General features: G+C 62.3%; 73 protein-coding genes and 3 pseudogenes. 27 read left to right on the plus strand and 49 right to left on the minus strand.

Features of this window, described 5'->3' with window-relative positions; all coding sequences use genetic code 11:
* The 8 genes and pseudogenes from GXB81_RS06545 to GXB81_RS06580 form a co-directional block, all read right to left on the minus strand.
* Positions 1-294: pseudogene (locus GXB81_RS06545) on the minus strand (secretion protein HylD); the annotation flags it as partial.
* 4 nt (positions 295-298) lie between these two features.
* Positions 299-1,144, minus strand: a complete 846-nt coding sequence (locus tag GXB81_RS06550) for an efflux RND transporter periplasmic adaptor subunit (RefSeq protein WP_205988672.1) — start codon at positions 1,142-1,144, stop codon at positions 299-301.
* Complete coding sequence (locus tag GXB81_RS06555; protein ID WP_240158836.1) at positions 1,141-2,580, minus strand: TolC family protein; 1,440 nt, start codon at positions 2,578-2,580, stop codon at positions 1,141-1,143. The genes GXB81_RS06550 and GXB81_RS06555 overlap by 4 nt, the downstream gene beginning before the upstream one ends.
* A gap of 209 nt (positions 2,581-2,789) precedes the next feature.
* Entirely contained in the window at positions 2,790-10,961 is an 8,172-nt protein-coding gene (locus GXB81_RS06560; RefSeq protein ID WP_205988673.1) for a DUF4347 domain-containing protein, read from the minus strand.
* A 70-nt stretch (positions 10,962-11,031) separates the two neighbouring features.
* On the minus strand, positions 11,032-11,670 hold the full coding sequence (locus GXB81_RS06565) for a tail fiber protein (RefSeq protein ID WP_167039583.1): 639 nt from the start codon (positions 11,668-11,670) through the stop codon (positions 11,032-11,034).
* 231 nt (positions 11,671-11,901) lie between these two features.
* Positions 11,902-12,249: a hypothetical protein gene (locus tag GXB81_RS06570; protein ID WP_167039581.1), complete on the minus strand. Its 348-nt coding sequence runs from the start codon at positions 12,247-12,249 to the stop codon at positions 11,902-11,904.
* 314 nt (positions 12,250-12,563) lie between these two features.
* Positions 12,564-13,184 (minus strand): GNAT family N-acetyltransferase, encoded by a 621-nt coding sequence (locus GXB81_RS06575; RefSeq protein ID WP_205988674.1) that lies wholly within the window; start codon positions 13,182-13,184, stop codon positions 12,564-12,566.
* A gap of 268 nt (positions 13,185-13,452) precedes the next feature.
* Positions 13,453-14,376: a LysR substrate-binding domain-containing protein gene (locus GXB81_RS06580; protein ID WP_205988675.1), complete on the minus strand. Its 924-nt coding sequence runs from the start codon at positions 14,374-14,376 to the stop codon at positions 13,453-13,455.
* Between the two features lie 161 nt (positions 14,377-14,537).
* On the opposite strand from GXB81_RS06580, the gene GXB81_RS06585 reads away from it, so the two are divergent.
* From GXB81_RS06585 to GXB81_RS06635, 11 genes are all read left to right on the plus strand, one after another.
* Complete coding sequence (locus GXB81_RS06585) at positions 14,538-15,620, plus strand: tartrate dehydrogenase (protein WP_167039575.1); 1,083 nt, start codon at positions 14,538-14,540, stop codon at positions 15,618-15,620.
* A 647-nt stretch (positions 15,621-16,267) separates the two neighbouring features.
* Positions 16,268-17,626, plus strand: coding sequence for an MFS transporter (locus GXB81_RS06590; RefSeq protein ID WP_205988676.1), 1,359 nt, complete (start codon positions 16,268-16,270; stop codon positions 17,624-17,626).
* A gap of 978 nt (positions 17,627-18,604) precedes the next feature.
* Positions 18,605-19,018 (plus strand): DUF2778 domain-containing protein, encoded by a 414-nt coding sequence (locus tag GXB81_RS06595; protein WP_345889903.1) that lies wholly within the window; start codon positions 18,605-18,607, stop codon positions 19,016-19,018.
* Entirely contained in the window at positions 19,015-19,326 is a 312-nt protein-coding gene (locus GXB81_RS06600; protein ID WP_167284323.1) for a hypothetical protein, read from the plus strand. Before GXB81_RS06595 ends, GXB81_RS06600 begins: the two co-directional genes overlap by 4 nt.
* A gap of 134 nt (positions 19,327-19,460) precedes the next feature.
* Positions 19,461-19,793 carry a hypothetical protein gene (locus tag GXB81_RS06605; protein ID WP_167284324.1) on the plus strand — a complete coding sequence of 111 codons (333 nt, stop codon included), beginning with the start codon at positions 19,461-19,463 and terminating at the stop codon, positions 19,791-19,793.
* Positions 19,794-20,171: 378 nt separating this feature from the next.
* Positions 20,172-20,360, plus strand: a complete 189-nt coding sequence (locus GXB81_RS06610; protein ID WP_205988678.1) for a hypothetical protein — start codon at positions 20,172-20,174, stop codon at positions 20,358-20,360.
* 54 nt (positions 20,361-20,414) lie between these two features.
* Entirely contained in the window at positions 20,415-21,314 is a 900-nt protein-coding gene (locus GXB81_RS06615) for a LysR family transcriptional regulator (protein ID WP_167039563.1), read from the plus strand.
* Positions 21,315-21,452: 138 nt separating this feature from the next.
* Complete coding sequence (locus GXB81_RS06620; protein WP_205988679.1) at positions 21,453-22,769, plus strand: MFS transporter; 1,317 nt, start codon at positions 21,453-21,455, stop codon at positions 22,767-22,769.
* 48 nt (positions 22,770-22,817) lie between these two features.
* On the plus strand, positions 22,818-23,867 hold the full coding sequence (locus tag GXB81_RS06625) for an amidohydrolase family protein (protein WP_167039561.1): 1,050 nt from the start codon (positions 22,818-22,820) through the stop codon (positions 23,865-23,867).
* Positions 23,864-24,535 carry an RraA family protein gene (locus GXB81_RS06630; protein ID WP_205988680.1) on the plus strand — a complete coding sequence of 224 codons (672 nt, stop codon included), beginning with the start codon at positions 23,864-23,866 and terminating at the stop codon, positions 24,533-24,535. Before GXB81_RS06625 ends, GXB81_RS06630 begins: the two co-directional genes overlap by 4 nt.
* 19 nt (positions 24,536-24,554) lie before the next feature.
* Entirely contained in the window at positions 24,555-24,959 is a 405-nt protein-coding gene (locus tag GXB81_RS06635) for a hypothetical protein (protein ID WP_205988681.1), read from the plus strand.
* Positions 24,960-24,980: 21 nt separating this feature from the next.
* On the opposite strand, the gene GXB81_RS06640 is transcribed toward GXB81_RS06635, so the two are convergent.
* The 3 genes from GXB81_RS06640 to GXB81_RS06650 all read right to left on the minus strand — a co-directional run bounded on the left by GXB81_RS06640 (position 24,981) and on the right by GXB81_RS06650 (position 29,114).
* Positions 24,981-26,078, minus strand: a complete 1,098-nt coding sequence (locus GXB81_RS06640) for a sugar-transfer associated ATP-grasp domain-containing protein (RefSeq protein ID WP_205988682.1) — start codon at positions 26,076-26,078, stop codon at positions 24,981-24,983.
* Positions 26,079-26,175: 97 nt separating this feature from the next.
* Positions 26,176-27,558: an undecaprenyl-phosphate glucose phosphotransferase gene (locus tag GXB81_RS06645; RefSeq protein ID WP_205988683.1), complete on the minus strand. Its 1,383-nt coding sequence runs from the start codon at positions 27,556-27,558 to the stop codon at positions 26,176-26,178.
* A 41-nt stretch (positions 27,559-27,599) separates the two neighbouring features.
* A complete protein-coding gene (locus tag GXB81_RS06650) occupies positions 27,600-29,114 on the minus strand; it encodes a mannose-1-phosphate guanylyltransferase/mannose-6-phosphate isomerase (protein ID WP_167039552.1) in 1,515 nt (504 codons plus the stop codon).
* 656 nt (positions 29,115-29,770) lie between these two features.
* On the opposite strand from GXB81_RS06650, the gene GXB81_RS06655 reads away from it, so the two are divergent.
* Positions 29,771-31,072 (plus strand): O-antigen ligase family protein, encoded by a 1,302-nt coding sequence (locus GXB81_RS06655; protein ID WP_167039550.1) that lies wholly within the window; start codon positions 29,771-29,773, stop codon positions 31,070-31,072.
* Here the strand turns inward: GXB81_RS06655 and GXB81_RS06660 are convergent.
* From GXB81_RS06660 to GXB81_RS06685, 6 genes are all read right to left on the minus strand, one after another.
* On the minus strand, positions 31,036-32,238 hold the full coding sequence (locus tag GXB81_RS06660) for a glycosyltransferase family 4 protein (protein WP_167284333.1): 1,203 nt from the start codon (positions 32,236-32,238) through the stop codon (positions 31,036-31,038). The two genes, GXB81_RS06655 and GXB81_RS06660, sit on opposite strands and share 37 nt — an antisense overlap.
* A 50-nt stretch (positions 32,239-32,288) precedes the next feature.
* The gene (locus GXB81_RS06665; protein ID WP_167039546.1) at positions 32,289-33,605 is read right to left on the minus strand and encodes an oligosaccharide flippase family protein; all 1,317 of its coding nucleotides are present in this window, start codon (positions 33,603-33,605) and stop codon (positions 32,289-32,291) included.
* A 20-nt stretch (positions 33,606-33,625) separates the two neighbouring features.
* Complete coding sequence (locus tag GXB81_RS06670) at positions 33,626-34,636, minus strand: glycosyltransferase family A protein (RefSeq protein ID WP_205988684.1); 1,011 nt, start codon at positions 34,634-34,636, stop codon at positions 33,626-33,628.
* A gap of 86 nt (positions 34,637-34,722) precedes the next feature.
* Positions 34,723-36,168: a hypothetical protein gene (locus tag GXB81_RS06675; protein ID WP_167284335.1), complete on the minus strand. Its 1,446-nt coding sequence runs from the start codon at positions 36,166-36,168 to the stop codon at positions 34,723-34,725.
* A gap of 21 nt (positions 36,169-36,189) precedes the next feature.
* On the minus strand, positions 36,190-37,305 hold the full coding sequence (locus tag GXB81_RS06680) for a glycosyltransferase family 1 protein (protein WP_205988685.1): 1,116 nt from the start codon (positions 37,303-37,305) through the stop codon (positions 36,190-36,192).
* 51 nt (positions 37,306-37,356) lie between these two features.
* Positions 37,357-39,675 carry a polysaccharide biosynthesis tyrosine autokinase gene (locus tag GXB81_RS06685; protein ID WP_205988686.1) on the minus strand — a complete coding sequence of 773 codons (2,319 nt, stop codon included), beginning with the start codon at positions 39,673-39,675 and terminating at the stop codon, positions 37,357-37,359.
* Between the two features lie 762 nt (positions 39,676-40,437).
* Here GXB81_RS06685 and GXB81_RS06690 point away from each other — a divergent pair.
* Positions 40,438-41,409, plus strand: coding sequence for a helix-turn-helix domain-containing protein (locus GXB81_RS06690; RefSeq protein WP_167039920.1), 972 nt, complete (start codon positions 40,438-40,440; stop codon positions 41,407-41,409).
* A 47-nt stretch (positions 41,410-41,456) separates the two neighbouring features.
* A complete protein-coding gene (locus GXB81_RS06695; protein ID WP_205988687.1) occupies positions 41,457-42,473 on the plus strand; it encodes an ATP-grasp fold amidoligase family protein in 1,017 nt (338 codons plus the stop codon).
* 112 nt (positions 42,474-42,585) lie between these two features.
* On the opposite strand, the gene GXB81_RS06700 is transcribed toward GXB81_RS06695, so the two are convergent.
* The 5 genes from GXB81_RS06700 to GXB81_RS06720 form a co-directional block, all read right to left on the minus strand.
* Positions 42,586-43,245 carry a substrate-binding domain-containing protein gene (locus tag GXB81_RS06700; protein ID WP_167039918.1) on the minus strand — a complete coding sequence of 220 codons (660 nt, stop codon included), beginning with the start codon at positions 43,243-43,245 and terminating at the stop codon, positions 42,586-42,588.
* A 35-nt stretch (positions 43,246-43,280) separates the two neighbouring features.
* Positions 43,281-43,964 (minus strand): 4-carboxy-4-hydroxy-2-oxoadipate aldolase/oxaloacetate decarboxylase, encoded by a 684-nt coding sequence (gene ligK / locus GXB81_RS06705; RefSeq protein WP_205988688.1) that lies wholly within the window; start codon positions 43,962-43,964, stop codon positions 43,281-43,283.
* 2 nt (positions 43,965-43,966) lie between these two features.
* Positions 43,967-44,992 carry an amidohydrolase family protein gene (locus GXB81_RS06710; RefSeq protein ID WP_205988689.1) on the minus strand — a complete coding sequence of 342 codons (1,026 nt, stop codon included), beginning with the start codon at positions 44,990-44,992 and terminating at the stop codon, positions 43,967-43,969.
* A 70-nt stretch (positions 44,993-45,062) separates the two neighbouring features.
* Positions 45,063-46,421: an aromatic acid/H+ symport family MFS transporter gene (locus GXB81_RS06715; protein WP_205988690.1), complete on the minus strand. Its 1,359-nt coding sequence runs from the start codon at positions 46,419-46,421 to the stop codon at positions 45,063-45,065.
* Positions 46,422-46,960: 539 nt separating this feature from the next.
* Positions 46,961-48,733, minus strand: a complete 1,773-nt coding sequence (locus GXB81_RS06720) for a tannase/feruloyl esterase family alpha/beta hydrolase (protein ID WP_205988691.1) — start codon at positions 48,731-48,733, stop codon at positions 46,961-46,963.
* Between the two features lie 909 nt (positions 48,734-49,642).
* Between GXB81_RS06720 and GXB81_RS06725 the strand changes: the two genes are divergently transcribed.
* Positions 49,643-50,737 (plus strand): porin, encoded by a 1,095-nt coding sequence (locus tag GXB81_RS06725; protein ID WP_205988692.1) that lies wholly within the window; start codon positions 49,643-49,645, stop codon positions 50,735-50,737.
* A 127-nt stretch (positions 50,738-50,864) separates the two neighbouring features.
* Here the strand turns inward: GXB81_RS06725 and GXB81_RS06730 are convergent, their stop codons facing one another.
* The 3 genes from GXB81_RS06730 to GXB81_RS06740 form a co-directional block, all read right to left on the minus strand.
* Positions 50,865-52,040, minus strand: coding sequence for a trypsin-like serine protease (locus GXB81_RS06730; protein WP_205988693.1), 1,176 nt, complete (start codon positions 52,038-52,040; stop codon positions 50,865-50,867).
* A 60-nt stretch (positions 52,041-52,100) separates the two neighbouring features.
* Positions 52,101-53,432: a hypothetical protein gene (locus tag GXB81_RS06735; RefSeq protein ID WP_205988694.1), complete on the minus strand. Its 1,332-nt coding sequence runs from the start codon at positions 53,430-53,432 to the stop codon at positions 52,101-52,103.
* A 491-nt stretch (positions 53,433-53,923) separates the two neighbouring features.
* A complete protein-coding gene (locus tag GXB81_RS06740) occupies positions 53,924-54,415 on the minus strand; it encodes a hypothetical protein (protein WP_167039522.1) in 492 nt (163 codons plus the stop codon).
* 520 nt (positions 54,416-54,935) lie between these two features.
* Between GXB81_RS06740 and GXB81_RS06745 the strand changes: the two genes are divergently transcribed.
* Positions 54,936-55,505, plus strand: a complete 570-nt coding sequence (locus tag GXB81_RS06745) for a hypothetical protein (protein ID WP_167039520.1) — start codon at positions 54,936-54,938, stop codon at positions 55,503-55,505.
* A 71-nt stretch (positions 55,506-55,576) separates the two neighbouring features.
* Here GXB81_RS06745 and GXB81_RS31360 read toward each other — a convergent pair.
* A pseudogene (locus tag GXB81_RS31360) lies at positions 55,577-55,752 on the minus strand (transposase); the annotation flags it as partial.
* A 111-nt stretch (positions 55,753-55,863) separates the two neighbouring features.
* Positions 55,864-56,931 (minus strand): hypothetical protein, encoded by a 1,068-nt coding sequence (locus GXB81_RS06755; RefSeq protein WP_167039516.1) that lies wholly within the window; start codon positions 56,929-56,931, stop codon positions 55,864-55,866.
* Positions 56,932-57,470: 539 nt separating this feature from the next.
* Between GXB81_RS06755 and GXB81_RS06760 the strand changes: the two genes are divergently transcribed.
* The 4 genes from GXB81_RS06760 to GXB81_RS06775 all read left to right on the plus strand — a co-directional run bounded on the left by GXB81_RS06760 (position 57,471) and on the right by GXB81_RS06775 (position 61,129).
* Positions 57,471-58,175 (plus strand): GntR family transcriptional regulator, encoded by a 705-nt coding sequence (locus GXB81_RS06760; protein WP_205988695.1) that lies wholly within the window; start codon positions 57,471-57,473, stop codon positions 58,173-58,175.
* Positions 58,176-58,226: 51 nt separating this feature from the next.
* Positions 58,227-59,633, plus strand: a complete 1,407-nt coding sequence (locus GXB81_RS06765) for an MFS transporter (protein WP_205988696.1) — start codon at positions 58,227-58,229, stop codon at positions 59,631-59,633.
* A 55-nt stretch (positions 59,634-59,688) separates the two neighbouring features.
* Positions 59,689-60,561 carry an isocitrate lyase/PEP mutase family protein gene (locus GXB81_RS06770; protein ID WP_205988697.1) on the plus strand — a complete coding sequence of 291 codons (873 nt, stop codon included), beginning with the start codon at positions 59,689-59,691 and terminating at the stop codon, positions 60,559-60,561.
* 175 nt (positions 60,562-60,736) lie between these two features.
* Complete coding sequence (locus tag GXB81_RS06775; RefSeq protein ID WP_167039510.1) at positions 60,737-61,129, plus strand: DUF3597 domain-containing protein; 393 nt, start codon at positions 60,737-60,739, stop codon at positions 61,127-61,129.
* Between the two features lie 202 nt (positions 61,130-61,331).
* Here the strand turns inward: GXB81_RS06775 and GXB81_RS06780 are convergent, their stop codons facing one another.
* Both GXB81_RS06780 and GXB81_RS06785 read right to left on the minus strand, forming a co-directional pair.
* The gene (locus GXB81_RS06780; protein ID WP_205988698.1) at positions 61,332-61,604 is read right to left on the minus strand and encodes a hypothetical protein; all 273 of its coding nucleotides are present in this window, start codon (positions 61,602-61,604) and stop codon (positions 61,332-61,334) included.
* A gap of 410 nt (positions 61,605-62,014) precedes the next feature.
* Positions 62,015-63,706 (minus strand): Na/Pi cotransporter family protein, encoded by a 1,692-nt coding sequence (locus tag GXB81_RS06785; protein ID WP_205988699.1) that lies wholly within the window; start codon positions 63,704-63,706, stop codon positions 62,015-62,017.
* A 352-nt stretch (positions 63,707-64,058) separates the two neighbouring features.
* Between GXB81_RS06785 and GXB81_RS06790 the strand changes: the two genes are divergently transcribed.
* Both GXB81_RS06790 and GXB81_RS06795 read left to right on the plus strand, forming a co-directional pair.
* Positions 64,059-64,799 (plus strand): 3-ketoacyl-ACP reductase, encoded by a 741-nt coding sequence (locus GXB81_RS06790; protein ID WP_167039505.1) that lies wholly within the window; start codon positions 64,059-64,061, stop codon positions 64,797-64,799.
* A 178-nt stretch (positions 64,800-64,977) separates the two neighbouring features.
* On the plus strand, positions 64,978-65,382 hold the full coding sequence (locus GXB81_RS06795) for a Fis family transcriptional regulator (protein WP_167039503.1): 405 nt from the start codon (positions 64,978-64,980) through the stop codon (positions 65,380-65,382).
* Positions 65,383-65,450: 68 nt separating this feature from the next.
* Here GXB81_RS06795 and GXB81_RS06800 read toward each other — a convergent pair whose 3' ends face one another.
* A complete protein-coding gene (locus tag GXB81_RS06800) occupies positions 65,451-66,197 on the minus strand; it encodes a 4'-phosphopantetheinyl transferase superfamily protein (RefSeq protein ID WP_205988700.1) in 747 nt (248 codons plus the stop codon).
* A gap of 134 nt (positions 66,198-66,331) precedes the next feature.
* A complete protein-coding gene (locus tag GXB81_RS06805; RefSeq protein ID WP_205988701.1) occupies positions 66,332-67,288 on the minus strand; it encodes an AraC family transcriptional regulator in 957 nt (318 codons plus the stop codon).
* A 102-nt stretch (positions 67,289-67,390) separates the two neighbouring features.
* On the opposite strand from GXB81_RS06805, the gene GXB81_RS06810 reads away from it, so the two are divergent.
* Positions 67,391-68,635: a DUF1479 domain-containing protein gene (locus GXB81_RS06810; RefSeq protein WP_205988702.1), complete on the plus strand. Its 1,245-nt coding sequence runs from the start codon at positions 67,391-67,393 to the stop codon at positions 68,633-68,635.
* Positions 68,636-68,646: 11 nt separating this feature from the next.
* On the opposite strand, the gene GXB81_RS06815 is transcribed toward GXB81_RS06810, so the two are convergent.
* Positions 68,647-69,357: a hypothetical protein gene (locus tag GXB81_RS06815; protein WP_205988703.1), complete on the minus strand. Its 711-nt coding sequence runs from the start codon at positions 69,355-69,357 to the stop codon at positions 68,647-68,649.
* Complete coding sequence (locus GXB81_RS06820) at positions 69,354-70,760, minus strand: selenium-binding protein SBP56-related protein (RefSeq protein ID WP_205988704.1); 1,407 nt, start codon at positions 70,758-70,760, stop codon at positions 69,354-69,356. The genes GXB81_RS06815 and GXB81_RS06820 overlap by 4 nt, the downstream gene beginning before the upstream one ends.
* A 244-nt stretch (positions 70,761-71,004) precedes the next feature.
* On the opposite strand from GXB81_RS06820, the gene GXB81_RS06825 reads away from it, so the two are divergent.
* Positions 71,005-71,802, plus strand: coding sequence for a sulfotransferase (locus GXB81_RS06825; RefSeq protein WP_205988705.1), 798 nt, complete (start codon positions 71,005-71,007; stop codon positions 71,800-71,802).
* 108 nt (positions 71,803-71,910) lie between these two features.
* On the opposite strand, the gene GXB81_RS06830 is transcribed toward GXB81_RS06825, so the two are convergent.
* From GXB81_RS06830 to GXB81_RS06845, 4 genes are all read right to left on the minus strand, one after another.
* A complete protein-coding gene (locus GXB81_RS06830) occupies positions 71,911-72,798 on the minus strand; it encodes an ABC transporter permease (RefSeq protein ID WP_205988706.1) in 888 nt (295 codons plus the stop codon).
* A complete protein-coding gene (locus tag GXB81_RS06835; RefSeq protein ID WP_167039487.1) occupies positions 72,795-73,643 on the minus strand; it encodes an ABC transporter ATP-binding protein in 849 nt (282 codons plus the stop codon). Before GXB81_RS06835 ends, GXB81_RS06830 begins: the two co-directional genes overlap by 4 nt.
* Positions 73,644-73,712: 69 nt before the next feature.
* Positions 73,713-74,765: an ABC transporter substrate-binding protein gene (locus GXB81_RS06840; protein ID WP_167039485.1), complete on the minus strand. Its 1,053-nt coding sequence runs from the start codon at positions 74,763-74,765 to the stop codon at positions 73,713-73,715.
* A gap of 57 nt (positions 74,766-74,822) precedes the next feature.
* Positions 74,823-75,668, minus strand: a complete 846-nt coding sequence (locus tag GXB81_RS06845) for a TauD/TfdA family dioxygenase (protein ID WP_205988713.1) — start codon at positions 75,666-75,668, stop codon at positions 74,823-74,825.
* Between the two features lie 553 nt (positions 75,669-76,221).
* Between GXB81_RS06845 and sfnG the strand changes: the two genes are divergently transcribed.
* Positions 76,222-77,328: a dimethylsulfone monooxygenase SfnG gene (sfnG, locus tag GXB81_RS06850; RefSeq protein ID WP_205988707.1), complete on the plus strand. Its 1,107-nt coding sequence runs from the start codon at positions 76,222-76,224 to the stop codon at positions 77,326-77,328.
* Between the two features lie 86 nt (positions 77,329-77,414).
* Here sfnG and GXB81_RS06855 read toward each other — a convergent pair whose 3' ends face one another.
* From GXB81_RS06855 to GXB81_RS06910, 12 genes are all read right to left on the minus strand, one after another.
* A complete protein-coding gene (locus GXB81_RS06855; protein WP_205988708.1) occupies positions 77,415-78,410 on the minus strand; it encodes an MxaL protein in 996 nt (331 codons plus the stop codon).
* Positions 78,407-78,994, minus strand: coding sequence for a tetratricopeptide repeat protein (locus GXB81_RS06860; RefSeq protein ID WP_205988709.1), 588 nt, complete (start codon positions 78,992-78,994; stop codon positions 78,407-78,409). Before GXB81_RS06860 ends, GXB81_RS06855 begins: the two co-directional genes overlap by 4 nt.
* Positions 78,991-79,977: a vWA domain-containing protein gene (locus tag GXB81_RS06865; protein ID WP_205988710.1), complete on the minus strand. Its 987-nt coding sequence runs from the start codon at positions 79,975-79,977 to the stop codon at positions 78,991-78,993. Before GXB81_RS06865 ends, GXB81_RS06860 begins: the two co-directional genes overlap by 4 nt.
* Positions 79,974-80,870 (minus strand): calcium incorporation protein MxaA, encoded by an 897-nt coding sequence (locus GXB81_RS06870; RefSeq protein WP_346777785.1) that lies wholly within the window; start codon positions 80,868-80,870, stop codon positions 79,974-79,976. The genes GXB81_RS06865 and GXB81_RS06870 overlap by 4 nt, the downstream gene beginning before the upstream one ends.
* A gap of 104 nt (positions 80,871-80,974) precedes the next feature.
* Entirely contained in the window at positions 80,975-81,838 is an 864-nt protein-coding gene (locus GXB81_RS06875) for a VWA domain-containing protein (protein ID WP_205988712.1), read from the minus strand.
* A gap of 29 nt (positions 81,839-81,867) precedes the next feature.
* Positions 81,868-82,890 carry a MoxR family ATPase gene (locus GXB81_RS06880; RefSeq protein WP_167284361.1) on the minus strand — a complete coding sequence of 341 codons (1,023 nt, stop codon included), beginning with the start codon at positions 82,888-82,890 and terminating at the stop codon, positions 81,868-81,870.
* 301 nt (positions 82,891-83,191) lie between these two features.
* Entirely contained in the window at positions 83,192-84,163 is a 972-nt protein-coding gene (locus GXB81_RS06885; RefSeq protein WP_205988714.1) for a LysR family transcriptional regulator, read from the minus strand.
* Positions 84,164-84,204: 41 nt separating this feature from the next.
* Positions 84,205-84,510, minus strand: a complete 306-nt coding sequence (locus GXB81_RS06890) for a carboxymuconolactone decarboxylase family protein (RefSeq protein ID WP_240158832.1) — start codon at positions 84,508-84,510, stop codon at positions 84,205-84,207.
* 221 nt (positions 84,511-84,731) lie between these two features.
* Positions 84,732-85,427 (minus strand): hypothetical protein, encoded by a 696-nt coding sequence (locus tag GXB81_RS06895; RefSeq protein ID WP_205192682.1) that lies wholly within the window; start codon positions 85,425-85,427, stop codon positions 84,732-84,734.
* Between the two features lie 50 nt (positions 85,428-85,477).
* Positions 85,478-86,389: a substrate-binding domain-containing protein gene (locus GXB81_RS06900; RefSeq protein ID WP_167039466.1), complete on the minus strand. Its 912-nt coding sequence runs from the start codon at positions 86,387-86,389 to the stop codon at positions 85,478-85,480.
* 33 nt (positions 86,390-86,422) lie between these two features.
* Complete coding sequence (locus tag GXB81_RS06905; RefSeq protein ID WP_167039464.1) at positions 86,423-86,845, minus strand: c-type cytochrome; 423 nt, start codon at positions 86,843-86,845, stop codon at positions 86,423-86,425.
* Between the two features lie 202 nt (positions 86,846-87,047).
* Entirely contained in the window at positions 87,048-88,865 is a 1,818-nt protein-coding gene (locus GXB81_RS06910) for a methanol/ethanol family PQQ-dependent dehydrogenase (RefSeq protein ID WP_167039462.1), read from the minus strand.
* 426 nt (positions 88,866-89,291) lie between these two features.
* Here GXB81_RS06910 and GXB81_RS06915 point away from each other — a divergent pair, with 426 nt between their 5' ends.
* Positions 89,292-89,681: a 4a-hydroxytetrahydrobiopterin dehydratase gene (locus GXB81_RS06915; protein WP_167039460.1), complete on the plus strand. Its 390-nt coding sequence runs from the start codon at positions 89,292-89,294 to the stop codon at positions 89,679-89,681.
* A gap of 406 nt (positions 89,682-90,087) precedes the next feature.
* Positions 90,088-90,333: pseudogene (locus GXB81_RS06920) on the plus strand (beta-ribofuranosylaminobenzene 5'-phosphate synthase); the annotation flags it as partial.

The following is a 90,333-nucleotide window of genomic DNA, read 5'->3' on the forward strand; positions in this document are numbered from 1 at the left end:
CGCGCCGCGCGCGAGCGCCTTGCACAGCGCGTTGAGCCACTGCACGTAAGGCGCGTTCGGATCGCTTTGCGGCAAGCCCGAGACCGCCGCCACCGTGCCGGGCGCGCTGCCGCGCCACCAGGCCGACTGCCGGTACGGCACCAGCGAAAGCGTTTCGTTGACGATCGTAAAGCCGAGCGCCGCCTCGCTGTGCGCGGCCCGCGCGCGCGCCGCGAGTTGCCACAGCAACGCAAGCTGCTGGCCGTCGATGCGGACCTGCTGCGCCGCCTCTTCCGGCATGCCTGATTCGCTCATGGCCTCACCGCGCCGCGAAAGTGGCCCAGCCGCTCATGCCGGGCAGCAGTTCGGGCGCGCTGCCGGTCAGCGCGCCCGTCACGTCGACGGTCTGCGTGACCGGATCGACGCGCGCGCCGATGCGCGCGACCTTCGCCGGATAGCTCCTGCCGACTTCGTCGACCTGCACGTTCAGCGCATGACCGGGCTTGAGCCATAGCAGCCACTTCGACGGCACGATCATCTTCAGTTCGAGATGGCTCGTATCGACGATCGTCAGGAGCGGCTTGCCGGCTTCGGCGAACTGCTGCGGCGCGGCGCTGCGCTTCGACACGCGGCCGTCGAACGGCGCCGCGATCGTGCATTTGTGCACGGTCGCCTGCATGTACGCGACGTCGGCCGCGCTCGCCTTCTGCTTCGCCGCAGCCTGCTGCACCTCGAGTTCGCCGACCGAATGCAGCGCGACGAGCTTCTGGTTCACGCTGAGCAATTCGCGCGCGCCGTCGGCGTCGGCCTGCGCCTTGCGCAATTGCGCGCTGTAGAGCGAGCAGTCGAGCGACACGAGCGTCTGCCCGGCGCGAAACGCGTCGCCGTCGCGAAACGGCAGCGAGGCGATCTTCGCCGAGATTTCGCTCGATATGTCGACCTGATCGCGTGACACCAGTTGGATGCGGATCTTGCCGTCGGGCGAGTCTTGCGGCGCGGGTTGGGCCGCGGCTCCTGCTGCTGCCGTGGACATCGTTGCGGCCGACGCCTGCGTCCCACCCGCCGCCGAACGCGCCGGCGCAGTCGCATTCGGAGACGCAACGACCTGCGCCGTCATCAGTAAAGCAATACCGCTGCCTGCACACACCTTCAACCACGGTTTCATTGCGGCTGTGCTCCCGCTGCGAGCGCTGCCGCCGCCGTTTTCGTCGGCCCCGGCTGCGCGGCCGCGACCGTGCTGCCCGCGTGACCGAGCGCGTCCCAGTGCTGCTGCTCCTCGCCGATCGATTGCGTCAGCGACGCGAGATCGTGACCACGCACCGCGTCCGGCACCGGATCGAGCCCGAGCGTCGCGAGCATCTGCCCATACGCGCTTTCGAGTTCGCCGTAGCTTTGATAAAGGCGCAGTTCCGACATCATCGCGCTCGTCGCCACGCGAATCTCTTCGAGCTTGCCTTGCGCGTTGGCCTGCGTCGCGTTGTGCGTGTGTTCGAGAATCTGCTGGTCGACGTCGTTCATCTGCCTGAACAGATCGAACTGGCGCTGCTTCGCCGAGAGTTCGCTGCGCGCGACGTGCACCTGCGTGAGCACCGCCATGCTGAGCGCCATGCGCTGCGTCTTCGCGACTTCGAGTTGCGCGTCGGCGGTGCCGCGAATCGTCTTGACGTTGAGCAGATTCAGCAGGTTCCAGCTGATGCTGATACCGGCCGCGCGCCACGCGTTGTAGACGAGAAAGCTGTTGCTGTCGTAATGGCCGCCCAGTTCGAGTTCGATGCCCGGCAGCAGCTTCGCCATCGCCTTGTGCGTTTCGTTGACGCTGATGCGCTCGTTATAGCTCGCCTCGACCAGTTCGGGACGGCGCTGCAACGCGGTGTCTTCCATCTGCGGCATCGGCATGTCGAAGTCCGGCACCGGAAAGTCCTCGCTCGCGGCGAGCGTGTAGTCCTTGCCCGGTTCGAGGTTCATCAGCGCGGCAAGGCGCGGCTTCGCTTCCTCGAGCTGGTCGCGCACCGCTTCGAGCTGCCGCATCAGATCGAGCAGCGAGTGCTGGTAGTTGAGCGTATCGATCGGTGCGCGCAGACCCTGCTTCTGCGCCGCGCGCGAATCGTCGAGCGCGGCGCGCGCCGCATCGAGCAGCGGGCCGATGCGATCGTGCAGCCGCTGCGCGCCGAGCGCCTGCCAGTACGCCTCGCGCACCTGCTGCATCATCAGCTGCACGACCTTGCGGCGGCGCTGTTCGAGCACGAGCACGTGATCGGCCTGCTCCTTCGCCTCGTAATAGCTGACGCCGAAGTCGAGCAGGTTCCACGACAGGTTCAGGTCCGCGGTGCGCGAGTTCTGATCGGTCGAGAACGACGGAATCAGCGACTCCTCCTGCGTGTACAGACCTTCCGACGACGACGCGAGCGGATGGTTGCGGTTCGTATAGCCGGCCTGCGCGGTGAGCTTCGGCAACAGATCGAAGTTCGACAGATCGAGTTGCTTCTGCGCGAGCGCTTCTTCCATCATCTTCAGACGATGGTCGAGGTTGTAGCGGATCGCGCGCGCCATCGCCTCGTCGAGCGTGATCGGGCCGCTCACCGGCTGCTGGCTCGCGAACATCGACGTGCGATCGGCCTGGGCCGTCTGCACGCGTTCGGCGTCGGTAAACGGCACGGGTTTGACCGCGCAGCCGGACAGCCACAACACGGCGGCCGACAGCGCAATGAGCGTGGGACGCGGTGCGCGCACCGCAAGCGACAAGGATTTCACGTCGGCTGATCTCTTATGGAAAAAGTGGAAAGCGGAACAGGAATGCGAGGAAAAGAGGCTCATGCGCGCGGCTCCAGCGAATGCGTCGCGCGGTTGTCGACGGCTTCGGCATGCGCGACCTTTGCGCCGGCTACGCCCGCGCGCGTGACATGCAAGGCCGCGTGCGCGCTCGCGAACTGCGCGCTCAGCGAAGGCTTCGCGGGCGGCAGCGCGGCATGCGGCGGCGCGCTTTTCACCGGCTTCGGCGCGGGCGCGTGCGGGGCCTGACGGTGCGCCGCGTCGAGCGACACGACCACTTCGCGATGCGTCACGCGGCCGAACGCGTCGCGCACGGCCAGCGTCACGCGCACTTCGTGCACGCCCGCGGGCGGCACGCCGGAGAGTTCGCCGCGTGCCGCGTCGTAGTGGAGCCACGACGGCAGCGGTTCGCCATCGGCAAGCGTGATGCTCACGTCGTTGGCGATGCTGGTTGCGCGCGTGTCCGGCGAGTTCGGCAGAAGCGCGGCCGTCAGCAGCGCGAACGAGCCGTCCGCGTGACGCTGCGGATGCACGTCGAGCGACGCCAGCACCTGCAGGCTCGCGGTTTCGTCGCCGAGGTCGGGCGGCGCGATCGAATCGAGCGGACTCACGTGCGTGTCGCCGAGCGAGCTGTTGTGCTGGTCGTCCTGCGTAAACGTGCGAGTCGGCGGCAACACTATCGTGCCGAGTTCGGCCGGCGGCTTCAGCGCTTCGAGCACGATCAGCGGATTCGACACGCCGTCGCTATAACCGGTGGTGCCGCTGACGATCAGCGGATTCGTGCGCGACGGATTGAAGACCGGCGGCGCGACGATCGTGGGCGTCGCCAGCGGCTCGTCCTTGTGCTCCGGCAGGATCGGCGTGCCGGACGGCTGCGTCGTGGCGACGACCTGCACCGTGCGCGTCGCGGGCGCGCTCGACGCGACGCCGTCGCTGATCGCGAAGGCGATCGTGCGGCTGCTGCCGGTGCTCTCGAACCGCGTGTCGCGATACGAGACCGCGGCGAGCGCGGCCTGCCATTGCGCGAGCGTCGCCGTGCCGCTCGCCGAGGTGAGCCTGAGCACGCCGCTCGCGGCATCGTAGGCGGCGCTGATGTCGCCGGTCGCCGTGCCACCGCTCGTGAACGCGAGCACGTCGTGCTGCGGATCGAACGTACCGCTGAACGACACCGTGGCCGAGGTCGGCGGCGTCGGGTTGCGGTCGGTCAGCGTGATGCCGTCGCCGACCGCAAGCGCGTCGGCCGCGTTGCCGTTGGCGGTATAGCTCAGCGTGACGCCGCCGCCATCGACGATCAGCGTCTGATGCGTGGCCGTCACGCCGACTGCGCGCGCGAGTGCGATGCTCGCCTTGGTGCCGTCGTTGACTGTGAAGCTGATGGTGCGCGTCGCGGTGTTCGGCGTGATCGCCGTGTCGGTGTAGGTGATCGAGCGCAACGCCATTTGCCATTGTGCGAGCGTGGCACTCGCGCCGGTCGAGGTCAGTGTCAACACACCGGTCGCAGCGTTATAGCTCGCGGCGATGTTGCCCATCGTCGCGCCGTCGTTCGTGAACGCCAGCACGTCTTCGCCTGCGTGGAAGCCTGTGCCGATCTGTACCGTCGCCGAGGCCAGCGTCGTGTTGTCTCGATCGCCGACCGCGATACCGCCATCCACCACGACCGGCGTCGATACCGTGTTATCGCCCGACACGAACGCTGCACTACCTGTGCTGGTGGTCGAGACGAGCGGCGTCTGATCGGTATCGGCCACCGTCACCGTGCGCGACAGCGCCACGCTGGTTTCGATCCCATCGTTGACCGCGAAGCTGATCGTGCGCATCGCGGTATTCGGCGTGATCGCCGTATCGGTGTAGGTGATCGAGCGCAGCGCGGCCTGCCACTGCGCGAGCGTCGCGTTCGCGCTGGACGAAGTCAACGTCAGCACACCGGTCGCGGCGTCGTAGCTCGCGGCGATGTTACCCATCGTCGCGCCATCGTTCGTGAACGACAGGACATCTTCACCAGCATGGAAACCCGAACCGATCGCGACCGTCGCCGAGGCGAGCGTCGTGTTGTCGAGATCGCTGACCGCGATGCCGCCATCCACCACGACCGGTGTCGACGCCACGTTATCGCCCGCCACGAACGCTGCACTGCCCGTGCTGCTCGTCGACAGCACCGGCGTCTGATCCGTATCGGTCACCGTCACGTCGCGCGACAGCGCGGTGCTGGTTTCGATCCCGTCGTTGACCGTGAAGCTGATCGTGCGCGTGGTGTTATTCGGCGTGATCGCCGTGTCGGTGTAGGTGACCGAGCGCAACGCGGCCTGCCATTGCGCGAGCGTTGCGCTCGCGTTGAACGAAGTCAACGTCAGCACACCGGTCGCGGCATCGTAGCTCGCGACGATGTTGCCCATCGTCACGCCGTCGTTCGTGAACGCCAGCACGTCTTCGCCGGCATGAAAGCCCGAGCCGACCTGCACCGTCGCCGAGGCGAGCGTCGTGTTGTCGAGGTCGCTGAGCACGATGCCGCCATCGACCACGACCGGTATCGACACCGTGTTATCGCCCGACACGAATGCTGCGCTGCCCGTGCTGGTGGTCGCGATAAGCGGCGTCTGGTCGACGTCGGTCACCGTCACGTCGCGCGACAGCGCCACGCTGGTTTCGATCCCATCGTTGACCGTGAAGCCGATCGTGCGCGTGGTGTTGTCCGGTGTGATCGCCGTGTCGGTGTAGGTGACCGAGCGCAACGCGGCCTGCCACTGCGCGAGCGTCGCGTTCGCGCTGGCCGAGGTCAGCGTCAACACACCGGTCGCAGCGTTGTAGCTCGCGGTGATGTTGCCCATCGTCGCACCGTCGTTCGTGAACGACAGGACATCCTCGCCCGCATGAAAGCCCGAGCCGATCTGCACCGTCGCCGAGGCGAGCGTCGCATTGTCGAGATCGCTGACCACGATGCCGCTATCGATCACCACCGGCGTCGAGGCCACGTTATCGCCCGCCACGAACGATGCGCTGCCCGTGCTGCTCGTCGACAGCAACGGCGTCTGATCGGTGTCGGCCACCGTCACCGTGCGCGACAGCGCGGCGCTCGTCTTCGTGCCATCGTTGACCGCAAAGCCGATCGTGCGTGTGGTGGTGTCCGGCGTGATCGCCGTGTCGGTGTAGGTGACCGAGCGCAAGGCGGCTTGCCACTGCGCGAGCGTCGCGTTCGCGCTGGCCGAAGTCAGCGTCAACGTACCGTGCACGGCATCGTAGCTCGCGGTGATGTTGCCCATCGTCGTACCGTCGTTCGTGAACGACAGCACGTCTTCGCCGATGTGAAAGCCCGCACCGATCTGCACCGTCGCCGAGGCAAGCGTCGTGTTGTCGAGATCGCTGACCGCGATGCCGCCATCGACCACCACCGGCGTCGACGCGACGTTGTCGCCCGCCACGAACGATGTGCTGCCCGTGCTGCTGGTCGACAGCAACGGCGTCTGATCGGTGTCGGTCACCGTCACCGTGCGCGACAGCGCCGTGCTGAACTGCGAGCCGGCGTCGAGCACGAAGCTGATCGTGCGCATGGCGGGGTTCGGCGTAACCGCCGTATCGGTGTACGTGATCGAGCGCAGCGCGTCCTGCCATTGCTGGTTCGTCGCGCCGCTGCCCGTGAGCGTGAGCACGCCCGTCAGGGCGTTATAGTTGCCGTAGATGCCGTTCTGGCTCGTGAACAGCAGCACGTCTTCGCCCGCATGCAGGTTGCCGGTAATCTCAACCGTCGCGCTCGTAATCACGTCGCCGAGCGGATCGGCCACCACGAGGTTGCCGTCGACCGTGACCGGCGTCGATACCGTGTTGTCGCCCGCGACGAACGTGGCGCTGCCGGTGCTCGTCGTCGTCAGCGAAGGGGCGGAGCTGGTCACGTCGATCGTGTAGGCGACCGGCGCGCTCGTCTTCGTGCCGTCGTTCGCGGTGAGTTGCAGCGTGCGCGCGCCGAGCGGCGCGCTCGAAGCCGTCGAGAACTGCAAACCCTCGAGGATCGCCTGGTACTGCGCGACCGTCATACCGTTCGAGTTGAGCGTGTACGTGCCGGTCGCCGCGTTGAAGGAATCCGAGAAACCAGCCCCCATCGTTGCCGCGTTGTAGTTGAGCATGATCGTGTCGCCGGACTGGAAACCGGACGCGATCTGCAACGTGAAAGTCATCGGCAGGGACGGCGTTACCGTACTGTCGCGATCGCTGAACGTCACGCCGCTGTCGATCGTGAGCGGCGCGCCGCCCGCCGGATACGTGACGCTGCTCGTCGAGGCGGTCACCACCGGCGTCTGATCGGTCGCGCTCACCAGGACGACTTTGATGACCGGCATGCTCGTCTTGATGCCGTCGCTAACCGTGAAACTGATCGTGCGGACAATGCCGCTCGGCACGATCGCGGTATCGGTGTAGGTAATCGAGCGCAAGGCAGCCTGCCACTGCGCGAGCGTCGCGCGGCCTGCTGAACTCAGCTCCAGTGCGCCGGCCGCGCCGGTGTACGTGGCGGTGATATCGCCGAACGCGGCGCCGCCCGTGAACGCGAGCACGTCCTCGCCCACATAGAAGGTGCTGTTAAATATCACCTCGGCGGTGCGTATCGTCGCGCCGCCGCTATCCGACAGCGTGATGCCCGGATCGACCACGACCGGCGTCGAGGCCACGTTGTCGCCCGCGACGAAGCTCGTCGTGCCGTTGGACAAGGTCAGCACCGGCGTCTGGTCGGTCAGCGTCACGTCGACCGTGCGGGTCCACACGCTGCTGCTCTTCACGCCGTCGTTGACGACGAAGCTGATCGTGCGCGCGGCGCCGCTCGGCGCGGCCGCGGTATCGGTGAACTGCACCGAGCGCAGCGCCGCCTGCCACTGCGCGAGCGTCGCGATGCCGCCCGAGGACGTGAGCGTCAGCACACCGCTGGCGTACACGCCAGTGATGTTGCCCATCGTCGCGCCGTCGTTGGTGAAAAGCAGCGCGTCGCCATTGCTGTCGTAGTTGCCGATCGTTACGGAAGCCGACACGAGCGTCGTGTTGTCGCGGTCGGACACCGTAATGCCGCCATCCACCGTGACGGGCGACGCCGCCGTGTTGTCGCCTTGCACCCAGCTCGCATCGCCGGACGTGCCGGTCACGATCGGCGTCTGATCGGTATCGCTTACGTCGATCTGCGCGGTGGCCGCCGCCGACGACTTCGTGCCGTCGTTGACCGTGAAGCTGATCGTGCGCGTCGTGGTATCGGGCGTGATGGCCGTATCGGTGTACGTCACCGCGCTCAACGCGGCCTGCCATTGCGTGAGCGTCGCGCTGGCGCCCACCGAATTCAGCATCAACGTGCCGTGCACGACATCGTAGGTCGCGGTGATGTTGCCCATCGTCGTGCCGTCGTTGACGAACGACAGGACATCCTCGCCCGCGTGAAAGCCCGTGCCGATCTGCACCGTCGCCGAAGCGAGCGTCGTGTTGTCCAGATCGCTCACGGCGATGCCGCTGTCGATCACGACCGGCGTCGAGGCCACGTTGTCGCCGGCGACGAAGTTCGCGGTCGTGCCGCTCGTCGTAATGATCGGCGTCTGGTCGGTGTCGGTCACGGTCACCGTGCGCGTCGCGACCGCGCTCATGGTCGTGCCGTCGTTGACCTGGTAGCTGATCGTGCGCATGGCGCTCGCAGGCGTCGTCAGATAGTTCGCGTACTGGACCGAACTCAGCGCCGCCTGCCATTGCGCGAGCGTCGCGCCGCCCGAGGCCGTCAGCGTGAGCGTGCCGGTGCTCGAGTTGTAGGCGCCGACGATGTCGCCCATCGTCGCCGGATTGGCAACGAACAGCAGCGAGTCCTGATCGGCCGTGAAGTTGCCGGTGATCTGCACGGTCGCGCTTTCGAGCGTCGTGCTCTGACCGTCGGCCACGCTCAGTCCCGAGTCGATCAGCACCGGCATCGAGGCCGTATTGTCGCCGGCGACGAATGCGGCCGAGCCGGGGTCGGTGGTGATCGTCGGGCCGCTCGTCACGTTTACCGTGTGCAGCGCGAGCGAGCTCGAAGCAACGCCGTCGTTGACCGAGATCGTGAAGTTGCGCGCGCCCGATACCGCCGCAGCCGACGTCGAGAACGTGACTGCATCGAGCGCGTGCTGCCATTGCACGAGCGTCGCGCTCGCGCCCACCGAAGTCAGCGTCAGCGTGCCGTTCGCGTTCGCCGTGATGCCGATGTTGCCGAACTGCGTCGAGTCGGTGTTATCGAACGAGAGCGTATCTCCGCTGTGGTAGCCGCTCGCGATCGAGATCGTCGCCGAGGCGAGCGTCGTGTTGTCCGCGTCGCTGACGGAAAAGGTGGAGATCGCCGTCGGTGTCGAGCCGGCCTGATAGCTCGACATGCTGCTGCCGCCGTCGACGACGATCGGCGACTGGTCGGTCGCGGTCACGTTCACGCTGCGCGAGGCGACGTTGCTCGTCGAGGTGCCGTCGTTGAACGAGAAGTCGACCGTACGCGTAACGGTGGAGGGCGTCACCAGCGTATTCGCGAACGTCACCGATTCGAGCGCCGCCTGCCATTGGGCGAGCGTCGGCGTGCCGCTGGCGGTCAGCGTCAGCGTGCCCGTGCCGCTCGAATAGCTGCCGCTGATGCCGTTGACCGACACAAAGCCGAGCACGTCGCCCGCCTGCACGTTGGCGATCGTCACGGTCGCGGACTGCGCCGTCGACGAACCGCCGTCGGAAAGCTGCAGGCCGCTGTCCACCGCGACCGGCGCGCCGCCCACGCCGTTGTTCGCCGACGCCCATGACGCGTTGCCGCTGCTCGTCGTGACAGCGGGCCCCGTGTCGGTATAGGTGACGTTGTCGATATACAGCGAGAGCGGACCGTACGGATCGTTCACGTCGATCAGCGTGACCGATCGGGTGTTCTGGAAGTCGGGGTCGTTGGCGATCAGGCTCTTGATGCTGCCGACGAAGCCGCCCGCCGCCTCGGTCGCAATCTGCACGCGCGTCGCGGCATTGCCGTTCGCCTCGATATAGAAGTTGCCGTTGACCGAGCTGATGTCGAGATCCGACAGCGTGAAGGTATGGCCGTTCGCGAGCGAGATCGTGAACTCCGTCATCGGATCGTTGTTGACGTTGACTTCGAGGAAGCCGTCGTTGGGGGCCCCGGAATTGACGTCGCTCGGACCGGTCGGCGCATTGCCGTTGTTCCACACGCCTTCCTCGACGGAGCCGTCCGTCGTGTATACGACGCCGTCGAGCGTATAGCTCGTCCGATAGCCGAGGTCCTGGCCCGTGTCGTTGTTGGCCTCGGCGGCCGTGTCGAAGGTTTCGACCGTCACGCCGAGCAGCTCGTTGAACTGCGCCTGCGCGCTCGCCGATTCGATCACGGCCGTGTGCACGTGCCCGGCCTGGTATTCGAGCGTCCAGTTGCCGCCGAGCGCGCTCGCGCCGGTGTCGTCGGTCGATGCCGCGACGTTCAGGTGCGTGAGTGCCGCGATCTGCTGCACGAGCGCCTGGCCGTCGGCTTTTTGCGCGACGTCGCAGCCGTAGATCAGGAAGTCGCCGCCCGGCTTCATCGCCGCGCCGATCTGCGCGAGCTCGGCGCTGTAGGCCGAAAAATCCGCGCCGGTGAGCCACGTCGAGCCGGCCTGGATCGCGCCGTCCGTGCCGTGCGAAATCAGATGGATCGACTCGATGCCGTGATGGGTTTGCAGGTACTGCGCGATCTGCGCGAAGCCGTCGCTGTTCGCGTCGAGCACGACGTACTGCGTGCCGGCCGGCAAACCGGCGATCAATATCTGATAGTTCTCGACGCTCGGATCGATGAAGACGACCTGATGCGAGGCGTCCGGTGTGGTGACGCTCGTGTCCTTGAGCGTGTGCGTGGTGGTGCTGGTGTCCTTGCTGCCCGTGCTCGTGTCCGTGCCAGCGCCCTCGCCGTTCGTTCCGTTCGTTCCCGCATCGCGTTGTGCCGCATTGGACGTACCCGACGCCGACGCGGAAGACTCCGCTTGCGAAGCCCCCTGGCCCGACGAACTCGCTGCGGCCGGATCGTTATGCGTTGGCTCCGCGCGATGCGCGTGTTCGTGCGCATGCGTTTCCGCGTGCGGTTTGGCCGCGACAGCGGCGACCGACGCGTCGTACACGACGCGCGGTTCGAGCGCGAGCAACAGGGGCGAAGCCGCGACACGCGGACGCGGCATTTCGCTGTCGGTACTCAAACGCTTGAGCCACTGCCTGACGATCTTCATGACGATACTCTCCCGGCCGCCGCGCGTTCCAAACGCGCGGCGCCGCAAAACGGGACTGGACGAAAACGCTTTAGCCGCGCGACGGGAAAATCCCCGTCAACGCGACGATGAAGTTGATGCCGAGATACGGATTGCGCGTGTTGAACGGCAAGCCGCTGCCCGCATTCGCGTTGACGACGTTCGGCAGGCTGGCCGGCACCGTGAGGTTGAACGGCTTGAGCGTGGTGTCGGCGTTGGCGGTGTTGTAGACCGTCGCCGGATGGCCCGACGACAACGCGCCGCCGAGCACCGTCGTCGGTCCGGGAATATTGGTCACGCTGGTCGCGGGGGGCCCCGACGTGGCCGTCGTGCCCGTTGCGGCGGGAATCGCCACAGCAACCGTGGTCGGCTGCGTCGCACCGGTAACTTGCGTCGCGTGCGTGTGAACGGGCAATTGCGCCTGCGTCAGCGTGATGTTTTCGGCTCCGGCCTGCTCGCCGGTCACCACCGGCGCGAGACCCAGCCCCGTCCCCACGCCGACCGGCGAGCGGCCCTGCAGGTTCGGCAGACCGAACGTGGTTTGGCCGTTGCCGCCGTAGTACGTGCCGAGCAGCGCGAACAGCGGGCTGTTTTGCGCAATCGACATGAGCTGCCCCTGGCACAACGCCCAGCCGTTGGGTGCGAAGTCGAAGCCCACCATGCGGATTTCACCGAGGTATTGATCGGACATGCTGCCTCCAGAAGAGAGAAAACGAAAACGACGGAAGAGCCGTGCGGCTGAGCGGAACGCAGCACGCGACGGCATGCGCAACGCAATGCGAAATGCGATGGGGAAAAAGGTGCAAGGCGGAATGCGAGGCTGAGTACAAGGCGCCGCGTGCAACGGCGTGCGGCGCGCAGCACCGCATGTCGTTGCACGCGCGCCGAATGGAACGCCGCGAAGAATGGAATGCGCGACTCATCACACCGCATCCGCCGCGCAAGCCGAACGCTTGCGATGAATCACCGCGCACAGCGTCCGCGCGCCCGATTCGAGCGGTCTGCCCGGCGAGACGAACAGCAGCCATGCACGGCCGTCGGGTGCGATGAAGCGATAGGTGTCCTGAGGTAACGCAACCGCCGGCGGCAACTCGAAGCTCGCCGAATAGCACTCGTGCTCGCCATTCATGGCGAGGCCCGTCCATGCGTCCAGCAAACGCGTCTGCACGAGCGGCAACGCCGCCGCGTCCGCGCTCGCGAGCGTGAAGACCTGCCCAAGCGACGCCCTCAGCGCATCGTAGGCCGGCAAATCCGAAACCGCGTTCGACACTGGTCCCCCTCGATCGCAACGCGCGCGCCGTGCTGCCGATGCAGCGCGCCGGTTGCCGTCATTCTTGTCATGCTCTCAGTTCGCGCGCATTTGCCGTGATGCATCGCCGTGGCTTACAGCCCGGTTGCGCGTCGCTTTAATACGGGTCTACGGAATGACTCTTTTTCTCTATCGTTAGGCTTACGACATATTTCTGGAAAGCTTTAATGAATTCCACGGTGGTCCAATTCGATCATGCCGCGCCCTGCTTATTACTTGCTTGTGGTTTGCTTATTTTTTATTTATTGCCTGTTCATTATGTGCTTAATACTTTCTCATGCGCACACCGTCCGTGCATCGTCCCGCGACGTGACGGATGAAACGGCACGCGCGTCGAGTTGTATATCGAGCGGCGCGCATTCGCGGCGCATCAACCCGTAGACGCCGCCGTCCTGCTCGCTGCTCTGCTTCACGAAACCCAGACGCCGGTACAGCGACTGCACCGGGTTGTCGGCCTCGACGTTCAGGGTAACGGGCAAGCCTTCGCGCACCGCCCCGGCGATCAACGCGCGCAATAGCCGCGTGCCGATGCCCTTGCCACGCCATGCGGGCAGCAAGGCGATATCGATGATGCGGACTTCGTCGCCGAGTTGCGCGGGCCGCCATGCGTGATACAGACGCCCGACCGGCTCCGCGCCGGCCAACACGACGTCGAAAAAAGCGTGTGGATAGTGCTCGCGGTAATACGTGTGTTGAAGCTGCGATTGATGCCGCAGAAACGCGTCGATGCGAGACGGCTCCCAACCGGTGCGTGCGAATTCATCCCAACGCGTGCTCACGAAAACGTCACAAAGAAATGCTTCGTCGGCGACACTGGCGGTGCGCAAGCTCACGATGCCGGCATGGCTTGCCGGACTTTCTAGCGGCGCTGCGGAATGAGTGAATTCGATCTTCATGCGAAAAGCATTGGTAAGCCGCTGAGCTGACGAATACGCGATAACGCCGAATCCTAACTAATTGTTACTTGCGCAGCAATAGAAACTGTGAAGAGTCAGAGAGCCGGTAATTTCCCTGATTGCCCGCGCATTTTTACCCGCTATGGTGACGCTAAAACGACAATGAATCGAAAGCATTTCGAGTGGAATTTGCGCAATTATTTAGTAAGGCATCTAAAGCACTTCGTCAGCCATGCAAGCGGCTGCGCAAATCGCGGAGTACCCCGCCTCAACGATCCGCCGGCGTGCTGCCGAACTGCGCGAATTCCTCGCTGAGAAAATCCACGCATACCCTCACCTTCGCGGACTGCGCGAGCCGCTCCGGATACACGGCCCAAACGTTGGCGGGTTGAGTCGCCTCGGGCAACAGCTGGCGTAACTGGCCGCTGTCGATGAGTCCGCGCACGTCCCACAGCGAACGCAGCACGATGCCGCGGCCGGCCAGCGCCCATTGCACGGCGACTTCACCATGATTGGTCGACAGCGGTCCGGTGACCTTGATCGATACCGCTTCGCCGCGCACCGTGAGCCGCCACAAGCCGAACGGATGATCGCGCTCCTTGATGGCGAGACACGCATGCGAGGACAGTTCCGCGAGTTGCCGCGGCGTGCCATGCCGCGCGAGATAATCGGGCGACGCGCACAGCACGCGATAATTCGAGGCGAGCCGCCGCGCGATCAGATGCGGCGCGATGTCGTCGCCGATGCGGATGTCGAGATCGATGCCCTCGCCTGCGACGTCGACAAGACGATCGAACAGATCGAGCCGCACGCTCAGTTGCGCATAGCGTTCCGAAAAGCGTGCGAGCGCGGGTGCGACGAAGCGCCGGCCGAAACCGAAGCTGCTCGAAATGCGCAGCTTGCCGCCCGGAATGCGGCGCGTGGTGGAGACGTCCTCGACCAGTTGATCGACGTCGTCGAGAATTTTTTCGGCCCATGCATAGACGCGCTCGCCCGCCTCGGTAATCGCGACACGACGCGTGGAGCGATGCAGAAGGCGCGTGCCGAGCGTCGCCTCGAGCACGCCGATGCGTTTGCTGACATAGGCGGCCGAGACCGATAGCGCCTCGGCCGCCGCACTGAAACTGCACTTGCGCGCGACTTCGCAGAACACGCGCAGATCGCCGAGATCGGGAGACGGGACGCTATTCATGGCGGCGCTCTTTATACACGAACCGTGTACAGTGGTTTAACCAAAGCGCGCATTGTAGACGCAATTAGCGAGAATAGAATAAGCACCATTGAAACGTCGATACCCGTTGGGTACTCCGCTGCATACCCCGTTGCACACCCATTACACAGAAGGAGCACAGCATGTCGAACAGATATCGGATTGCCGTCATACCGGGCGACGGCATCGGCGTCGAAGTGATGCCGGAAGCGCTGCGCGTGCTGGACGTCGCGACGAAACGCTTCGGCATCGAACTCGAGTATCGGCATATCGAGTGGGCAAGCTGCGACTACTACGCGAAGCACGGCAAGATGATGCCCGACGACTGGAAAACGCAACTGCAATCGATGGATGCGATCCTGTTCGGCGCGGTCGGCTGGCCCGACACCGTGCCCGATCATATTTCGCTGTGGGGGTCGCTGCTGAAATTCCGCCGCGAATTCGATCAATACGTGAATCTGCGCCCCGCGCGTCTTTTCGCGGGCGTGCCGTCGCCGCTCGCGGGACGCAAGGCCGGCGACATCGACTTCTGGATCGTGCGCGAGAACACCGAGGGCGAGTATTCGTCGGTCGGCGGCGTGATGTTCGAAGGCACCGAGCGCGAATTCGTGCTGCAGGAATCGGTGTTCACACGGCACGGCAGCGAGCGCGTGCTGAAGTTCGCATTCGATCTCGCGCAGCGGCGCGAACGCAAGAAGATCACGGTCGCGACGAAGAGCAACGGCATCGCGATCAGCATGCCGTGGTGGGACAAATGCGCGGCCGGCATCGCCGCGCACTATCCGGACGTCGAATGGGACAAGCAGCACATCGACATCCTTTCCGCGCGCTTCGTGCTGAACCCGGACCGCTTCGACGTGGTGGTCGCGACCAACCTGTTCGGCGACATCCTTTCCGATCTCGGCCCTGCCTGTACCGGCACGATCGGCCTCGCGCCGTCGGGCAATCTGAATCCGGACCGCACGTTCCCGTCGCTGTTCGAACCGGTGCACGGCTCGGCACCCGACATCGCCGGCAAGCACATCGCCAATCCGATCGCGATGATCTGGTCGGCCGCGATGATGCTCGACTTCCTCGGCCGCTCCACCGGCAAGGAGCGCGAAGCGCACGACGCGATCCTGCGCGCGATCGAGGCGACGCTCGCCGAAGGCCCGCATACCGGCGACCTCGGCGGCAGCGCAAGCACGAGCGAGGTCGGCGCGGCGATTGCGGCGAAGCTCGCGTGACCTGACAGAGCGTGTTGCCTGGGGTTGCCAATCGAATGCGGATTGCAGCCTCGGCATGCGGATACGCTGCCCTTCGGGCAAAGCAAATTCGACTTCGCTGAAGCGATGCGCGTGTTCCATCACATCGATCATGCCGGGCAGATTCATTTGCCATGCGAACTAATGCGCATCGTGAGATAAAAAGCACCGCCGTCGCCTTCGCGCACACTCCGTTGAACCCGTTGAACATCCGCGCCGTCGATACCTGTGAATTCGACGTCAACGCGAAATAGATCGCCGCACGCGCACGCTGAAGCCGCGCATCCGCACCTCAGGTTCGGCCCGCTCGACGACTCCGGAATCAACCCCATCGCGAAGTCCCATCGCACCTTCGCGAGGCGCGTTTCTCATCTCGGGTAATCCCCCGTTGCCCGCTGCCATCAAATTACTTACAGTGGCGCGCGTTCGCGTGAAGAATCACTGTTCTTTATTCGAACAAAACGCCGATCCCGGCGACGCTCCCGCACGCGAACCGCAGCGGGTATGATTCATTGCCTAAGCCCAGCAGTTCGCCGCAGGTGCAGGCATCGTGCGCCGCTACCCGACGGCACACGGTCTTAAGAAAAAACGCCCGTTATGTCGGGCTTTTTCGCAGTCAGGAGACCATCATGAACCGCAGCACCGCTGTGAACGTTCAAACCTTTATCAACGAGCACCCGTTTTCGCCGTTCCAGTGGCTGATCTTCTTCATGTGCTTCATCATCGTCCTGCTGGACGGTTTTGACACCGCCGCGATCGGCTTCATCGCCCCCTCGCTCATCACCGAATGGGGCATCGACAAACCCGCGCTCGCGCCCGTGCTGAGCGCGGCGCTGTTCGGCCTCGCGTGCGGCGCGCTCGGTTCCGGCCCGCTGTCCGACCGCCTCGGCCGTCGCGGCATGCTGCTCGGCTCGGTGCTGCTGTTCGGGCTCGCGTGCCTCGCGTCGGCATTCTCGACCGGCATCGAGCAACTGACCGTGCTGCGCTTCATCACCGGCGTCGGCCTCGGCGCCGCGATGCCGAACGCCGTCACGATGATGGGCGAGTACTGCCCGGACAACCGCCGCGCCACCGTCATCAACCTGATGTTCTGCGGCTTTCCGCTCGGCGCGGCATTCGGCGGCTTCCTCGCCGCATGGATGATTCCGCATTTCGGCTGGCGCAGCGTCCTGCTGCTCGGCGGCGTCACGCCGCTCCTGCTGTCGGTCCTGCTGCTCACGAAGATGCCCGAGTCGGTGCGCTACATGGTCGCGAACCAGAAGCCGGTCGAGCGGATTCGCGCGGCACTCGCGCGCATTTCCGGCGACGCCGTGCAGGCGGGCGCATTCACGATGACCGAAACCGCGCCGCAAACCGGCGGCAAGGGTCTCGGCGTCGTGCTGTCGCGCTCGTACATCGTCGGCTCGGTGATGCTGTGGCTCGCGTATTTCATGGGCCTCGTGATCTTCTACGCGTCGATCAACTGGATGCCGATCCTGCTGAAAGACGCCGGCCTCACGCCGCAACGCGCGACGCTGATTTCGGCGCTGTTCCCGCTCGGCGGCGTCGGCGCGGTGCTGGCCGGCGTGCTGATGGACCGCTTCAACGCCAACCGCGTTATCGCGGTCTGCTATGCGCTGACCGCGCTCAGCGTGTACTTCATCGGCCAGGCGGCCGGCAACGTCGGCGCGCTCGTGCTGATCGTATTCATCGCCGGCGTGCTGATGAACACCGCGCAATCGTCGATGCCGGCACTCGCCGCCGCGTTCTATCCGACCGCGGGCCGCGGCACCGGCGTCGCGTGGATGCTCGGCGTGGGCCGCTTCGGCGGCATCGCGGGCTCGTTCCTCGTGGCCGAACTGACGCGCCGCCACTTCTCGTTCAGCGGCATCTTCGCGACGATCGCGGTTGCCGGTCTGTTGTCGTGTGTCGCGCTGCTGATCAAACAGGCAGCACGTCCGCAAGTAGCGGAAGCGAATGCGTCGAAGGCGGAATCATTCGGGCATTGAGTTTTTTCGGCGATGCGGCCCGGTGATGGGCCGCGAGCCTGGTGGTTTTTCGAAGCCGCTCTGCGAATTGCAGAGCGGCTTTTTCTTTGGGGGTGTCGCAAGTCGAGGTGGGGTTCGGGGCGTGGAGCAATGGATATGTGATTGAGAGTTAGGACTCGATTCGCAACGCTTTGCAACACTTTTGATTGAGTCGACTTCTCGCCATCGGCACAAGGTTTGCGCGTTCTTCCTTCGTCAGTTCCAGACACGGCTGTTTGTCCCCTCTTTGAGATTACGTTAGCTTCGGAAACCCTTCCAGCTACGCAGAAACCAGCAGGATGGTCATACTACAGCTTACGCCAGGATGTAAAAATAATTGCTGTGAAGAGGATCAGTAACCGTCATTCAGGACACGCGCATCCTGCTTCTATTCATCGCGTCATTCCTATGCATCGCGGCGATCTGAACTGCCCCGGGAATCGTGAAGGCTGTTTGGTTTAAGTCGATACCTGCGCTACAGCGGGATTGCTGAGTTGCCGATAGTAGTTATCCTGAGTTACAGGGGCAACTCCAGTCAGTCTCAATCAATCTGTGACTATTTTTAACTCTTATCAGAAGAGAAAAACAATACGGCATAGCCTTGGACTTCAAGGACGAGTTGTCCCCATCTCCCATTATCCACACTCAAAATAGATGGTAAGCACAGGTATTTTTCGCTCAAATTCTGACATGAACGAAGTGACGAGTACCGAGATTCACGGATCGATACCCCCGTGCACTTGCCGACGGTCGCAAATATCGACAAGCTATTAGAGTCGCCGAATTGCTAGCCGTTGTGCAACGAGTGTGCATCTGTGGCCACCGTCACACACCGTGATCTGTGTTGCGTCTGCGACGTTTACTCATCCAATTTCTGTAGCCGAAGAAGAAATGTCTGTATTCTGTACCTTTGCACTCAATAACCGTGAAACTTCGAGCCTCTATTGTTTGGGACTTAGGATGATCGAAGCCTATTCGGGTCATGGTAAGGGTCGAGACAATCCCAATGCAGTTTCGATCCCCATGACTGGAGCTATTCCGCCTGGCACGTACTTTATTGTTGACCGTCAATCGGGTGGAAGATTGGGATGGTTGCACGATCTGAGTGACACATACCTTGGTAGCACCGACCGAACAAAATGGTTCATGCTATGGAACGCTCACGGCGGCGATACCACAATGATTGACGGAATACGTCGTGGTAATTTTCGCCTTCACCCTGAAGGCCCGATGCGCGAAAGTGACGGCTGCATCACTGTGAAAAACGGCAACGACTTCGAACGACTGCAGCGCTACATTCGCTCTCACAAGCCGAATATCGCCATTCCGGGTAGCGATCATCTGAAAGCATACGGCCGCCTGGAAGTCCGATGAAACGTCTCACACTTATCGGCGGGTGTCTCGCCGGACTCGCGCTGTCCTGCCTGGGCGGCATGCAGCTAACCCGGTTCCTTCTGCAACACTTCACGTTCGACATACCATCGTGGCTTTCAGCAATCGTTCGGCACGCAATACGTTTGATATATGCCGACTACCAGCCCGACGCCCTCGACATTCAGGACACATGCATCCTGCTTCTCTTCATCGCGTCATCCCTATGCATCGCGGCGATCATCGCCCTGCTCAGCTTTATCGCGCGGCGTCGATTCGTCGCACGCAATAGGCTCAATCAACCCGATTGAACGCACCCCGCCGTCCGCCTAAAAGCGCGCCGCCCCACTTCCCGATACACTACGTCTTTCTTCACCCCATACGAACGCGGCAACGGCAATCACCGTCGCCGCGCCGTCGCCCGCCTCATCTCAGGATTCCGGTAATGAAACGCGTAGTCGTATCCGCGCTTGTCGCGCTGTGTGTGGCACAGCCGGCCGCTCAGGCCGTCGCGCAGACCGTCAGCGATCAATGCTTCGCGCTCGGCGATATCGCCGGCCAGGTCGCCTCGTGGCGCGCGCACAAAAAGACCCAGGCTCAGGCGCTCAAGCAGGCCGCCTATTACTACAAAGACCCGTCCGATCGCGAGGCCGTCAACGCGATCATCGCCAAGATCTACGCCCCCGACGCGCCGCACATGACGCCCGATCAGGCGAGCATGGCGTTCACGTCGGAGTGCGCGAACCGGCACAAGGGACAGCCCTCATCCACGCAGTGATGCCCGTGTTCCCCCCGATGTGGTGCGGTGTTTCGCGAGCGGAGACGCTCATGCCCGCCTATTCGACGATGTTGAAATCGGCGAGGTACTTGCCCGCTCAGCGTGATGCCGCCGATGCGATTTCTCGCCTCGTCGAAGATTTATCCACGGCCCATGGACTACATCCTCAAAAATATATAACTTCCGGAGACCCAACCATCCGGTAACACAGAAAGACATGAAGATCCGCCCATTGGCCCTGAGCCTGCTGCTCACCGCCGCGCATGCCACGGCATCGGCACGCGCGATTACCACAGCGGATGAAGCCGCGGACAAAGCCGCAAGCGTTACCCAGCCCATCACCTATCAACCCACACCACACCATGCCTGCTATTCGACGTGTCGGACAGCAAGCGCTATTTCATCGTCGGTGTTCACGAAAAACACTCGCGCGAATGTGGCGGCGATCCCGATACTGCACCTGCGCTTTTCTTCATGAAGATACGCAAGCGCGACGGCTACATCCTCACGAACCTTGGCGACGGCGAGCACTTCAAACCGCTTGCTCCCAATACCAACGCGCCATAGCGCCTGCCGCAACAACACCGGTTATCCTTCCCCACTGGAGACAGGAATACCGACATGAACCTCAGAGCCCTGCAATGCTTCGTGATTCTCGCTGAAGAACTCAATTTCAGCCGTGCCGCCGAGCGCCTGCATATCGCGCAACCCGCGCTGAGCCAGCAGATCCGCTCGCTCGAAGAGCGCCTCGGCACGCAACTCGTCGACCGCGCGCGGCGGCCGTTGATGCTGACCGAAGCGGGACACTATCTGTGCACCGAAGCGCGCCAGCTACTCGGCTCACTGGACCAGATGACGCTCGCCACGCAGGAAATCGGCATTGGCCGGCGCGGCTGGCTCAGCATCGGCTTCACGCGTTCGTCGATGTATAGCGTGCTGCCGCCCGCGCTGAAGCAATTCCACACGGCGTATCCGCAAGTCGAACTCAAGCTCTTCGAAATGCTCACCGAGGAGCAAACCGATGCCTTGCGCGACATGCGCATTCATATCGGCATCGGCCGACAGCCGCTGACCGTGGAAGGCTGCACGTCGTATTCGCTGCTACGCGAGCGGGTCATGGTCGCACTCGAAGCGGGACATCCGCTCGCCGCGCGCAAAACCGTGCGGATTGCCGATCTCGCCGATACGCCATTGATTCTCTACCCCAAGCATCAGACCGCGCAGTTCAAGCACTCGGTGCAATCGCTCTATCGCGATGCCGGCGTAACGCCGCTTGTCGCCCATGAGGCTTACGAAATACAAACGGCCATTGCACTCGTCGCGGCCGGCCTCGGCGTAACGTTCATCGGCGAATCGGTAGCGCGGCACGGACGCACCGACGTGATCTTCCGCCATTTGTCCGGCCCCGGCTCGGCGTACCGCTCCACGCTCGCGGCCACCTTTCGCAGCGACGACACCTCGCCGCATCTGTGCGCCTTTCTCGGCTGCTTGCCGCCACCGCTCGCCGACCCGACACTATAAGCAAAAGCCTATACAAGCATAAGCAAGCACTCTTGGACTCCTGATCGATGCGTTTCTATCATTGGCGAAAGCCATTGCTTGAACACATACGACAAACGCAACGACGGCCGCGCCCGCCGTTGCATGGCAGGAGACAGCATGACCGCATTCGACGAAACCGCAACGATGCGCAAAGTGTATGGGCGATTGATGCCCCTGCTCTTCGCGATGATGTTCGTCAACTATCTGGACCGGATCAATATCGGTTTCGCCGCGCTCGACATGAACAAGCAGCTGGGCTTCAGCCCGGCCGTGTTCGGCTTTGCGGGCAGTATTTTCTTTGTCAGCTATATGCTGCTCGAAGTGCCGAGCAACCTGCTTTTGCATCGCGTCGGCGCGCGCATCTGGATTGCGCGCATTCTGCTGACATGGGGCGCGGTGGCCGCCGCTACGGCATTCGTATTCAACGACGTCAGCTTCTACGTGTTGCGTTTTCTGCTCGGCGTCATGGAAGCCGGCTTTCTGCCCGGCGTCGCCGTTTATCTGACCCAATGGTTTCCGGTGCGTTATCGGGCGCGCGCGGTCGGCGGCTATATCGTCGCGGGCTCGTTTTCCGCCGTGCTGGGCGGGCCCATTTCGACCCTGCTGATGACCTACGCGAACGGTATTTGGGGTCTCGCGGGCTGGCAATGGATGTTCATTCTCGAAGGCGTGCCTGCGATGCTCCTGGGTCTCGTCACGCTGCGCATCATGACCGAGCGCCCCGCGGATGCCGACTGGCTCTCCAGCGAGGAAAAGAACTGGCTCGAATCGACGCTCGCGGCGGAACGCGCAGCGCTCGGCGGTAACCGGCATTTTCCGCTGCTGCGCGTGGCGAGCGACATCCGCGTCTGGAGTCTCGCCTGTCTGTTCGGTTGCGCCCTGGTCGGCATTTATGGGCTCTTCCTCTGGCTGCCGCAAATCGTCAAGAGCCTTGGCGATTTGAGCAATATCGAAGTCGGCTTTCTGTCGGCCGCCCCGCCGCTGCTCGGTGTATTGGGCACGTTCATCATCAGCCGCAGTTCCGATCGCACGGGCGACCGCAAGAAACATCTCGCGTTCGTGTATGGCATGAGTGCGCTCGCCATTGCCGGCAGCGCCTATGCGCCGAGCCCCGCGATCGCTTATGCGCTGCTGTGCGTGACCGGCCTCTTCATCTATGCGGGCAATCCGCTGTTCTGGAGTCTCGCGTCGTCGTTCCGAACCGGCGCGGCGGGCGCGGCAACCATCGCGCTCATCAACACGATCGCGCAATTCGGCGGCCTCGTCGGACCGTGGAGCATCGGAATCGTGCGTAACGCGACCGGCAATTTCAAGCTCGCCTTGCTGACGATCGCGGCGTTTCTCGTCGTCGCGACGATTATCGCCCTCGTGATGCGCGTGACACCGGCCGACGACGAAGACGCATCGCTCGCGGCCGGCAATGCCGCGCCGTGAACCTGAATCGCCTCTGAATCGCATGCAACCGCAAGGGTACTGCCCACTATGATTATCGATTGCCACGGTCATTACACGACCTCTCCGCCGCAACACGAAGCGTGGCGCGCGCAGCAGATCGCTGCGCTCAAGGACGGCGCCGCGCCGCCGCCCCGGCCGTTTATCGGCGACGACGAGATTCGAGAAAGCATCGAAAACGGCCAATTGCGCGTGCAACGCGAACGCGGCACCGATCTGACGATTTTCTCGCCGCGCGCGGCGGGCATGGGCCATCATCTCGCCGGCGCCGAAGCGAACGCGCAGTGGTCGAGCGAATGCAACGATCTCGTGCATCGCGTCTGCGAACTGTTCCCGCGTCACTTCGTCGGCGTGTGCCAGTTGCCACAAACACCGGATGTATCGCCGCTGAACTGCGTCGGCGAATTGCGGCGCTGCGTCGAAGAACTCGGCTTTATCGGCTGCAATCTGAACCCCGATCCGTCAGGCGGACACTGGAGCGGCCTGCCACTCACGGACCGCCACTGGTATCCGCTTTACGAAGCGATGGTGGACCTCGACGTGCCGGCGATGATTCACGTATCGTCGTCATGCAATCCGAATTTCCATGCCACCGGCGCGCATTACCTCAATGGCGATACGTCGGCATTCATGCAATTGCTGCAAGGCGATCTGTTCGCGGACTTCCCCACGCTGCGCTTCGTCATTCCGCACGGCGGCGGCGCTGTGCCCTATCACTGGGGGCGTTATCGCGGACTCGCTCAGGACATGAAACGGCCGTTGCTCGAAGAGCATCTGCTGAAGAACGTGTTCTTCGATACCTGCGTGTACCACCAGCCCGGTGCCGAATTGCTCGCGAAAGTGATTCCGGTCGAGAACATTCTGTTTGCGTCGGAAACGATCGGCGCGGTGCAAGGCATCGATCCGCGCACGGGCCACTACTATGACGATACGCGCCGCTATATCGATGCGATCGAATGGCTCAGCGACGCCGACCGGCAACGTATTTACGAAGACAACGCGCGCAGTGTGTATGCACGGCTGTCGCGGCAACTCGATCGACAATTTCAACCATTCGCAGCACAGGGAGCAAGCGCATGAATCCAGCAGGATGGCGAGAATACGAATGCGCGCCGCAAGCGAGTCCGGCCACGCTCGCGGCTTTGCGCGAACTCGCGGTATCGCTGCTCAGCGACAACATGGCGCGAGCGAGCGGCGCGATCGGCTTGCGGCCGTTTCATCGGCCGAAGCCGCTGGCCGGTACGGCGCTCACGATCCATACCCGTCCCGGCGATAATCTCGCGATTCACCGTGCGTTCGAGTTCTGCCGGCCCGGCGACGTGCTCGTTATCGACGGCGCCGGCGATCTCACGCAGGCGCTGATGGGCGAAATCATGGCGACGTACGCGGAAAGCCTCGGCGTGCAGGGTCTCGTGATTGACGGCGCGATTCGTGACGTCGGCGCGCTGCGGCAACGCGACTTTCCGGTGTACGCGCGCGGCGTCACCCATCGCGGTCCCTACAAGAACGGCCCCGGCGAAATCAACGTGCCGGTCACGATAGGTGGCATGGTGGTGCATCCAGGCGATATCATTGTCGGCGACGAAGACGGCCTGCTTGCCATTTCGCCCGCCGACGTCGACGCCATCATAGAAGGCGCGCGACAACAGCAGGCGAAAGAAGCGGCCGCACTCGCGTCGATTGCGAACGGTACTTTCGACCGCGCATGGGTCGCCGCGCAACGGGACCGAATGATGACCGGATCATGAACCACCTGCCAACCGCCACATGGTGCAACAACTGAACGCCGCCGCCCTGCTCGCCCTCGCGCGCGCCGCGCAACAACAGCCGCGCGCCGGCGAGCCTTGCGAATGCACCCGTACGCCGCTCGACGGCTGGCAATCGCAGCCGCTCTCGCTCGATGAAACGCTATTCGAGGAAGTCGGCACGCTGATGCCGGAAGACGATCCCGAGCCGACCTTCAGCGAGTACCTGCCGAATACAACCACTTACTGGTCCGCGGACGCGCCTATCGCCCCGCGCTATTTCCCCTACAACCGTTGCGGTGTGTGGCAATGCTCGTTGTGCGCGCGTCTTTATCTACGCTATGTCGAAGGCGGCGGGTACTTTGTCGACCGCAGGATTCGCGTGGTCAAGGCCGAATTGATCGAGGACGTGCCGCTTTCCGCATGACACGCTTTCCCCGCCTACCGACTAGGGCGTTCTGCCCTGGCTGCCCGCCCGCGGTGAAAACCCGGGCGCGGCGTGCAGCTTCTCCCAGTTCAGCCCCATAAAACAGGGCCCTTGCGTGGTCTCGCTGAACTTCACGTCGTTGTGCTCGCCGTTCCACTCCATGACCTGCACGCGATCGTCGGCATCGACGGTCACATCCCATCCGACGCAACGCGCAAACGGAATCTTTCCGTGCAGTCTCAACACGGTCGCGACGCACTGCGCAAATGCAGGCAGCTTCATGCCCGCAAAACGCACACCCGAATCCGGATGCGCCTCGACCGCGCCCCAGTCGCCCAGATAACCTTCGTCGCACAACTCGCCCGTTTCGATTTTGACGGGCACGCAGACTTCGCGATCGATCAGGATATGCGTATCGTCCGCTCTTCCAAGCCGCAGGAAAGCCGCGCGAAGCGAAATACGGCCGGCATCGTCCACCACGGTGGTCAGACGCAACGTTGCCACCGGTTTCGATGCGAACGCCTTGAATAGCCGGTGCTGAATGATGAACCTCTGGATCACGCCATTGCCGAGCGAGCGGATGACCTCGGGGTCGAAATTCGTCCTGTCGAAAATATGCACGCCATTGCCCTGCATCGATCCATCGAGCTTGAAGACCACGCGCTCGGTGTGCTCGAAGATAATATCCTTCAATTCGTGCGCCGGCACGACCACGCTTTGGTCCGTGAAAAACAGGCCATTGACGTAATACGCGAGGTCCGGCAATACGTCGCCGCCGAAGATCAGCTGCGATATCGGCTTCAGGTTCGAAATCTTGCCGTACCCGCCCTTCATATACGGCATCACCACGGTCGCATAGTAGTTGTCGGGAATCCAGCCTTCCTTGAACGCGCCGTTGAATGCCGTGTAGACACGCAGCCACGGCGCGTAGATCGCGTCGCCGAACACGTCGCTCGCATAGGCGTCCGCGAGCTTCAGGTTCGCCGGATCGGCGCGGCCGTACTTTTCTTCGAGTAGCTGCAATACCCGTTTCGCCTGCGCGGCATGGTCGAGGTGAAAACGGTATTGCGCGACCCGCTTCGCGGATCGCCTCACTACACTCTCAACGTCGGATAGCATCACGTTATGTCCGCCAATGTCCGCGTGTTGTTCCTACCCATTATTTCCATCCGTTATTTTCGTCCAGTGTCACGTATTGAACGCCTATGTCGAACATTCAATACGCGTTCGGATGATGAATTCCCTTGAAAATCGTCGCCAGAATGATCCTGACGTCGAGCCAGAACGACCAGTTCCTCAGGTAGTACAGATCGTGCGCGACGCGGCCTTCCATCTTTTCGAGCCGATCCGTTTCACCGCGAAAACCGTTGATCTGCGCCCAGCCGGTAATGCCGGGCTTGATCCGATAGCGATGAATGTAGCCGGACACGATGTTCTGATAGAGATCGTCGTGTTCGAGCGCATGAGGACGGGGCCCCACTACGGACATATCGCCGCGCAATACGTTGAAGAACTGCGGCAGTTCATCGAGACTGGTCCGGCGCAGGAAAGCGCCCACCGCCGTAATGCGCGGATCGCCACGCGTGGCCTGTTCGAGCACACCGGCCTTCTGCTCATGCAAGCGCATCGTGCGGAACTTGTAGATCGTAAAGACACGCCCGTCCGCGCCTTTGCGGCGTTGCCTGAAAAACACCGGTCCATGCGAACTCAGTTTGACCGCAATTGCGCAGCCAAGCAGAATCGGCGAAACCGCAATCAATGCAAAGAGCGCAAAGAGACGATCGAACAGGTCTTTCTGCACCAGCGCATTCGGCGGCAACGGCGACGCGGCAAGATTGATCGTCGGCAGACCGAGCAGATCGGTCATGCTGCCTTCGAAAAGCGCGAGCGTGCGCACGTCGGGCATGAAGCGGATATTGATCAGATCGTTACGAAACTCCGCGACGAGCCGGAGAATCGCGCGCTCTTCCGAAAGCGGCAGTGCAAGCCATACTTCGCCAATGTTCTGCTCGCGCACGTAGCGGGCAAACGCCTCATGCCGTTCGAACACGCGCACGGACGAGCCCGTCGGGAGCCCGCAACCGGCGCTCAGGTTATAGAGCGCATTCGCGCGAAACCCGGCGGCCGGCGACTGCTCTATCTTGCGGATGATTTCGTCGCAATGATCTCCGCAGGCGGCCACCGCGACCTGCTGCAAGTTCATTCCCGCCACGCGCACGTGGCCGAGCAGCGCATGCGTCAGCATGCGGCCCGCCATCATCGCGGCCCCGGAAATACCGGTCCAGTACGCGAACCAGAGCCGCGACACCAGATCGATCCGGTGCAGCGAGAACATCAGCACCATCGCGCAGGCCTGCACGACGAGCCAGCTCAACGCGATATGTCCGGCCAGTGCTCTCTTCGAGCGGCCGCGCCATGAGTCATAGACGCCGAGCGCCGGAAACACGGCAAGAGAAAACGCTGCGGCAAACGCGACGAACGCAAAGTAGAAACTCCGTTGCGAGCCGTCGTCGAAGCGAATCTGCGAGGCCGCGAAAGCGCCCGCAACGATCATCGCCACGTCGAAACATCTCGCCAGTAGACCAGTCAGCAATCGCATTGCAGCCTCCTGAGGGTGCAGTTCCGTTCGACTCCAGCGCATTAGCCGCAACGCCCATACTTGTCGTCGAAGCGGACGATGTCGTCTTCGCCGAGATAGGTACCGGACTGAACCTCGATAATCTGCAGCGGCACGCGGCCCGGATTTTCGAGCCGATGACGAATACCGAGCGGAATATAGGTCGACTCGTTTTCGCCGAGCAGAAACTGCTCGTCTCCGCGCGTGACCAATGCCGTTCCGCTCACCACCACCCAGTGCTCCGCGCGATGATGGTGCATTTGCAGCGACAGACGCGCCCCCGGGCTGACGACGATGCGCTTCACCTGAAAGCGCTCGCCTTGATCGATGGAATCGTAAAAGCCCCATGGACGACGGACTTTTCTGTGCGTGTCCGCTTCCGGCGACTTCTCACGCCGGATACGCGACACAAGCTCCTTGACGTCCTGCACGTGCGCGCGATCCGCGACGAGCACCGCGTCGTCGGTTTCGATCACGACCAGGTTGTCCGTGCCGACACAGGCGACCAGCCGGCCGCCCTGGGAGCGCGCATAGGTCGCGGTCGCGCCTTCGAACAGCACGCGGCCATTCGAAGCGTTGCCGCATTCGTCCTTCTCCATCGCTTGCCATACCGCATCCCACGAGCCGAGATCGGACCAGCCCGCTTCGAGCGGCACCACGACACCGGTGAATGTCGAGCCGGGCTTGCCGAGTTGCTCCATCACCGCGTAATCGATCGAATCGGCGGGCGAGCGCAAGAACTCGGCCGCTTCCGGCATCAGGCATTCGTCGGTCTGTTTGGCATTGCGATAGGCCTGCACGCAGGCGGCATGCATTTCCGGCTGGCATTGCCCGATGACCTTGAGCCAGATCGAAGCACGCACGACGAAAATACCGCTATTCCACCAGTAATTGCCGGAGCCGACATACTGCGCCGCAAGTTCCACCGCAGGCTTCTCGACGAATCGTTCGATATGGCGCGCGCCATCCTTCAGGGCACCGCCGAGACGGATATAGCCGAACCCCGTATCGGGACGCTCAGGCGGCACACCGAGCGTGACGATGGCGCCCTCCTGCGCGTGAGTCGCCGCGATGCCAATCGCGTGGTGAAGCGCATCGAGATTCGCTATGGCATGGTCCGCGGGCATGGCGACCAGAATCGCGTCCTCGTTGTCGGCGCATGCGGCCAGTGCCGCGAGCGTCAGTGCGGGCGCGGTGTCGCGCCGCGCGGGTTCGACCACGATGCGTGCATTCACGCCGATTTCGCGCGCCTGCTCGCACGTAGCGAAATAATGCTCGGCACCACAGACGATCACCGGATCGTCCGCGACATCCCATGCGCCCTCGAAGCCGGCCATGCGTCCCATCGTGGCCTGCAGCAAGGTCTGATTGCCGATCACATCGATCAACTGCTTCGGAAACTGTTCTCGCGACACAGGCCACAGCCGCGTGCCCGAACCGCCGGCCAGAATCACCGGCACGAGAGGCGGAATATCGACCTCGTGCTGCAGCGTCGCATCGGTATCTCTTGTAGCTGCCACCGCGCCAACCTTACTCATCTGTAACTCCTCGCCATCGAAGCCGGCTCGCGCACGATTCTCTGTCGACGCCAACGCCTGACGCGCTGCGACGTGAATCGTCTCGATGCCTTCTTGTGTGATTAATGACAGGACGTCCGCGTCGGACAGACCCGACCAGCCGCTCAGTTCGCAGTGAAAGACAGATGCCGGTATGGAGTCCGGCTCGTTCGGGAAATACGCAGAACCGCGTGGCCGGATCGCTGCCGTCTGTTCGACGACGACCGGATAACGAAAAAACCGAAAGAACAAGTGAGGCAACGATGTTCACGATACTGATCGCGACATTCGCGACACATCGCGCCCCGATGTGTCCCATCATAGTCAGCCGATACTGAAATAAGCCGTTCTGGCGCGAACCGTGGAAGTTTTGGCTCTGGCTGCGGTCTCCGATTGCGAGGAATACGAACGAGCTTGCATTCCTGTTGCAGACAGCACGTTGAAGATTGGAAATCATCACCTACACGTGCTACCGTTCAGATGAACGTCTCGACACATTCGTGTCAAAGTTCATGTCAAAGACGGACACCTATCGTGTCTTTCGCCGGTGCAACGCCAGCATCCTGCTTCATGTTCACGCCGTCATCCAGCGTATCGCCAGCTCATCGAACGGCGCGCTACTGTTTTCCGGAGTTGCAATGGCCTATATCTCACTGCTCGCACTTTTTCTGACCGTCACCAATTTCGTGCCGATCAGTGCAATTGGCTTCGTGCCCCTTATCTTCTGCTCATGGCGCTTCTATGGGCGTAGCTATCCTGCGTTTATGGCACCGTTTACCGCGTTCACGCTTTTCGTCATTGCCTCGACGCTGCTTTACGATCCGCGGTCCTTTCTGGAGTTCGATTTTTACCGCCGCGACGGCAATTTCTTCATTTCGTATGCACCCATTTTTGCCGGTTGTCTGTATGCGCACCGTTGGGATCTGAACAAAGTACTGCGCACGTTCTTCACGTTCGCGGTTCTCATCAATCTGCCGCTCTACGCTTACTACATTGTCGAAAACGGCCTGATCGGCATTTTCACGCATCCCGCCGATACGTTCGGCAGCTACTTCATCGCCCGTAATGCGGCTGGCGGCTTCTTCGCCATGCTGTTCTGCCTCGGTGTCGCGTGCTACCTGCAAAAGCGCAGCAAGCTGCTCGTCGCGCTGCTCGCCTGCAATGCGCTCATGCTGTTTTCCACCTACAGCCGGGGCTCGCTGCTCGGTGCGGCAGCGATCCTTCCGTATCTGTACTTTGGCCGCAAACGCTGGATTCTGGCTTCGCTGGTCGCCGCCATGCTGGCCGGTTCGCTCGCGATGGCGATCCACCATACCGATCCGACCGTCGATTACATGGGCTACACGTTCTCGATCCACAATCAGGACGAAAAGGTCGCCAATCTGGACATTCGCTACGAATGGCTGTGGCCGCGCGCACTCGCCTATTTCGAACAGAGCCCGATTGTCGGTCTCGGCTTCGGCTCGTTCGACGACCATATCGGCAGCGTCGCCTCGTACTTTCATCTACTCGGCGTTCCGTCCGACGTCATCATCGAACATAGCGACTCCCACGCCCACAACTCTTATCTGAACATCCTCGCCGAACTCGGCGTGGTGGGCCTGACGCTGATACTGGCGTTCTACTGGAAGCTGGTCGAGTGGAGCAAACAGGGCGCGGCGTTCGCGGCCCTTGTCGATGGCGGGCGTAATTTCGCGGCTTTCCGCTTCGTCGAAATATCGTCGGTGTGCCTGCTCGTGATGTCGGCCACCGAACATCGGCTGGTGTCGCCGTCGAATGTTCTGATTCTTTCTCTGGTGATCTCACTGCTGCTTGCGGCACGCCCGCTCACTGCTTCCGTGTTCGCGTTCGATCCGCGTACGCGCCGCAGGGCGAGCGTCGTGCAGCAACGCCCGGCTCAATCTCAGGGCGTAGTAACGTCGGCGAGGTCGGCGAGATGACGTTCTTCGACGGGGCGCGGCGCGCTCGGTGCAGGTGGCAAAGCCTGTTCGACACAGGCACCCGGAAGCCGCGACTCGACAAAACCCTTGAGCGATTTCTTGAAGTTCTCCGATGAGAAACGCTCGGCGTTCCTGCGGCACCGACGAGGGTCGAATACGCCCGCGTTGTCTTCAAACCGGCTGACCGCTTCGAGCAACGATTCCACCGTTTGTGCGTTGAAGAACACGCCGGTGGCCCGCTCGAGCGGCAAGCCCACCACCGATTCGAGTGCTCCGCCCCGGCCGAATGCGATAACCGGTGTACCGCATGCCTGTGCTTCCACGACGGAAATACCGAAGTCTTCCTCGGCCGCGAACACGAATGCGCGAGCGCGCTGCAAATGGTCGATCAGAACATCGGATGGCTGATGGCCGAGAATCTCCACGTTTTCTCCGGCCACAGCCTTGATCTTCTTCATCTCGGGGCCATCGCCGATCACGACGAGCCTGCGCTCGGGCGTTTGCGAAAACGCCTGCACGATCAGATCGATGCGCTTGTAAGGCACCATGCGCGAAGCCGTGACGTAGAAGTCGTCCTTCTGCATGCGAACCTTCATATTGGCGAGATCGACCGGTGGATAAATGACCGTGGCATCGCGCTGATAGGCCTTTCTGATTCGCCGCGCAATGAACTGTGAATTGGCGACGAGATAATCGACGCCGTTCGCGGAACGCGAATCCCAGCCGCGAATGTAATGCAGCAGCACGCGCGCCAGCACCGAGCGAACGCCCGTGTCGAGGTGCGATTCACGCAGATACTGATGCTGCAAATCCCACGCGTAGCGGATCGGCGAATGGACGTAGCTGATATGCACCTGGTTCGGCCCGGTCAACACGCCCTTTGCCACCGCGTGCGAACTCGAAATCACGAGATCGTAGCCGGACAGATCGACCTGCTCGATCGCCAGCGGCATCAGCGGCAGATAAGCGCGGTAACGTCTCTTCGCGAACGGCATTCTCTGGATAAACGACGTGTTGACCGATTTCCCCTTTACGCACTCGCGGTCTTCGAGAAAATCGACAATCGAGAAGATGTCCGCATTCGGGAAGCACTCGATGATGTTCTTCAATACTTTCTCGGCGCCGCCCGAGACCACCAGCCAATCGTGAACAATAGCGACTTTCACTTCGACCTCCTGTGACTTTCCAATCGAACCCCCAGACATCCTTCACCACATCAATCTTCTTTGCCGGCCTGCGCCTGTGTGTGCAGACCGAATGCAATCCGCACCCGCTCCATGGCACGCTCGGCGCCGGGCAACAGGCTAACCAGTTCAAGACGGATCAATACGCCCATCAGAATCACGGACAATGTCGACTCGCCGATCACGCGCGCGGTCGCCATGCCCATCGCGCCATAGCGCGGTGCAAGAATCAGTGCCGCGCAGAGATTGGCGAGCCCGGATAAGGCACCGACAACGGCGAGCAAGCGGTCTTTTTTGCGCGGCACGAATACGTAGAACGCGACGAATTCGTTGAAAGCCGCGAAGGGAAACATCCACGCGAACACCTGAAGCACGTGAGCGCTGGGCTCGAACGCCTGGCCCAGGATGAGCGGCAGAACAAAAGGCGAAAGCGTCAAGGCGCCGCACAGCACGAGCATGCCGTAGCCCATCAGCAGGAACGCGCCGCGACGCGTCGTAACGCGCGCGCCTTCCTTGTCGCCGTTCGCGAGTTGCCGCGATATCGTCGGAATGAATACCTGCGAAGCCGGCCCCATCAGGCTCAGTCCGATCGTCGCAAAGCGTTCCGCCGCACCGAAATAGCCGACCTGTGCAGGCGTCGACAGGAGCGTCATCAGATAGGTCGAGGATGCCGTGAGCACCACGGAGCCGGACGAATAGCAGAACAGCATCGTCGAGCTGCGCACGAGCGGCACGACACCCGAGAGCTTGAGACGCGGCCAGCCCAATTGACGAGTCGCGAGGCCATAGGCAACGAGCGACGACGCAATGCCCGAAATCAGCAGGCTCGCCAGGACCCACACGGCGTCGCCGGGTCCTTTGACCAGGCTCAGCACCAATACGAGGCTCAATGCAAAACCGAACACCTCGATCATGATCGGCGTACGGAAGTGCTGGCGGCCCTGAAACAGCCAGCCGAGATTCAACGCCGAGACGATGCCGAGCAGCGTCGCCAGCAGGCCGATAAGCGGCCGCTCGGACAATACCGGCGAGCTCATCGTCGCCACGACGCCGATCGCCGCGCCGATTACGCCCAGAATCAGCCGCGCGCTGACATGCAGCGAATAGATCGAATTGCATTCGGCCGCCGAATGCGCTTTCGACACCTCGCGCATGCCGACGAAAGTGAATCCGTAGCTCACGAGCATCCAGATCACGTTCATCAGCGACATCGACGCGAGCACCCTGCCGTACTCGGCAACGCCTAGAACCCGGCCATAAAACGGCACGACGATGATGAGATAGACGTACCTCATCAGATACCCGCCGTACACAAACGCGATTACATTGGCGCTCGCCCGTTTATCCATTCCCGTCTCCTTCCCGGCCTTCAACGCCCGGTCGCACGCCGGCGTGCGAGCGGGTTGGCGATATAGCGCACGGCAAAATCGGACAGCGGCGAATAAGGCAGGAGACACAGGCTCGACAGCACGAGCGTGCCGAGCTTTTTCTTCACGCCCCAGAATGGATTCGCAATGATCGTATGCAGATAACCGCTCGAATCGTGGAGCATCCAGCGCCAGCGCGAGAGGAGCTTCGCGCGATAGAGGGTCGAGCAGAACGTCGCCTTCTCGTGCGAGAAGTCATGGAAAGTCGGCGGGAGCTCCAGATTCAGCCGGTCCTTGGCGATGTTTCTCAGTATCGCCCATCGCATGTTGAATGCTCTCGGCGCTTTGTTCAGTTGCTCCGAGTTCGCGAACGATACAGTTTCGCCTCCCGCGTTATGCACGCGATAGCCGCCGAGCGACTTCGGCACGGTTCCAATCGTCCCGGTCAGCGCAACGCCATAAATCGCGTAAAAGTCCGCGCCATAGCGATTCACGCCCTCTTCCGGAACCGGAAAGATCTGCCTGAGCGCGCTGACCCGGTAGGCATTGCCCGATGCGGGCGGTGACGGATAGAGCCAGCCGCCCTGCAATAGCTTCGTGCAGTCGTGAGGCGGCACGGTGTGCGGCACGTAAGCGCCGGTCAAGGCCCCCTGACGATCCATGACGTCGAGACGGAATTGCACCTTCGACCATGCACCGCTATCGAACAGGCGCATCACTTCGGAAACCGCTTCGGGATACAGAACGTCATCGGAGTCGAGAAGGATCACGTACTCGGTGTCGAGCAAGCTGATGGCGTAGTTGTATGCCGATACCTGTCCGCCGTTTTTCTTGAAGACGGCGGTGATACGGTCGCCATAGCTTTCCAGGATCGCACGCGAGCTGTCGGTCGAGCCATCGTCGATGACCATCACGCGCGTATCCGGATAGTCCTGCGCGAGCGCCGAGTCGATTGCCGCACGCAGATAGCGCTCGTAGTTGTAGTTGCAGATTGCAATGGTGACGTGTTTCATGATGTTTCGACTCTATTCGTCAGGTTCGGGACACCGACAACCGGCATCCGGGATACTCGCGACCGGCGACCGGGCCATGACTACGCTCAGGCGGCACCGCGCACCACCAGATAAGCCAGATGTCTGGGCGGGTTATTGCCGGCACCATTCATCTGGCTCGGTACTTTGAATCGCACTTTCATCTGCCCGTTTTCCCAGTTCGATGCAATATCTTCCGCGGCACTCGTAGTGCCGGTGAGCGCATCGATAAAATCGACCTGCGCTTCGCGCAGACGCGCACTGTCGAGCCCGCCAATGGCGACGGTCTGCCAGCCTGTACTCGCACTCACCTGCATGACGAGATCGCTACCGGAGAACAGTGCGTTGCCGCTCACGCCCTGGCCGAACTGCACGGGCTTCGAGAAACTGCCGAGATGGCCGCCCGCGGTCTTGCGCAGCACGATCAGGCTGCGCCCCGAGACGTTGTAGGTTCGCGCCGGCGGCCCGCGATGCGTCAGACGGAAAGGCTCATAGCCATCCCAGTGATAGATCATCGATACATACTTGTCCGCATCGTCCCAATCCCTCTCCAGCGCCCATACCGCAAACTCGAAGAAATAGCGCGGCAGATAATGCGGGTCCTTCATGTACTCGTCGCCGATTTCCGTTTGCCAGATACCGCGCGCGGGGCCGTTCTTCACGTACCGCTGATACAGCGCATCGAGATCGGAAACGGCGAGATAGTGCGTGTCGATATAGTCGACCCAGTCGAGCATCCGCTCGTTCAGTACCGGGCTGCGATACGCCAGCCATTGCTGGAAATTCGCGAGACCGCCCTGATCCGGCCAGCCGCCATAGACCACGTACGCGTGGTAATTGCGGATAATCCGCGCCGCCGGAATATGAATTCGCTCCACGTAGTCCTGCATCGCGCGCTCGTAGGGCTTCGAGCGCTTCTCATTCTTGCTGAAGTCCGGGCCGTGCCAGAACGTGGCCTGCGGCAGGCCGCCCGACAACTGGCCGGCAGCCTCGTTCCAGATCTGGAAATAACGCAGGTTATAAGGCGGCGCAGAGTACTTGCGGACCACCGCCTCGACATACTGTTTCCATGCGTCCACGTCGACGGGCGCCGAATTCGAATCGCCCGGCACGCTCGCATTCCATCGCGGCGTATAGCCGAGTATCAACAACGAGCCGATGCCGCTGCGTTCATTGCGAATCAGCACCGGCGGCAGGTCGCTATCGAACGCGGCGCCTGTCCTGTCGATGCGCATGGTTTCACCAGGCCGATCGGGCTGACCGGGGCCCACCGAACCGCGCCCCCAACTGATGCCCATCGCGCGCCACATTTCTATGTCGGCGGCCGAGCCGGCCCAGCCGTTGGTGCCGATCAGGTTCGTCATAAGACGGGCCTGCGCACGTTGGCGCTGGGCATCCTGTGTCAGTGCCAGAGCGGGCTGGGTCCGTGCCAACGGAACGACCGCTCCCGCCGCAAGCGCGGCAAATGTGCGCAGCGCCCGCCTTCGGCCTCGATGGACTTTGACGCGATTCATTTCCGTGCCCGTCCATATCAGTCAACTCGCCGACGCGCGCGGCGTCAGGTCGGGCAAGCGGTCGCCGGTGTGCTCGTAAAGTATTTCGAGCACTTTCTTCGCCGTGCGATCCCAACGAAATTCTCGGGCACGCAATTGCCCCGCCACGCGGTATTGCTGGCGCAGATCCGCGTCGCTCATCATCTGCGAGATCTTCGCCGCGATATCGTCCGCCGAGGTCGCTTCGCAGTACATCGCGGCATCACCGCACACTTCCGGTATCGACGTCCGTGCCGATGCGATGACGGGGCAACCGCAGTACATCGCTTCGAGAGGCGGAAGACCGAATCCCTCGTAGAGCGATGGGAAAATGAGGCAGCCGGCGTTCTCGTATAGCGACTTCAACTCGTTATCCGATACGAAGCCCGCCCACACGATCCGCTTCGAATCCACGGCATGTTCGGCGCCATCGCTGCTAAAGATGCGCGAATTCCGTCCCCCTACGATAACGAATTTGACCGTGGTCAGATGTTCGAGCTCCGCAATCGCATCGAGCACGCGCTGCAGGTTCTTGCGCGGATCGAGACTGCCGACGATCACGCAGTACGTGTCCCTGCCCAGTTCGAGACGTTCGAGCACGGCCGGGTCTGCTACGACGCGATCGAGATGGTCTGCACCGGGCGTCACCACTTTCACGCGCGAAGGATCGATCTTCAGGTGGTGGCAGATACGCGTCTTCGAGAACCGCGACACCGTGAGGATCATGGGACGCGTTCGCCGCAGAAACGCGAAACAGATCCGGTACCAGAGCCGGAATTTTCTCGAGAAGCCTTGCGGCACGTCATAGACCGCCATGTCATGCACCATGACGATCTGCCCGCGTTTGAAAAGCGGATTGGTATTGCACAAATTCAGCAGCGTGATTCCGCGCGCCGCGATGGGCAGCGTAATCTGCTCCCACAGCGTGCCGCGCAGCCACGGAAAGCGCCGCTGGTTATCGAGCAGCGCGCCTGGCGCGACGGCATTCTGCGGCACGAAAACTTCGAGTTCGTCGCCCGGCATCGCGTACATCTGCATCGCTCTCGTGAGTTCATACGCGACGCGTTGAACCCCCGTCATGGTCTGCGAAGTAAACTTTCCGTTGATTGCAAAGACCATCCGCTTCTCCGTTTAACGCGCTGTCGCACATGCAACTATTCCTGTGCCGGTTCAGTGCGCGGCTCGATGCGCCATGTCGGCGTCGCCGAAATCGCTCGCGTAATTCGTCTCGTAGTCGTAATTCTTCGTGCTGCGGCGCAACGGAATACCGTTGAAAACCGCGCCCGAAATACGCCCTTCCGCGCGCTCCATCTTCCTGACCGTGTCCTCGATTTCCTCCTCGCTTTGCATGCCCGAACGCAACACGAGCAACGACGCGCCCGCCTCGTTCGCAATGATCGAAGCATCGGTCACGGCAAGAAATGGCGGCGTGTCGACGATCACGAGATCGAACTGGGTCGACAGACGCTCCAGCATTTCCCTGAACCGCGGCTTCATCAGCAGCGCCGCCGGGTTCTCGGGGCGTACGCCGCACGACAGGAACGTCAATCCGTCGATACCGGTCGAGCGCAAGGCATTGCGCAGCGGTATCCGTTCCGACAGTACTTCGGAGAGCCCGCCGCGATTGCTCTCGTTGAATAGCGAGGCGAGATGGCCGCGCCGCATATCGGCATCGATCAGCACGACGCGCGAGCCGATTTCCGCGTGCAGAATCGCGAGATTCGCGGCAATGAAGCTCTTTCCCGCCGAGGGCGTCGGCCCGGTAATCATCACGATGTTGTTGCGCGCGTGCGCCAGATCGCGAGTCAGTGCGGTACGTACGCCTCGCAGCGCTTCGACCGAGGAATCGTGCGGAAAGCGCGCGGCGAGAATTCTGTTGTTGTGACCGGCGCTGAACTGGATCTCCTGCGCGCTTCTCTCCAGCGGCGGATCGGCGCGCCCGGCAGACGCCGGCAAGGACTTGTGCCCCACGCTGGCCGCATTGCGATCGATCAACAACTGCTGCTGGCTGAATAGAATCTCGCCGAACATCGGCACGCTCATGCGGCGCTCGACGAATCTCGGGTCGGTCACGCCCGTCATCACATGACGGCGCACGAAAACCAGCATGACGCCGGACACGATACCGAGTACCAGCCCGCCGCCGAGCACGAGTACCGGCTGCGGCATGACCGGGCGATGCGGGCTGATAGCCGGATCGAGAATATGCGCGCCGCCCGTCGTACTGGCGCGCCGAACCTGCAATTGCTGGGCCTTCTGAACCATGCCGAGATAAATCGTTTCCGCAACCTTCTGCGCGCGGATCAGATCGACGCTTTCGCGTTCGGACGCCGGCATGCCGTTGAAATGAGTATCGAACTTCCCTTTCGCGTCCTTCAATTGCGCCAGTTGCTCGTCGATGCTCTGCACCCAGCGGCTCTGCGGGGTAAAGCGCTCGAGCATTTGCGTGCGCTGCAATTGCAGTGTCGCGATCTGCTTGTCGAGATCGAGACCGCCTTGCAAATAAGCCTGGGCTTCGTTGGTCGGCTGCATCGACTGCGAACTGGAACGGAAGTTCTTCAGCGATTCCTCGGTTTTCTTCAGATCGGCGAGCAGGCGCGGCAATTCGCCGTTAATAAACGCGAGCGTTTTCGTATCGTTGAGTTGCCGGCTCGCAATCGCGGACGCGAGATATTGCTGCCCCAGGGCATTGGCAACGTCGGCGGCTTTTTCCGGACTCTGATCGCGGTACTGGATTTGCAGCAGCCCCGAGTCCTTGACCTTGTCGCCTACCTTGACGAGATTCAGGAAGCGTTTGGTTGCATCGAGTTCGTTCCAGCGGATCACCTCGAATTTCGTACCCGGCCGCGCATCGAGTTCCTTGATGAGCATCGACACGCCATTCGCTTTCGCTTCCGTGCCCACCGTACCCGTCAGCAGAATCTGGCCGGACGGACCGAGCAACTCGTAGGCGCCGTTCTGGAGTGCAATCAGCGTGAGCTTTTCTTCTTCGAGTTCATGCGGCACATCGAGTGCACCCACTTTCACGCGCTCGCCGCCCCAGGCAAACGATTTCAAGCCCAGCCACGGGGCCGCGGGCTCGCCCGGCGTCGCGAACTTCTCCGCGATATTGCCGAGTATCGGAATGCGATGCGGCGTCACCGAGACGTCGAAGCGGAATTGATCGATCACCGGCTGCACGACCGAGCGGCTCTCCATCACGGCCGCTTCCGTCACCGGCGACGGCGCGGGCGGCGGCAGCACGTCCTGATTCTGCAACGCGAGGCCGAGCGCGTTCGGCTCGGGCGGGTCTACCCGCACGACCACGTCGGCGGAATAGATCGGCTGTGCAATCAGCAGATACGTGACGGCCAGCGTGAGGACGACGACCGTCGTCACCACGATTTCCCAGATATGGTCACGCATCAGCGTGAGCATCGCGCCCGCACTGAGCTGCCTGCGCTCAGTGTCGATGGCGGGATAGAGCGAATTTTGCGGGTAGTAATCCACCGGTCTGATCCTTACAGGTTGATAAGCAGAACGATCAACGACACGCTCTGCGTCGTCACGTTGCAAATGACGCCGCTGCCGGCCGGAAAGGCCCTGAATTGGCTGGCGCACGGCGAAGCGACGTGCTGGGTCGGGTTAGGTCGGGGAACCGCACTCGGGACCTCTCGAGCGACGGAAGGCTACACAGCTATTGCGTTGTCCACTGCGGCATTGCCAATCGCGCTTCTCGGGAATTCGAAATACGAAGTCCCGATTCCCCCGAATCGCAATGGGCAACTTCTCTATGGATGTTGCGGTGAAGCATAGCCCGCAAAAAGAAGTACTCAATCGCCGGAGGCATAAATTCGGGTGTTATTGGCCGAATGTGCGGAGCGTTTTACATTTGCAGACGCTGTTGTTGCGATCTGCAATTGGTGTAACAGAGTTATACGATTCTCACGAAACATCGCGACAGAACGCGTGTTGCGCGCTTCGAGTGCGAGGCATCGGGCTTTGAACGGACTCATATCGCCTCATCCTTTACCACGCCGCGTATTTGACGATTTCGGCACAAAGTGAGGTACCGAAATCGCGCCAATTGAATGAGAAAAAACTTCACTGAGAGACAGGTAATAGAAAGCGTTCGAACGGAGTTCAAGGTAAGAATTTCCCAGATCATGACGATTACGCCAAAACACCCGCGCATGCCGGCCAAGTTCGTCTTGATCACCTCGATGCGCTAATCTCAATGCGTAGTTTTTCCCGTCTGGAGAATCCCGCGTGATGAAGCACATTGGTCTTTTCGTCTTCCAGAACTGTTCGGTGGCCAGTACCGGCGCGATAGGCGACGCGTTCCGGCTTGCCAACGAGTTCAAAAGATCCGCTGGTGAACAACCGGCCTATCGGCTCTCTGTACTGTCGGATGGCGGCGGTCTCGTGACCAGTTCTTCCGGCATTTCGATCTGGACCCAAGGACTCGATCGCTACTGCCTCGCCGATTTCCATGCATTCTTCGTGGCCTGCCGCGACGTCACCGAAGTGGCGGAATCGAATGACCGCTTTCTGTCGTGGATCTCATTGCAGGGCTCGATCGCATCGTTCGGCATGCAGCAAGGCGCAAACCTGGCCGTGATATGCAACGACCCGCTGCAATCCACGGTGCCGATCTATCTGTTCGACGACAGCGGCGACGCGTCGCGAGCGCCCAGCAACGTTACGCCGACCGATCTGGCGATCGCGCAGATAGAGCGCGATGTCAATTCGGATACGGCCCGAAAAATCGGCCGCATTCTGCAAACGGGCTACGCCGAAAAGAGCCGCACCGAAATCGACGATGCGAACATCACGACCACGACCGAGAAGATTCGCGAGTCGGCGCGCTGGATCAAGGAGAACTACAGCAAGGCGATCTCGGTTGCTCAGGCCGCGGAGTCGGTCGCGATGAGCAAGCGCAATTTTCAACGCCGCTTCAAATGCGAATTCGGGATGACCCCGCTCGAATACCTGCTGCGCACGCGCTTCGAAATCGTGCGCTCGATGTTGAAGAACACCGATTTGCCGGTCGACAAGATTGCGCGCCGGTGCGGCATGGGGGACGGCAATCGCCTCGGGCGGCTCTTCAAGGAGCGCTATGGCATGTCGCCGACGCAATTCCGCGCGCAACAGCAGATAGAAGCCGAGGAGCGCTGGCAGACGGCCGAGGAAAGTTGGGGCACCACGGCCGAGATGCTGCGGCAGGTTCCCGCCACTCTTTGATGCTTCGGGACGAGCGCTTCGCGACCCATATATTCATGGATAAGAACATGACGATCACCGAACCCACCGCGTTCGATGAAGAAGATACGGTGGACGCCACGCAGGACACGGCGTCCGAACACGGGGCTGTTGCCCTCTCTGACGCGGTATCTGGCGAGCAGACGAGGCAATATGAGGAACCGCTTCATCAGTACCGGCAAGCGCCTTCCAGAGTGAGAGCGATCAAGGAAGCCGCGAAATCATTGCTGCCGGACTCCATCTTCGTGAGTCTGCTGCATCACAAATGCATTGGCCGCTATCCGAATCTTCTTCATCCCGCCACGTTCAATGAGAAGATCCTGCAACGTAATCTGAAGCCCGATCCGCGTTACATCGATCTGGCCGATAAACTCAAGGTGCGGGAATATATTGCAGCAAAGATCGGCGAGCAGTATTTAATACCGCTTCTCGCCGCGCCGGAGGTGTTGACGCGCAAGGTCTTCGACTCGCTGCCGGATGCCTTCGTCATGAAGGCCAATCACGGCAGCAATTTCGTCGAAGTGGTGAGAGACAAATCGAAGACGTCTTTCGAGAAATTGCGGATGCTCGCCGAGCAATGGCTGGCGACCGACTTCTACCACATCGCGCGCGAGCGGCATTATCGGATGATCAAGCCGCGCGTCTTCTTCGAGCACCTGCTGCTCGACCAGCACGACCAGATTCCCGCCGATCTCAAGGTGCACTGCTTTGGCGGCCGTCCCGGTGGGCCGATCATCTATATCCTCGTGATAGCGGACCGGTTCGGCGACTGCCATGGCGACGTATACGACGCCGACTGGAATCATCTCGACATCGCCATCGGCCCCTATAAACGCAGCGCCGCACCCTCTGTGCCCCCGCGGAATCTGCAAGCGGTACTGGACGTCGCGGTGCGATTGGCCGAAGACTTCGACTATGTTCGCGTCGATCTATATGCACCGGATAACGAAATTTATTTCGGCGAATTGACGTTCACGCCGGGCGCGGGTGTATTACCCTTCACACCCGACAGCGTCGATTACGAGTGGGGCAAGCTGCTTGCGTGAACCGGCGGCTCAGGCAAGCGAAGCAGTCAAGCTCATTCACGGGAGCTTCGACTCCACCGCTGATTCCCGCTGCTTTCCGCCGATTCCCACTGCCAGTCAGACCGCTGAACCATCACGCCGGCATCATGCCGTTCTCCATCTTCGCGCCGTTGGCCTCGCGCGAAATCAGAGACGACAGCCATGCCCGCGCGGCTTCACGCCGACGAGCCGCCGTGCAGATCGCAGCGGTAAAAGTCGTGATGGATTGAAGGCTGCCCGGGAGTGCCCCGAGCACGTCGATACCGGCTACGTGAATCAACTCGCTCAACTGCTGAAATCCCAGCGCGACCTCTCCGCGCGCCACCAGCGCACCCACCGGCACGCCCGGCGGCGCCTTCACGAGACGCGGCGCAATACTCCCGGCAATGCCGAGGCGTTCGAGCAGCCAGAGCAGATGCGTGCCGCTCGGTCCCGTCGAATAACCGATGCTGCGTGCGCCGAGCATTGCCTCACGCAGCGCCGCTTCGGTGCCGATGTCCGGATGCGGCTCACCGGTGGCCACCGCGACCGCGACGCCCGAGCGCGCAAATGCGACCCGGCTCGCGGAATCGACATGACCGGCCAGCGCGAGCCGTTCGATCGCGTTCTCCGCCAGCACGACGATATCGAATACTTCGCCATCCTCTACACGACGCGCCGCGTCGACACCGCCAACCGATTCGATCGCCACCGGCTGTCCCGTGCGGCGCTCATACGATGCGGCGAGTTTGGCCAGAACCTGGCGCGTCGCCATCGACGAAATGCCTGTGATCGGCTCAAGCACGCTGTTCAATCCTTGTAGCGCAGTCCGGCCTGCTCGAGCGGCCCGCGCATGTTGTACATGTCGAGACCGAGCACGCCCGAGGCGAGCTTCGCCCGCTTATCGCTCTCGAGCGCTTCGCGCTCGGCCGCTTTTTCGAGTACCGCTGGCGCCGCCGCGGCGGGCACGACGACCACACCGTCGTCATCCGCGACGACGACATCGCCCGGCGTCACCAGTGCGCCCGCGCAGACGACCGGAATATTCACCGAGCCGAGCGTCGCCTTGACGGTGCCCTTCGCGGAAATCGCCTTGCTCCAGACCGGGAACTGCATCCCGGTCAATACGCTCACGTCGCGCACGCCGGCATCGATAATCAAGCCGCGCGCGCCACGCGCCTTGAAGCTCGTCGCGAGCAGATCGCCGAAATAGCCATCGGTGCAATCGGCGGTAACGCCTGCCACAACGACATCGCCGGGCCGGATCTGCTCGGCCGCGACGTGCAGCATCCAGTTGTCGCCCGGTTGCAGCAGCACCGTGACTGCCGTGCCGCTTGCCCGCGCGCCGACATAGATCGGGCGCATATAGGGCTTGAGCAGGCCCACGCGGCCCATGGCCTCATGCACGGTTGCCGAACCGAGCGCGCCGAGTTTTTCGGCCACGCCGGCATCCGCGCGCTCGATGTTGCGATAAACCACTCCGAGTTCATACATGATTACAGCCCCTTCGATTTGAGCAATACATCGAGGCGCGGATAAACACGCCGTGCATTTCCTTCATAGATCTTCTGGCGTTCCTGCGCATCGACATGCGCCGCTTCGATATAACGCTTCGTATCGTCGAAATAGTGGCCCGTCTCCGGATCGATGCCGCGCACCGCGCCGATCATCTCGCTCGCGAACAGGATGTTGTCGACGGGAATCACGCGCGTCAGCAGATCGATACCGGGTTGGTGATAGACGCAGGTGTCGAAGAAAATATTGTTGAGCAGATGGTCCTTCAACACAGGCTTTTTCAACTCCTGCGCGAGACCGCGAAAGCGTCCCCAGTGGTACGGCACTGCACCGCCGCCGTGCGGAATCACGAAGCGCAGCGTGGGGAAGTCGCGGAACAGGTCCGAGGTCAGGCATTGCATGAAGGCGGTCGTATCCGCATTCAGATAATGCGCGCCGGTCGTGTGGAAGCACGCATTGCAGCTCGTGCTCACGTGAACCATGGCGGGAATGTCGTACTCCACCATCTTCTCGTAGATCGGGTACCAGTAGCGATCCGACAGCGGCGGACTGGTCCAGTGACCGCCCGACGGATCGGGATTCAGATTGATCGCGACATTGCCGTACTGCTCGACGCATTTGACGAGTTCAGGAATGCTGGTGGCCGTATCCACGCCCGGACTTTGCGGCAGCATCGCAGCCGGCACGAAATGCCCGGGGAACAACTGGCTCACGCGATAGCACAGTTCGTTGCAGATCGCGGCCCATGTTGCCGAGATGGCGGCATCGCCAATGTGATGCGCCATAAAGCTCGCGCGCGGACTGAAGATCGTCAGATCGAGGCCGCGTTCGCGCATGAGCCTCAACTGATTGTTCTCGATCGACTCGCGCAGTTCGTCGTCGCTGATCTGCAACTCCGATACGTTGGGCATCGCCGACGAATTCGCAATGCCTGCGATCTGGCGGTTGCGCCACGTCTCCAATGCTTTCGGCGCAGTCGTGTAGTGGCCGTGAATGTCGATGATCACCGTAATTCCCCGGAAAATAAATTTAACCGGCGACGCGCGCGAAACTCGCGCGCCGCATGTTTCGTGCTGGCTAGTGCGCGGTATTCGGCTGAACCGCCGCTGCGCTGCCGCTCACGCGCTGGCTCACGAGAATAGCGATGGCAGCCAGTGTAGCGGGAACAGCGAGCATCGCCAGAATCGCGCCGAATTGCCAACCGAGACCGAGCAACGCGCCGCCGATCGCCGAACCGAAGATGCTGCCGAAGCGGCCCATGCCGAGCATCCAGCTCACGCCGGTCGCGCGTGCCACGGTCGGGTAGCGGCCCGGTGCGAATGCATTGAGGCCGGTTTGCGCGCCGCTCATACAAAAACCCGCGGCAAACACGAGTACCGCCAGCGACGAAGACAACGCACCGATATAGCCGAGTGCGAGCACGCACAGCGCACCACCGACATACGCCGCGCTGATCACCGGAGCGGGACGTGCGCGGTCCATGATCCAGCCGACCAGAATCGCTCCGATCGTGCCGCCGATCTGGAACATCGCCGTGATGTTCGCCGCGGTCGTGACGGACAGGCCTGCATCTTTCATCAGCGTCGGCAGCCAGCCGGTCAGCAGATAGATCACGAGCAGGCCCATGAAATACGTGACCCACAGCGCGATGGTCATCGAACCATAGCCTTGCGAGAACAGTACGCCGATCGGCTTGCGCGTCGGCAGCGGCGGTTCGTTGGAAACGAAAACTTCGTCACCGGCAAAGCGCGCGCCGCACACACGGCCGAGCACTGCACCGATGCGTTGCGACGGCGCGCCACGCACTGCGAGCAGACGGGCCGACTCGGGCAACAGCCAGACCTGGAGCGGAATCAGCACGAGCGGCAACGCGCCGCCGAAGATCAGTACCGAGCGCCAGCCGTGAACCGGAATCAGCCAGCCGGCCGCGAAGCCGATCAAAGCCGAGCCGAGATTGAAGCCCGTGAACATCACCGTAATCAGCAAGGCGCGCTTGCGCTGCGGTGCATATTCGGACAGCAGCGTGGTCGAGTTCGGCATCGCGGCGCCAAGACCGATACCGGTCAGCACGCGCAGCGTCGCCATCGCCATCGGCGTTTGCGTGAATGCCGTGGCAATCGTGAATACGCCGAACAGAAACACCGAGGTAATCAGCACCCACTTGCGGCCGATGCGATCCGAAGCCGGACCCGCGGCCAATGCACCGATCACGAGACCGATCGGCGCCGCGCTCATCACGAGCCCGAAGGCGGGACGCGAAATCGCCCAGTCGTGAATGATCGACGGCGCGACGAAACCCATGATCGCGACGTCCATGCCGTCGGCCGTCACGACCAGAAAGCACAGCACTACCAGCAGCCACTGGTAGGCGGAAATCGGCCGTTCGTCGATGAACGCCTTGATATCGATTCTTTTACCGCTCGTGGTACTCGTCATTTGAATTCTCCTGTCTCCTTCATGGGTCTTGTCGCACGGCACGAAGCACATGGCTTCGTGCTGTTCGCCGATCCCGCAAGCGTCATGTCGATGTGTTCCTGAATGTCTTGCCCGGGTCATTGGCGTGAAGGTAGCGTTTGGCCGCTCGGGTTCCAAAGCGCGGGTTAACCATATGGCTGTGGTGAATATCCGCGTTTTTTCTATTCCGCATGGCCTGCGCAAAACCGGGTGAATTCACACGAAGCCCCGCTGGATAAGCGCTAAACGCAAATACACAGCCCCTGAAAGTGAGCCTTTTCCGCACCGGCTTCAGAGCACACGCATAAACAGAACAGATGACACGGGAACGAAGTCGCATAGAACGGTCACTTAAGCCGCTAACGGCGCCGCTTTTCCCGTTCTTCACGATTGCGTCTGGGTTGCGCCTTGAATCAGGCATCCAAAACAAAAAGCGGAACGACCGTGACAACGGTCATTCCGCTTCGCAAGCGAGCCGGCCTCGCAAGGCCGGCCATCTAATCGACGCCTACAGGTACGGCTTAAGGTGCGGCAACGCCCTGCGTTTTCGCCGTATAAGGCGTGTAGAAGCTTGAGCCGGCCCACGCACGCGAGGCCGCCGTATAGAGCGGCGCGCCTTGCGCATAGTTCGCGCCGTCGTGCCAGTCGCCCGAACCGGTATATTTCGCAACCGCCGGATACGGATAGACCGGACGCGAAGCCGTGACGTTGTTCGACGCATCGGTCTGATACGTCATCACGGCATCCGGCGCCTTCGCCTGCTCGGCCCAATCCGTGATCTTCGATACGAGGTCGATGTTCGGGAAGCCTTCGCCACCGCCGCAATGCGCCACGCCCGGCACCAGATAGAGTCGCGCGAACTGGCTCACGTTCGAATCGCCCATCGTCTTCTGCATGGCTTCGTAGTACTGGATCGTGAAGAGCGGCGAGATGTGCTGATCCGCCCAGCCGTGCCACAGAATCAGCTTGCCGCCGGCGGCCTGGAATGCGGAGAGGTTCGGGTTCGTCGCGTCGATGAACGGATGGTTCGCCTGCAGATAGGTCGGGTAGAAGCTCGCATCCTGATAGCCGAAGGTGTCGATGGTCGGCATTGTCGGCGAACCGGTGAAGATCAGGTTGTACGCGCCCGTCACGATCGAATAGCTGAACAACTGCTTGACGGACACGGCCGGATCGGTCGAATTCGAATTCGGCACTTCGACGCCGATCCAGTTCGCTTCCGAACCATACTGCGGCGAACCCGCCAGCATGTACTCGCCGGTCGTCGCATCGGTCGGACCATTGAGGATGTTCTTCGCCGTCGTGACTTCCGCCGCGGTCAGGCAGTTGCTCGTGCTGGTCGCGCCGTTGGCGCATTGGATCGTCGCCGGATCGAAATGACAGGTACGCGGATCGGCAATCAGACCGTCGGCCGCGCCGCTGCCGCCTCCGCACGCGGCGATAACGGCCTTGTGCAGTACTTGCGCCTTATCGGCATAGAGCACCGCGTTGCCCGTGCTCGTGCCCGTCGTGCTCTGCGACTTCACGCTCCAGCCGTGATACAGCGAGTTCTGGATCTGGAAATGAGCGGCCGGCGCGCCCGCCACGATGCCGTTGTAGTCGGCCGGATAACGTTGCGCGGCCATCAGTGCCTCGCGGCCGCCGTCGGAGCAGCCGATGAAGTACGAGTACTTCTGCGCCTGTCCGTAATAAGCCTTGATCAGCTTCTTCGCCGTAAGCGTCGTGATGTGCTGGCCGCGATAGGCGAAATCGGCCTGCTTTTGCGGGTCCGTCGTCCAGGTCTGATCCTGGCCCGTGTGGCCCATGTCGGTCGCCGCCGTTACGAAACCGCCCTGCTGCACGAGCGGGCACGTATAGCTGAAGCTGAACGAACTTTGCTGCGTCGGGTCGCTGAGATTGCCGCACAAACCACCGCAGCCGAGTTCCGCGAAACGCTGCGTCCAGGTGCCGACCGGCAGCGCGACCTCGAACGTGTTCGACGGGGCGAGCGTGCCCTTCACCGTGCAGAACGCGACCGTCGCTCCATTGATCGTGGCATTGGTTACGCTCGCCGAGGTAATCGAACTGCCCGCGCCGCCGATGTCGGTGATATCGACCGAAGCGAGCTTCGAACAATCGACGCTCGGCGTCACGACCGACAGCGGCGTGTATGTGCTGATACTGCCACCGCTGCCACTACCGCCTCCGCATGCGGCGACAATCGCGGCCGTCGCGCAAACGCTCAATAAAGTCAGCAGTGAAACCGCATGCGCCTTGATGCTCGCGAATGGATTGAGAGAGTGCAGTGTTCTCATACGTGTTCTCCCGCGTTGTTTGCTCTGGCGAGTATTGGAACCGGATGTGCAGGCGCAGAGCGCATTACGCGTCCACGCTGGGTTACGCATTGCTTCACGTTCATGGATTCATCTCTCCTCTTTGAGTACTTCGGTTCTCAGAAACGTCTCAATCCTTCTGCCGCCGCGAAGTTGCGGTAGAGACACGCCGGCCGGATTTGGACGCGACGTTAGCCAGAGCGGGAATCACCGGAAATCACGGGTTAACCACAGGGATTGGCGATGTGCGTGAACGATTCGCATGCGGGCAAACACGTCGCGATGGCGCTCGATATCGCGCACAAGCCCGCTGCATAAGGACTCGTTCAGGGTGGCAGGCGCCGGATCAGATGGCATCCGGTGCAGCGCGCGACAACCCGCCATAATTTTTTTAGATGCCAAAAGAAAGAGATTGAAATGCGCTCAAGCGGGGCCGCGATCGACAACCGTCGCCACGCTGTAGCGTGGCACCAACGCTATTTGAAATCGCGTTGCGAAATAGCGTGAAGAGCTTTCTCTTTTATTTATCGCGCCGCCTTCGAGATCTTTCATCGTTTTACAAATTCCCACTTCGGCACTTACGCAAAACAAGCATCGCTTGTATTGCACACGGGTACAAAACTTTTATTTTTCAAAGAACTACGGCGTAGACGAAGAAATCTCGCCACACACCTGCAATCCCGTCAGTTCGCGTAAACCCCGGAATTTTCGACGGCAACGCGCTCGATCGAATGCGTTCTTCAGCCCTTTCGCACCACTTCCTCAGGAACATCGTGCCGACTATATTGAGCCCCGTTCGGTGGACTTCGGATTGACTTCTCATCCATCGACGCTCACCAGATACGACACCACCTACATCTGCATGACTAAATAAAACAGGAGATCATTTCGATGAACAGGACAAAAATCGCGCTCGCCATTCTTGCGAGCATCTTGATGTCGGCGACAGCACATGCCCAGAGCAGCGTCACGCTCTTCGGTCTTATCGATACCGGTGTTACGTATGTGAGCAACCAGTCGGGCAGCCACAATATCAAGATGGACGACGGCGTCAACGGCCCTAACCTGTGGGGTATGAGAGGCGTGGAAGATCTCGGTGGCGGCACCAAGGCCATCTTCGAACTTGTCAACCAGTTCCAGGTGAACAATGGCCAATTCATGCCCAATGCGAGCCTGTTCAGCCGCACGTCGCTGGTGGGGCTCGTCAACGAGCGCACCGGCAAGCTCACGCTCGGCAACCAGTACGACTTCATGACGGACGCGCTCTATTTCGGCGGCAACGATCCCGCCGAAATTTCTGGGCACTTCTACGCATTCCGCGCCGGCCCGTTCCAGAAGCTCGCCCTGCCGCAAAACCCGACTGGCGCATTCGACTGGGACCGCATGGCCGGCGAGCGTATTGCCAACTCGGTCAAGTACGTGACGCCGGTATTCGACGGATTCAGCGCAGGCGTAATGTATGGCTTCGGCAATGTAGCGGGCTCGGTCGGCGCGGGAAATTCGACGAGTTTCGCGCTTAACTACGCGGCGAACTCATTCGGCGCGAATGCCGCATACACGAATATCAAGTACTACACCGCGGGTTCGCCGCAAGTGAGCGTGCGCAACTGGGGGATCGGCGCGCACTACCGGTTCGGCTCGTGGTTCACCAACGCGCTTTTCACGACCGTACGCAATTCCGCGAACGGCGGCTCGGTCTACGAAGGTTCCGTGGGCGCGCAGTACCGGATCACGCCGGCACTCGCGACCGGTGCTTCGTATATGTATATGAAAGGCAATTCGGTCGTCGACAATAACCACGCTCACCAGGTCGCGGCAATCGTCGATTATTCGCTGTCGAAGCGCACGAGCGTTTACGTGCTCGGCCTCTATCAGCGCGCCAGCTCCGGGGGTTTCGCGCAGATCAACGGCATGAACAGTGCGGATGGCGCGTCGAGCGGGCAAACTCAGGCTGTCGCGCGAGTAGGCTTGCATACGCGGTTCTAAAGCCGCGTAAAACCGCGCTTAGGCTGGGCGTGTTCGTTTGTGGAGCATCTAGTCGGTATGCGGACGGTGAACGGGAACGGCGAATGGAGATGTATCGCCGTCTTCCTTGGCTGCGAACTTGAATCGACTAATTGGATGCCAGGATTTTTTTAATCCAATTCCCGACATTCCCATCAATTCGCTCGTATATTCCGCCGTAGCCGCATTGCAAATTCGAATCGGTATCTGATCGATCTGCGATGCCGGCCAAAAAGATGCCATTGCCACTCATGATGTAGAGCGGACCACCACTGTCCCCTGGACACTGATCTCCCGGAAGAGCGGCCGAAACTGGGCCCGCGACAAATTCAAAGCCACTGTTGCATCCATACTTCCTGGAATCCTGCGCGGAACAACTCGTACTTATGATGGCGACACTTGCGTAACCGCGTTGACCGTCCATTGCTGCACCGCCGTTGCCAAGATCGCGATTTCCGTATCCAACTGCGATGCCAGCCTTTGCCTTGTCGAGTTCGGCGGTTGTTGAAAATATGGTTGGCGAATTCGAATCGTAGATGTCCTGTGCCGTTTCCACCACGGCAATATCCGGCCCATTGCTATCACCGCATTCTGACATTTTGTTGACGCTCACTATGTTGGTAAAACTCATGTCCCTCCCCAACGCAACGCCAACACCGACCTTTTTCATATTGTGCAGACATACGCAGTGGCGTGCAGTCAGTATCTTTTTCTTTCCGATTGCCACGCCAGAACAAAATCCGTTCTGAGCATCCTGGATAAAAACGACGTTGGGATAATGAGTTGTGGCATTGTAGGACCGGCCTGGTGTGTTTGATGCGGGTGGTCCACCTGGTATGCGTGGCGGCAAACCCGATCCCGCTGTTCCACGAGGCGTATCCGGGCCGTCCGATGTGCCGGAAAGGATTTTTTCGGGATCGCCTAGTGCGGCCTGGTGGACGATCAATGACAAAGCATTGCGGTATCGTGAGTCAGTGTCGAGATTTGTCACCGTCAGTGTTTTTATTTTGTTCAGTATATTTTGAGGCTTGGCGTCGCTCTTTTGCTTTGCATTTAGCGCTCCAATGCTGGCACGAAGCATCGCGCTATATTCCGGCGTATTTTCGTCGAATAAATTCCCGGATATTGCGAGGGCATGCGTGGCAATAGCGCTGTTGGACCCGGTGTTGCCTGTTTCGCCGGGCGCTTGTGCTGAGGCGGTGGAAGACAGGAGTGAAAACAATAGCAATCCAGGATATATTATTCGACATGAAACTTTATCCATTTCAATATACCCCTGAATCATTATATTCAATCGATTCAAATGATGCCTGGCGATGCCTCTGATGTCTGCACTAGTATTGCGTCAAGGGCATGTGAGGGTTTGCTGAGCCGGCAATGTCTCTACGGTACTCTGCAGAGCGGAAGCCGAAGCTGCTGTATAGGCACTTTGTACATTATATTGTGCCGATTCGAGACTGGATTTGTCTGCAGGAATTTTGCTCGCGTTTGTAGGGTTGTTTTTGTCGGACTGAAGGGTGGCACAGGCAGTCTGGTAAGAGCCGACTGCCGCATAATATTTGCCGATGTTGCTTTGAAGAGTTGAATCGTTTTGCTTTTGAGCCAGCTGGCCCTGCGGAAGAACCGCGTTGCCTAGCGCCGTAGTAATGCCGCTAGTCGATGACGTCGACGCAAAAGAGAGTGCAAGCGCTTGCAGGAAAACATTGGGATCACCTAATTCGTGAACCGTTGCGGTTATATTGATCGGCCTGAAGGGTCCGCCTATTGAAACGCCGTCATTATTCTTATATTGGACTCCCGCCGGCACTTTCTCGATCGGGACCAGAGTCCAGGCCGTTTGCGTATTATTGGATACATCGGAAATGGAAATTGTTTTTCCTGGATTTATATTATAAATCAGCATCCCCACGGTCGATGCTTTATAGTAATCCGTTGCCGTCGATGGCGTCGGGTTGATAAAATTTATCGTTATACTGATCTGTTTACTCCTCCCCTCTTCGAAAACTCCCCCTAGCAAAGAGTGAGGGTAGTAAATTGCTGCAATCTGCGGTTTCACCACAAAATAATTTGCCGTTGCGTCTGCTGCGCTGCTTTGCAATTCTATTTCGGCGTAAAACGACGGCACGGTGAGAGGCAGCGTGCCATCCGGCGGATTAAATAATCCCTGGTTCTTCGACAGCGAAGTGATTAGACCAGGGCTATTGGTACAGGAGGCGCCGAGAGAGCTTTTGAAATCCGGGTCCGTGCACCAGTCTGTTCCTTGAGTAGCACTCGGCTTCGCCAGTGCGATTACGTAACAAAATGGCGCTTGGGGCTGATAGGTTTTTTTGGCCGGATCCCAAAGCGCACTTTGATAGAAGGTCGCGCTATTCGAACTCACCTGATACCCCGCCTTATCTGCAGCGGCTGCGGCAGTTAGCGAGGAAGCAATGGCGCCGACCGCCGCGCCGATCAAGTCGCCCCCCAGCAGATTTTCTCCCGCTACGGCGAGCGCACCTGCGTTCACATTGAGAGACGGGCAGCGCGATTCCGGCCAAACGTAAAGCGTCGGCGGGTCAGAGACTGATGCGGCATGAGGCAGTAACGAGCATCCCATTGTGGGCAGGCAGATGACGACCGCGAGCCTCGCCCCCATACGGCGCCATAGATTGACTCTATCCGCAGTCGCGTTATCCATGATTTACCTTTTTCTGTTTGGAGCATGAACTTACAACTGCGGCGAATGCCGTCGACCAGCCAGGTGCTTTCTAGAAAATAGGAAGTGTGTCCTGGTTGGTCAAGCTGTTTGATGCCGCTGCCTGTAGCCTCTGCCAATCGCCAATGGGTTGGCCGCTTGTTGGGCAAATGTCTCTTCGTGGCCGGTAGTATGCGTTTACGCAGATTGTCCGAAAGCTGCTGGAGGTATTCCAACGTCCACTCCGGGGAATGCTCTACGGTCTGGTGCTGTCGGCCACAACCGACCGTATACAGCAGACGTGTCGCGGCCATTCGAGTGGCGCCTTCCTCGTTTACATCGTTCGATCGGGAGCTCAGTTGTTCAACAATTTCTAAAGCCGCGGCTGGCGATCCACGCTTACTAGCGCCGATACGCCAGTTCGAGCGTCGCCTTTCGGCCAGCGCGGACACTCTGCCGGAGGCTAAAGACTTTTTGAGCAATACGTTGGGCGATCATTTCCCGATGCTGTTGGCAATCGCACGAAATGCTTGCATGTCCTGCTCGGACAAGCTTTGCTTTAAGGGGGCTACTCTCTTTACCTCTGGGACGTGCTCATAAATGTAATGATAGACAACCCCGCCATTGCCGTGAGGGTCTTGCCAAATTTCGAATGAGCCTTCCCGGCCGCCCGCATATTTCACGTCGAGAGAGATCGACGGTGGAGGCGGCGTTTCCATTAGCCCCTTCCAACCAGTACGGTGCGCGTCTATCCAGTGTGACAAAGCGAGAATTTGCTCTCGCTCCAGGGATACAGACTGCCCGTGGAGATAGCCGGTTGCCGACACGATCGGCGGCGTATCGATATTCTCCGTGCAGCTCGCGCTGGCCAGAATCAATGGCGCGGCAATCAAAAGGTGAAGACAAAAGAGCAAAGGACCTTTTGTTTTTTTGCCTCGCGCATACTCGGTATCAGAGAGCCCTTGGTGCTTGATGAAAGTGATCAAAGCAAACTCCTCAAATATGTCGAAGCAAAAGCAGCCACACTGCGGAATTTGTCCGAAGCCGACCACCTGGAGCGTGCGGGTCCGTCAAACGTCCACGCCGTTGCAGTTGCGCATGGTCCCCGCCCCAAGTTGCCGCTGAGGTTTAAATAGATCATACAATCGAATGGTCGCTGCACCTCAGAAGCAGATATGGCGACTCGATGGGACTGAACGGCGGCAACGGGTCGGAAAACCCATTCATCCACGACATAGCCGACACTCATCGGCACCGGGTTACAAAACTCAGCAAAACAACCTGCTGCAGCCGCAGGCAACCAGAACAGCGAACGTCCGCTCAGGCCGAATCCCACCCACCACCGAGCCTCCCGAACCCACCTTTGCCATGAACGGCAAATGGCCGCACATGTCACGTTTCCATCGCGCAGACTGTCTATCCTCCACTCAAGCTACCGCCGGATTACCTGCAATAGCCCGACTCCACCAGCGTGGATGCTGCTTATCTAACTTTGAGGAGATTGTCATGATGCAAATGCTCATAGTCAGAGATGTGCGGTTAGAGGGCTCGAAGCCCAAGGGTAATGAGGTTCTCGAGGTCGACGCTAGCACGCCTATCAGCTGGCCAATCGCCTGGATACTCAGCAGGGCAAAATTTTATAACTCGCAGTATGTATGGTTGAAGATCCTGGCTCATGGCTATGAGACGCCCGGGCTGCCTCTGGCGACAGGATTCTCTACGCGAACGGAATCAATGCAAGGCAACAGTCAGGGAGGCTATGGTATCCAGTTCTGCAATGAGGGATTGAATCTGCATACCATCCACAAGTTCAGAGTGCTTTTTGAATGGCTCGACTGGACGGATCTTTACTCCTGCGGGACGGCCTTCATCACGCCTGGCCACGAAGGCCGCTACGGCGACGGCAATACATTTTGCTCGAGGCTAGCCCAGACACTCGGCTCACCTGTTCGAGCATCAACTGCGGCTCAGCATTACGACCCCAAAGGAATGGACTTCGGCGCCTGGGAAGGAACCGTTCTGACATATGGGCCCAAAGGTAATGTTATAAATCTTGAGTACAATCCGAAGACTTGAATAACGGGTGCAGGATCTACTCGGCCATGGAAGTCACCCGCTCTGAAGCCGCGCATGAATACGCCAGCTTCGAGTGTCATGGCCTTGTAGCGCATGCGCCCTTTGGCACTGTCGTCGCGCCAGCAAAGCCTCACGTCGTGCTCATCGAACACGATAAGACACTGGCTGGAGATAGCGACACGGTGCTGTAGTGCGAGAGGTATACGAGCGCAGCCTCAGGTCCGGCAAAGCAGCGCTTGGCATGGACGCCCCGCCCCACTCGCCGGCTCGCAGCACTGAATAGATGCCTTTACAGACGACGGCAAGCGAGTTGCCATCTATACTTCATGGCACGAGCGGAACATGACAGATAGACCGATCAATCGACGCGCTTCTCATAGATCTCGTACTCGACGCCATTCGTTACCTCCGTACCGGGCTCCGCCGGATACACCGTGCCAAACAGGTAGTCCAGCGCCGAGCTGACCGACTTATTGCCAGCGAGCCGCTCGTAGACAAACATGCCATAGTTCGGCTCCAGCACGACGAACACGTCTCTCGGGTGCCAATGGATAGCGGCGGCGTGCCCGGAGTTGTCTCCGGCTTTCCGCATGCCGAACCCGACTATCATCGCACGGCCGCTCGAGAAGTCCGTCGGTGCCGGGGCCGTCACCGCGTCGATCGCCGCTGACAGCGAAGCGTACTGCGTTTTCGGGCTCGACTGCAGCAGCGCGATGCCGCCGAACGTCCTCTTCTTCGGGAATTTCGCGTCCATATGTCCCGTGAAGAGTGCGAAGCTGTTCTGGTCGATGTCCTGGCGACGCGGCGCAGTTGCTCTTACCGGCGCCTGTAGTGACCTGTATTTATCCTCGACCTTCGGATAAAGTCCGCCGATCTGACGCACGGAGAGCTCCGTGGGCGTGTTTTGCAGTTGCGGAAAGATCCGCTTCAGCTTGTCGCCGTAGTCGATCCCCACGACATGCGCCTCACCGAGCTGCAGGTTGCGGTTGTAGTCGTCAACCAGTTGCGAGTTCACTTCCTGCAGGAACCTCTTCGCTCTGAGGTACTTGTCGTAAGCCTGATCGTAGTCGGCCTGGTTGCGATCAATCAGCGCATTGTTGGCTTCAAGATTGCGGTCGCTGATCGCGTTGAAGCTGGCCCAGGCATACCCCTGCCGCTTGGCCTGCTCCTGCATCCGCGTGTAGTAGTCGTAGCCTTCCTCGGCATTACGCTGCGGGTTGGCGCCGAAGCACGGCCGCCCGTTCTGCAGCACACGCCGGATCCAGTCCAGGCAGACGCCGTGGCAGTAGCCGGTGTCGGGCGAGTAGCCTTCGACCGGCAATGCACTGGCGTGCGCGAGCCGTTCCGGATCGGCCATATTGAAGTTCTCGAGCTTGCCACGGCCGAGGGTCGTGAGCTCCGAGATGATTGTTTCACGGTCGGGCATGGTCGGAGTTCCTGAGGAGAGGGCCTTTCACGAAAGTCAGTGGGATCTGCAGGTACATGAAATTCGATTTCATGTGGTTTCTTCCACAACGGCTCAACAAGGAGACTGACCTGCTTTACGTAACGAGATGCGGCTCTTCGGTGATGCCCGGAACGCACTCCTGATAAGTTCATTCAATCCCGAACGGCCAGCCTTCCGAAGGTTAATTTGCAAAGACGAAAAAGCAAGGTCGACGGCGGTGGGGTTTTCAGTGAGCTAAATGACGTGTGTTGTGTGGGATATCGCGCAGACAAATACATCCTCAGCAGCAGGGCCCAACATGGTCCGTGCATGAGGAGCATGCATGTTTGATGCGGAGCAGTCGCGCGAATGAACGTGTGACAGCGAGGGCGAACGACTGCAACCGGCTTTTCGGAAGTATCAGCGTGGCTGCCGCGAACCCCGCCGACACGCCACACCACGCGCCCAGGGAAACCACCAAGCGCCCACCACTCAACTTTGCATACAATGTATCCGCCTGATTCGTGAATCCCCTCACTATGGTCATAAAAGACGGTGTTTTGCATACAACGTACGCCGCACCGGCCCGCTCACCGGACGACGTCTACCTCACGATCAAACAGTCTCTCGCCGAAAACCGCTACGGCGCGGGTCAATACCTGCGCGAAGAACAACTGGCAAAAAGCCTTGGCGTGAGCCGCACGCCGGTGCGCGAAGCACTGCGCCGCCTCGGCGCCGAAGGTTGGGTCGAGATTCGCCCGAACTATGGCGTGCGGGTCAAAGCGTGGTCCTTGCAGGACGCGCGCGAAATATTCGAAGCGCGTCTTCTGATCGAACCGTTCCTCGCCGGGCGTGCCGCATTGAAAATCGGCGCCGCCGAAATCGAACGGCTCGGCACGCTCGCCGAACAGATGTCCGCCATCACGCGGCGCACGTCCACACCCGAAACGACCGAAGCATGGTTCGCCGCCAACGGCGAATTCCATTCGATCATCACCTCGGCCGCCGGCAACTCGCGGCTCGAGCGATCGTTGACGTCGATGAAGGAAACGCCGCTCATCAAGTGGACGTTCGACTCTTACGACGACGAACACCGAGCGAATAGCGCACGCCAGCATGTCGAAATCGTTCAGGCACTCGAGAACCGCCATGCCGCCTGGGCCGAAGCGATCACCCGCTGTCATATTCTGGCCGCCGAAAAAGCGGTGCTCGACCGTTATCAACGGGAACACCCTTTGCCGTAGTCCGTTGCCGCAACACGAATAGCCGTCGAATAACGACGCAGGAGACGTGAAATGCCGAGCACAGTGAATGCGGGTCCGAGACTGGACCGATTGCCCATCTCCGGTTTTCATCGGCGCATTCTCTGGCTGATCGGCGGCGGCATGTTTCTCGATTCGTTCGATATCTACCTGGCCGGCGGCGTGCTCGGTGCGCTGGCAAAAAGCGGCTGGTCGACGATGCAACTGAATGCGGCATTTCTCTCGTCGACCTTCGTCGGCATGCTATTGGGTGCGTTCACCGCCGGTTTGCTCGGCGACGCAAAAGGCCGCAAGTTCACCTATCAATTCAATCTCGCGATCTTCGGTCTTGCCTCGATCGCCGGCGCGCTCGCACCGAACATGATGTGGCTGATCGTCTGCCGCTTTTTCATGGGCCTCGGGCTCGGTGCGGAGATCGTCGTCGGTTATGGTTCGGTCGGCGAGTTCATTCCCCCCGCCGTGCGCGGCAAGTGGTCCGCGTATCTCTCGCTGATTACGAACTCGGCGCTGTTCTTCTCGACGTTCATCGGCTATCTGATCATTCCGACGATCGGCTGGCGCGCGATGTTTGCTCTCGTCGGCGCGGGCGCGCTCGTTGTGTGGGTGATCCGCAAGAAGATGCCCGAGTCACCGCGCTGGCTCGAATCCCAAGGCCGCGACGCGGAAGCCGAGGCGATTCTTCGCGCGGCGGAGGCGGAATCGTCGCGAGGCGAGGCACTGCCTCCCATCGCGCCATCGCTCGAAGCGCTCGGCGCGCCGCCACGTTCCACAACACTTTTCGACCTGTTCAAAGCCGCACAGATTCGCCGCACGCTACTCGCGATCTGCGTGCAGATCGGCGTGAATGTGGTGATCTACGGCTTTATCGTCTGGGTGCCGACATTCCTGATCAAACAGGGGCTCGGCATGGCTTCGTCGCTCGGCTATACCACGCTGATGTCGCTCGGCGGCCCCACCGGCGCCTTCCTCGGCGTGCTGGTTGCCGACAGAATCGGCCGTAAAAACGGGCTCATTGCCGTGGCGCTGATCGCCGCGCTGGTGGGCTGGCTCTATGGACATTCGACGAGCGTCGCGACGGCCACCGTGCTCGGCTTTCTGCTTTTCACGCTCACGTATCTGCTGGTCGCGCTCGGTATTGCCACGTATATTCCCGAGCTTTTCGCCACGGAGAACCGCATGCGCGCGAACGGTATCGCCGGTTGCGCGGGGCGCATCGCCGGTATTCTCGCGCCGCAGTTCGTGGTCGTCCTGTATGCGACGGGCGGCGTCAAGGACGTGCTCTCGGTCATCGTCGGCGTGCTCGTCGTCATGGCTGCGGTGCTCGCGCTCTTCGGTATCGAAACGAACCGGCGCTCGCTCGAAGACATCGCGCCACCGCCCACCCTCGATACCGATGCCGAGCTCGCCGGCGCAGCGGTCGCCCCCGAGTCACGTCATTGACTCGGATCATTGAATCGACACATCACGGACACTCATCGTCATCAACGGAACCAGCATGAACGCACAGAGCAAACGTCAACAACTGAAGAGCCGTCTTGCACAACCGGAAATCGTCACCGCGCCCGGCATCTTCGATCTGATCTCCGCGAAAATGGCGGACTCGATGGACTTCGACTGCCTGTACATGACGGGCTTCGGCACCGTCGCGTCCTATCTCGGCGTGCCCGACGCGGGTCTCGCCACTTACACGGACATGGTCGATCGCGTCACCGCGTTTTGCGGCGCAACCGGCACGCCGCTGATCTGCGACGGCGACACCGGTTACGGCGGTCTGCTCAACGTCGCACACACGGTACGCGGCTACGAACGCGCCGGCGCCGCAGGCATTCAACTCGAAGACCAGGAGTTTCCGAAGAAATGCGGACACACGCCGGGCCGCAAGGTGATTGCGCTCGACGACATGGTGAAGAAGATCAAGGTTGCAGCCGAAACACGCGAGGACGCGAACTTCCAGATCGTCGCGCGCACCGACGCACGCACCTCGCTCGGACTCGACGAAGCATTGAGGCGCGGCGAAGCGTTCGCGAAAGCCGGCGCCGACGTGCTGTTCATCGAATCGCCGGAAACCGTCGAGGAACTGGAGACGATCGCGCGCACGTTCGACACGCCGCTGCTCGTCAACATCGTCGAAGGCGGACGCACGCCGCAACTGACACCCGCCGAATTGCAGAAGCTCGGCTTTTCGATTGCGATCTATCCGGCATCGGGATTTCTTGCCGCCGCGCAGGCACTGCGGGACGTCTACGGCCAGATCAAGGCACTCAAGGGCACCGTGCAGGCACAGAACAGCATGTATCCGTTCTCGCAGATGTGCGAGCTGATGGGCTTTCCCGCGATCTGGCAATTCGATCGTGAGCATGCCGAATAAATATACACAGAGATGTGCTAGCAACCACGGCTCATTGCCGTTGCCGATAGCCGGCACTAACAATCGCTGACAAAAATTCACGCTCCTCATTTCCGCGGATCGCGTAGCATAGCGAAGGCATGTCCTGCGAGCGCCACGCGCTCGCATTTGTCATTCAACTGTGGAGATTCTGGAAATGAGTATTTTTGGCGACATCGTGCATAAGCTGTTCGGCAAGGCCAAGCCGGACCAACCTGCCCCCGCCGCGGAACCGACACCGGACCCGGCTGCCGCGCAAGCCGCCGCGCCTGACACCCCCGCACCGCTCGCCGACGTCGACGTGGCCGCCGTGATGGATCAGCTCGTCAGCGAAAGCGGACAGACGCTGAACTGGCGCACCTCGATTGTCGACACGATGAAAGCGCTCGGCATCGACAGCAGCCTCGACCACCGCAAGCAGCTGGCTCAGGAACTGAAGTACAGCGGTGATATGAACGACTCGGCCAGCATGAACATCTGGCTGCACAAGCAGGTCATGCAGGCGCTCGCGGCCAACGGCGGCAAGCTGCCGGCCGATCTGGCAAGTTAAACGCCCGTCATTCGGGCGCGATTGCCCGGCGCACACGATGGCTCGGGCAAGATGAAACGCGGCCGCTCATGAAGCCTGCACGAAGCCATGCATCAAGCCTCGCGCAAGAACCTCTGAGCGGTCGCGCCACTCCCCTACCCTGCGTACTGAACGAGGGTATCCCAACCTGCCGCGACTGAGAACGGCCCGATATCTCACCCGGCTATTGCGCCGCGGTCAGCTTGAGCCCGGGCTTCAGTGGCTGGGTCATTTCCTGCGGACCTTTGCGTTCGTCCGACACCTGTTCAATACCTTTTCTCGTCACTTCTTCGAGAAAGGTCAGGCGAGCCCGGTAATAATCGGCGCGCAATTGTGCATCGAGCACGAGCTGCTCGGCCTGAAACAGCTCCATACGTAAGTTGTTCAACGCACGCTCGGCCTGTTTCTCGGGAGTAGGAGCATGTTGTGAAGCCCAGTTAGCAAGCCACCGCATCATGGTGAAGCCCTCCTTGAGTTCAATGCTCTGCTACAACACAGGCTATCAAATTCCGGGCACAACGTGTGTTAAATCCTCTCAAGCGTTGCGTATTGTGCAAGCCACGGCGCGTGGGCGCACCATGAACGCCCGTTCATTTCATGCCCGCTATGCGCCATGAGCGGCTATCGAACCCGATGCGCCGCGCTTTGCATGCCGCAATAGCGATGAAAAGAAAAAAGCCCGCACAGGGGAGGCGGGCGAAAACAACGCTCCATTAAAGCGTGTCATGACGATGACACGCAGGCAGTCTACTGCTGCTGCGGTGCGAATCTCTGTGGGGTTACCGGCAATTCATCGCACATCGGACAATCGCTAACGGTAACTGCGGACCCTGACTGTTATTCCAAGCGCAAACGTCAACGCCAACCTCAACGAAGCATTTCCACGTTCTTCACAATGGCACGCGCAAACTGTGCGACCTGCCGGCCCTGTTCGATCAGGTCCATCGCGAGCCGGAACGTCACCACGTCGGCCTTATCCGCGAGTTGAAGCCTGGCGAGCACGACCTGGCGCGCGGTCGTGGCCAATTGTTCGATTTCGCTTTTCGCGCCGATCACCTTCGCGCCTTCTTCGGCATCGGGTTCCTCGATCGTGCGAATCGCCTGTTCGAGATTGCGAATCACGGCGTCGCTAAAGCGCGCGGTCGCCTCGTCGCGCAGGCGCACGAGATCGATCTGCTGCGTGAGTCTTTGCTGGCCGATCGTGATGAGTGTCGTGCTGACCACGCCGCTAATGCTCTCGAGATTGCTCGCCACCTGCGTGAAGCCGACCATCTGCTGACCTTCGTCTTCCGAATGCTGAACCTGCGAGAGCTGGCCGATATAGTGAAGAATCTCCGCGGCAAGCCGGTCGGCTTCCTTGTCCTGATCCAGCAGCAGATTGATCTCCTCGATCGTTCCGGTTGAAATCGTCTGCGAGCCTCGTCGCACGATATCGAGCACCTGTCCGCCGAGCCGCGTCAGTTCGATGCGCACGCGCTGCAATCCGAGCGACGGCACCGTCAGCGAAGACGCGTCGAGATAGAGCGGGTCGCCGGCCGGTTTGGCCGCCTGCGCGCGTGTCGGCACGATCAGTTGAGCAAGCCGCGCGATCGGTCCGGTAAACCAGATCAGCACCAGCGTGCTCGCCACGCTGAAGATCGTATGAGCGTTCGCGACCTGACGCGGCGCTTCGGCCGCGAGCCGGGCGACGCCCTGCAACTCCGGATGCGACGGCGAAACGTAGCGCACCAACTCCGCCATCTGTGGAATCACGAAAATCCCCACCGCCACGCCGAGCAGATTGAACACCAGATGCACGACGCCTACCTGCACCGCTTCGGGCGTTTTGCCGATCGACGCGAGCAGCGCGGTGCCGCAAGTACCGACCTTCGCGCCGAGAATCAGCGTGATCGCGGCCTCGAGCGGCATCAGCCCTTGCCCGCTCAGCGCGATGACGATCGCGAGCGTCGCCGCCGAGCTTTGCACGATCGCCGTGAAGACCGCGCCGACCACGATGCCGACGATCGGGTTGCGCATATCCTGCATCGCGTCGATAAACGGCTGAAACGTGCGCAGCGGATGCGTCGCCTCGCCCATCAACTGGATGCCCATGAAGAGCAGGCCGAGCCCGAGTACCACGCGGCCGATCTCGCGCAGCAGTTCGCGCTTGCCGAACGCATGCAGCACGAAGCCGGCCGCGAGCATGAACGGCGTGAGCCGCGATACGTCGAATGCGATGATCTGCGCGGTGATGGTCGAGCCGATGTTCGCGCCCATGATCATCGGCACGGACTGCGCCAGGGTCATCAATCCGGCGGAGACGAAGCCGACCATCAGCACGGTCGTGATCGTCGACGAATTGAGCAAGGCGGTCACGACCGCACCGGCCACGACACCGCGAAAGCGGCTCGCGGTCAGCACGCCGAGCAACGCCTGCAATCTCGATCCCGCGATCGCCTTCAGGCCGCCGGTCATGAACTCGAGACCGAGAAGAAAAAGAGCGAGGCCACCGATCAACAGCCCGAATATCCCGACCCAGTTCAGCCCGACCGGGTCGATGTCCGTCAGGTAGTCAGTCATCCTGCGAGGCCCTTGTGAGGAAGCAGATGCACGAAATTACAGCGCGCACGCTGGCATGTAAAGCGAGTTAAGCAACGCCTGATTTCCCTGTGCCGCGATGCGCATCCCCCTGCGCCCGGTCCGGACACCGTTTCATTACAGTTGAAAGCCATGCCGATGAGGCTGCTGAGGGCACCGCCGGTGTCACCGCCAATGTCACATTAATGACAGGATCGAGCCGCGCTCCGGCCGTGCGATTGGCAGTTAACCCGTAGGTAAAAATGCCCATCGTCCGGCCTGCGGGCGGCTGCCAATAATATCCCCATCCTCCGAATCGACTCGCTGCACACCACCCCAGAAAGAAGGAGGACTTATGGCAAATCGTATTGCCTACGTAACCGGCGGCATGGGCGGTATCGGTACCGCAATCTGCCAGCGCCTGCACAAGGAAAATTACACGGTCATCGCGGGCTGCGGCCCGAATTCGGCACGCAAGACCCGATGGCTCGAAGAACAGAAAGCGCTAGGTTATAACTTCGTCGCATCGGAAGGTAACGTCGCCGATTGGGAATCCACCGCGAAAGCGTTCGAAAAGGTCAAGAAGGAAGTCGGCGAAGTCGACGTGCTCGTCAATAACGCGGGTATTACGCGCGACGGCGTATTCCGCAAGATGACGCATGAAGACTGGAACACGGTGATCGACACCAATCTCACGAGCCTGTTCAACGTGACCAAGCAGGTCATCGACAGCATGGTCGAGCGAGGCTGGGGCCGCATCATCAACATCTCGTCGGTCAACGGCCAGAAAGGCCAGTTCGGGCAAACCAACTATTCCACCGCGAAAGCCGGCATTCACGGCTTCTCGATGGCATTGGCGCAGGAAGTCGCAACCAAGGGCGTGACGGTCAACACCGTATCGCCCGGCTATATCGGCACGGACATGGTGCGCGCGGTCAAGCCCGAAGTACTCGCGAAGATCGTCGAGAGCATTCCGGTCAAGCGCCTCGGCGAACCGGAAGAAATCGCCTCGATCGTCGCGTGGATCGCCTCGGAAAGCGCGGGCTTCGCGACGGGTGCCGACTTCTCGCTGAACGGCGGTCTGCATATGAGCTAACGGAAACGGCAGCGCATTTCACGCGGCGTGAGCGTGTCCCGCTTCAATGGACACTTCATCAGGTTCCAGATGATGTCGCGGCCCGGCGCGAGCCGGCCGCGTCAGTGAGCTTATGGCCAGAAAAGCGAGCCCTCCTCACGAAGCACACGCGAAATCGGCCCCGTCGCGCTCGAAGGCGATGCTGCAGCCGATCGTGCCGGCCAAAGCGGGCGAAATCTCGCTCGACTATCACATGACGCTCGAAGCATTGCGCAGCGGCGTCGGCAATCAGTATCACGTCGGCAGCATGGCGCAAGCCATCTATATGACGATGCTGCTCAATCAACGCGGCTATGGCGCCGCGATGCCCGATCTGTTTCGCGACGCCGAAAGCGTCATTTTGCGTTGCCGTCAGGCGGGACTCGAAACAGGCGTCTGTGCCGTCGATAGCGATGCCTATGCCCTGCTCGGCCAGGTGCTCACGCTCTTCGATCAGCAACTCGCGGCCGCGCCCGTGCAGGAACTGATTGCCGTCAACGCGAGGCTGAAGCAGTTGTTCAGCACGGCCAATGCACAGCGCGACGGTAAAGAGCTGGCGCCGTAACGCGCGAGTGTGCTGTTGCTATTCATGCAATGCGCGTCGCGCTTACCCCGAGTACTCACACAGAGCGTTCACCCGGAACGTACAGCGGCATCGCGCGACCATGCGATACAGCCGCAATAACCTGGCGACACGGCAAGCCAAACCGCATCGAGCCCGGTAATCAGGCTTGCCCTACGCGCGCTCGCATCGCTGACCTCGACACGCGGCTCATGCCGTGCGTCGCCGAGCACCGAAAACCACGTCATGCCATCGCCGATGCCGACGCCAAGCGCTTTCAACAACGCTTCCTTCGCGGTCCAGACGCTGAAGAACGCATCGCCCCGCTGCTCCACCGGCAACGCCGCCACGCACGCCTCGTCGCCGGGCGCGAATACCGCGGGCACCAGCGCCTGCCAGTTCATGTCCGTGCGCGCGACCTCGATGTCGACACCAACCCTGCCCCGCGCGGCAATCGCGATCAAGGCATGCCGGCCTGAATGCGATACGTTGAAGTCGGGCTGCGGCTCCTGAGCCGGCACGAGTCGCGGCCGGCCCGCGGCATCCCGCTCGAAACGCAATTCAGCAGCCGCCACGCCGGTTCTTTCGGCGAGCAGGCGGCGCAATACGACGCGTGTCGCCGCATGGCGCAGCGTATCTTCGTGGCGCTGGAAACGCGCGGCTTTCGCGCGCTCGTCGGCAGAAAGCACGGCGAAACAGGGGTGGTCGAGCGTCACGCTAAAGTCGAACGTGAGGCAGAAGACTTCGATACCAACTGCGCGCGCACGTGGCACGTCGAGCAAGCGAACGTCGAAATCCGGTACAGCGGTGGCGATCATCGAATCCATTCGAACGGGATGGTGAGGCATGCCAGTAGTGGCCAATGCGGGTTTGCATCATTTACCTGAAACGAACGCGGGCGGCAAGCTCGCGGCATGAGGCAAGGCAGGTACTCGCCCATTCATGGCGCCGGCTATCGGCCACGCCTTGCCGCCCGTCGCCCTGTACTCAACGACGGCGAACGCTCCGTCAACGGCGGCACGGTTTCGTCTTCCGCCTGCCGTGTTCCCGTGAATTGCTGCCGGTATGCGGCCGGTGTCAGTGCCTTCGCTGTCTTGAACTGTCGGTTGAAATTGGCGACGTTCGCAAACCCCGAGCGTGTCGCGATCACCGAGACCGGCAAGCCCGTGCCGGTCAGCAGCCGACATGCATGACCGATCCGCACGCGCGTGATATAGCGCCCCACGCTCTCGCCGAGATGCTGTGTGAAGTGGCGCGTCAGCGAACGCTCCGAGAGACCCGATGCTTTTGCCAGCGTCGCCAGCCGCAACGGATGCGCGAACTGCGTGTCGATCAGCGCCAGCACGCGATTGAGCTGATCGGGCTGATAACCGGACGGCGCCCCCGTATGCGCATCGAATGCACCCGGCGACGCGAGCGGCGCCCCCGGCGTTTGCGCGAGCCAGTCCAGCACGTCGAGCACGGCCTTCAGACGTTCGCGCGGATCGGCCGACAGCAGCCGCTCGAGTTCGCCGCGCAAACGCGTTCCCGCGCCGTTTTCAAAAGCGAGCCCGCAGGCCGCGCGCCGCAGCAGATTGCATAAACCGTTGTACTCGGGACAGACGTCGGCGAGACGGCGTACCCAGGCGCCGTCGAACCAGATCACGATTGCGACCTGCGGCGCCGCTGCATCGATCGAACGATTCGACGCCCACGTATGCGGCAGATTCGGCGGCACGAGCACGAGATCGTCGTCGCCATACACGGCCACCGAATCGCCGATGAACCGTTTGCCGCGACTGTTCATCGTCAGCGTCAATTCGTATTCCGGGTGATGGTGCCATTCGAACGGGATGCGCGGCAGACGCCGGTGGTACACCCGCACCGAACAGCTCGCACCGAAATCGACGCGCTCGTAGGCTGCCTTCATGACCGGATTCGCAAAAAGATTGGCCCGATCATATCACTGGCATGAGCGGCGCCGCAGTACGCTTTCGACATCGCCATCACCATCGATAACGGAGACGACGCCATGGCATTACAGATTGACGACCTGCCGGCAGCCATCGGAAAAGCCAAACGGGAACTGCGCGACAGGCTGCCCAATTACCGCGAGGTATTCGCCGAAGTCGAAGCGGCGATGACCCGCGAAGCGCAACAGATCGCGGCGCTGCGCGAACGCGGCGAAGCCGTGATTCCCGAGATCCGCTTCGCGGACATCGCGGCGAATCGCGTGAGCGCCGACCAGATCTCACGCGTCAAAGCGCGCGGCGCGTGCGTGATTCGCCAGGTGTTCAAGCGCGAACTCGTCGAGCAATGGGATCGAGATATCGCTCACTACGTCGAGAGCAACAACCTCGATGCGAAGCTGCTCAACCGCGCGGAAGACAAGTACTTCGGCCAACTCGCTTCGAGCAAGCCGCAGATTTACGGCGTGTACTGGTCGAAGCCGCAGGTACTCGCGCGGCAGTCTCCCGCGCTCACGCAGGCGCGCGTGTTTCTGAACCGCCTATGGCGCAGCGAAAGCGAAGGCCGCGTGCATTTCGACCCTGAGCGCGTGCCCGTTTACGCGGACCGTCTGCGCCGCCGGCCGCCCGGCTCGGCATCGCTGGGACTGTCCGCGCATTGCGACGGCGGTTCGGTCGAGCGCTGGATCGAGGCGAATTTCCGCAAGGTGTACCGGCATGTGTTCTCCGGCAACTGGCGCGCCTACGATCCGTTCGATGCCGCCTGGCGAACCGAGGTCGAGGAAATTCCGTCGCCCGCGGTGTGCTCGATGTTCCGTACCTTCCAGGGTTGGACCGCGCTCACGCCGCAAGGTCCCGGCGACGGCACGCTTCAGCTCGTACCGATCGCGAACGCGATGGCTTATATCCTGCTGCGCGCGTTGCAGGACGACGTCGCCGACGACGACCTCTGCGGCGCGATGCCGGGCCGCGCGCTGTCGATCAAACCTGAGTACCACGCGCCGCTATTTCAGGCCCTTTCGTCGATTCCGCTGATGCAGGCCGGCGACACGGTCTTCTGGCACAGCGACGTGATTCACGCGGTCGAGGACGCGCATCGCGGCAAGGGCTATAGCAACGTGATGTACATCGCGTCGGCGCCGTCGTGCGCGAAGAACGATGCCTATCTGAAGCGGCAACTGGCGAGCTTTTGTGACGGCACGAGTCCGCCCGACTTTCCGGCAGACCATTTCGAAGCCGATTTCGTCGGACGTGCAACGGCTGCGGACCTGACGTTGCTGGGCCGCGAACAGATGGGCTTCGATCTGTAGCCCGAATCGATTCAGCCGCCGATGCCCGACACGCCGGACACACCGGGCATGCGGTCCATGCCCGCATTCAGGAGCAGCGACAACGCGCCAACCAAAATCAGACTCGACGCCCACAGCGCATCGAGATTGAACCAGCTGCGCGAGACGAACCGGAGCCCGAGGTAACGATAGACGAGCCATGCAAGCCATCCGCCGGCCATCATCATCGCGGCCGCGTGAATGACGGAGACCGATACCGCCATGCGCAGACTCGTTGCAATCAGCGTTCGCGCGGCCCGATGCGCAGCGTCGGGATCGTCGGCACGGCACAGACCGAGGTAGATCGGCACGAGCATGAGCCCGGCGCCATGCGCGAGCGCCACCGCGAACGACCAGAGCGCAAGACGCGACGGCGGAATTCTCGCGAGCACGCGCGGATGACGGCGCCGAATCAGCAAAACGATGCCGAAGCCGATCACGAGCACACTCGCGCCAACCTGTATTTCATGCTGCCACGCGAGCACGCCGAGCAGCATCGCGAATGGCAGCATCATCAGCAGAATCGCGAGGACGTGCCCCACGGCGAGATAGGCAAGCGCGCTCCACAGTGCCTGGATGCGCCGCTCCATTAACGCATTCGACACGGCGAGCGGCCACCCCATCGCGGGATTGAGCCCGTGATACACACCACTCGCGAGGACGGCCAGCCACAGGCCGGTTTGCGGCGAAACGACGCCGCTCAAACGCCCACCGACGGGTAGCAGAACGAATCGGTCGAACAGTCGCCGCCTTCGAGCCGGATCTGATGCGCGCGGTAGCCGTCGGGAAACGTGACCCAGTAGTCGTCGGACAGCGTGAGGCCGCCGTTCGGCGCCGCGTGCGCCATCACCTGCACGCCGGGCACGCCGTCGGGATAGAACTGGTCGTCCCACGTCGAATAGAGCGAATTGGTCCAATAGACGCGTTGGCCGTCGCGACTGATCTCGACCATTTGCGGTCCGCCCGCGAACGTCCTGCCGTTCGGATGCGGTGTGCGCCGCTCGATTCCGCCGATACGCACCGAGCCCGTCAGCTTCGGCTTGCGCGGTTCGCTCACGTCGTATTGGCGCATCTCGCCGGTTCCCCAGCAGGCAACGTAGAGGAATTTGTCGTCGATGGACAGATCGATGTCGGTGACGAGCGGCGGCACCGCGCCGAAGCCTCGCAGCAGCGGCGGCAATTCGTCGGCGGGCGCGGGTTCGGGCGGAATCGTCGCGGTCTTCTCGATGTGGAATGTCCCGCCTTCGCGCCACCACGTCCAGATCGAACCTTCGAGATTGGTCGTATCGACCACGACGCCGACAAAGCCGTACTCGCGGCTCGGATCGTGCGCGGGCCGCACTTCGAGCGCCATCTGATGATGCGCGCCGAGATCGAGCGTCTGCACGTTGCGCCGCGCGCGCAGATCCCAGAAGTGCACGCGGTGTCCGTACTTATTCGCGAGCAGATCTTCCGGCACGATGCCGTTTTCGAATTGCGGCGGCAGTGCCCATTCGCTCGACACCATATAGTCGCGCGGCAGATTCCACCAGAAATCGTAGTGCTTTTCCTGCGCGCCGCGTTCGATCTCCCAGCGGCCGAGCACCTCGAACGTCTGACAGTCGATGATAAAAATCCCCGGCGGCCCTTCGGTGCCGTCCTTGCCCGCGCCGCCGAGCGTGCTGACGTAAATGCCTTCCGGTCCGCAATGCACGGTGTGCGGACGCGAATAGCCGGTCTTGCGGAAGATTTCCTCGGGCTCGATGATCTTGTGGATCTTCGCCTGGGTCGGATGCGGCTTCGTATCGACGATATAGATACGCGAAGAACGCATGCCCGGCACGATCAGATAGCGCCGTTCGAGAAACGCATGGCCGGTCAACGGCGAAAGCGCGGACGAACACGCGTTCCAGCCGAAATGATGAAACTCGTCGCCCTTGTTCGGCACCTGTACCGTATGAACGACCTGGCTATACGTCGGCGAACCGGGCTTCACGTCGATCACGGCAAGCGCATCGGGCTGCGAAAAATCGGGGCTCAGCAACGCCGTGTAGGCGTATTCCTCCGCTGGCGCGTCCATCGCGAGTTTCGGCGAGGCATGAAAAGTGGGATCGGGGCGCATTCCCATGGCGGCACTCTCCTTCTCCGTTAAGCGGGGGCATAACCTTAAATTTGTAGTCCAAGGCGCAGCCGGGGGCAACCGGAAATTTGCCCGTGCCGCCTTGTGCGCGGCGAACGGCGCGATGGTATGCCGCTTGCTCGCAGCAGATACATACAACGGCACGCGCAGCCGCTCAGAACGGTCACGCCCGCGTCAGGTTCTCGCCATCTGTCGTGCGTATGCTGTGAACGATGAATGCTCAGGATGACATATGGACTCTTCCCCGCTTTTCATCGTCGGTTCGCCGCGATCCGGCACGACCTTTCTCTGCTCCGTCCTCAACGTTCATCCGCTCATTCAATTGACCAACGAATGCCGGATTTTCGCGTTGCTCAAGAACACGCTCGAAGCGGGCGGCACTCGGCCCGATCTGCTCGGCGTGGCCCAGCGCGAGCACTTTCGCCATTTCTGCCGCCGCACGCTGGGGCCGTGGGTCGAGCGCTTCTATCGCGAGGAACTCGGCATGACTGCACCGATCTGGGGTGACAAGCATCCGTCCTATGCCGATCCGACCGTGCTGTCGGGACGCGCCGGTTCGATCGAACGTCTGCCGCGTTCGGGGTCGTGTCTGCGCTTGATACGCGAATTGCTGCCGCAGGCGCGCTTCATTCATATTCACCGCGATCCGCGCCACGTCGCCAATTCGCTGCTGCGCAAGCACTGGATCGGCTCGATCGAAGACGGCATCCGCGTCTGGGAGCAATACGTGAACGAGATCATCGGCTTCTTCGCCGAGATTCCCGCGGACCGCGCGCTCAACGTGTCGTATCGCCGGGTGATCGAAGACCCGCGCACGACGGCGGCAAGCATCGGCACGTTTCTCGACGTGGCCGATGCGTCGCCGATCAGCGACTTTCTCGTCTCGCAGCACCGTTGTCCGACGCCATTCAGCGATCCGGTGACCGATATCGCCGATCTGTACGTGGTCCCCGACGAACCCGCCGACGACGACAAACTGCTCGCACTGGCGGGCACGGCGGCGACGCATCTGGGCTATGCGGCGGCGTGAGATAGCGGCGTGAGGCAGTAGGCAGTGGCCTAAGACAGCGACATAAGACGGCAGAATAAGCCGCCGACGCGCGGCCCACTCACGACACACCGCCCCCCTGCGCGCCCCTTACTGCTGCACACCCCAGCGCCGCACTGTCACGTGTTCGAGCGTATCGAACACGAGATGCTCGACCAGCAAACCAATCACGATCACAGCGGCCAGCCCCGCGAAAACACGATCCGTGTACAACTCGTTGCGATTCTGGAAGATGTACCAGCCGAGCCCGCCGCTGCCGGAGCTGGCGCCGAACACGAGTTCGGCCGCGATCAGCGTGCGCCATGCAAACGCCCAGCCCACGCGCAGGCCGGCCAGAATCGACGGCAAGGCGGCCGGCACCAGAATCAGCAGCACGTGGCGCATGCCCGTCAAACCATAGTTGCGCCCGGTCATGCGCAGCGTGGCCGGCACCGCCTGAAAGCCCGAGTACGTATTGAGCGCGAGCGGCCACAGCACCGAATGCACGAGCACGAACAGCAGGCTGCCGGTGCCGAGGCCGAACCAGAGCAACGCGAGCGGCAGCAAGGCGATCGACGGCAACGGGTTGAACATCGCGGTCAGCATCGACAGCAGATCGCGCCCCACGCGGGTCGACACCGCGAGCGACGTAAGCACGAAAGCGAGCGCGGCCCCGAGCAGATAGCCGCGCAGCAGCACGGATAGCGACACCGCGGTCTTCACGAGCAGTTCGCCCGACCACACGCCCTGCACGAATGCGCTGAACGTCGCGCCGAAGGTCGGCAGCAGCAGATCGTTGTCGATGATGCGCGCGGCAACTTCCCATGCGCCGATCAGCACCAGCGCAATCAGCGTCTTGCGCAACCAGCCCTGCGCGAACAGACGCGTTGCCGGCGACAACGGCGCTTCGGGCGCGAGCGAGTCAGGCAGTGCAAGCGATTCGAGCGGCCGCTCATATTCGTCGCGAACCGGCGGCCATAGCGTAGCGGGCGTACTCATTGCACGATCTCCGTCGTCTCGTTCTGTTCGGTCGCTTCGGTTTGCTCGAACAGCAGGTGATGAATGCGCGCGACGCTGCGCTGAAAATCGGCACGCCCGAAGCTGTCCTGCGAATACTGATGGCTATTGAGCTCGGCACGCACGCGGCCCGGATGCGGCGACAACAACAGAATCCGGTTGCCGACCACGAGCGCCTCTTCGATCGAATGCGTGACGAACAGCAGCGTGAAATTCACCTCTTCCCACAGCCGCAGCAGTTCTTCCTGCATCTTGCGGCGCGTGAGCGCATCGAGCGCGGCGAACGGTTCGTCCATCAGCAGCACGCGCGGCTGCATCGCGAGCGCGCGGGCAATCGCGACGCGCTGCTTCATGCCGCCCGACAACGTATGCGGATAAGCCTGCGCAAACGCGGCGAGCCCGACCTTGTCGAGATAGTGCAGCGCGCGCTCGTGGGCTTCGGCTTTCGAGAGCTTCCGCGCGACGCGCAGCGGAAACGCGACGTTCTGCGCGACCGTCTTCCACGGCGGCAACTGATCGAACTCCTGGAACACGACGATGCGATCGGCGCCGGGGCCGCGCACGCGTTGACCGTCGAGCGTGATCGCACCCGCGCTCGGCTCGATAAAGCCGGCCACCGCCTTGAGCAGCGTGGACTTGCCGCAGCCGGACGGCCCCAGCAGCACGAAGCGGTCGCCGCCGTAGACGTCGAAGCTCACGTCGTGGGTCGCGCGCACGAGCCGCTCGCGCGTGCGGTATTCGAGGCTCACGTTTTCGACCGTGAGCAGCTTGCCGCTGGTCGCCGGCGCGGCGTGCTCGGGAAACAGCAGGGTAGGATTGGCCGCCATCAGAGCCCCCCCTGCGAGAGCGTCGGATCGATAAGCGGTGTCGTGCCTGATTTCATGTTCAACCTCGATTCAACTTCCGGCGGCCGTCGCCGGATCGTCGAAGAAATAGTCCTTCCAGGAAGCCGGTTCGTTCTTGATAACACCGACGCGATGCATGAACTGCGCGAGCCCGAACGTGTTCTGCGGCGCGACCTTGAACTGCACCTGCGGATTCGTGATGATCTTCACGAGCAGATTGCGATCGATCTTCGACTGGTTCGTGCGGATATAGATATCGGCCGCGGCCTGCGGATTCGCGTTGATAAATTGCGCGGCGTCGGCCAACGCGGCGACGAACGCGCGATACGTCTTCGGATTCCCGTTGCGGAATTTTTCGGTGGCGTAGAGCACCGTCGCCGAACTCGGCCCGCCGAGCACGTCGTACGAATTGAGCACGATATGCGCCTTCGGATTGCCGGCCAGTTCCTGCTCCTGAAACGGCGGGTTGCCGAAATGCCCGGTGATTTCCGTGCCGCCCGCGATGATCGCCGCGGCCGCGTCGGGATGCGGCAACGCCTGCGTGTAGGGGTCGAGCCGGTTGTAGTCCTTGTCGCCCCACCGTTTGGCCGCCGCGTATTGCAGCACGCGCGCTTGCACGGAAACGTTCACGGCCGGCAATGCGATGCGGTCCTTCTCCGTGAAATCGGCAATCGTCTTCACGTTGGGGTTGTTGCTCACGAGGTAGTACGGCAGATTGCCGAGCGACGCGACGCCCTTCACGTTCTGCCGGCCGCGCGTGCGGTCCCAGATCGTCAGCAACGGGCCGACGCCGGCCCCGGCGATATCGACCGCGCCCGACAGCAGCGCGTCGTTGATCGCCGAGCCGCCCGAGAGCTGGACCCAGTCGACCTTGATGTCGAGCCCTTCCTTGCGCCCTTCCTTCTCGACGAACTGCTGGTCGCGCGCCACGTTGAGCAGCAGATAAACGATGCCGAACTGCTCGGCGACACGAATCCGGCCTTCGGCATGCGCGGGCGCAGACACAGAGAAACCCGCGGCGCCCATCGACAGGCTCAGCAATAACGCCGTGCAACGGCGGGCAAACGACGGCCGCGCGGCGGTCGAACGAAAACGGAACGGCATTGAAACTCCAGTCGGCGTGCGGTGCGATCGGTGTTGGGGTGATGAAAGACGTGACGCTCAGAACGGCGCATCGCCCTCGATCGTCGTGCGATACAGCTTGCGGCGCAGATGATCGGGCGTGCCGGCCGCGAGATGCATGAGCGAGCGGTTGTCCCAGAACACCATGTCGTGCTCGGCCCAGCGATGCCGGTACAGATGCTCGGGGCGCACGCTGTGCGCGAACAGTTCCGCGAGCAGAGCCAGGCTCTCGTCTTCGGGCATGCCGATGACGCGCGTCGTGAAGTGCTCGCTGACGAACAGCGCCTTGCGGCCCGTCTCCGGATGCGTGCGCACGATCGGATGCACGACCGGCTTCACCTGGGCGATCTGCTCGGCGGACAGATTCGGCCGCCACGGGCTGCGCTGCTGCAATTCCGCGTATTTCGCGAGGTAGGTGTGTTCGGCCGCGCGCCCTTCTACCGCCTCACGCAGATGCGCGGGCAACGTGTCCCACGCGAGGTGCATGTTCGCGAACAGCGTGTCGCCGCCTTCCGCGGGCAACTCCTGCGCATGCAGCAGCGAGCCGAGACTCGGCTTGTCCTTGTACGACAGATCGGAGTGCCAGTAGTGACCGGCGTCGCCGAGGCCGATCGGCTTGCCGTTCTCGACGATGTTCGACACCACCAGCACCTCGGGGTGGCCCGGCAACCCGAACTGATGCAGCACATGAATCTGCAGCGGACCGAAGCGGCGGCTGAAGGCGATCTGCTGCTCGGGCGTGATGCGTTGCTCGCGAAACACGAGGACGTGGTGTTCGAGATGCGCGCGATGAATGCGCGCGAAGTCGTCGGCAGCAAGCGGCTGGGCGAGATCGAGACCGAGCACTTCGGCGCCGAGCGGGCCGTCGAACGCGCGAATCTCGATGTGCTGGCTGGCATGGAAACGGGCGGCGGCGCCGGCCGTCGGGGTAGCAAAGGTGCCGCGCGCGGCGGAAGCGGTAGTCGTCACGGGAAGCTCGTCGTCGAAACTGTTCAGCGGACACCAGGGGAGCGAAGCCCCCAAGGCGCGTTCAGTCAGACGAATTTACCGGCCCGCGCACGCAAAGCCAACGAAGCAAATCCGATACGGTTATCTGCTGGAGTGATAAACCCGATGCTGCAACGCGTCGCGGGCCGTCGGCGCCATTTGCGCGCGTTCGTTTTTTACCGCCAGGAGCGTCGGCAACCGCGCCGCGCGTCCCAACGCGGCGGCCTCGTGCCGCGCGAGCCACACCTGTTACTCGCACCTACTCCACGCCATAGCGCCAAACCTGCTTTGATTCTGAACTTTTGTTGGTTCGCTTCGGCGTGCCCGCCCGCTACATTGAACAATCGGCGGCGCGGGTCATATAGCTCTTTACAGGCCCCGGTCCGATCCCATCCATCACAACGCACCGCTCGCCGCCCGCACCGTTCCATCACTTCATGAGGTAATTCGCATGAGCCATTCCCTCTCGCATGACGACGCCGTGAAGTTCGCCTACTGGGTGCCCAACGTGAGCGGCGGCCTCGTCGTCAGCACGATCGAGCAGCGCACCGACTGGCGCCTCGAATACAACCAGAAGCTCGCGCAAACCGCCGAGCAGGCCGGCTTCGACTACGCGCTAAGCCAGATCCGCTTCACGGCCGGCTACGGCGCCGAGTATCAGCACGAGTCGGTATCGTTCAGCCAGGCCTTGCTGCACGCGACCACGAAGCTCAAGGTGCTGGCGGCGATCCTGCCCGGCCCGTGGAATCCGGCCGTGGTCGCCAAGCAGATCGCCACGATCGATCACATCTCGAACGGCCGCATCGGCATCAACGTCGTGAGCGGCTGGTTCAAGGGCGAGTTCACCGCGATCGGCGAGCCGTGGCTCGAACACGACGAACGCTATCGCCGCTCGCACGAATTCATCGAGGCGCTCAAAGGCATCTGGACACAGGACAACTTCACGTTCAAGGGCGACTTCTATCGCTTCAACCAGTACACGCTGAGTCCCAAGCCGGTGCAGAAGCCGCACCCCGAGATTTTCCAGGGCGGCAGTTCGCGCGCCGCGCGCGACAACGCCGCGAGCGTGTCGGACTGGTACTTCACGAACGGCAACACGCCGGACAACCTCAAGGCGCAGATCGACGACATTCAGGCGAAGGCGGCGAAAAACCATCACACGGTACGCATCGGCGTAAACGCATTCGTGATTGCACGCGATACCGAAGAAGAAGCGCGGGCCGTGCTCGACGACATCATCCGCCATGCTCACGTCGAGGCGGTCGATGCGTTCGGCGATGCGGTCCGGCAGGCGGGCAAGGCGTCGCCCGAAGGCGAAGGCAACTGGGCCAAATCCACTTTCGAAGACCTCGTGCAATACAACGACGGCTTCCGCACGAATCTGATCGGCACCCCGCAGCAGATTGCCGAGCGCATCGTCGAACTGAAGTCGGTCGGCGTCGATCTCGTGCTCGCCGGCTTTCTGCACTTTATCGAGGAAGTGGAGTACTTCGGCAAACGCGTGCTGCCGCTCGTGCGCGAACTCGAAGAGAAGCAGCGCGTGAAGCAGGCTGCGTAAGCACGGCCGCGTGGTCCCACCCATGCCGAACGACAGGCGTCGCGCGCGACGTTCAGCGCGGCACTCAGCTCAGCGCAGCACAGTGCTCATTCAACCCGAGGCTTGCGCGCCCCCGCTGCCGCCCCAAAGCGCCAAACGGTCGTCCCGATGCGTTGACGGCCCGCGCGCAGCCGTTGCCAGGCCACATCGGGCACGAACCGCACGACCAGCAGCACCAACGCGAGGAGCGCCGGAATCCAGCGCAAATCGCTCGGCACCGGTTCGCGGCGGGCGAAACGCGGGTCGAGCAGCGCATCGCCCAACGAAGCCGTGGTCCAAAGCCGGTGATAGTCGAGGCCCGTTTGCCCGGCCACCGACGCCAGGTACTGGCCGCGCAGTTCGGACAACTCCTCGTGCGTCTGCGCGTTCGTGGCAGACCCCGGCGTGTCCGGCACCTGGATCACGTCGTCGGCCTGCCAGTAGCCGATGCGGTTGCCGTCGGCGTCGCTCTTCGGAATCGCCGCCGGCTGATCGCCGCCCACGCCGATCAGCCAGCCCCGGATGCGCGCGGGATTGATACCCGGCATCAACGCGCGCGATGCCGACACGGGCGGCGCTTCCTGCCCGTCTGTCACGAAAACGATCGCCGCGTTTTCGCCGACGTCCTGGGCGACACGCACGGCCGAGTAAACGCCGCCTTCGGCAATGCGGCTCCAGTTGGTCCAGCGCATGCGCCCGTCGATACCGTCGAGCGAGACGAGCAGTGCGTCGTAATTCGCACACACCTCGACGGGCGGCAGCAACAGCAAACTGCGCTGCCCCGTGAACACGCTCCAGCCGACCTTCGAGCCGCACGGCAGGCGGCCGAGCGCGTCGCGCATCGCGGCCTGCGCGAACCTCAGTCGGCTCACCGGTTCGCCGTTCAGGCTGACGTCCTCGACATTCATGCTCTGCGTGATGTCGAACGTCACGATATAGCTGAACGCGGCGCGCGGCAGCGTCACGTCCGGCATCGCCACCGCCGCGATCAGCGCGACGAGCGCGAGCGGCGTCAGGCCGTGACGCAGTCTCGCGAAACCGCGCTCGCGCATGGCGCCGCTCATGGCAAATCCTGGCTCTGCGGGTCGCGCAGCTTGATGTTGTGCTGCTCTTTCACATCGGGCAGCGTGGGCGCGGACTGCGTCTCCGGTGCGAGCCAGAGCGCGCGTTCGAGGTTGTAGCGCGCATCCCAGTCGTCGGGCGCGGCGCGCAGCGCCATCCGGTAGCGCGCCTTCGCCTCGCCGATCATCGCCAGCGATCTGACTGCTCGCGCCTCGCCGTCGCCACCGCTGCCTTCGCGCAGATACATATTGCCGAGATCGAACAGCGCCGCAAGACCGATCCCGTCGAGCCGCCCCTCGTGGATCAGGCCGTTGTAGAGCCGTCCCGCCGCGTCGTAGGCGCCCGCTTTCGAGAGCGCCATCGCACGCGCGAGCTGCACCTGCGGCGGCTCATCACCGCCTCGGCCGCCACGGCCGCCATCCGCGCCCGCATTCGCGGCCTGCGCGACGCCCGGCGCCTGCGTCACAGCCGCGATCGCCTGCTCGACCTGCCCGGCATGCCGAAGCCGCATGCCGCCATACGCGGCCCACGCGGCACAGCAGATCGCGACAGTGCCGAACGCGGCGTGAATCCATCTGCGTTTCATGCCCAGCTCCTGACCTGAAAGAGACGCAGCCCGACCAGAACCGCCACGCACACCAGCGCGACCGCGAAGCAATACGGACTCCAGTCCTGCCTCGGCAAATGTTCGATAAACGTCGTCGGCGCGTTCTGCTGCCGGTTGATCTCGGCGATGGCCGCCATCATGCCCTTCGCGTCCTCGGCCTGAAACAGCCGGTAAGGCGTCTTGAGCGAAAGGAAATAGCGATGCAGGTCCGCTTCCGCCGACGACTCGCCGGCGGGCAGCCGCGCATTCAGATCGGGGCTGAACACGCTGCTGCGCAGATAGATGAAGTACAGCGCAAGCTGGTTGCGTTGCAGGCCCTCGCGAATGCGCCGCTGCACGGTTTCGTCGAGCCGTGCGCCGCCATCGGAAACGAGCACGATCGCGCGGCGCCCCGAGGTGGGCCGGCCCTCGAACTGGGCGATGGCCGCGAGCATGCCGCGATCGAGCTGCGTATCCGGCATGCCGCGGCCGATCGCGGTCGCGGCAACCGCCTGCTCGATCACGCGATGGTTGTACGTGAACGGCATCGCGAGAATCGGGCTGGTGCCGAACATCATGAACGCGAGCCGGTCGTTGGGACGCTGCCCGATAAAGCTCGTCAGCGAGGCGCGCGCCACCTTGTTCTTCGACTCGCCGCGCGGCGACTCGACGCCCTTGCTGCCCATCGGCTCGTCCATGCTCGCGCTGCGATCCATCAGGATCAGAATCTGCGCGCCGCTGCCGGTGCGCTGCACCTGTAGCTGCGAACGACCCGGCCCGGCGAGCCCGACCACGATCGCCGCGATCGCAAGCACGCCGCAAGCGCGCGCGAGCCGGCCGGCCCAGCGTCCGACGCGATCGACCGGCAGCCATGCGACGCTCGAAAACACGAGCGTATCGCTGCGCCCCGGCAGCAAGGGCAGCACGGCGAGCGGCAGCAGAACCAGCAGCCACGGCCAGTCGAAATCGAGCGCCATGGTCATCGCTGATGGCGCCGTTCGGCCCGATACAGCGCGCGGCACAGCGCCTGCAACGGAAACTCGGCGGCAGGCGGCGCGGGCGCGAAGAAACGCTCCGCCGACACCTGATAGAAGCGTTCGAGCTGCGCGCGCAGCGGTTGCAGATGCGGCGCGCGCGCGAAGAGGCCAGGCAGCGAGCCCGCATGCACGACCTGCCCGGCCGTTTCGTTGAGCGCCTGATGCAGACAGAACCAGGCATCGCTCGAAGCCGCCGCCTGCGGGTCCGCGAGTCCCTGCATGCGCCGCCATGCGCGCGCGAACGGCAACCGCGCCGACTCGCGCCGATTGCGCCAGCCCCACCAGCCGGCCCACGCGAGCAGCGTCGCCAGCAACAGGCCGAGCGCCCACGCGATCTGGCGGCGCAGGCCGGCCGTCGTCGGCAAGGGTGCCGCGCGATCGGGCCGCAACGGCAGCAGATCGCCGCCGGCAAACGGATTCGCGGGCGTCAGCGGGCCGATGCTCGCGGGCCATTCGGCCACCTGCAGTTGCTGGCCGGCGGCCGAACTCAGCGTCAACGCGGGCAGCGCGATTTGCGTGAGCGTCTGCGGCGCGTTGACGACCTGATACGCGATCACCAGCCACTGGCGGCCGTCCGCATCGGTTTCGAGCGACACGGGCCGGCGTTCGAGCCAGAGACCGGTGCGGCCGACCGAAGGCGGCGTGACCACGCCGAGGTCCTGGCCGTTGGCCTGCAATAGCACGCGTTGCGTCAGCACGTCGCCGAGTACGTAGCCGAATGCGCGGGGTTCCTGCACGGTGGCGATGACGGTCGCGGTCGTGGCGGTCGTGGCAGTGGCGGCCGTCGCCGCGTTGCCGCTCAGCGCAAACGCGGCATACACGGCAAACGCAGCAAACACAGCACATGCAACACCGGCTGCCACCAGCCGCGACGCGCGCCGCGCCGGCTCCTTCAACGCACGGATGAAGCCGCATCGAAGCGCACGCCGAAGCCCGCACGATCTCATGCCGTCATCTCCAGAAAGTAGCGCGACATCGCTTCGGGATCGAACCCGCCTTCGACATAGAACGGCCGGATGCCGCGCGCGCCGAACACGCCGGCCAGTTCCTCTCGGCGGCGCGCGACCCCATCGCGCCAGCGCTCGCGCATATCGCCGCGCAGCCACACCATGCGCTCCTCGCCCGACTCGGCATCGTTGACGGCCAGCAGCGACGCATGACGCGGCGGCGCGATCTCCGCCTCGTCCCACACGACCATCGGCACCACGCAGGCATGCACGAGCATGTCGAGCACCGGCGACAGTTGCGCGAGCGGCCAATGAAAGTCGGACACCACGAACACGAGCGCCTGGCGTCCGGCAAGACGCGTCACGCAGCGGTGCAATCCTTCGAGCGCGCCGAGCCCGGCCGCATGGCTCGTACACTCGCGCAGCATCGTCGCGAGCAGATGGCCCATGCCGCGGCCATTGCGCGCGGGCACGAAGAGATCGTCGCGCTCGCTCGCATCGAATGCGAGCATGCCGAGCCGGTCGCCGACGCGAAACGCGCTGTAGCCGAGCGCCTCGACGAAATCGGCGGCCACGTGCAGCTTGGTCTGACGCGAGCCGAACTGCATCGACGCCGAGACGTCGACGATCACGATCACCTGCACCGCCACGCGTTGCAGATGGACCCGCACGAGCCATTCCGAGCGCGCCGCGCGCAGGCTCGCACGCAGATCGAGACGGCGCGGGTCGGGATAGTCGAACAGCCGCCCGTGCATCGCGAACTGCTGCCCCGAGCCGAAGCTCGCGCCTTGATGCGAACCGGGCCGCGCGCCGCCCGCGCGTATCGGCAAACGGTAGTGGAATTCCGCGGTGCCGTTCATGATCCGGATCGGTTCCAGGGCCCGTGCGTTCAGCGCGGCACCGCGACCTTGGCCATGATCTGCAAGATCAGCGCCTCGGCGAGTTCCTGGCGGCGCAACTCGTAGATCGGCGTGAAGAACACGCGATGCCCGAGCGCCGGCAGCAGCACTTCGTGAATGTCCTCCGGTATCAGATGCGAGCGGCCCGCGAGCCATGCGACCACGCGCGCGGCGCGCAATAGCGCGCTCATGCCGCGCGGGCTCGCGCCCGCGAGAATCAGTTGCTGCATGTCGACGCCGTCGAGCGTGATGCCGAAGCGCAGCGGCGTTTCCGTCGCCTGCCAGATGTCGAGCACGTAGCGCTCGATCGCCTCGCTCGCCTGCACGCCCTGCTGGATCGCCGCGCCGATCACGTTCAACTGCTGCCACGGCACGACCGACGCCGTCAGTTGCGAGAGCAGGCGGTCGACGTCATGAAACGCCGTGTCGAATACGAGCGCGCGCCGCGCGTCCTCGTCGGCGGGCGTCGGCATGTTCAGCTCGAACAGGAAGCGGTCGCGCGCGGCCGAAGCCAGTTCGAAGGTTTCTTCCTTCTCGACCTTGTTGCGGTCCGCGAACACGGTCATGTGCGGAAAACGGTGCTCGCGGCCGAACGCGAGCACCGAACGCTCGGCCATCGCGCGCAGCAGGAGCGACTGCACCTGCGGACGCGCGCGGTTGATCTCGTTGAAGAAGAAGGTGGTCAACTGCTCGCCGTGCCGCAAGAGCGGGCCCGGTTCGATGCGCGGCTTGCCGTCGGCGTCGACATAGGTGTGATAGACGAGGTCGCCCGGCATCAGGTCGATCGTGCCTTCGACGCGCTCGAATTCGCCGCCGACCACGTGCGCGAACGCCCGCAACACCGTGGTCTTGCCGACCCCGACCCCGCCTTCGAGCAGCACGTGACCCCGGGCGAACAGCGCAACGTTGATGAGCCTCAGGGTCTGCTGCTGGCCGATGACGACCTTGGCGACTTCGTTTTCGATCTGCTGGGCGTGAGAGCGCCAGTCCTGAAGCTGCTCGCCGGAACTCATCGCTGCGATCTCCTCCGGGTGGATGGTGGGCTTGCCTGTGCCTGCGCGCAGGCCTTGCTCGCGTGCCTGTGCGTGTAACTGTTCGCGATCCTGCCGGCCTGCGCCGCGAGCCGCACTCGCGGCTCGCCGGCATCGGGTCAAGCACGGTTTGTGCCGATCGCGCCCATGCGCGGCACGAGGTATGTCGCTTGCGAATATTTGTCAGGAATACTTGTCAGCCTGTCACGGCATGCGGGTACACACTGTGCCATCGGCGATAGCGGCGCACGTGAAGCTCATACACGCTGAACGAAGCCGGCACCTATCCCCGCCCCGTGCCGGCCGCGGGCTTCGCCAACCGGTTCGCGAATTCCGCGTACTCGCGCTCCAGATGCGTCGCCGCATGGTCGAGCAGAAACTGGCGGAACATCGTCGTGGTCGGCGAAAGCGGCTTCGTGCGCAGATGCACGATCTGCCAGGTGCGCTCGATGGGTGTGCCGTTCACGTCGAGCAGCGCGATCTCGCCGGTGCGCAGTTCGAGCAGCAGCGTATGCAGCGAGATCAGGCTCACGCCCATGCCCGCCATCACGGCCTGCTTGATCGTTTCGTTGCTGCCGAGCGTAACGACCTTCGCGGGCGTGAAGAGGTGCTGGCGAAACATCGTCTCGGCGGCCATGCGCGTGCCCGAGCCCGGTTCGCGCAGCAGGAACGTATCGCCGCGCAGTTCCTGCAGATCGAAACGGCGCGCGCCGCACAAGGGATGATCGAGCGGCGCGATCACGACCTGCGGATGGCGCGCGAGCGGCTCCGTGGTCGTGTCGAGTTCGGGCGGCGGACGGCCCATGATCGCGAGGTCGATCGCGTTGTCCTGTAGAAGCCGCAGCAGCGCATCGCGATTGCCGACCGAAAAGTGCACGTCGACCTTCGGGTACAGATGCGAATAGAGCGCGAGCAGTTTCGGCGCGAAGTAGGTCGCGGAACTAACGATGCCGACGTTGATCGAGCCGCTGTCGGCCTGCTTGAGCGACATCATCGCGTCTTCGGCGTCCTTGATTTCGCCGAGGATGCGGCTCGCTCGATGCGTGAGCACCTCGCCCGCCTCGGTGAGCGTGAGCTTGCGCGCGACGCGTTCAAACAGACGCAGCCCGACCGCGTCCTCGAGTTGGCGGATCTGCATCGACACGGCCGGCTGCGTCAGATGCAGTTCCTCGGCCGCGCGCGCGAAACTCGTGTAGCGGCTCGCCACGACGAAAATCTGCAACTGCCGCAGGGTCAGCGTGCGAATGAAATTCAGCTTGACCCGGTTCGTCGCGAAGCGCCCGCCCGGCATCGGAACTAGCCGCTCTGCTGGCCGAACGCGTCGAGCGCGCGCGCCGAATAGACGAGCGCCGCGCCCGCATTCATGGCGATCGCCACCGAGAGCGCTTCGGCCACCTCTTCGCGGCTCGCCCCGGCGCGCGCGGCCGCCGCGCTATGCACGGCGATGCAGCCGTCGCAACGGGTCGTCACGGCGACCGCGAGCGAGATCAGCTCGCGCGTTTTCGCATCGAGCTTGCCGCCCTTGGCGGCGGCGCCGTCGAGCGCCTGGTAGCCCGCCAGGGTGGCCGGCGTGGCGGTGCCGAGTTGGCCGATGGCCGCCATCAGCTTCGGTGTGTAGTCCTTGGTGTCGATCAGCATGCGTAGGCTCCAATGCGAGGATCAAACGGGGTGAGGGTGGTGGCGGAAAAACGCCGCGAACCGCGCATGCATGCGTAAGCACAGGCAAACGCGTGAGCACGTGCGAACACACATGCGCATGCGAACCCGCCCGGCACGCGTACAGCACGATCACGCGGCAACGCAGCGGCGCGTGCCGCACCCGTTCAACGGCTCGCCCTCGGCGCGTTCGACGGCTTGACCGGCGCCTGCCCCGGCGGCAACTTGCGCAGCACCGACTGGAAGCTCAGCGTCTCCGTGTGCGCCGGATGCGCGAAGTCGTTGTTCGGCCCCGGCACGTCGGTGCGAATCTGCATGACCTGGCCGGGCACGTCGTCGGCGAGCAGGAATGTGTAGCGCTTTCCGGTGTATTGCGCGAAACGCTCGGCGTTCGGATCGTTCAGATAAGGCTGCACGACGATGCGCCGCGCTCGGACCTGCTTGCCGCCGACCTCGCCCGGCACGGTCTCGATGCGCGGCCCCGCCGCGAGTGCAAGGCGCAGGCGCTGCTGGAAATAGCGGCGCTGGCCGCCTGTCAGGCCCTGCATCTCCGCGATGTCGTGCTCCAGAAAATAGATGATCGCCGGATTGCACTGCAGCCCGCCGATCGGCAACGCGACGCTGCCGCTATGGTCCGAGACCTGCGCGTCGCCCTTCGCGTTGTCCTCGCTCACCACGAGCACCTTGATGGTGTCGGCGCTATGCGACGGCTGCCTGGAATCGATCAGCGCGTAATCGAGTTCGGTCTGCGCGGCGACGCCATGCAGATGATCGGTCAGGAAGATCAGACGCTCGGCCGGCGTGATGTCGTCGCCGGCCGCCGCCCATGCCGCGGACGGCATGACCGCCAGCACCCCCGCCATCCCCAGCGCCACGGCGCCGAGCGCGCGCAGCCACGCGCGCCGCGGCGGCCTCACTGGGTCGCGTCGCCCGGCTTCGGCGCCGGCACGTCGACCGGTTTGAGCATCGGCACCTCGTAGGTGGCGAGGATGCCGTCGATCTTCTCGTGATTCGCGCCGATCCATTGATCCACCTTGTCCTTCCATGCCTTCTCGCCGTAACGCACGCCCATCGAGATCGTATAGTCGAAGCGGATGCCGGGCCCCGCCGGGAACGGCACGAGCCGGACTGAATCGCCGGCGCGCTTCGCAAAGTAGCCGGCAATCGGCCCCCACAGGAACACCACGTCGACGTTGCCCGCGCGCAGGTCCTGCTCGATCATCTGCCCCGGGTATTCGGCCGGATCGCCGCTTTGTACGCGGTACGACACGGCCTGGTCGATCAGGTTATGGCCGAGCAGCCAGTCCACGGCTGGCGTCTGCGTAAAGATGCCGAAGCGCAGCTTGTGCAGCACGTCGGGCGGCAGCTTGAGCAGATCGTCAGGTGTCTTGATGTTCGCGAACTCGGGACGGTTCGGCAGCACCATCGCATAGGTCGAGCGCAGATACGGCTGCGTCGTCGAGGTCATGTCGTAGCCCTTCGGCACGCCGATGATCAGGTCGCACTTGAAGCGCTCGCTGCCCTCCTCCTTCTCGCGCAGCGTGTGGCGCACGAAGCCCATGCGCTGCGGAAAATACGTGTATTCGAGCTTGTAGCCGAAATCGCTCGCCATCTGACTCGCGATGCGGTTCTCGTAGCCCTCGCCCTTGTTGTTCGACAACGGCATGTTGTTCGGGTCCGCGCACACTCTGAGCACGCCGTCCGCGCCGTCGTTGTTCGGCAGCGCCGGGCCGTCCGCCCGGACCGCGGCGCTGGCGAGCGCCGCGCAACAGAGCGCGCCGGCGATAACGGCGACATGCACGGACATGCTTCTCTTATCACGCATCGTGAGCCTCCGGAAGAATGACAGCGCCACGCGTTATTTGGCGTCGATGGCTTGCAGATCGCCCGGCTTGATCTGCCCATCGGAGCGACCCTTCAGATACGCATACAGGTTTTCCCAGTTCTTCTGCATCATCTGGCTCGAACTGAAATCGGGCATGCCCTTGGCCACCCGTCCGCCGAACACCGTGCGGTGAAACTCGTCCTTGTCGAGCGTCTTGAACGCGTCGATCAGCGACGGCCCGACCATGCCCTGTTGCTGCGCGCCGTGGCAGCGTTCGCAAGCGAGCGCGCGCCAGGTTTTCCATCCCAGCAGCGTCGCGCTGTCGACCTTGTTGCCGTCGACCACCTTGTACGCAACCTGCTGCGCACTCGGGGCATTGTTCTGGGCGTATCCGGCGGGCAGCAGAACGAACGCGGCGGGCAGCGCCGCGAGCAACAGGATTGATCGGCCTTTCATGCATCTGTCTCCTGGTTGGGCGCGCCCCCGGTTTCATCGACTCATCCGCAAACGGGGCGCGCGGGGTAATGCGTGGATCCGGCGGCGTGAATCCGGCGGCGTGGGTCCGGCGAGGCTGACGAAACGGCCGGCGCACTGTATCGAATGCAACCCATGCGCCGGCCGTGCCCGTGCAGATGGCCCCGCTCGTTCAACGCCTCATTCAGCTCTTTTCATTAGGAATCGCGAACACGAACAGCGTGCCGCCGAGCGCCGTGTACTTCGCCAGCTCGCGATAGCCGCCGACCGCGCCGAGACCTTCGTTCGACTTTTCCAGACCGGCTGCCATGCCGATGCCGGCCCAGCCGCCGATGCCCGAGTACACGCCGACATACTGCTTGCCCTGGTACTCGTAGGTGAAGACGTTGCCGATGATTCCCGACGGCGTCTTGAAGCGCCACAGTTCCTTGCCGTCCTTGATGCGGACCGCCTTCAGGTAGCCTTCGAGCGTGCCGTAGAAGGCGATGCCGCCGCCGGTGGCGAGCACGCCCGACCATACCGAGAACTTCTCCGGCTTCGAGTAGAGGATCTTGCCCTTGCTCGCGTCCCACGCGATGAAGTTGCCCATCGCATTGTTCTCGTTCGGGCCCGGATACATCGACAGCGTCGCGCCGACATACGGCTGGCCCGACACGTAATCGACATCGAACGGTTCGTAGTCCATGCAGACATGGTTGGTCGGCACGAGGAACATGTTCGTGTTCGGATCGAACGCGGCCGGCTGCTGGTCTTTCGAGCCGAGCGCGGCCGGACAGATGCCCTTCACGTTGTGGTCGGAACCGGCCGCCTGGGTCGAGTACGCCGCGTTGCGAATCGGCAGGCCGCTATGCAGATCGACGCGATCGGCCCAGTTCACCGCCGGGTCGTACTTCTGCGCGACCAGCAGCTGGCCGGTTTCGCGATTGAGCGTATAGCTGAAGCCGTTGCGGTCGAAGTGAACGATCGCGGGCACCTTCTTGCCGTCGATGGTGAGGTCCGACAGGATCATCTCGTTGACACCGTCATAGTCCCATTCGTCGTGCGGGGTCATCTGGTAGACCCAGCGGGCCATGCCGGTATTCAGGTCGCGCGCGAAGATCGACATCGACCACTTGTTGTCGCCCGGGCGTTGCGTCGGGTTCCACGTGCCCGGATTGCCGGTGCCGTAGTAGACAAGGTTCAGCTTCGGGTCCCACGCATACCAGCCCCACGTGGTGCCGCCGCCGAGCTTCCACTGGTCGCCCTTCCACGACTTCAGCGACGAATCCGCGCCCACCGGCACCATCTTGCCGTCGGCATACGTCATCGTCTTTTGCGGGTCGAGCAGCATTTCGTTGTCGGGGCCGGTGCTGTACGCGGTCCAGACCGGCTTGCCGGTCTTGATGTCGTAAGCGATCAGACGCCCGCGCACGCCGAACTCGCCGCCCGAGATGCCGGTCAGCACCTTGTCGCCGAATACGTGCGGCGCGTTGGTGTTGGTTTCGCCCGCTTTCGGGTTGCCGTTCTGCGCGGTCCACACCACCTCGCCGGTCTTCGCGTTGAGCGCGACGAGCTTGGTGTCGGCCTGCTGCAGGAAGATCTTGCCGTCACCGTAGGCGAGGCCGCGATTCACGGTATCGCAGCACATCACGGAGATGACCTGGTCGTCCTGTTTCGGTTGATACTGCCAGAGGAAGGTCTGATCCTTCAGGTTGATCGCGATCACCTTGTTGGGGAACGGCGAGTGGATGTACATCGTGTCGCCGATCACGAGCGGCGCGCCTTCGTGGCCGCGCAGCACGCCGGTCGACATGGTCCATGCGACCTGCAGCTTGCCGACGTTGCTCTCGTTGATCTGCTTGAGCGGACTATAGCGGTGATTCGCATAGTCACCCGCCTGGGCCGCCCAGTTGGCGGGGTTTTTCATCAGTCCGTCGAGCTGCGAATCGGCCTGTGCAGCCAGCGAGCTAAAGGCTGCCGATGCGAGGATCGCGAGCCCAAGAACCACAGTGCGTAAGTTCATGTCTCCTCCAGAATTGTCCTGCTGTTCAACTCACGAATGACCCACGCTACCTCGTCGCATCGTGCGCGCCTTCTCGAGTACAGGTAACGATCGGAACGCCCTATCCCGATTCGATGTCGGGCTTCGCGGCGCATGAACGGCCAACGCATATTCCATGCCGGAAATGCGCCGGGGTGGCGTGGCATGCCGGCCGCGAGAGCGAATGCGCGGCGTGCGGGTCGCGTCACGGCGGGTCTCACGGCAGGTGTCGCGGCGCTTGTCACGGCGTGTGTCATGGCACTTGCGCCGCTCGCGCGGCAGCCGTTTGCGCGCGCCGCGGAGCAACCTTGGGGTGGTTGCGTCACGGAAAGCGGCACATACTGTGTCACTTCCGGGATGCGCAACGTGTCCTTTGCCCGGCAACGGGCGACCGAGGAGCAAACAGTCATGGCACACACAGAGAAGGTCTATTCCGACGACGAGATCAAACAACGCCTCGCCGGCCCGCTCGAACACTGGTATTACGAGGACGGCTGGCTGCGGCGCAAGTACCGGACCGAAGGCTGGAAAGGCACGCTGATGGTGGTCAATACGGTCGGCCATCTCGCGGAAGCCGCGTGGCATCACCCCGATCTGACGGTCTCCTATGCATTCGTGATCGTGAAGCTGATGACGCACAGCGCGAAGGGCATCACCGACAAGGACTTCGCGCTCGCCACGAAAATCGAGTCGGTGATCCACTGGCAGCCGGGCCTCGAAGGCGGAGCGCTCGAAGGCACGCCGGCCGACGACCAGCGCTTCCGCTATATCAAGTACGACGCGCCGAAGGCGGGGTAAGGCGGTTGAGGCGGCGGGGCCCGCCTCATGCCTCATGCCTCACGCTTGACACCTCACGCAACCCCGCACCGCATCGTCCGATGAAACAGCGGGTGACACAGTGCACCTTCGGCGTCACATAGCGTCCATTCCCGCGCGGGACAGCGCGGCGCGCAACGCGCCGCACGCCGGGTCCCCCGGCCGCCGGTTTTCCCGGCACGGTCCCCGCACATCCGCGGCAAATTCTCGGCACATCCAGCCAGGCCGCGCTTCGCGCGCGCCTGGTACGGCTTCTGCTTGAAGTCCTCGGCGCGCCGCCGCGACGGCCCACGCCGCATTCACGGACGCCCTTGCGCCGGCATCTGCTCAAGCATCTGCCGAGGCGCACACCACGCCTACCTGCCAGGGATACCTAAGGACACTCGAGATGCCGCTCCAGCTTCGCCGACTCCAGCCCTGCACGGCCATCACGATCGACGCCCCCGCGCGCCTGCATCTGGGTTTTCTCGATCCGAACGCGTCGCTCGGACGCGCGTTCGGCAGCCTCGGCCTCGTCATCGACGCCGAGGGCACGCGGCTCGAAGCACGGCTCGCGGAGCGCGAGCGCATCGACGGCGCGATCGGCGCGGCCGAGCGCGAGCGCATCGCGCTGTGCCTCGCGCGGCTGCAAGCG

Source organism: Paraburkholderia sp. Ac-20336, from assembly GCF_017105025.1.
Taxonomy (GTDB): Bacteria; Pseudomonadota; Gammaproteobacteria; order Burkholderiales; family Burkholderiaceae; genus Paraburkholderia.

What these genes read in the sequence shown, in the direction of transcription:
- GXB81_RS06550 (WP_205988672.1), bottom strand. Translation starts at nt 1,144, where the DNA reads ATGAAACCGTGGTTGAAGGTGTGTGCAGGCAGCGGTATTGCTTTACTG.
- GXB81_RS06555 (WP_240158836.1), bottom strand. Translation starts at nt 2,580, where the DNA reads ATGTTCGCGAGCCAGCAGCCGGTGAGCGGCCCGATCACGCTCGACGAG.
- GXB81_RS06560 (WP_205988673.1), bottom strand. Translation starts at nt 10,961, where the DNA reads ATGAAGATCGTCAGGCAGTGGCTCAAGCGTTTGAGTACCGACAGCGAA.
- GXB81_RS06565 (WP_167039583.1), bottom strand. Translation starts at nt 11,670, where the DNA reads ATGTCCGATCAATACCTCGGTGAAATCCGCATGGTGGGCTTCGACTTC.
- GXB81_RS06575 (WP_205988674.1), bottom strand. Translation starts at nt 13,184, where the DNA reads ATGAAGATCGAATTCACTCATTCCGCAGCGCCGCTAGAAAGTCCGGCA.
- GXB81_RS06580 (WP_205988675.1), bottom strand. Translation starts at nt 14,376, where the DNA reads ATGAATAGCGTCCCGTCTCCCGATCTCGGCGATCTGCGCGTGTTCTGC.
- GXB81_RS06585 (WP_167039575.1), top strand. Translation starts at nt 14,538, where the DNA reads ATGTCGAACAGATATCGGATTGCCGTCATACCGGGCGACGGCATCGGC.
- GXB81_RS06590 (WP_205988676.1), top strand. Translation starts at nt 16,268, where the DNA reads ATGAACCGCAGCACCGCTGTGAACGTTCAAACCTTTATCAACGAGCAC.
- GXB81_RS06595 (WP_345889903.1), top strand. Translation starts at nt 18,605, where the DNA reads ATGATCGAAGCCTATTCGGGTCATGGTAAGGGTCGAGACAATCCCAAT.
- GXB81_RS06600 (WP_167284323.1), top strand. Translation starts at nt 19,015, where the DNA reads ATGAAACGTCTCACACTTATCGGCGGGTGTCTCGCCGGACTCGCGCTG.
- GXB81_RS06605 (WP_167284324.1), top strand. Translation starts at nt 19,461, where the DNA reads ATGAAACGCGTAGTCGTATCCGCGCTTGTCGCGCTGTGTGTGGCACAG.
- GXB81_RS06615 (WP_167039563.1), top strand. Translation starts at nt 20,415, where the DNA reads ATGAACCTCAGAGCCCTGCAATGCTTCGTGATTCTCGCTGAAGAACTC.
- GXB81_RS06620 (WP_205988679.1), top strand. Translation starts at nt 21,453, where the DNA reads ATGACCGCATTCGACGAAACCGCAACGATGCGCAAAGTGTATGGGCGA.
- GXB81_RS06625 (WP_167039561.1), top strand. Translation starts at nt 22,818, where the DNA reads ATGATTATCGATTGCCACGGTCATTACACGACCTCTCCGCCGCAACAC.
- GXB81_RS06630 (WP_205988680.1), top strand. Translation starts at nt 23,864, where the DNA reads ATGAATCCAGCAGGATGGCGAGAATACGAATGCGCGCCGCAAGCGAGT.
- GXB81_RS06635 (WP_205988681.1), top strand. Translation starts at nt 24,555, where the DNA reads ATGGTGCAACAACTGAACGCCGCCGCCCTGCTCGCCCTCGCGCGCGCC.
- GXB81_RS06640 (WP_205988682.1), bottom strand. Translation starts at nt 26,078, where the DNA reads ATGCTATCCGACGTTGAGAGTGTAGTGAGGCGATCCGCGAAGCGGGTC.
- GXB81_RS06645 (WP_205988683.1), bottom strand. Translation starts at nt 27,558, where the DNA reads ATGCGATTGCTGACTGGTCTACTGGCGAGATGTTTCGACGTGGCGATG.
- GXB81_RS06650 (WP_167039552.1), bottom strand. Translation starts at nt 29,114, where the DNA reads ATGAGTAAGGTTGGCGCGGTGGCAGCTACAAGAGATACCGATGCGACG.
- GXB81_RS06655 (WP_167039550.1), top strand. Translation starts at nt 29,771, where the DNA reads ATGGCCTATATCTCACTGCTCGCACTTTTTCTGACCGTCACCAATTTC.
- GXB81_RS06665 (WP_167039546.1), bottom strand. Translation starts at nt 33,605, where the DNA reads ATGGATAAACGGGCGAGCGCCAATGTAATCGCGTTTGTGTACGGCGGG.
- GXB81_RS06670 (WP_205988684.1), bottom strand. Translation starts at nt 34,636, where the DNA reads ATGAAACACGTCACCATTGCAATCTGCAACTACAACTACGAGCGCTAT.
- GXB81_RS06675 (WP_167284335.1), bottom strand. Translation starts at nt 36,168, where the DNA reads ATGAATCGCGTCAAAGTCCATCGAGGCCGAAGGCGGGCGCTGCGCACA.
- GXB81_RS06680 (WP_205988685.1), bottom strand. Translation starts at nt 37,305, where the DNA reads ATGGTCTTTGCAATCAACGGAAAGTTTACTTCGCAGACCATGACGGGG.
- GXB81_RS06690 (WP_167039920.1), top strand. Translation starts at nt 40,438, where the DNA reads ATGAAGCACATTGGTCTTTTCGTCTTCCAGAACTGTTCGGTGGCCAGT.
- GXB81_RS06695 (WP_205988687.1), top strand. Translation starts at nt 41,457, where the DNA reads ATGACGATCACCGAACCCACCGCGTTCGATGAAGAAGATACGGTGGAC.
- GXB81_RS06700 (WP_167039918.1), bottom strand. Translation starts at nt 43,245, where the DNA reads ATGGCGACGCGCCAGGTTCTGGCCAAACTCGCCGCATCGTATGAGCGC.
- ligK (WP_205988688.1), bottom strand. Translation starts at nt 43,964, where the DNA reads ATGTATGAACTCGGAGTGGTTTATCGCAACATCGAGCGCGCGGATGCC.
- GXB81_RS06715 (WP_205988690.1), bottom strand. Translation starts at nt 46,421, where the DNA reads ATGACGAGTACCACGAGCGGTAAAAGAATCGATATCAAGGCGTTCATC.
- GXB81_RS06720 (WP_205988691.1), bottom strand. Translation starts at nt 48,733, where the DNA reads ATGAGAACACTGCACTCTCTCAATCCATTCGCGAGCATCAAGGCGCAT.
- GXB81_RS06725 (WP_205988692.1), top strand. Translation starts at nt 49,643, where the DNA reads ATGAACAGGACAAAAATCGCGCTCGCCATTCTTGCGAGCATCTTGATG.
- GXB81_RS06730 (WP_205988693.1), bottom strand. Translation starts at nt 52,040, where the DNA reads ATGATTCAGGGGTATATTGAAATGGATAAAGTTTCATGTCGAATAATA.
- GXB81_RS06735 (WP_205988694.1), bottom strand. Translation starts at nt 53,432, where the DNA reads ATGGATAACGCGACTGCGGATAGAGTCAATCTATGGCGCCGTATGGGG.
- GXB81_RS06745 (WP_167039520.1), top strand. Translation starts at nt 54,936, where the DNA reads ATGATGCAAATGCTCATAGTCAGAGATGTGCGGTTAGAGGGCTCGAAG.
- GXB81_RS06755 (WP_167039516.1), bottom strand. Translation starts at nt 56,931, where the DNA reads ATGCCCGACCGTGAAACAATCATCTCGGAGCTCACGACCCTCGGCCGT.
- GXB81_RS06760 (WP_205988695.1), top strand. Translation starts at nt 57,471, where the DNA reads ATGGTCATAAAAGACGGTGTTTTGCATACAACGTACGCCGCACCGGCC.
- GXB81_RS06765 (WP_205988696.1), top strand. Translation starts at nt 58,227, where the DNA reads ATGCCGAGCACAGTGAATGCGGGTCCGAGACTGGACCGATTGCCCATC.
- GXB81_RS06770 (WP_205988697.1), top strand. Translation starts at nt 59,689, where the DNA reads ATGAACGCACAGAGCAAACGTCAACAACTGAAGAGCCGTCTTGCACAA.
- GXB81_RS06775 (WP_167039510.1), top strand. Translation starts at nt 60,737, where the DNA reads ATGAGTATTTTTGGCGACATCGTGCATAAGCTGTTCGGCAAGGCCAAG.
- GXB81_RS06780 (WP_205988698.1), bottom strand. Translation starts at nt 61,604, where the DNA reads ATGATGCGGTGGCTTGCTAACTGGGCTTCACAACATGCTCCTACTCCC.
- GXB81_RS06785 (WP_205988699.1), bottom strand. Translation starts at nt 63,706, where the DNA reads ATGACTGACTACCTGACGGACATCGACCCGGTCGGGCTGAACTGGGTC.
- GXB81_RS06790 (WP_167039505.1), top strand. Translation starts at nt 64,059, where the DNA reads ATGGCAAATCGTATTGCCTACGTAACCGGCGGCATGGGCGGTATCGGT.
- GXB81_RS06795 (WP_167039503.1), top strand. Translation starts at nt 64,978, where the DNA reads ATGCTGCAGCCGATCGTGCCGGCCAAAGCGGGCGAAATCTCGCTCGAC.
- GXB81_RS06800 (WP_205988700.1), bottom strand. Translation starts at nt 66,197, where the DNA reads ATGATCGCCACCGCTGTACCGGATTTCGACGTTCGCTTGCTCGACGTG.
- GXB81_RS06805 (WP_205988701.1), bottom strand. Translation starts at nt 67,288, where the DNA reads ATGAAGGCAGCCTACGAGCGCGTCGATTTCGGTGCGAGCTGTTCGGTG.
- GXB81_RS06810 (WP_205988702.1), top strand. Translation starts at nt 67,391, where the DNA reads ATGGCATTACAGATTGACGACCTGCCGGCAGCCATCGGAAAAGCCAAA.
- GXB81_RS06820 (WP_205988704.1), bottom strand. Translation starts at nt 70,760, where the DNA reads ATGGGAATGCGCCCCGATCCCACTTTTCATGCCTCGCCGAAACTCGCG.
- GXB81_RS06825 (WP_205988705.1), top strand. Translation starts at nt 71,005, where the DNA reads ATGGACTCTTCCCCGCTTTTCATCGTCGGTTCGCCGCGATCCGGCACG.
- GXB81_RS06830 (WP_205988706.1), bottom strand. Translation starts at nt 72,798, where the DNA reads ATGAGTACGCCCGCTACGCTATGGCCGCCGGTTCGCGACGAATATGAG.
- GXB81_RS06835 (WP_167039487.1), bottom strand. Translation starts at nt 73,643, where the DNA reads ATGGCGGCCAATCCTACCCTGCTGTTTCCCGAGCACGCCGCGCCGGCG.
- GXB81_RS06840 (WP_167039485.1), bottom strand. Translation starts at nt 74,765, where the DNA reads ATGCCGTTCCGTTTTCGTTCGACCGCCGCGCGGCCGTCGTTTGCCCGC.
- sfnG (WP_205988707.1), top strand. Translation starts at nt 76,222, where the DNA reads ATGAGCCATTCCCTCTCGCATGACGACGCCGTGAAGTTCGCCTACTGG.
- GXB81_RS06855 (WP_205988708.1), bottom strand. Translation starts at nt 78,410, where the DNA reads ATGAGCGGCGCCATGCGCGAGCGCGGTTTCGCGAGACTGCGTCACGGC.
- GXB81_RS06860 (WP_205988709.1), bottom strand. Translation starts at nt 78,994, where the DNA reads ATGAAACGCAGATGGATTCACGCCGCGTTCGGCACTGTCGCGATCTGC.
- GXB81_RS06865 (WP_205988710.1), bottom strand. Translation starts at nt 79,977, where the DNA reads ATGACCATGGCGCTCGATTTCGACTGGCCGTGGCTGCTGGTTCTGCTG.
- GXB81_RS06875 (WP_205988712.1), bottom strand. Translation starts at nt 81,838, where the DNA reads ATGAACGGCACCGCGGAATTCCACTACCGTTTGCCGATACGCGCGGGC.
- GXB81_RS06880 (WP_167284361.1), bottom strand. Translation starts at nt 82,890, where the DNA reads ATGAGTTCCGGCGAGCAGCTTCAGGACTGGCGCTCTCACGCCCAGCAG.
- GXB81_RS06890 (WP_240158832.1), bottom strand. Translation starts at nt 84,510, where the DNA reads ATGGCGGCCATCGGCCAACTCGGCACCGCCACGCCGGCCACCCTGGCG.
- GXB81_RS06895 (WP_205192682.1), bottom strand. Translation starts at nt 85,427, where the DNA reads ATGGCGGGGGTGCTGGCGGTCATGCCGTCCGCGGCATGGGCGGCGGCC.
- GXB81_RS06900 (WP_167039466.1), bottom strand. Translation starts at nt 86,389, where the DNA reads ATGCGTGATAAGAGAAGCATGTCCGTGCATGTCGCCGTTATCGCCGGC.
- GXB81_RS06905 (WP_167039464.1), bottom strand. Translation starts at nt 86,845, where the DNA reads ATGAAAGGCCGATCAATCCTGTTGCTCGCGGCGCTGCCCGCCGCGTTC.
- GXB81_RS06910 (WP_167039462.1), bottom strand. Translation starts at nt 88,865, where the DNA reads ATGAACTTACGCACTGTGGTTCTTGGGCTCGCGATCCTCGCATCGGCA.
- GXB81_RS06915 (WP_167039460.1), top strand. Translation starts at nt 89,292, where the DNA reads ATGGCACACACAGAGAAGGTCTATTCCGACGACGAGATCAAACAACGC.